We start from the raw sequence: 105,510 nt of genomic DNA, 5'->3' as shown, positions 1-105,510 counted from the left end.
ATATAAAAAATACTTAAAATATTAACTTAAAGATATATTAGAATCTGTCAAAACAGATTCTAAAATTTATTTTAAACTAGCTAAAATTTGCATAGCTTCTACATTATCTCCTTGTTTTACAAGTATTTTATCTATTGTTCCATCACTCGTTGCTTCAATTGGAACTTCCATTTTCATAGCTTCAAGAATAAATAATTCTTGCCCTGCTTTTACTTTATCTCCTGCTTTTACAAGCACTTTAAACACATTTCCTGACATTGAGGCTAAAATGCTTTTATCATTAGCTATTGATTGTGAAATTTCTTGTTTTTCAATAATTTTTGAAGTATTTTCTTTTTCTTTTACTTTTACTTCGTAGCTATTGCCATTTACTAAAATTTTATCTTTTTCAATTTCTACATCATAGGTTTTATCATTGACTTGCACTGAATAAAGATTGTTAGAATTTGATTTAGTATTTTGAGAAATTTTTCTAACATTGACTTTTGCTTCACCTTTTAAAAATGCTAATCCTTTTTCTTTACAAGCTGCAACTATGAATAGATTTTCATCAGTTACTAAAATACCTTCTTTTTTAAGTATTTTTTCAATGTATTTAAGTGATTTTGTCTCATCAAGGTCGGCTAAATCTATTGCTTTTTCTTTTGTTGGTTTTAGATTTAATTGTTCGCTTGCAAGTTTTACTATTTTTGGATCTGGTGCTACAGGAGTTTTTCCAAAATAGCCTAAAACCATTTTGCCATAGCCTTCTGCGATTTTTTTCCATTCGCCAAACATTACATTATTAAATGCTTGTTGGAAATAAAATTGACTAACAGGAGTTACGCTAGTTCCAAAGCCACCTTTTTTTACCACTTCGCTCATAGCTTTTATAGTATCAGGGAATTTATCTAATACATTATTATCTCTCATCATTTGAGTATTCGCTGTTAATGCTCCACCTGGCATAGGTGAAATCGGTATTAATGGACTAACTTGTATAGCTTCAGGTGGCATAAAATAATCTTTCATACAATCTTTAAATACTTCTTCATATTTTAAGATTTTTTCAATTTCAAGCCCACCTAAATCATAATTTTTACCTTTTACAGCGTGTAACATTGTAAGAATATCAGGCTGACTTGTTCCACCACTAACAGGAGCTGCTGCAAGGTCAATTCCATCAACACCAGCTTCAAGTGCTGCTAAATAACAAGCTACACTAACACCTGCACTTTCGTGAGTATGAAGTCTAATATGAGTATTTGCAGGTAAAAGTTTTCTAGCCATTTTTATTGTTTCATATACTTTTTGTGGATTACTTGTTCCTGATGCGTCTTTAAAACAAATGCTATGAAATGGGATATTAGCTTTTAAAATTTCTTTTAGGGTTTTTTCATAAAACTTAGTATCGTGAGCGCCTTTGCAACCTATTGGTAAATCCATCATAGTTATTACAATTTCGTGTTTTAAACCATAATGCACTATTCTTTCGCCACTATATTTTAAATTCTCAACATCATTTAAAGCGTCAAAATTTCTAATCGTAGTAGTTCCGTGTTTTGCGAATAATTTTGCGTGTAAATCTATTATTTCACGACTACCAGTATCAAGTGTAACGGTATTTACTCCACGAGCAAGGGTTTGAAGATTAATACCATCTCCTACAATTTCACGGAATTTATCCATCATAGTAAATGCGTCTTCGTTTGTATAAAAATAAAGGCTTTGAAATCTTGCCCCGCCACCAAATTCAAAATGTCTTATCCCAGCTTCTTTTGCAGCTTGTAATGCTGGGAAAAAATCATTCATTAAAACTCTAGCTCCATAAACTGATTGAAAGCCATCACGAAAACTTGTATCCATAATATCTATATATTTTTTAGCCATTTTTCTCTCCTTTAATTTAATTTATCTTTTAATGCCGCACAAATTGAAGCGATTATTTCATCTTTATCTTTTTTATTTTTATCATCAATATTGCTTAGAATTTTTTCTAAATTTGTTTTTATATAACTCGTATCAAAAATACCTTTTCTAAATTCTTTACTTTTTGCAATAGTTTTTAAAAATGAAATTGTTGTTTTTACGCCTTCTATTGTAAATTCTTCTAAAGCTCTTTCTAATTTATTTACCGCTAAATCATAACTAGACGCTTTTACAACTAATTTTGCGACTAAAGAATCGTAAAATGGCGGGATTTTATAACCTTTATAAAGATGGCTATCAACCCTAACTGAAGGTCCTAAAGCAGGATAATATTCTGTAACCATTCCTGGTGTTGGTATGAAATTCTTATTAGCATCTTCTGCAGTAATTCTAGCTTCAATAGCAAAACCATTTGATTTAATATCACTTTGTTCTAATTCTTGAATTTGTCCTGCTGCATATCTTAATTGCCTTACTATTAAATCAACCCCTGTTATCTCTTCTGTAACGCCGTGTTCAACTTGTATTCTAGTATTCATCTCCATAAAATAAAATCTATTGTAATCATCTAATAAAAACTCAACCGTTCCTGCATTAGTATATCCAGCCGCTTTTGCGGCTGCTACTGCAGTAGCTCCCATACTTTTTCTTAAATGCTCGCTTATTGATGGACAAGGTGCGATTTCTATTATTTTTTGATGGCGTCTTTGAATAGAACAATCTCTTTCGCATAAATGAATTATATTGCCATAATTATCGCCTAATATTTGAAATTCTATGTGGCGTGGATTTTCTATGAGTTTTTCCATAAAGACATCATCATTATTAAAATATGCTTTAGCTTCTCTTTTGCAAGTATTAAATGCAGGTATTAATTCATCTTCATTCCAGACTTCTTTAATCCCACGACCACCGCCACCTCCACTAGCTTTTAATATTACAGGATAGCCAATTTTTTTGGCAAATTCTTTTATTTCTTCTTCTTTGCATTCATTTAATACTTTTGTTCCTGGAACTACTGGAATGCCGTTTTTTTGCATTAATTCTCTTGCTATATTTTTATTTCCCATATTTTTAATAACTTGAGATTTTGGTCCAACGAAAATTAATCCTGCATCTTCTACCATTTTTGCGAATTCATAATTTTCACTTAAAAATCCATATCCAGGATGGATTGCATCAGCACCACATTCTTTTGCAGTTTGGATTATTATTTTTGCGTCTAAATAGCCTTTAATGGCATCTTCACCTATACATTTTGCTTCACTTGCGATTTTTACATGCAGACAATTTTCATCAGGCTTTGTATAGATAGCTACACTTTGAATATGTAAATCCCTACAAGCTCTTATGATACGAACAGCAATTTCTCCCCTATTTGCTATTAAAACCTTACTAATCACCTTTAAACTCCTAATTTTAAATAGTGATTTTATTTTAATATTTTAGATTGAAAAAGATGAGTTTGCTTTTGTTTTAACCATTTATTTGTTACTAAAAGTAACAAAATTAAATATTCAATTTTTTAGTTTATGGAATTTGATTTTAATATTTTTACTTGGTTTATATTGAAAAATCAATATAAACCAAAATAAGCAAATTATAATTTATTTTAAATTCTCTTGGCTTTTTAAATACACACTAGCACAATCTTTGCTAAGTTCTCTTATTTTTAGCATAAAATCTTGTCTTTGAGTAACGCTAATTGCACCCCTAGCATCAAGGGTATTAAATAAATGCGCGCACATTAGACAATAATCATACGCAGGTAGTGAGTAACCACTATCAAGCACACTTCTTGCTTCATTATATGAAATATCAAACATTTCTTTAAGTCTTGAAGCATTTGCTAATTCAAAATTAAACTTAGAGTATTCAAACTCACCTTGCTTATGAACATCAGCATAAGTTAGCCCACCGCCCCAATTAATATCATAAACATTATCAATATCTTGAATATACATTGCTAAGCGTTCAAGTCCGTAAGTAATCTCTGCACTAATTAAATCACAAGAAAATCCACCAACTTGTTGAAAATAAGTAAATTGAGTAACTTCCATTCCATCAAGCCATACTTCCCAGCCAAGCCCCCAAGCTCCTAAAGATGGGCTTTCCCAGTTATCTTCTATAAATCTTACATCGTGTTTATTTAAATCAATTCCTAAAACTTTTAAGCTATTTAAATATAAATCTTGAATATTCGCTGGACTTGGTTTCATTAATACTTGAAATTGATAGTAAGCACCTAAACGATTTGGATTTTCTCCGTATCTTCCATCAGTTGGACGGCGAGATGGAGCAACATAACAAACATTATGTGGTTTTGTTCCAAGTGATTTTAAGAATGTTTGTGGATGAAAAGTCCCTGCACCTGCAGGAAAATCATAAGGCTGAATTAAAGCACAACCTTGCTCGCACCAATACTTTTGTAAGTTTAAAATAATTTCTGAAAATGTCATTTAAAAGCCTTTAAAATAAATTTTATTTATCATACAAAATTAATATAAATTTATGTTATTTTGCATATAATTAGCGATTTTTTAAGGAGATTATATGAAAAAATTAATTTTAATTACAAGTTCTTTATTTATTTTTAGTGCTTGTGTTAGTCAAGAAAATGAAGTTGTAAAAAGCAATTTAATGAATCTTGCATTACAAACTGCTTTAAATCCTAGCTTAAAAGACGAGCAAACTAACTGCATTACTAACAAAAATGCAAGCTCTTGTTTAAATATTGCAAATGTTTTATTACAAGGCACTTCAACTTCTCAAAACATTCAAGCAGCAGGTTATTACTATCAATTAGCTTGTTCTTTTGGCTTAGCAATTGGTTGCGATAAAGCTAACGAATTAAAAAAATAACCTTTTAAGAATTTAAAACGAGTTAGTTTTAAATTCTTTTAAATAAATTCTTTCAATTAAATAAAAAATCAAAATATCAAATTAATAAAATAATTATAATTTTTTAAGAAAATATATTAAAGGATAAAAATTATTATTAATTGTGTAAAATTGTAACAATGATTTTTATTTTTATTATATTTTATTCTTATATTAATCTTAATGATTTTCTTTTCTTATAGTATTTAAGCAAGGAGGATTTATGATTGAACAAATTAACTTAATCATTTTATTTTTTTTATTATTGTCAATAGTTTTAGGCTATTTATTTAAAGCAAATATTGGTATTTTTGCAATTGTTTTATGCTTTATTGCTGCTTATATTTATGGCTTAAAACCTAGTGAAATTGTAAAATTATGGGGGCTTGATTTATTTTTTATCTTAGTTTCTATTACTTATTTTTATGGCTTTGTCATAAATAATGGAACTTTAAATAATCTAGCTTCAAAAGCAGTTTATGGGGTAAGAAACTATCCTTGGAGTATTCCTATAGTTTTATATATTGTTGTTGTAATTTTTGTCGGTATTGGACCAGGGCATTATGCTGGATTTGCCTTTATGAGCCCATTAGTTTTATACATAGCTAATAAGATTAAAATGAATAAAATTTTAGCTGCTATTATAATTTATTCAGGTTCTTGTGCTGGGGGATTTAATCCTTTTACTTTAGGTGGTAGGGTTACTTATAATCTAATTGAGAATTTAGGTTTTACACCTGAACAATCAGCAATTATGCAATTAAATCTTGGAAAAAATATGTTTATAGCACATACTTTAATTTTTATTTTAGGATATGTGTTATTAAAGGGGTATAAGGTTGTATATTCATCAAATATTGATAAACCTGAAAAACTAAATTCTATACAAATTAAAACGATTTTAATAGTTACATTTGTATTTTCTTTGGTTATGGTTCCATCAATTTATTTATCTTTTCAACCTGAAAATTTATTGATGAGTAAAATGACTATATTTTTTAATCCTACTTTTGTTTCATTCTTAGGAATTATTTTAGCTATTGTATTTAAGATAGGAGATGAAACACAAGCTTTTAAAAATATACCTTGGAATTTAATTTTTATGATTGGTGCATTAACTATGCTAATAGCACTTGGAAAATCTACTGGTGCTATGCAAATAATAAGCAATTTTTTAAGTGCTCAAGGTGGCAATGATAGTAGCTGGATATATTATTTATTAGGCGTTTTATCTTCTTCAATGAGTGCATTTGCTTCTAGTATGGGCGTTGTAATGCCGACATTTTTTCCTATTGTTCCAAGTCTTAGCGTATTAGAGCCATCTTTGGCATTTTCTATTATCGCAACATTTGCAACATTTACGGGGTATTCAAGTTTTTCATCAGGTGGAGCATTGGTTTTAGCAGGGACACAAGATGAGCAAGAAAGAAAATATTTATTTATTAGGTTATTAATATTACCTATTTTGCTTGTGTTATTTGGGTTTTTGTTATTGTTTTTAGGTGTTATTAATTAATTTATGAAAGGGAAAATTATGGAATTTAAAAATTATATAGGCAAACAAGAAATTATAAAAGAAGAAATAAGTCTTACTCAAGTTGAAAAAATAGTCGCAACACTTGATTATAAAGATTTAAAATTAGGTGATGAATTACCTTATTTATGGCAATGGTGCTTTTTTAATAAGGCTTTAAGTAAAGATAAATTAGGCAAAGACGGACACCCTAAATTAGGTGGAAGCGATGATAGTTTTTTACCTAGTTTTGGAAATGTTAATCGTATGTGGGCTGGTGGTAGATTTACTTTTAATTCAGCGTTGATTATAGGTAAAATCGCTACTAAAATTACTACTATAAAAGATATTCAAGAAAAAGTTGGAAATACAGGAAAATTAATTTTTGTTACTTTAGAGCATAAATATTATCAAGATGAAGATTTAAAAATTATTGAAGAACAAGATATAGTTTATAAAGAGCCAACTCCACCAAAATTAACTAGCAATAAACCTGTAAGCGAAGCTGATTTTTCTGAAAGTTTTTGCCCTGATTCTACTTTATTATTTAGATATTCAGCACTTACTTTTAATGGGCATAAAATTCATTATGATTATCCTTACGCTACTATGGTTGAAGGATATAGCGGCTTAGTAATTCACGGACCTTTATTAGCTACTAAGATGATTAGTTGTTTTGCAAAAAATCATAAAGATAAAAAAATCACAAAATATAGTTATAGAGGATTACACGCAGTTTGCACTCCTAGTAGTTTTTGCGTTGAGTCAAAAATAATTAGTGAAAACGAAGCAAATGTGTGGATAAATAAAGATGGCTTTATAGCTCATCAAGGCATTATAAATTATAAATAAAGGAGAAAAAATGTTGCCATTAGAAGGAAAATTAGTATTAAGTATAGAACAAGCAATAGCAGCACCATTTTGCACTAGACAATTAGCTGATTTAGGTGCTAGAGTTATTAAGATAGAACGCCCTGATGTAGGGGATTTGGCAAGAGGATATGATACTAGAGTAGATGGACTTGCAAGTCATTTTGTATGGACTAATAGAAGTAAGGAGAGTTTAGCTATTGATTTAAAAACCGAAGAAGGTATGAAAATAATAAAATCAATTTTACCTAAGGTGGATATTTTCGTTCAAAATCTAGCATTTGGGGCTGCAAAAAGATTAGGATTAGATTATGAAAATTTAATTAAATATAATCCAAAAATGATTGTTTGTGATATTTCTGGCTATGGAGAAGGTGGAGAATACGAACACAAAAAAGCTTATGATTTATTAATTCAATCAGAAAGTGGCTTAGTATCTATAACAGGAACTGGCGATGAGTGTGTAAAAGTGCCAATTAGTATAGCTGATATATCTGCTGGAATGTATGCTTATAGTGGGATTTTACAAGCACTTTTATATCTTGAAAAAACAAATAAAGGTTCAAGAATAGAAATATCAATGTTAGAATGTATGGCTGAATGGATGGGGTATCCAATATATTATACTTATAAGGGTGCTAATCCGCCTATTAAAAAAGGTGCTTTTCACGCTAGTATTACTCCTTATGGTCCTTATAAGGCTGGTGATGGTAATGTTGTTATGTTTGGTCTTCAAAATGAAAGAGAATGGAGTAATTTTTGTAAGATTGTATTAGAAGATGAAAGCTTAATTAATGATGAAGAATTTAAAAATAACACATTAAGAACAAAAAATGCACAAAAGATTAAAGAAATAATAGAAAATAAATTTAAAAATCTAACGGCAAAAGATGTTGTGGATAGATTAGAAAAAGCAAAAATTGCAAATGGTAATGTAAATGAATTAAAAGATGTGTGGAATCATTCTCAATTAAAAAGTAGAAATAGATGGAGAGAAGTTGATACTGAAGTAGGTAAAATCCCAGCATTATTGCCACCGGCTACAAATAATAATTATGAGCCTAGAATGGATAAAATCCCAGCGTTAGGAGAACATACTCATAAAATCTTAAAAGAATTTGGATTTAAAGATGAAATTTCTCAACTACAATCAAAAAATATAATAAAGGTAAGAGATGAAAACTAAGAGTTTTTTGTTTGTTCCATCAATTAAAAATGATAGATTTAATAAGGCTTTAAATAGCGGAGCTGATTATATTATTATTGATTTAGAAGATTCAATTAGCCCTAATCAAAAAGATAAAGGCAGGGCTAATATTTTAGAATTTGCAAATAATACAGATGCTAATTTTTTTATAAGAATTAATGATACTAAGAGTGAATATTTTAATGATGATATGAAATTATTAGATGAATTAAATAAAATGAAAAAATTATATGCAATTGTATTGCCTAAGAGTGAGAGTTCAAAAGAATTTGAATTATTTAAAGATTTTAAAGATTTAATAATAATTCCAATTATTGAAAGTGCTTTGGGCGTTGATAATTTAGATGATATTGCAAGTTCAAAATTAATTAAATTATTAAGTTTTGGTGCTTTAGATATTTCTTTAGAATTAGGATTAAAAGAAGGCAGTGGAAGAGAAAATTTATTAAATCACATAAGAAATCAAATAGTGATAAAAAGTGCAAAATATAAATTATTACCACCAATTAATGGAGTATATCCTGATATTAAAGATGAAATTGGTTTAAAATCTGAATTAGAATTTGTATCTTCTATGGGTTTTGGCGGGTCTTTAAGCATTCATCCAAATCAAATTCCAATAATCAATCAAGTATTTAGTCCTACTAAAGAACAAATTCTATGGGCTAAAGAAATAGTAGAATTGGCAAAAAATACTGATGATATTGTATTTAATTATAAAGGCAATATGATAGATTTGCCAGTAATTAAGAAAGCTCAAAATATACTAGCAAATATCTAATATCTCTCTTAGGAGAGATATTAAAATAAGTGTGGGATTATTCCTGCAATATATCCAAAAATCAAGCAAATAATACTAATTGCCCAAATATAAAAGAATGAGCGTTTAATATGTTCTTTTATAGATACATCAGCAAGACCACATCCAAGCAATGTAGCAGGAACAACAGGGCTTATAAATGTAGCACAATTTCTAGCTAAAACCATAATAATAGCAAGATTCATTGGGTCAATTCCAAAAGCATTTGTAACGCTTAAAACCACAGGCATAACGCCATAAAAATAAGAATCCGTGCAAAAGATTAATGCCATAGGAACAGCAAGCAAGCCTACTACTAAAGGAATTAAATTACCATATTCATTAGGCACTAGAGTTAGAATTGAAGCTCCCATTTTATTCATAATTCCACTTTTATCAAATACACCGATTAAAATTCCTGCACCAATTAAAGTAATATACATCATTATTGCTCCACCACTTGCTTTATCTAAAACTTTTTTAGCTATTTTTAAATTAGGATAATTTAGTGGCAACGCAATTGCAAAACCTATCATAAAGCAAACATAAGAAGGTAATACATTAATTACTAAAGCAGCAATAACAGCTATTAGTAAAAATACATTTACTAAGAAAAATTTATCGTTTTGAAATTCGCTTTTTTCAATTTCAAGTTTAATTCCTTCAAGATTACCGCCAGCACCACGCCTTTTTTCTTGATAACCGATAAAAATAGCTAAAGCTAGTGCTAAAACAAGACCTAAAACTTGCATAGGGATTAATTGATGCCATAAATCATTCGCGTCAGCTTTAATAACCGTTGCAGCTCTTAGAGTTGGACCTCCCCAAGGAAGAACATTCATAACACCCATTGCACTAGCACAAATTAATAAAAGTGATGATTTTCTCATTCCAAGTCTTTCATAAATTGGAAGCATAGCTGGAATAACTATTAAAAATGTAGCTGCTCCACTACCATCAAGATGAACAAACATTGCCATAAGTGAAGTAAGAATTGTGATTACAAATACATTTGGTGTAACTTTGCTAAGTAAGAAATTAATAATTTTATTAAAAAATCCACTAGCACTAAGCACACTAAAAAAAAGAATAGAAAATACAAATAAAGCTGCTGTATCGCTAACGGTTTTTACACCATCTTTTATAAAACCTTTCATTGCTTTAAAGTTTAAAACATCTCCTTTAACCCCTAAAGCTTTTCCGACTTCTAACCCACAATAATCCATTATCATAAGCATTGCAGCAACTACAAAGCTAACTAAAATAAATGCTATCGCAGGAGTGGTTTTATCTTTTAAGAGTAGCCATACGATAAATCCAAGCCCAATAAAGCCTGTAAGTGATAAAAATAAATCCATTTTTAACCTCCATAAAAAAATGTTAGATTTTAACAAAGTTACAATTTGAAATAATTGAAAATGGATAATTTTTTTAAAAAGTGTTAAGTTTCGTAACAAATTTTAGAATTTAAGAAAAAATTAAAAAATAATAATTCAAATTCTAAAAAGAATTTGAATTAATAATTAATCTTGTTTATTAGGTAAGATTAGATTTAGAATAATTGCAAGTAAGGCACTAAGTCCAACTCCTGAAAATGAAACGCTTCCAAAACTAGCACTAAGACCGCCAACACCTACAATCAAAGTAGAACTAATAATTACTAGGTTTTTATTATTAGTTAAATCTATTTTAGCATCAACTAAGGTTTTAATCCCAAGACTAGCAATTGTCCCAAATAAAAGTATCATAACTCCACCCATTACAGGCAATGGAATTGATTGTAAAATAGCATTAAATTTACCCACAAATGCAAGTAATATTGCAAATATTGCAGCCCAAGTCATAATTTTAACTTGTGCGTTTTTTGTAATCATTATTGCACCTGTAACTTCTGAATAAGTTGTAACTGGAGGACCACCTATTAAACCTGCAACACAAACTCCAACACCATCTCCACTTAAAGTTCTATGAAGACCTGGGTCTTTTGTATAGTCTTTTTTAGTTACTGCACCTATTGCCATAACCGCACCAATATGCTCAATTACAGGAGCAATTGCAACAGGTATCATAAAAATTGCTGCACTAAAATTAATGCTAGGTGTTTCAAAATGTGGGATTGCAAACCAAGGTGCAGCTTTAATTGCACTAGTATCAACATAGCCTAAAATAAAGGCTAAAATATATCCACAAATAGCACCTATTAAAATAGGAACTAATTTAAACATTTTTGAGCCAAAAATAGCAATTACAATAGTAACTAAGAATGAAAAAGTAGAAAGCATTAAAGCTATATCTTTATCAATTACTTGAGTTGAACCACTCATACCCATAGCCATTCCAGCCGCACTTACAGCAACGCTAAGACCTATTACGATAATTACAGGGCCAATTACAACTGCGGGAAAAAGTTTGCTAATAAAACTCTCGCCTTTTGTTTTGATAATTGCAGCAAAGATAAAATAAACAAATCCTGTGCAAAACAGAGCAAACATAGTTGAATTAATTCCCCATTCTTTCATAGAATAAATTATAGGGGTTATGAATGCAAATGATGAGCCAAGATAGATAGGAACTTTAAATTTCGTAATGATTTGAAAAATAATCGTTCCGCACCCAGCACCTAAAAGAGCCATTGCAGGATTTAGTCCGGTAAGTAAAGGAACTAATACCATTGCACCAAAGGCTACGAATAAAATCTGAAGTCCAGATATCGCGTCTTTAATCATAAAAAAATCCTTTTTTATTTTGAGTTATTATCTCACAGGGGTAAGGTAAAAAAGGATTTTTTTCATTAAATTAAATAAACATAAAGGAGGATTGGTGACCCATACGAGACTCGAACTCGTGTTACCGCCGTGAAAGGGCGATGTCCTAACCGCTAGACGAATGGGCCTTTCAAGAAGTTTTTTCTTGTGATGTAAAAGCCGTTATTATATGTGAAAATTCTTAAAGTTTTCTTAAATTATAAAAATTTTTTCAATTTTTTTAAAATTTTTGTAAAAAATTGTAATTTTGATGAAAATTTTCAATTTAAAAACGACAATTTTAATCTTTTATGTTTAATATTTACATTTTTTTATAAGGAGAATATATGAAAGAATTAAAAGAAGCAAGGCTTAGATTAGTTGCTATGCCAAAAGATACAAATCCTGCAGGCAATATTTTTGGTGGTTGGATAATGAGTCAAATAGATTTAGCTGGTGCAGTTGCAGCTAAAGAAATAGCAAATGGTAGAGTAGTTACTATCGCAGTTGAACAAATGACCTTTAAAAAACCTGTTTATGTTGGAGATATTGTGAGCTTTTATGCTGATATTGTAAAAGTTGGAAGCACATCAATACAAGTTCAAGTAGAAGTTATCGCTGAACGCTGCACTCCTAAATTATATGGAGTTTGTGTGCCTGTTACAAGTGCGCTTTTAACTTATGTAAATGTTGATGAAAACGGAGAAAAAATCAAAATTGATGAGAATTTAAAACGCTACAAGGGATTTTAATAATCCCTTTTATTCAACCTACTTTTTAAACTTACTTGTTAGAATTAAAAAAACTTTTAAGGATAATTATGAAATATGTTTTATTTGATACAGAAACTACAGGAAATACAGAATTAGATAGGATTATTCAAGTAGGTGCTTTGGTAATTGATAGTGAAAAATATGAATTTAATGAAATAGAATATGCTGAAAATATTTTTGACAATATACAAGAAAGAAAAGTTTTAGTATTTGATGAATTATGCAGTAGTGAAGTAAAGATTTCTTTTGAAGCTATGGAAGTTCATAATATAACCCCTGAAATGCTTATTAATAAGCCAAAATTTAGTGAAACGAAATTTTCAAAAATGTTAAATGAGCTTAATTCAAACGAAAATTACTTAATAGCTCATAATATTAAGTTTGATTTAGGAATGTTAGAAAAAGAAGGCTTTCAAAATAATTTTAAATTAATTGATACTTATAAGTGCGCTAAGGCTATTTTTCCTGACTTTAATCATCACAGATTGCAATATTTAAGATATTTTTTAGGGCTTTATAAAATTGAGCAAGAAGAGGCACAAAAATTAGGAATAATTATAAAAGCTCATGATGCGATAGGTGATGTTTTGGTTATGAAATTATTATTAGATGAATTATTAAAACATAAAAATTATGAAGAATTGCACGAAATTACAAAAGCCCCATTAATTAGCACTAAATTTAGCTTTGGCAAATACAAGGGCAAAAGTTTTGATGAGGTTAGAGCTGTTGATAATGGATATTTGTTGTGGGCTATGAATAATTTAGATGATGAAGATTTAAAATATTCTATCAAGAAATTTTTAGGATTAATTTGAGAATTTAAATCTCAAATTATCATTTTTTCTATGTTATATTTTCTATATAATTAATGTTATTATCGTTTATTGCTATTAAATCTATGCAATAATTTAAATTATTGTAATCTTCATAATGTTGATTAAAAATATAAATAGATTTTATAATTCTTTCTAATTTTTTTGGTGTTAAATAATATTCGCTTTCATAATTTTTGCTTGATTTTACTTCAATAAAATGCAAGGTTTTATCCTTTAAAGCGATTATGTCAATTTCTCCAAATTTGGTTTTATAATTCGTTTTAATTATTTTAAAATTATTTTTTTCTAAGTATTTTTTAGCTTTTTGTTCGTTTTCATAGCCAAAAATATATGATTTTAGTCCTTTTATACTCTTATTTAATAAGTTCTCTTGCTTCATTTATTAAATCTTCGTTAGGATAAATTCCACAAAAATATTCAAAAGCAAGGGCTGCTTGAAAAATAAGCATATCAAGCCCATCTTGAGTAATAATATTTGGATTTTTTAACTTACAAAAATCTAAAAATATATCGTGATTATATGCTAAATCATAAGCAATTTTTGTATTTTTTGCTAGTTTTTCTAAAAGATTTTCTTCTAAAGGTAGTAGATTTTTTAAACTTGCGCTTGTTGAGTTTATAATTAAATCAAATTCAAATTCATCTAATGCCGTATGAACTTCGCATAAAAAATCATCTTTTTTACTTCTATTAATTACTTTAGTTTTTATATTATTTTTTGCTAAAGAATAATAAACAGCCCTAGCAGCCCCACCTGCCCCTATTATTAAGGCATTGTTTATTTTATAATTTTTTATAGGTTCATAAAACCCAAATATATCAGTATTATAAGCTTTTAAAATTCCATTATCATTTATTATAGTATTTGCTGCTTTTGTGTTTATAACGCCTTCATCTTTATAATTTGCTAGTATTGCAACTTCTTCTTTATAAGGCAAAGTTACATTAACACCTTTATATTTTAAAATTGTGTTTTTTAAATCATTTGGATTTTCTACTAAAATTTTCTCATAATTAGCATTTATATTTAATCTTTCATACCATAGATTATGAATTATAGGAGATTTTGAGTGAGCGATAGGATTTCCTATCACTCCGTAAATATTATTTTGCATGATAATAAAATGCGTCTTTTTTCACATTATCTCTTACAAATTTTAAGGCATTTGCTTTATCAGAATTTGAATAAGGTCCTACAATTACTCTACTCATACCTTTATTATCAGTAACTACTTTATATTGTAATCCTAGCGTATCTAGTTTTTTAATTTCGTGTGATTTTAGGTCAATATTTTTACCTGCATATACTTGAATATAGCTTCCATTATCACTTGTAGTAGGTACTTTATTTGCTGGTTTTTCTTGTTGAGCAACTGGCTTTTTAACATTTAATGTATCAAATACTGAGTTTTCTTGTTTTGTTGTTTGAGTAGTTTGCTTTTTCTCTTCTACAACCACAGGCTTTTTCTCTTCAACTACAGCAGGTTTTACTTCTTCTTTAGGAGTTTCAAGTGCTGGTGTAGGTTGTTGATTTGCTTTTGCTAATTCTTTTACAACATTTTGAACTTCTTGAGATTTTTTAGGTTCTGGTTCTACTATATTATTTTCTTTTTTTAATCTTTCTTCTAAAGATGTAAAATCATCACTAAAACCATCATTTTCACTTTTTAAATTCTCAAAAACTTCATTATCTTGAGCTTTTTGTTCAAATGTAGCATTAGGTTCTATCGGTGGTAATGGGCTTTTTTGACTATCTCCATTGCTTATTAATTTATATATAATTAAGGCAATTAGAAAAACTATTATGCCTATAATTATCTTAAATAACATTTGTTTTTGTTTATTCTTTTTGTTGTTACTTTCTAAAACTAAATCTTCAAATTTATTGTGTTCTTGCATTTTCAATCCTTTACATATGTTTTGACCAAGATGCCCCACGCTCTTTTTGATAAATTTCATAAGGTAATGCTAAAATATTGTATTCCTTAGGCATATCAAGTGTTGGAAATACTCTCCATTCAACGGGCATTTTTTGAGCCAACATTGCACTTAGTTTATTAGCTAATCCACAACCTTCGGCAAATGCAGTATGACCTTTGTGAATATATAAATGAAGATGACCTGGCGTTTTGCTTTTATAAGCTGTGAAATTAATAAAACCTTCTTCTCTTAATAATAATTGAGCTCTATGCCAAAATTTTTCAGTATTAAAACCATTGTAGTCAAATACTATATTTTCTACTTTATCTTGTGCGTTTATTAAATTGTGAGCTATTGTTATTTTACCTTCTGAATGTTCTCTTATTAAGCTTGGAGATAAAAACTCATTAACTCTTTCATACTTATTAAAAAAAGTTCTACCTTTATGCTCAATTTTGCTTACTATAGTATCTCTTTTTATAAAATAATGTGAATTAATCATTTTAATTAAGGCTAATTCATTGCTTGTTAACATTTTAAGTCCTTATATAATGGGAAATTTTCGCTTAATTTTAGCGTAGTTTCTTTTGCTTTTTTTATAATTTCATCGTTATTTAAATTCTTTAGCACTAGGCTTATTGTCTGTGCTATTACTTTCATTTCTTCTTCTTTCATACCACGAGCACTAAGTGCAGCAGTGCCAAGTCTTAATCCACTTGTAATAAAAGGAGAACGCTTTTCGTTAGGAACGCTATTTTTATTAGCTGTAATACCTGCTTTTTCTAATGCTATTTGAGCATCTTTTCCACTAAATTCACAATCACTAAAATCCATTAACAACAAGTGATTGTCAGTTCCACCACTTACTAATTTAAATCCTTCTTTTAGCAATTCATCGGCTAATACCTTGCAATTTTTTATAACTTGATTAGCGTATGTTTTCCAACTTTCATCAAGATTATATTTAAATCCAACTGCTTTTGCTGCAATAATATGCATTAATGGACCACCTTGAAGGTTAGGAAAGATTGCTGAATTTATTTTTTTTGCAAGTTCTTCATCATTAGTCATTATTATCCCACCTCTTGGCCCTCTTAGAGTTTTATGAGTTGTTGAAGTTACTATGTGAGCGTGTGGAAATGGACTTGGGTGAAGATTAGCTACTACAAGACCGGCAATATGTGCAATATCAGCTAATAAAAATGCTCCTACTTTATCAGCAATTTTACGAAATCTTTCAAAATCAATTATTCTAGCATAAGCACTAGCACCACAAACTATTAATTTTGGTTTTACTTCTAGGGCAATTTTTTCAATTTCATCATAATTTAAATAACCATTTTCATCTACTCCGTAGCTATAGCTAGTATATACTTTGCCACTTGCATTTACCTTTGAGCCGTGAGTTAAATGCCCACCTGCACTTAAATCCATTCCTAAAATAATATCTCCTGGATTTAATAATGCTGCGTATGCACCTTGATTTGCTTGTGAGCCTGAATGGGGTTGAACGTTTGCGTAATTACAATTAAATAATTTTTTACAACGCTCAATTGCTAAAACTTCTGCTTTATCAACGATTTCACAACCACCATAATATCTTTTTGATGGATAGCCTTCTGCGTATTTATTTGTAAGAATACTACCTGTAGCCATCATAACTTCAGGAAAAGTGAAATTCTCACTAGCAATCATTTCTAAATTCTCATTTTGTCTTTTAAATTCTTCTTTTATAATTTCATTAATTTCTGTATCAAATATCATTTTAACCCCTTTTTTTATATATAAATTCTCGCTAGTAATCATTCACAAATTGAAATTATCAATCCTTTTTAGGACGCATAGCAGGGAATAATATTACATCTTTGATTGATTTTTTGTTAGTTAACATCATAACAAGTCTATCAATTCCTATGCCCTCACCTGCAGTTGGTGCCATACCAAACCCTAACGCATTTACGAAATCTTCATCCATTTCGCATGCTTCGTCATTTCCAGCTTTTTTAGCTTCTACTTGAGCCAAAAATCTTTCGTATTGATCAAGTGGGTCATTTAATTCGTTAAATCCATTTGCTAGTTCTTTTCCAGCTATAAATAATTCAAATCTCTCAGCTATTTCAGGATTTTCATCACTTCTTCTACTTAATGGACTAATTGATACTGGAAAATCCGTAATAAATGTAGGATTTATAAGTTTATCTTCTACATAATTATCAAATAATTCTGCTTGTAAATGTCCTAAATCTAATTTTTCATTTGCTTCAAATCCATCAGCCTTTAATTTCTTTAAAATTGCAGCTTTATCATTTACTATAGCAGCATCAATACCACCTATTTGAACTAAGGCATCTTTATATGGAATTTTTGCAAATGGAGTGCTAAAATCTATTTGCTTGTCATCGTATGTAATAGTAGTGCTAAGTCCTAAGTGAGCTATTAATTTGCTTAATAAATCTTCAGTCAAATTCATTAAATCCTTATAATTATGATAAGCCCAATAAAACTCAATCGTGCTAAATTCAGGATTGTGAGTAAGGTCCATTCCTTCGTTTCTAAAGCAACGATTTAATTCAAATACAGCTTCAAAACCACCAACTATTAAGCGTTTTAAGTAAAGTTCAGGTGCAATTCTTAAAAATCTATCAACACCTAAAGTATTATGATGGGTAATGAATGGTCTTGCGTTAGCTCCGCCTGCAATTTCGTGCATCATAGGAGTTTCAACTTCTAAAAATCCTAGATTTTCAAAATATCTTCTAACAAATGAAACAATCTTACTTCTATTAACAAAATCTTGTCTAATTTCAGCATTCATAATCATATCAAGATATCTTTGTCTATAGCGGCTTTCCATATCCACTAAGCCGTGAAATTTTTCAGGTAATACGCAAATACTTTTAGTAACTAAATCTAATTTATCTACATGAATACTAAATTCGCCTTTTTTTGTTACGAAAGCATAACCACGAACTTTGATAATATCGCCTACTTCTATGAGTTTTTTAATATTATCAAACCAAGTTTCATCAATTGTGCTTTTATTAAAATAAATCTGAATTGAGCCACTAAAGTCTTCAATGTTCGCAAAAACGGCTTTCCCACCATCACGCATAAATTTAATTCTACCGATTAATTCACAGATTTCTTCTGCTTTTTTTTCTTCAAGTTCATTTATAAAATCATATTTATCTTTAAATTCTTTTATACTCATCGGTTTTGTTACAAAATGAGAATAAGGATTAATACCTAAAGACCTTAGTTCGTTAGCTTTACTAATTTTTTGCTGTTCTAGTGGGTTTTCAAACATATTTTTACCTTTCTTTATATTAAATTATTTTTTTTGACATTCTTTGCAAGTTCCATATAATTGCATTAAATGGCTTGATAGTTTAAAACCATGTTCTTTTGCAATTTTTAATTGTCTTTGCTCTACTATATCATCTTGAAATTCTATAATTTTATTACAAGATTTACAAATCATATGGTCGTGGTGTGGCTTGTTTGCAAGCTCAAATTTTTTACCTGCAGTTCCAAAAGAAATTGAAGTTACCATTCCTGATTCTTCTAAAAGATTTAAAGTTCTATAAATTGTTGCGATACCTATGTTTTGATTAGGATCCATTTCTTTTAATGCTTCATAAAGTTCATCTGGAGTGCAGTGTTCGTCATTGTTATAAAGTAATTTTAATAAACTTTCTCTTTGTTTTGTGTATTTTAATCCACTTGTTTTTAGAATTTTTTTAAATTCTTCTAATAATACATCGTATTCCATATTTTCCATGTTTTCTCCTTTTATTTTGAATTTTCTTCTTTTAATTCATTATTTAATAAATTTTCTTTTTTTGTATTTATAGTATTTTGAATCGCTTGTATATTAGCGATTGCTCCACCTGTTTGAATTAAAACAGGATACATCATACTATTTGCAAAAAATTGGTTTACTTTACTATTTATTATAGGTAAGGCATTTATACAAGATGCAATTATAGAAAAAATTATAAATATTTTTCCAGCGCAAAATATAAATCCCATAATTTTATCAATTATTCCAAGTCCGCTTAAGGCTACTAGTTTTGATATTATTCTTCCTAAAATAAGAAAAATTCCCCAAACTATAACTAGAGTTATAACAAAACCACATAGGTTTAATAAAAGCTCATTATCGCTTTTATAAACATATTGATTAATTAATGCCCCTACTTTTTCTGAATTGCTAGTGCTTACATATACGCCTACTAAAATACCAGCTAATCCAAAACCTTCTTTAATAAGTCCTGAAATAATTCCACCAATACCTAAAATTAGCGTTACGCCAATTATTACACAATCTAGTATTAAGCCGCTATTCATATCAAATTCACTAGCTCATTATATTGAGTGCTATATCTTAAAGCAAGCTCACGAGTGATTAAACCAGAGCGAACCGCTTCAACTAAGCTTTGTGTTTGGGTTTTCATACCTGTACCTTGTTGATTTAACTGCATTTGTGAATATATTTGATGGTTTTTGTTTTCACGAATAAGGTTTGCGATAGCCATATTATTAATCATAATTTCGTGAATTGCTAAACGACCACCACCTTTTTTAGGTATTAAGCTTTGTGCTATAACTGCTTGTAATGAAAACGATAACATATTTCTAATTTGGTCTTGCTCTCCACCACTAAAGCTATCTACGATACGGTTGATTGTTTGCATAGCTGAGTTTGTATGTAGGGTTCCAAATACTAAGTGACCTGTTTCAGCTGCTGTAATTGCTGCTGCTATTGTTTCTCTATCTCTCATCTCACCGATTAAGATAATATCAGGGTCTTGTCTTAAAGCATATTTTAAAGCTGTTTGAAAGCTTTTAGTATCTATATCAACGTTTCTGTAAGAAAATACTGATTTTTTGTTTTTATGCATAAATTCAACTGGGTGTTCTATGGTTAAAATATGCTTACTTTCTGTTGCGTTGATTTCATTTAACATTGCTGCTAGAGTTGTTGATTTACCAGAACCTGTTGGACCTGTTACAAGAATTAGTCCTTTTTCTTTTTTGATTAATTCTTTAAAAATTGGTGGTGCTTTTAAATCATCTAAACTAGGGATATTTTCAGGAATTAGACGAAATGCAGCTGCAAGTTTTCCTTCTTCAACATAGTAATAGTTTGCCCTAAAACGCCCTACTCCTTCAACTGCATAAGCGAAGTCTAGTTCTCTTTCTTCTTCTAAGGTTGCTTTTTGTGCGTCTGATAAAATGCTATAACAAGAAGCTTTAATAATTTCAGAATTTAAAACAGCAAATTCCAAATCATTCAAAGTTCCGTGAATTCTTAAAAGTGGTTTTCTACCAGGAATAAAGTGCAAATCACTCGCATCATTTTCTTTCATAAATGTTAAAATTCCATTCATTTGAATGGTATTAACGCTATCTTGAGTTTGAATATTTTCTTCCATTTATTTTCCTTATTCTATGATTTTAGGTACAGAGAAAAAATGTCCATTTGTAGATGGTGCATTTTTTAAAATATCTTCAATAACTTCTGATTTTTGTGGTATATCTTCTCTTAGTGGAGTATAATTTAAATTATTGATTTTTAAATTATTAGTATCAATTTCATTTAAATTATCTACGAATTTTAAAATATCATCAAAATCAGCAATTAGTTCTTTTCTTACATTATCATTTAACCTAATTGATGATAATTTTTCTAATCTTTCTAATAGCTTTTCATTGACTACCATAAGTTCACCTTGCTTTAATAAAATTTCATCTGATTATATAATAAAAATTTAATATAGCACTAAATTTATCAAGATTTACGAAAAATTGTTACAATTTCAGCTTTAATTTTATTAATTTTTAAGGAATTTAATTTGAAAGAAAATTCATATAGCGTAGAAGAATTTGGCATTAAAGTTGAAAGATTTATTAGAAAATACAAATTTCTTTTTATATTTTTGATAATCGTAATTGTTGCTTATTTTGTTACAACATCTATTAATGATTCTATAAAACAAAAAACAAAAGAAGAAGCAAATGCTTTATATAATGAGCTATTAATTACTAAAAATAATGATAAATTAAATCAATTAAAATCTTTAAATCCTAACTTATATTTAGCAGTGCTTTTAGATGAAAAATATTTAGATGAATTATTACAATTTAATCCTAGTAATGAGGATAAATTATTGTTAGAAATTTATAAAGCTAGAGAATTTAAATCAGATTTTTTCTTAACAGATTTAAAAACAATACAAGAAGCTTATGCGTTGTTAAAAGATAATAAAATTAAAGAAGCTGAAGTAAAACTTAATTCAATAAGTGCAAATTCTGTATTTTTAAGAATTGCTAATAATTTAAAACATTATCAAGGTAACCAATGAAAAAATATTCTTTAATAGCTTTATCTTTAGTATTTTTAGCGGCTTGTTCAGGTTCAAAACAATACTATAAGCCAGAAAATACTCAAAAGCTTACAACAATTAAAACGAAAAATGATAATATCTTGAAGAATTTTAAAGGCTATGAAATCATTAACAAACAAGATAATATCTTATATTTATCTAATGATTTAGGATTTTTAAAAATCTTAAAAGATAAAGAAGTAATTTTTGATAAGAAATTTGATGCAAAAATTGTAAGTATCGCAACAGAAGGCAATAAAGCTGTAATGGTTGATGCTTTGAATAATATAATAATATTTGATTTGTTAGAACAAAAATATTTATTTAGTGAAAACTACGGACAAGCAAATGGAGTGGTGAAAAAATTAGCAAATCCTAGTTTCAATAACAATGTGATAATAATTCCTAGCTTAGATGGCAAATTAATCGTTATCAATAACAATACCAATACTTTTATAAGAAGTATAAATGTAGGAACTCAAGAATTTTTTAATAATGTTGTATTTTTAAAAGCTGATAGTGAAAAATTAATCGCAGCAAGTTCTAGTAAGGTATTTACAATAATTGATAATAAAACATATACTAAACTAATCAATATTAAAAAGGCTTTAGAAAAAGATAATTATATTTATATTTTATCAAATGAAGGCGTAATTTATAAATTTGATTATTTATTAAATGAAATTACAAAAATTAAATTTAAATATGCAAACTATAGTGATGTTTATGTTTATAATAACTTTATTTATGCTTTAGAGCATAATGGATACTTGATAAAATTAGATGATAAATTAAATGAATTAGCTGTTTATAATTTAGATTCTAAAATAAATTCAGGTGCTTATTTTAAGGATAATATTTTATTTTATAATAACAAAAGCTATGAATTGAAATGACTTTAATTGATATTGGAAACACAACAGCTTGTGTTTATAAAGAAGAACATGCAAAAAGGATAGAGTTAAAAGACTTTATCCCAAACTCTTTTAAAGAAAAAGTATTTTATATAAGTGTAAATTCTAATTTTTCTACACTACCTAATAACTATATTAATCTTGAACCTTATTTTAGTCTTAATACTTCTTATGTTGGCTTGGGTGTTGATAGAATTGCTTCTTGTTATTGCATTGATTCTGGCATTATTGTAGATGCTGGTAGTGCAATTACAATTGATAAAATGAGTGGCGGCAAACATTTAGGCGGATTTATTTTGCCAGGTATTCAATCATATCTTAATGCTTATAAGAATATTTCTTGTAGATTAGATTATGAATTAAATACATCTATTGATTTAAATTCGTTACCAAATTCCACAAAAGACGCTATTAGCTACGGGATAATTTCAAGTGTTGTAAATAGTATTAATGATTTTGCTAATGATGAGATAATTTATCTAACTGGTGGAGACGCAAGCTTTTTAAGTCAGTTTTTTAAAAACGCAATAAATGAAAAAAATTTAGTATTTCAAGGAATGCAAAAATTAATTAAAGACTTGAATTTATAAATAAATAAAATTATCATTAAAAAAATTACAAAAAGGATGGAGTATGGCACAACATTTTGATGTTATAGTAGTTGGTGGTGGAATTAGTGGAGCGGCTTTGTTTTATGAGCTTAGCAAATATACAAATGTAAAAAAAGTGGCATTAATAGAAAAATATCACGCATTAAGCACTCTCAATTCTAAAGGCACTAGTAATTCTCAAACAATTCATAGTGGGGATATAGAGACAAATTATACTTATGAAAAAGCTTCAAAAGTAAAACCTAACGCTGATATGATTGTAAATTACGCAAAATTAGTAAAGGCAGAAGAGAAGTTTATGTTTTCTCATCAAAAAATGGCTTTAGCTGTTGGTGAAGAAGAATGTGCTTTTATGCAAAAAAGATATGAAGAATTTAAAGATATTTATCCTTATATTAGAAAGTTTGACAAAGCAGAAATAAAAAGAATAGAGCCAAAAGTAGTAGAAGCTTTAGGTGGTGGTGATAGACCTGAAGAAATATTTGCAATGGGTGCATTAGCAGGGGATTGTTATACAACGGTTGATTTTGGCAAAATGAGTGAGAGTTTAGCTGAAGAAGCAATGAAAGCTAATCAAGAAAATCAAATGTTTTTTAATGAAGAAATTGTAAATATTTATAAAAAAGGCGATGTTTTTTATCTAATTAGTGCTAACAAGACTGAATTTAGTGCGAATTTCGTAGTGGTAAATGCAGGTGCTCATTCATTGTTTTTAGCACATAAGATGGGTTATGGTCTTGATTATGCCTGTTTGCCTGTTGCAGGTAGCTTTTATCTAACTAAAAAGCATTTATTAAATGGTAAAGTTTATATGGTTCAAAATCCAAAATTACCTTTTGCAGCATTACACGGCGACCCTGATATTTTATGTGATATGAATACTCGTTTTGGTCCGACTGCTTTAGTATTACCTAAGCTTGAGCGTTATCACGGGCTTAAGAGTTTGCCTGAATTTTTTACAACTTTACGCCTTGATGGAACTACTATTAAAATCTTACTTGATTTAATGAAAGATAGCACTATTAGAAATTATATTTTAAGAAATTTCTTATTTGAAGTGCCATACCTTAATAAAAATCTTTTCGTAAAAGACGCTAGAAAAATCGTCCCAAGTCTTACAACTGATGATATAACTTACGCAAAAGGTTTTGGTGGAGTTCGCCCACAAGTGCTAAACAAAACTGAAAAGAAATTAATGCTAGGCGAAGCTAGTATAGTGCCACAAAATCAAGGAATAATCTTTAATATGACCCCAAGTCCAGGTGCGACTAGTTGTATGGGAAATGCTTTAAGAGATTTAAGAATGGTAGTTGATTATTTAAAACTTGAATTTAACGAAGAACTATTCAATAAAGAACTAAGGGGATAAAATGAAAAAAACAAAAATAATAGCAACTTTAGGGCCTGCAAGCGATAGCGAAGAATGTATAAGAGAAATGATAAAAGCAGGTGTTAATGTATTTCGTTTAAATTTTTCTCACGGCTCTCACGAATATCATAAAGCGAATTTAGATAAGGTAAGAAAAATAGCTGAAGAATTAGGCGAAAATATCGGAGTATTACAAGATATTTCAGGGCCAAAGATTAGGGTATTAGAACTTCCTGAGCCATTTTTATTAAAAAAAGGCGATAGATTAGATATTTATAGACATACAATAAAGGCTAATCAAAAAGCGCAAAATCACTATGAAGTAAGCACAAATTATAATGAAATTCTAGGTGCAGTAAGAGTTAGCGAAGCTATATATTTATGCGATGGTTCTATTAAAGTAATAGTTGAAGATGTAAATCAAGATTATTTAAAATGCCAAGTTCAAAACGATGGAAAATTAGCGTCAAATAAAGGTATAAATTTTCCTAATACAAAAATCAATATAGAAGTAATTACTAAAAAAGATAAAGATGATTTATTGTGGGGTGTTAAAAATGATGTTGATTATATGGCAATATCTTTTGTTCAAAACGCTTATGATATCAAAAATGCTAAGCAAATATTAGCTGAAAACGGAAATAAAACCGCTGTTTTTGCAAAGATTGAAAAATTTGACGCTGTTGAGAATATAGATGAAATTCTTAATGTAAGCGATGGGATAATGGTTGCTCGTGGGGATTTAGGAATAGAAGTTCCTTTTTATAAGGTTCCAAGCATACAAAAATCAATAATCAAAAAAGCTAACGAAATAGGTAAGCCAGTAATCACTGCAACTCAAATGCTATTTTCTTTAGCAAATAACAAAAGTGCAACTAGAGCAGAGATAAGCGATGTTGCAAATGCTGTGTTAGATGGAACTGATGCTGTTATGCTTAGCGAAGAAAGTGCAGTTGGAATTGACCCTGTAAATGCCGTTAGCATTATGGCTGCAACGATTAGCGAAGTAGAGAAAATCTATCCATATTGCAATTTTAATCACGATAAAAGAGATATGACTGATACCATCGCAGCATCAGCTGTGCAACTTGCAAAAGATATTAATGCAGACGCATTGATTTGTCTTACAAGTAGTGGTGCGAGTGTTAAAAAAATGGCAAGATATAGACCTGATACAAAGATAATAACAATGAGCCATTGTGATAAAACACTAAAAAGCCTTAGTATTTGTTGGGGTCTTAGTGAAGCTTATGTGGTTGATAAGGCAGGTAGTTTGCACGAACTTTTACAAAATTGTGTAAGAGTAGGGGTAAAAAAAGGCATTATGGATAAGAGTAAAAATTATGTTATTACAGCAGGTTATCCTGTAGGAGAAACAGGTAGCACGAATTTAATCAGAGTTCTTGGAAAAGAACAAATAGAGTATTATTTAAACTTGTAGAAAAAAAGGAATTTAAAATAGGCTTTTGCTTATTTTAAATTCTAAAAAATGAATGATATTTAAACTTATATTAAATAATAATTATTATAATACTTATCAATAATTATGAAAGGAAGTTTAAATGAAGAGAATATTCTTAAGCTCAACTTTAGCTTGTGTTTTAGCAAGTTCTTTAAATGCTAGTTATGTAATAAAACCAAATGAAATGATTGATATTTATGATGATAGTATTAATAAAACTAGCATTCAAGCAAATCTTATTAAGTCTTTAAATCCAGATGATAGTTTTAAGTGGCATTATGCAAGATACTTTGAAGGCAAATCAAAAACTGATTTATATTTTAGAGATATTAGTGTAAGAGATGATAAATTACTAGCAGCAGGGAGCTATCATTCATCAATAGTGTTATTTGACTTAAAAAATGACAATATTGTTTATAATGATTTTTATGCGATAAAGGATGCTGATCATTCTGAATTAGGTAAGAAATATCCAGAAGCTACCGACGATGCAAAAAAACAAGAAAAAGTTAAAGAAGATAGCAAAACAGATAATAATAACGATGATGATGAGTGGAGTGGGGCAAGTGAGCTTTTCGTAGAGCAAGTAGAATTTATAGATGATAAAACTGCTTTTGTAAATACTATGCCAAAATATTTAGGAAGAGATAATAAAAATGCTAGACCATATTTGCACCATTCAGGACTACATAAAATAAAATTAGATAATAGCGGTGATTTAAAGGAATTAGCCTTTTTAAAGGGTGAATATTTTTTGTTTAGAAAATACAAAGATGGTGTAATTGCTTTAGATGATAAAGAAACTTTTAGTATTTTTGATAAGAATTTAAAATTGATAAAAAGCTTTAAGATTAAAGATGTAGTAAAGGCTGATGTTAGTCTTGATAGATTATTTGTGCTTTTAAAAGGCGAAAATAAAGGCATTTATGAATACGATATTAAAAAATCTAAACTAAATAAAATCGCAGATTTTAACGCACAATATTTTGGTCGTCCTATAAAAGCTACTACAAGCCCTTTTTTAGTAAGTCCTGATGCAAAAAATATTTATTATGCAACACCGCATAATTATAATTCTAAGCTATGTAAAGTAAGTGTATTAAATCATACAACAGAATGTTCAAATACAGGTTTTGCTTTATATTCTGGCTCTTATGCTATTAGTCCAGATGGTAAAACTTTGGCTTATACTTTTGGAGATAGATTAGGGCAAACTAGCATTTTTAATATTGAAAATAAGCCGTATTTAGCAGGAAGTATTAAGGGTGGGAATGTAAGTTATGCCGCTACATTTAAAGACAATAATACATTAATTGTTTCTAATAATCGTAGAAATATTGATATTTATGATTTATCAAAAGGCAAAAGTATTAGCATAGATGATAAATTTGAGAATTTAAAAGCAAATATTTTTAGTTTTATTGCACCAAATATGGAAAACATTAAAATTAAGATGAAAAATAGTGGTGGAAAAGAAAAAATAAAATCAGATATTATTTTTCCACAACATATTGATGGGATAAATATTGTTTATCTTTTACCTGATGAGTTTGCAGATTTTGTTGATGAAAAAGGTAAAATTTTTGCTTTACCAAAAAATGATTTAAGTGGGGAATTTAGCGTTATATTAAAGCTATGTGAAAACGGCAAAATAATTCGTGAAGAAGCCTTAACAACTCCATTTAATATAAAAGTTAGTAAGTGAAAGAATTTGTTTTTTCTTGCTTTAGTACAAAATGTGTTGTTAAATTAGAAGCTAGCGAATATGAAGCTTCTAATTTGGCTATTAAATGTTTTGAGCTTTGTAAAAATCTACATTTAAAATATAATTATTTTGATAATTCTTCGTTGGTATCTAAAATTAATAATAAAAGCAAAAATCGGATAAAATTAGACCAACAAACTATGATGATTTTGCAAAAACTCTTAAGTCTTAGTGAAATTACTAATTATGCTTTTGATATTACATTAATCAATAAAAAATTAAAAAACAATGCAAAATATGGTAAAAATTCATATTTTTTATCTAAAAAATTTATAGAATTTGAAGATATAAATACAAAAATTGACTTAGGTGGTGTGATTAAAGAATTTGCAGTTGATGAATGTGCTAAAATTTGTGAAAAATACAAATATGCGATTAATTTTGGAGGGGATTTAAAGACTAATAAAGAAATATTTGTAAATATTAAAAATCCTAAAAATCCACAAGAAGCTATTAAAAAATGGCAAATCTTAAATCAATCACTAACAACTTCAGCACAATATGAAAGAGCAAATCACATAATAAATACAAAAGATTTTAAATACTCTCAAGTTAGTGTAATAGGAGACAATACGCTTAGTTGTGGGGTATTTTCCACTGCTTTGTGCTTTGAAGAATTTATTTTGCCTAAAGAGTATTTAGCAATTTGCATTGATTTTAATAACGAAATAAAATACCAATCTAATCGTGACAGGTAATTTAATATATTTTAAGTGAAGTTAAAATAAAGAGAGTTTTATTATATTACTTTAGAACAATCTTGATTAAAAATATTGTTATAAATGCTTGCTTTTTAGATATTTAAAGAAAAATAGCAATAATTTTTGTATTACTTTCGCAAAATAGATAGAACTACAAATACCGCTTCTTATTTTGCTCATTGCAGCATAGTTTGTTATCAAAATCATTATTAAGAGTATTTTTAAAAACTTAAATATATCTTTATGAATAGTGCTTAAAACTATTGCTTTTTATATTTTATTTGTAATATTTTACTAATTCTTAATATGTTTGTTTTGTTAAAATAATTAGAAGTTTCACTAAGTTTTATACTTATATTTAATATAGTTTTTGTCTATGATTTTTATATTGTGCTACCAATTTTAAATTCTATTTTTTTGCAAATAATTATATTGTGAATTTAATATTTAAAATATTTGTTTTATTTTAGATACGAGCTAAAAATAAAATTAAGGGAAATAAAAAAGTGGCTCCGGATGTAGGATTCGAACCTACGACCAAGCGGTTAACAGCCGCCTACTCTACCGCTGAGCTAATCCGGAATAAGTAGTAATCGTTAAGTAAAAGCGTAATAATAGCCAAGAAAATTTTGTTTGTCAAGAGTTTTTTGAAAAAAATATAAAAAAATGTGAAATTTAATAAAAAATGCTTTTAGTCAAAATGATTTATTGACTTAAAAGCACTTATAAATTATAAGTTTTTAAATAGTTTATAAGCAGGATTTATAAGCAATGCAGCACAAAATGCTTTTGCAATATCAGTTACTATGAAAGGATATAACCCTATACTAAGTATTTTATCCTTAGGAACATAAAAGCTTAAAATAAATAAGCCACAAATATAAAGCACCGCAGTAGCTACTAGAGCATATAAACTTAACGCAAAGACATTGTTTATATCATGGTCTTTAGCTTTTCCCATAATATAACCCATAGCAATCAAACCAAAAATATACCCACCACTAGGGCTTAAAATTGCGTGCAAACCACCACCGCTAGCAAATACAGGAAAGCCACACAAACCTTCTAAAAACCATAAAATCAAACTAAATAAAGCTAGTCTTGAGCCTAAAGCATAAGATATAGTTAAAACCACCATAGTTTGCATAGTAAAGGGTATGATGTCTATGCTTATTTTTAAATTAGCAGCAAATGCTATTAAAATACTTGCTAGTAATACTTTAGCTGTATTGCTTGCGGTATTTTTCTTTAAGCAAAAACTTTTTAAAGCTGCTAACATAATCCCTCCTTTGTAAAATTAAAAAATGATTATATACTAAAAATAATATTTATAAAGGAAGAATTATGAAAAAACATTTAATAGCCACTAGAGTAGGGGCGTTTTATTTAGAAGATGATAAAATAACGCCTTTTATTTACGATGAAGCCCCGACTGATTTGATTAATCATTACACAAGCAGAATAAATCATAGCTCAAGAATTAAAAATCCTTGCGTTAGGCGTGGATTTTTAGATGGTTCTAAGGATAGATTAGATGATGAGTTTATAGAGATTTCTTGGGATAAAGCCTTTGAATTAATTGCAAATAATCTTAAAAAATATTATGAAAAGTATGGCTCTAGCAGTATTTACGCTGAAAGTTACGAATGGGGTGGGGTAGGTAAAATCGGCTGGGGTAGAATGCTAATTCATAGACTTATCAATGCTCTTGGTGGCGGGGTCTTTGAGTTAGGAGATTATTCAACCGGCTCTGCAATAGCTAGTATGCCTTATGTTTTTGGCTCATCTTGTGTTTATGAAAGAGCAACTGATTATAAAGAAATAATCAAACACGCTAAAGTAGTGGTGTTTTGGGGAGCTAATCCTATTATTACAAGTAAAATTGCTCACGATATTCCTATGCACGAACACGAAAAATATCTAAAACAAATGGCTGAAAATAAAGATATTGAAGTAATTTTTATAGATATTAGAGCTAATGAGAGTGCAAAAATGATGAATGCAACAACTCTAACTCCTAATTCAAATTCTGATATGGCAATGGCTATTGGAATGTGCAATTATCTTTATACTAACAAGCTTTATGATAAAGAATTTATAGAGAGTAAAACTACAGGATTTGATACATTTAAAGACTATTTTCTAGGTATAAACGACGGGGTAAATAAGGACTTAGAATGGGCTAGTAAGATTTGTGGTATTAGCAAAACTGATTTAGAAAATCTAGCCTTAAAGCTTAAAAATAATCCTAGTAATATTTTATTAGGTAGGTCAATTCAAAGACAATTAAACGGAGAATTTAACTACTTAGCAATAATTTGCTTAGCTGCTATGTGCGGACATATAGGCAAAGATGGTTTAGGGATTGAGTTTAATTTAAGCAGTGGTTGCAAGGGTGAGAGTGCAAAAAATACAGAAAAATTAAGTGATATAAATACACTTTTAGGCGAAATAAAAGGCAAAAATCATTATATCCCAAGCTCAAGGCTTAGCGAGTGCTTATTAAGGCCTAATACAAAAAGCACTTATAAAGATGAAGAAATCATCTATCCTGATATAAAATTAATGATAAATGCTTGTGGCTCATATCTTACCCATCAGCCAAATAGCAATGAGAGTTTAAAGGCTTTAAATAATCTTGAGTGCATTATCACACTTGAGCCTTTTTGGACGGCTCAAGCTAAGATGAGCGATATTGTTTTGCCTATTGCTATTGAAGGGGAGCGTTATGATATAGAGCAAAGCACGAATAAAGAAATAATTTTTGCACTAAAACCTATAAAAGAGCCTTTTTATAACGCAAAAAGTGATTTTGAAATATGCAAAGAAATAGCAAAAAGATTTAATAAATCTTATGAATTTTGCCGTGATTTAGATGAATTAGACTTAGTAAAATTAGCTTATTTAGATATTAAAGAAAGATATTTTAAAAAAGGAATAATTTTAAGTGAGTTTGATGAGTTTTTAGAAAAATCTTATGAAAAAGTGCAGGGCTTAAGTGAGTTAGAGCCTTTTACAAGATTTAAAAACATAAAAAATATTAATTTAAGTATAAAAAACAATATCGCAAAATACGAGCAAAAAGATGAGCTTTTAAGCAAATATCCTTTATTTTTAACTTCTGCACATAGTCCTTATAGACTTCATTCACAACTACATAATAGCGATATAAGAGATAGTGAAAATGATTTAGAGCCTGTTTATTTGCATAAAGATTTAGCTATTAAAAAGGGCATTAAGCAAGGAGATATTTTAAGGGTTTTTAATGATAGGGGTGAGATTTTAGTGGGGGCTAGAATAATTTGTGATATTAATCCTAATAATATTTTGATTTTTCAAGGTGCTTGGTGGCAAATTGATGGTAAAAGGTGCCTAAATGGAAATGTAAATGTACTAACAAGCTCAAGCCCAAGTTCAGCGGTATCAAATAGCAACACGGCTCACACTTGTAAAGTAGATATAGAAAAATTTAATGGCACTAAAAACTGGGAGAAAGACTGCTTTAAAGCTCCGAAAATTATCAAGAATTTAAATTATAAATTCTTATTTTAATTATCCTAAAAACTAGGATAATTAAAATTCTTTTTTGTTTAAATCATCTAAAATATTGCTAGCTAGACTATCTACGCTATTTGCAGCTTTATTTGTATCATTTGCAATATTATCATTTTCTTTACTTAGCTCATCAATTTCGCTTATGGTTGTATTGATTAGATTAATTGCTTGAGTTTGCTCATCTATACTCATACCAATATCGTGAATTTGTTGGACTAATAATTTTACATTAGCTTCTACTTGATTTAATGATGAGCTAGTGTTATTAGCTAATTTGCCAACTTCACTTGCAACCACGCTAAATCCACGCCCATGCTCACCTGCACGCGCTGCTTCAATAGCAGCATTTAAAGCTAATAAATTTGTATCTTCTGCAATGCCTCTAATAACATCAATAACGCTTTTTATGCTATCGCTTTGTTGGATTATTTCTTGGCTTTTTTGAGCTACTGCAGTCATTGAGCTTGACATTTGATTGATTGCTACTGCACTTTCTTCAAGGTTGTTTTTAGCCTTTTTGCTACCATTTAATAAAAGCTTCATATTTTCTTTTAAATTATTAGAATTTGATTTTAAAGTATTGCTTATATTTTCTTGAGAATAAAGCATATTTTTAATTTCTTGTTGCAAGGTATTTAGGCTATTTTCTATTTCTCCTATTGGGTTTTTTATATTATTTTTAAATTTCATATTTGAGTATTCTTTTAATAGCTCATCAATTTGGTTAATATCTTTTCCTATTTTTAGTTTTAGAGTTTGCAACATTTCTTTTAGAATTTCTTTTAATTCTTTTATTTTTGGATTGTAAGGTTCGCTGGTGATTTCATTATTTAAATTACCTTGTTTGATAGAATTTGTAATATTTGTAATTTCATTTATACAGGTTTGGTCTTTTTCATAATTTTGTTTTAGTTCTAATACGGTTGCATTTATTTGCATAGCCATTTTGCCAAATTCATCTTTATTATTTGTGATTATTTTATCTACATCATTGCTTTTATATCTTAAAAAATCAAAAAAACTATTAAGACCAGTATTGATTAAAGTAAGGTTTTTAATGATATTTTTAGATATTACATAAGCTAAAAACATATTTAAAATCTGTGCTAATAAGGCTATTATTATTTGAATAATTATTTCTTGTTGAGCTTCAGACTTATTTATATTTGCTTTATTTAGAATTTGATTTGTTATTTCGTTTTCTAATTTTTTATAATCTTCTATCACATTAGTAGCTACTTGGAAAAATTCATTTGCATTTATATTAAAATTACCATTTATATTATTATTCATAGTAGTTGATATAAATTCTTGAAGTTTTTTATAACTTTCAAGATTTGAAAGATTTTTTAAATATTCATCTATAAAATTAATTTTTAATTCTTTTAATTCTTTTAATTTTCCAGAAATACTTGTATTTAGGTAACTAATGTTTGAAAAAGTGTTAATATCCATAGTATTTGCATTAAATACTCCGTTTAAAGTCCCCCTTAATAAGCCATATCTTTCTTTTGTAGTAGCTACTAAATTAAGAGCATCGCTTAAACTAGCATAGCTTTCATCAAGACTTTGAGAAATATCTTTAACTTTTTTGATTTGTTGATTTATTAAATTAGTATAATTTTGTAATACTATAGCTCTATTGGATTTATTATCAACCATATTTCTTAGATTATCAACTTCGTTTTTTAAGTCGTTATTTAAAATAAATTTAGCTCTATGTTCTATTAAAGTTTGTTTATTTGCACCAGCTAAAAATCCTACGCTAAGCCCACGCTCAACTTGTAATAAGTGAATTATTTCGTTGGTTTGAGATATTATCTTTACGCTATCTTGTGCAGTTATTGAAGAATTATATGTCTTATAACTATTTTTAATTAGCAAAATATTATAAATTAATAATATAATTAAAAATGTGCTTGTAAGCAATAAAAGTTTTTTAGAAATAGATATTTTAGAAATCATAAGTCCCCTTAATTAATAGATTTAGATTTTTATTTTAAAGTTTTTTAAAGAATTATATAGATTTTAGGAGAATGGATGAAATTTTTTTTAATTTTTTGTATGTTTTTTTCAACATTACTAGGTAGCTCATTTAAAGGAAGTGATTTTGATGAGTTAAAAAGTATTGATGTAAGAGATTATTATATTAGCGAATATATTGATGGTATGGGTGCAAACTGGGATGGTAAAAAGTTATATAATAATCATAATCAAACTTATGAAATTAGCAAAGATTTTACAAAGGATTTTCCACCTTTTGAGATAAAAGGTCTTTTATTTTGTGGGACAGATTATTATGATACCTTTAATGATGTTATGTTAAACAAGCTTAAATGTGCTAAATTTTATGTGGTTGATGTCCCTAATCAAAAAGGAGATTTAAAGGATAGATTAAATTATTTAAGAGATTATTTAAAAGAACACCCTAATAAAAATATTACATTCGTAGTTCAGAATGAATTTAATAGTGAAGATGAATTTGTAGATTTTTTTAATGAAGTTATATTAAAAGAATCAGAAGGTGTGTATTTACACAAAAAGAACACTAATTATGATGTTCCAAGACAAGATAAAATAGTTCAAATTAGAAAATTTTATAAAGACAATTGCGTTATATCAAAAACTAATTTAAACAATGAAGGTAAGCTAATTAATTATGAATGCCAATGGAAAAAGATTAACGCTTTAAGAGCTCTTACTAAATTTACCGATGAAAAATTAAATAATAACGAGCTTACAACTATTACTATAGGCAGTGGTTTTAATATAAACGAAATTAATAAACCATTAAACATAGGAACCAAGATTGCATTTAAGTATTATAAACTTGATAAAGATGGAAAACCTATGCATAGCGTATTTATTAGAAGTTTTTAAGGAGTGGGTATGAAAAAATTATTGTTTGTTGCTAGTTTTATTGCTGTATTTTTTAGTGCTTGCAACGATGAAGCTAAAACTACAAGTATTAAAACTGGAGATATATTAACTTTAAAAAGTTGGGATAATCAAGAAATAAAAATCAAAAGAGAAGAAAATGGCTTTAGTTTGGTTGATAGCAATAAAATTTTAATTATTGATATATTTGGGACTTTTTGTCAGCCTTGTAGAGCCGAAGCTCCAATGCTTTTTGATATACAATCAAAGCATTTAGATGATTTAGTGTTTGTTGGATTATCTTATGCAGAAGAAGCAGATAATGAAAAATTAAAAGAATTTGCAAAGAACTATAATGCGTATTATTTTTTAACAAATGATAAAAGAGCAGATTTGATAGTAGAAGCAATAACAGATGATATAAAATATAATACTCAGGTTCAATTACCTTTTAAAGTAATGTTAAAAGATGGTAAATATCAAAAATTAGGAAATGAGTATTTTATTTTAGGTAAAGCCGATGAAGGATTATTAAGAGAAAGTATAAATAAAGCAAAGGAAAATAAATGAAAAAATCTTTAATCTTATTAAGTGTATTAGTGTTGTTTGGTTGTGTAAATACTAACAATGTTGAGGTAGCAAAAGAAGTGAAAAAATTAGAAAATAAAGAATATAAAATATCAAAAATTATAGTCAAAGACACAAATAAAGAATATAGCAATTCTAGTAATTGGTCTTTAATAATTGAAGATAATAAATTAGGAATGTTTGTAGGTTGCAATAGAATTTTTAGTGCTATAAAACAAGAAAATAATAATATTTATTATGAAAATCCAGCAAGCACAAAAATGATGTGCCCTAATCAAGTAATGGAAGTAGAAAACGCAGTTGCTAGTAGTCTTACAAGTATGCAAATAATAGAAAATGGCTTAGAAAACGATAAAGTAAAAATTATTTTTGAATAATGATTTTTCTAGCAAACAAACCAATTAATATTAGCTCTAATTCTTACGCTTTAAAATTAGGTAAAAAATTAGGGCTAAAATTAGGATATTCAGGCACACTTGACCCATTTGCTAGCGGGGCATTACTCTGTGCTGATAAAAAACACGCAAAATTATTTCGCTTTTTAAATCTTGAGCCAAAAGTCTATGAAGCAACAATTTGGCTTGGTGCAATTAGCCCTAGCTTGGATAATGAAAACATAAGCTTTTGTAGTGTTAAAGAGCCTAGTTTAGAGCAAATTATGCAAGCTTTTGCTAAGTATCAAGGAGATATAACTTACACTCCGCCTATATTTTGTGCTAAAAAAATCAATGGCAAAAGAGCATATGAGTTAGCTAGAAATGGCGAAAAGGTTGAGCTAAATGAGTGTGTAATGAGTGTAAAAGCGGAGTTTTTGCATTATAATTTCCCTTTTATTAGTTTTAGATTAAGTGCTAGTAAAGGCACTTATGTTCGTTCATACGCCAAGCTAATTTGCGATGAATTAGGCGTAAAAGGGACTTTGAGTGCTTTAAGAAGACTTAGTGAAGGTGGCTTTAAGGAATTTAAAAATTATGATGCTTTTGGAAGTGTTGGTTTAGAAGAAAATTTTTATTTAGGCGATATAAACGACTTGCTATTAGGCAAAAAATTAAGCTTAAATGATTTTAAAAAACAAGATTACAAAATTTATAAAATAGATTTAGGAGATTGTTTTAGCATTATTAGATTAGATGAAAAAATAGAATATATTTTAAATAAGGTGGAAAAATGTTAGTAGTATCAAGAAATGCAGGTGAAGGAATAGTTATTGATGGTGGGATTAAAATTAAGATTTTTGAAATAAAGGGCGATTCGGTAAAAATCGGTATAGAAGCTCCTAAACAAACTTTAATTTTAAGAGATGAATTAGTAGATTCTATAAAAGATGAAAATATCCAATCAGCTGCATCTTCAAGTGAATTGTTAGATAGTTTAGTAAGCTCACTTTCAATGTATAAAAAAGATAAATAATGAAAGCTTTTGCAAAGATTAATATATTTTTAAAAATCACAGGCAAAAAGGATAATTATCATCAATTAATTTCAAGATTTTATAGGATTGATAATTTATATGATGAGCTTTATTTTATACCTAAAAGCGAAGCTAGGAATTTAGATAAAACTTTAATTCCTAATTCAAATTCTTTATTAAAAATCAATGGAATTACTTACGAAAATGAGTTTAAACAAGATGAATTGATGGATAAGTTTTATTTGATAAATGATAATTTAGTAAGTAATTTTTATTCTAAAAGCGATATTTTTTCAAAAGTTTTAAGTTTGATTGATGAGAATTTAAAACAAGAATTTCAAAATAATTTCGCTTTAGTTTTACACAAAAATATCCCTACTTTTGCAGGACTTGGCGGTGCTAGTTCTAATGCTGCTTGTTTTATAAAACTATTAAATGATATAAAGCCTTTTGATACTAAAGCAATTGCTAGGCTTAGTGGGGCTGATGTGAGCTTTTTTGAAAGTGGGCTAAAGAGTGCTAATGTTAGTGGATATGGTGAGATAATTGATGATTTTAGCGATGATTTATGCGATTTTTCATTAGAATTTAGCACACCTTGTAGCACAAAAGATGTTTTTAGTGAATTTGCAAAAGAGCCAAAATATTATGCAAATGATGAATTAAGTAAATTAAAGACAAAAGAGCTTTTAAATAATTTTACAAATTATGATTTAAACGATTTGCTAAAATCTTGCAATGCTTTATATTCTATCACTTTAGACTATGCTAATAAGGGCTTATTTTTAAGTGGTAGTGGGGGTAGTTTTTTTAAACTTAAATCATAATTTATCTAATTTGTTTTAGCTTAGAATTGTTTATTTTAAACATTTTTGATGAACTTTTTTGAGCTAAATCCAAATCCACAATTACATTAGCTATATTTTTTGCATAATTTATATCAAATTCATACCCGTGCAAATTTGCACTACTTGAGTATAAATATTTAAAATCTTTTAAAAATATACTATGTTTATTATCATTTACTAGCCTAAATGATATTTGGTTTTTATATATAAAGGTTGTTTTTTTAGCCTTTCTTACTTGATTTTTAAATTTATTTGGAACTCTTACAAGGTTTTTAAGGCTAGTTAGATATGTGCTTGTGATTATGCAAGGTTTATTGATTTCTCTTTTTTTAGCTAAATTAATTTCTTTATAATCTTTACTTAAAAATCCAGCTGTAGTATCGGTTTGTGCTAGATAAATCATTTAACAAAACTTGGAATTTTATTTAATATCATAGTTGTAAAATCTATCATTTGATTCATCATCCAAGGCATTAAAAATATAATAATTACTACGACTAAAATGATTTTTGGCACAAAACTTAAAGTCATTTCGTTAATTTGGGTTGTCGCTTGAAATATACTTATTAAAAGTCCTGCAATAAGTCCAGCTAAGAGCATCGGAAGTGATAATAAAAGTGCTATTTTAAAAGTTGATACCCCAAGTGCAACTAAAGTGCTTTCCATATTAATCCTTATCATCAAAGTGTTAAACAATTTTAGGCAAAATTACTTAACTATAATTAAAACAAGGAAAAACAATTAAAAACGACTTTATTAAATTATTAAAAGAAATAGACATAAACCTTTGGCTACTTGTTTCTATATTTATTACACATTGTGTTTATTGTTTTTTGTTTTTAATTAATGGTATTTTTCCTATGGCTATTTTTAATATTTACTCAATAACGAGTTATTTTGTAGCAATTTGCTTTTATTTAAAAGACAAAATAACAGCAGCGTTTTTTGTAGCATTTGCCGAAATATTTTTACACCAAATTATGGGTTCTTATTATTTAGGGTTTGAAAGTGGATTTAGCACTATTATGATGTGCTTATTTTTCTTGCAATTTACATTTTTTAGCAAGTGGCTTTATAGAATATCAGTAAGTTTATTTTTGCTTTTTAGCATATATGGTTTATATTATTTTAGACATTATTTAGTAGGTGAATATAGTAATAGTCAAGATTTGTTTTTCTATATCAATACATTTTCAAGCTCTGTTTTTATGTTAATTTATGGTGGTCTTGCAACGGTTACTTCAAATAAAAAATTATCCGACTTAACTTATTTGGTTTATAGAGATTTTCTAACAGGTCTTTTTAATAGAAAATACTTTGAAGAAAAGATAATTCCTAACTTCAATAAAGATGAATCACTTTTAATAGCAATTTGTGATATAGATAATTTCAAAAGAATTAATGATACTTATGGTCATGATATAGGCGATATAGTTTTAAAAAGTGTAGCATCAGCAATTCAGTATGAAATGTTAGGGCTTAAAGGCGTTGTTTCTAGATGGGGTGGCGAAGAATTTGTAGTGAAATTAAATGTGAAAAACAATCAAGAAGCAGAATACTATATGAATGTAGTAAAAAATTCAGTTTCAAAACAAGAATTGAAAAAATATAACATAAAACCAACTATAACAATTGGTGGTATTTTTATTAAAAATCCTTGTAAAGATAGTTTTGAGCATTATTTTAAAATTGCCGATCAAGAATTATATTTTGGTAAAAAAAGCGGCAAAAATTGTGTAAATATACAAGTTTCATAATTTTTTTATAATTAAGTTTAATTTAAGAAAAAAAATATATAATTCTGTCTTTATTTCATAAGTGCGGGAATAGCTCAGTGGTAGAGCACAACCTTGCCAAGGTTGGGGTCGCGAGTTCGAACCTCGTTTCCCGCTCCATTATTTTACATATTTTGCCCAGATGGCGGAAATGGTAGACGCAAGGGACTTAAAATCCCTCGGTAGTTTTTACCGTGCCGGTTCAAGTCCGGCTCTGGGCACCATAAGGTGATATAGCCAAGCGGTAAGGCATGGGCCTGCAAAGCCTTGATCCTCGGTTCAAATCCGAGTATCACCTCCAATAAGGCTTTTGCAAAAAATCTTTTATCGCTTGTTTGATAATTTTTCGGGAGATGGCTGAGTGGTCGAAAGCGGCGGTCTTGAAAACCGTTGAGGTGCAAGCCTCCAGGGGTTCGAATCCCTTTCTCCCGGCCACTTCATTTTTAACAATCTTTTTCATTTTATATTTTTTTAAAAAAGTATTTTGTTCTAGCTTTTTTAGCTCCTTTGTTAGAAGAAAATATTTTAATTGAGTGTTGAAAAACACTCAATATATTTTAATTAGAATTTAATTCCAAATTGATTTATTAATAAACCATCAAGCATTCCATTAAATTGGTCTAAAAATCCCATTTCTTTTACTATTGTAAGTGCAAAATAAGATGAAGTGATAGGTCCAGCACTTGTGATTATGTTTTTACGAACTACTACAGGCTCATTTAATCTTGTTCCTTTAATTCCTTCTTCGCAACCTGGATAGCAAGTAAATTCATCACTTAAAACTCCAGCATTTGCTAAAACTATTGGAGAAGCACAAATTGCTGCTATTAATTTGTTTTGAGAATTTAAATCTTGTAAAATTGATTTGATTTTTTCACTATTTTTAAGGTTTGTCATACCACCAAAACCACCTGCTAATGCAATTGCATCAATGTTTTTAGTATCAACTTCGCTTAGTTTTACCTTAGCTTTTAAAACCATACCAGTATCTAGTGTAACTTCTAAATTATCATCTAAACTAGCACAAATTACATTTATATTAGCTCCATAATTTTTCGCTCTTAGAAGAATATCAATAATGCTAATTAATTCAATATCTTCAGCTCCATTTGCCATAGGCACTAAAATATTTTTCATTTTTACTCCTTTTAATTAGATTAGAGAATAATATTAATTAAAATTAAGTAATTAATTGTTAATATTCATTTTCAAATTTTTTAAAAAGGATATTGATGGATACAACAATTCAAGATGTAAAAGCCACAACCACAGAAACTCTGAATAAACTAATTGATTTGCAAAGTGCAGGTTTTGATTTTGAAGGATTTTTCTTAAAATATGGTTTTAAGATTTTAGGTTCAATTCTTATTATTGTTTTAGCATTGTTTTTAATGAAAGTTGTAGGAAAAATTTTAAGAGTTACTTTAATTAAAATTAGCACAGATGAGACTTTAACCAATTTCTTAGTTAAGCTTGTAAAAATTATAATTTTAGTTGTTGGAATTCTAGCAGCACTTAATAATGTTGGTGTTGATACGACTTCATTCGTTGCTTTATTTACAGCTACATCTTTTGCTATATCTTTTGCATTTAAAGAAACTTTATCAAATATAGCTGCGGGTGTTTTGGTTGTAGTGTTTAGACCTTTTAAAATAGGTGATTATGTAAAATTTGGTGCAGGAGAAGGATTTGTATCTGATATATGTTTGTTTTCAGTTACGCTTAGAACATACGATAATACAAATATAATAGTTCCAAACTCAAAAGTTATAAGCGATAATATTTATAATTATTCTCGTGAAAAAACAAGAAGAATTGATTATTCTAAAGTAATTGACCCATCAACCTTATGTGATGTTAGAAAAGAAGTTGAAACAGCATTGGGTCAAAATGAATTAATTTTAAAAAATCCAGCAATTTATGTAGGGGTTAAAAATGTAAATGATGCTAATATAGAAATAGCAATTCAACTATGGGTAAAAAATGAAAATTACGAAAAAGCTTCAATGCAGGTAAATGAAGCACTTGCAAAGATATTTATAAAATAATTTTAGAATTTGAAATGAGATTTTTATCTTATTTCAAATTCTTTTTTTCACAATAAAACTTAAAACATAAGCAATCATAAAGCAAAAACAAGCAAGTAAAATTATACAAGCTCCGCTACTTAATTCATAAGCAATACTTAAAATTAATCCACCTAAGCAAAAAAATAGCGATAATAATACAGAAATAATCATCATAGATGAGAGCTTGGTGCAAAACATAGAAGAAATATAGCTAGGAATACAGAGCAAAGCTAGTATTAAAACCATTCCAACTACTCTTAAACTAATCACTATACAAATAGCGGCTGCAATTATTAGCATATAATAAATTAGATTTGCATTAACACCATTTGCCTTGCAAAACTCACTATCAACGCTAACTCCTATTAATTGTCTATAAAATACAAAAGCCATTATGATAAAAGCTATATCAGCACTTAACATAATATAAATATCACTTAATTCAACTGCCAAAATAGCTCCAAATAAATAGCTAAAAACTATGGAATTTGAATTAGGACTTAAATCGCTAAGCAATATCCCAACACTCATTCCAAAAGCCCATACTACACCAATTACAGCATCTTGGTTTTTGTAATTTCTTGATAAATATGCAATCAAAACAGCACAAGCAATAACAAAGGTTAAAGTGCTAAGCATAGTGCTAACTCCAAAATAAAGCGAAATCCCAAGCCCACCATAAGCTGCGTGAGAGATACCACCTACCATTGCTACAAGGCGATTTGTAAGAACAAGCGCTCCTATAATCCCACAAGCAATGCTTACTAAAACTGCTGCTAAAATTGCATTTTGAATAAAATTATAATTTAGATATTCCATAATTTTCCCATATATCAACTTCGCATAAATTATTTTTATGCGTTGCTAAGTGTAATAATTTGTTGCTATCAAGACCTTTTGTGATTTTGTGTAAATGTGCAGTCTTGCTAATATGAATTAATTTATTTGCATACGAAGAAATTAAAGCTATATCGTGGCAAACACAAATTATGCTAATTCCTTGATTATTAAGGCTTTTTAATAATTCAAACACTTCTATTTGTCCTTTTGCATCAATACTAGCAGTAGGCTCATCAAGTAATAATAATTCACAGCCACTAAGTATTGCTCTAGCTATTAAAACTCTTTGCTTTTGCCCGCCACTTAAACTTGCAAATCTTTTATTTGCATAATCTTTTAAGCCCAATTTTTCAAGTGCTAAAAGTGCATTTAATTTATCTTGTTTTGAATTAAAAAAGAATGAATTTCTTTTTAAAGTTCCCATCAAAACTACATCTAAAACATTGATAGGAAAACTAGGATTTATATTAGCAACTTGCGGGACATAACTTAATTTATTTGTGTTTATAATAATTTCGCCTTTACTTGGTTTTAACAAACCCAATAAAAGCTTTAAAGTTGTGCTTTTTCCACCGCCGTTTGCTCCTATAATTCCTACGAATTCATTTTTTTCTACATTAAAACTAATATTGCTTAAAATCTCTTCCGTATCGTAAGAAAAGCTTACATTTTTTACTTCAATCATCCAAAAAATCCTATAAATAATCCAACGCATATTACAAATACAAGGCTTAAAATCTCTATTTTTGAGTTAAATTTAAATCTTGTTATTATAAATGCACTTAAAAATATAGCCAAACTCATACCTAATGCGATTAATAAAGCCGCTATAAAAGCTCTAGCACCTAAGCTACTTATAAAACCAATTACTAAAATAAGTCCAGGACAAGGTAATAAACCTATGCTAAATGCTAAAAAATTATCAAGAACTTTTTCTTTATTTACTACATTTAAAATTCTATTCTCATTAGCCACACTAAAGCTTTTTATATTATTTGGTGTTTTTGCAATTTGTGAAATTTGTGGTTTTTTTAGTTTTAAATAAAGCAAAATAAGTGCTAAGAAACTTATTAAAAATCCTGAAATTTTATTAAGATTTAAAAGATTAAATAAAGAGAAAAAACTAGCAATTATAAAGGCATTTACTAAGTGAATAAAACCTACTTTTAGACTAAAAAATAATATTTTTTTCTTAGAGTTCATAAAATAAGCTGCGGTTATGCTTTTTCCGTGACTTGGTAATAAAGCGTGAAAAAAGCCATAAATTAGTGCGATAGGATATAAATATATGCTATTGTCTTTTAATAATTCAAGCATTTTGCTCTGTAATTTTGCTAATTTTTCTAATAAAATATCATAAAAAGATTTTGAAGTGTTGGTTTCAAATTCTTTTGATTTTTCTACTTTTTCATCTACTTTTTGAGCTATTTTTTCTATTACATTTGCTTTTTGAAATTCATAATAAACTGCATTTAGATTAATGTTTTCATTAATGCTAAAACCATCTACTTTATAGGTATTTTCTTTTATTTTAAAATTAAAAAATCCATCTAAATCCTCTACCGAAAACATTAAAACTCTATCAATTTTAGGGATAAAATCATAATCTATAAAGTATTCTAAAAAAAGCTCCTTATCAAAACTTACTTTAATATCTTTAACAATAAATTTGATTTTTTTGCTTTCTCCGAATGGCAAATCATAATATTTTAAAGTAGTCAAAAAATCTCTAGGTAGTAAATAATCAAGCAAAGCAGCACGAACGGCTACTAATTCTTTTTCATCTAAATTCTTGTCATTATTTAAATCATAGCCGTCTAATAGTGTTTGTGAAAAATTAGAAGAAAATTCCCATGAAATGGAATTTCCTTTAAAGCTAACATGAGCAGTTGGCGTATATAAAGCACATAAAGCACAAGCGTATATATTAATGCTTAGAACAATTATCGTTAATAATTTTCGCAAAGTTTAAAAGCTCCTTAGATAATTCATTAGAAAGTTGATTAATTTCTACTAATTTTAATCCACTTTCCTTGTGAATGGTTTTTGCCAATTTATCATTAAATTGCGGTGCTTTTAAAACAAGGCAAGCTTTTTTATCTTTTGCAATTTCTATGATTTTTGCTAATTCACTAGGTTTTATTTCTTTACCTTCAAATTCTAAAGTATATTCAACAAGATTATATCTTTTAGCAAAATATCCCCACGATGGATGAGCACTTATAAAACCTTTTACATTCACATTTTTCGTTAAATCATATATTTTTAAGTTTAATTCATCTAATTCTTTTTCATAATTTTTTAGATTTTCATCAATTGTTTTGCTTTCATTAGGAAAAGCTTCTTTTAAAGCATTAGCTGAATTTTGTGCAATTTGTTTTAATAAAATAGGGTCAGTCCAAATATGCACATCTAAGCCTGAATGCTCGTGATGATGCTCGTGATGATGGTGCTCTTCTTTATGATTTGAGCCTATGTGATGAATTAAGTCTTTTTTAATATCTTTTACGCTCATATTTTTAGGATAATAAGTTGGCCAATTATCCATTTCTTTTAGCAATTCTTCTTGACTAGAGTTGCCAAAAAATATATGAAAATGTTCTAAATCTTCTGTAGGAGCGATATTGTGGTCGCTAAATTGCACATATTTAAAAGCTGCATCTTTATTGGTAGCTTCAAATAAATATCTAACACCTTTTTTACCTGATTCATAGGTTAGTATTTTGTATCCAATATATTTATAATTTGATTTTTTACTTATACCATTTTGTATAAATTCCATACTATCTTTTGTAATGATTATGCTTTCTACATCGGTTTTATAGCCATTTAGATAATATTCTTTATATTCTTGCTCAGTTTTATCTTTTTTTGCATTTGATTTTAATTTGTAATATTCATCTAAATCCCCATTTTTAGCGTAAGGATAAATTGATTTCCAATTACCAATCCAATCACTTAAATCTCTATTTTTTACATCATTATCATCAAAAATCCCATTATATACATCATCATTATGTTCGTGATGGTGCTCGTTTAATTCTTTATGAGAATAATTATTTTTTTGAATATTTTTATCAGTGTGAATTATTTTTATATTGGTATTTTCGGCAAGTCTTTTAAGCCATATATCTTCAATTTCAACCCCGATACCTAAAAATACTTTAGCCTTACTAAGCTCCATCATTTGCTTTGGTTTTGGCTCGTAAGTATGTGGGTCAGCTCCTGCTGGCATAAGAGTTGTAATATTTGCATTTGGTAATAGTTTTTTAACAATTTCAACTTGTGGTAATATGCTAACTCCTACATTATTAGCTAATAAATACACGCTAGCTAATGAACTTAATAATATCTTTTTCATTGCAATTCCTTTTCATAAATGTTTTAAAGTTGCAAGTGTAGTAAATTGTTGCTTAAATGCAACTTAGTTGCAAAAAATAAATTAGGTTTAAATTTTAATTTTTTTTGCTATTATTTACGAGATGAATTCAGTAAAATTATTAAAAAAGCACGATATCGGTATTACAGAACTTAGAATTTTATTATTAGATGAGCTTTTAGCTGCTAAAGAGCCTATGAGTTTTGATGAATTTAAAACTAAGGCAAATAAAACTACATTTTATAGGACGATGGAGCAGTTTCAAAAGTCTAAATTGGTAAATAAAATTGATTTAGATGGCAAGGGTTATTATCAAATAAATAAAGGTAATAATGCACTTTTTGTGTGTGATATTTGTCATCATACTAAAGATTTGGAGTTTCCAACAATTAATAATTTAAAAGTTAATTCTGTCTTGGTAAAAGGAGTTTGTGAGGAATGCAAGGACAATGATGAATAAGATTATATTTTTAATTGTATTTATTGTTTTTGCTTTTGCAGATGAGAATATATATAAACCTTTAACTAGCATACCTTATGATAAAAAATTAGCTGCCGTTGGTAAAAGATTATATTTTGATGTAAATTTAAGTCCTAATAAAGTATCTTGCAATACCTGTCATAATTTAAATCTTACTGGTAGTGGGACAAATAATTCTGGTATAAATTCTGATAATTTAACAAATCCACCAACAATTTTAAATATTGTATATTCTAATTTATTTTTTAAAGACGCAAATATTACTGATTTAAGAGAGCAAATTAAACAAACATTAAAAGACGATATGAATATTACGCCTGATGAATTTAATAGTTGGGTTAAGTTAAATGTAACATATCAAAGATGGTTTAATGAAATAGGATTAGCCGCTAATTATGATAATTTAGTAAGTGTTTTGGTAGAATTTGAAAAAGCCTTAATAACTCTTGATGCTCCTTTTGATTTGTATTTAAAAGGAGATAAAAATGCTATAAGTGATAATGCTAAAAGAGGACTTAAATTATTTAATTTTTATGGCTGCTCGTCGTGTCATAATGGTAGTAATTTTGGAAGTAATATAATTGCTGATATAAATACTAGCTTTTCAGAAGGCTGTAAATTAGAAGATAAAAAAGTAAAAGTGCCTACTTTAAGAAATATTACAATTACCCAACCATATACATATCAAGGAGCATTTAATAATTTAGAAGATATTGTTAGAGTTATGTCTGCTTGTCAATTAGGCATAGTTATGCCAGATAAAGATGTTGATGATATAATAGAATTTTTAAAAACACTTGAAGGAAAAAGACCTAAGATTTTGGAAGAGAAATGAATAGAGAATATAAAAATATAGAAATAAAAACATTTGTTCAAAAGATTTTACAGATTTTCATTGCTGCAATGATGGTTGGCATTTTTGTATGCACTGGAATATTTTTTACCAAACTTCATCAAATAGATATTAATTACGATATAAACAACCATATACACGAAATTATGTTAGACAATCAAGAATTAATGCTAAATATAGAAAGACCAAGTATTTATGCAAATTTTGAAAATAGTGGCAAGAAGTTAAGTGAGATTGATGTTAAAACTAATGAGTTAATTCAAATTCTTAAAAACAATAAACAATTAAATGCTAATGAAGAAGAAAAAATTAAAAGTAGTATAGAAAAATTAAAACAATATATAAAAGATTTTAATAGTTTATTAGGGACTAGCGGAAGTGATTTTAAAAGCTTTAATGTGCTTTATTCTCAATCAAAATTGGTTGATGTAAAACAAAATGTTTTAGAGTATATATTTGCTACTAAAATTAGCGTGAGTTCAATAAAAGGATATATTGAGTTTTTAGACTCATTAATAGAAAATAATACAAAACAAATTATTGATTATAAAACACAATTAATTGAATTAAAACAAAATTATGCAAAAACCAAATTAGATAAAGATAAAGAATATATAGAGCTTTTAGAAGATAAAATATCAACTATTGATGATGAAAAAACATATTTAATATTAAGTAGAAAATTATTAGATGGAGTGAAAAAACTTCACGAAGAAAAAAATGAAATTAAAAATTTCACAGATTTTGAAAATATTTTAACTCAATTAAAATTGCAAGTTTTAAGTAAAATTGAGCATTTAGAAAAGACAAATGACCAATTAGTTTTAGTTGGTGCAATTTTTGCAGTTTTATTAATATTTACTACTTTTATTATTTTTAAATATAGCCTAGATTTAACAAGTGCATTAAATATTTTATATAAAGCATTTTTAAATTCTCCAATTCAACAAGTTTTAATAAATACAAAAAATAAAAAGAATTTATATGCTGAATATGTAAATGATACTTTTACATTCAATGTTCATGCACCAACCGAACAAAGTGAAAGTATAAGAAAAGCACAAGCGGTGAATTTTTATGATTCATTAGATGGAATTATTGATTTGACTGATAGTGCTAAAGGGTTTGATTATGGAACGCTAATTCAAGAAAGTCATAGCAAAATCCAAGCTTATAATGAAAATGATATTACAAGTAGAAAAGAAACTAGATTTTTCTCTGTATTTAGAAAAAATTTAGGTGATAATATTGAGCTGATTAATAAAGTTGATGTAACTAAAAAAATCTTACAAATTAAAGATTATAAAACCAAGCTTGATAATATGCAAAAGAAATTAGATACAGATAGCTTAACAGGTTTATTATCTTTACAGGCTTTACAAGATAGGGAATTAAAAGACGATAAAGCTAATAAAAATAATATTTTCTTATATTTAAAAATTGATAATTTCAATGATTTAAGGCTGAATTATTCAACTATTATGATTGATGAGATTATAAAAGTTTTTGCAAATTCTTTAAAAAATGCTTTAAATGTGAAAAATAACGATGAGGTATTAAAAAGCACTAGTATTTATCATTTGCAACTAGATGAGTTTTGTATAGTTTATAAAAACCACGAAGAAGCTATGGCAGCAGCTGATTTGATACAAAATCATTTTAAAACCCAAACAATGAACTCTACAAGGGGTAAAAAAAATAAATTTGAGTTAAAAATAAATTCTGGTATGGAACTTAAAGACTTAGAATTAAATATCGGAATTTCAAGTGAGCGTGATATTAGAAAGTCAAATCAAGAGATTATTAATAGACTTGCACAAGCAATCTTAGCAAGTTATGAGACTATTAAAACAAAAGAGCCTTATTGTGTTTATAAAGAAGGTTTAAGTATAGAAAAACAACACGCAGAGCAACAAAGAGTAGTAGGTCAGATAAGATATGCTTTAGAAAATGATAAAATATTTGTGGTTTGTCAAGGTGTGCATAATTCTATTACAAAAGAAGTTTCTTATTATGAAGTGTTAGTAAGGTTAAGAGATGAGCATAATAATATAGTCTCACCGGGACTTTTCTTAGATGTAGCAAGAAAAGTGGGTCTTTATAAAGATATTCAAGAAGTAGTAATTAATAAGGTTTTTGATTTGATAGAGCAATATCCTAATGCGAATTTTAGTATAAACCTAGCTAACTCTGATATTATCAATAAAGAAACTAGAGATGTATTTGAAAATAGATTAGAAAAATGCTCTCGCCCAGAAGCTTTATGTGTTGAGATATTAGAAAGCGAAAGTATTGATAAATATGATGATTTATCAAATTTCTTAAAATCAATTTCATTTAGGGGTTGCAAGATAGCAATAGATGATTTTGGTAGTGGATATTCAAACTTTTATAGATTATTAAAAATTAAGTTTGATTACTTAAAAATTGATGGCTCAATTATTGAAAGTTTAGTAATTGATAATAATGCTAGAACCGTTCTTGAAACTCTAGTAGGATTTGCTCATAAGCAAGGTTATGAAGTTGTAGCTGAGTTTGTAAAAAATCAAGAAATTTTAAAAATAGTTCAAGATTACGGAATAGAAAAATCTCAAGGGTATGAGCTAAGCAAACCTGAAGAACCACATAATATTTTTATTTAGAATTTAAAATAGGAATTTGAAAATCTATTAAAAGGAGCAATAATGAGAAGTGATACTATTAAAAAAGGTTATACAAAGGCACCAAGTAGGTCATTATTAAGAGCCGTTGGGCTAAAAGATGAAGATTTTGCAAAGCCATTTATTGGGGTTTGTAATAGTTTTATAGAGATTATTCCAGGGCATTTTTATCTAAACAAATATGCTGAAATTATCAAAGATGAAATACGCAAAAACGGCTGTGTGCCATTTGAGTTTAACTGCATTGGTGTTGATGATGGTATTGCTATGGGACATAGTGGAATGCTTTATTCGTTGCCAAGTCGCGAATTAATAGCAAGTAGTGTTGAGACGGTTATGAACGCACATAGCCTAGATGCAATGATAGCTATTCCAAACTGTGATAAAATTACTCCAGGTATGATTATGGGGGCTTTAAGAGTGAATGTGCCTACTATTTTTGTAAGTGGTGGAGCGATGGCTGCAGGTAAGCTTAAAGATGGTTCTCAAATTGACTTAAATACAGCGTTTGAAGCGGTTGGCGAATACGAAGTTGGTAAAATTGATGAAGCGAAATTAAAAGAAATTGAATGTGCTGCATGTCCTGGAGCTGGAAGTTGCAGTGGAATGTTTACTGCAAATTCAATGAATTCTTTAATGGAAAGCCTTGGTATTGCACTTAAGGGAAATGGAACTATTTTAGCTTTAACTTCTGAAAGAGAAGAATTATTAAGAAGTGCTGCAAGAAGAATTTGCGAGATTGCAAAGAGCGAAGAGCTAAGCGAAAAATACAAAATTAGAAATATTTTAAATAATAAGAGTTTAAAAAATGCTCTTGTTTGTGATATGGCAATGGGCGGTAGCACGAATACAATTTTACATACTTTAGCAATTGCAAAAGAAGCTTATGCTGATGAGATTGATTTAAAATTAATGCACGAAATTGCTCAAGATACACCACATATAGCTAAGGTTAGCCCAAGTCTACCAGGAACTCATATGCAAGATGTAGGAAGTAGCGGTGGAATATATGCAATAATGAATGAAGTTAGTAAAAAAAGTAAATTCTTTAGCAAAGATGCACTTACTATTAGTGGAGATAGCATAGGAGAACTGATTAAGGATAGTAATCCTGATGGAAAAGCTATAAAAACTTTAAATAATCCATATTCTGAGCGTGGCGGATTATGTGTATTATTTGGCAATATCGCAAGAGAAGGTGCGGTAATAAAGGTAGCCGGTATCGTTGGTGATAAGGTTTTCCGTGGTAAATGTGTTTGCTTTAATTCTCAAAATGAAGCAATAGCAGGGATTAGCAGTGGAAAAGTGGTTGCTGGAGATTGTGTAGTAATTCGCTATGAAGGTCCAAAAGGTGGTCCTGGAATGCAAGAAATGTTAAGCCCAACAAGTCTTATTATGGGTAGGGGCTTAGGTGCGTCGGTTGCATTGCTTACTGATGGTAGATTTAGCGGGGCGACTCGTGGTTTTAGTGTGGGACATTGCTCGCCTGAAGCTGCTGAAGGTGGCGAAATAGGGCTTATTAAAGATGGAGATTTAATAGAAATTGACACTATTAAATGCACTATAAATCTATTAATTGATGACGAAGAAATGGCTAGAAGAAGAGCGGAATTTAAGCCTATTAAAAAAGAGCTTAATTCAAGATGGCTTAGAATGTATCAAAAGCTAGTTAGCAATGCTAGTAGCGGCGGTGTTTTAGACCTTGATGGTTTGAATGAAATGAAATAATTTTTAGGGATTTCTTAAGGAAATTCCTAGTTTTGTATTTGAAATTTTTGTAGAATTTGAAATTGCTTTTTTACTTTAAATAAATTAATAAAAATCTCTTATTTTATTAAGCTAGGCACGGAAAACCTAGCAAATGAAGTGCAAAAAGGTGCAATTGATTTAGATATAGCTAAGCAAACTAAAGATGAAAAAATCGCACAAGAGCAAATAAAAACTGCAAACAATATGGAAACTCTAAAGCAAAGTCAAATAACTTCTTATTTTATGCCTAAAAAATATCAAGCAGATATTAATCATAGTAACGCAAGTGCTAGTAATTTATGGGCGAATGCAAGACAGACTAATTTTGCTACAAATGTAGCAAAAAGTAGATTTAATGAAGAAGAAACAATAAAAAGCTTATATTCAAATGTGAATGAATACTCACAAAAGAGTGGCAAACAAGGAGAAGATGCTTTTGATGGATATTATAATGGTCTTTATTTAAAATATTTAGACGCTAAACAACAATGATTTGACACTAGTGCATACGAAAGAGAAATAAGCTTATTAAATAAACACAAACCTAGCATTATGCGAATGTATAAAGTGCAATTTGATGGAGCTAATCCGTATGTTAAAAATAGTGGCAATGGTGCAAATGGTGGGAGTGATTATTCAAATGTATTAACGCAAATCGGACAAGCTAATGCTATGAAAGAACAATTAGAAAAAGATTTAAAAAATATTAATCAAGAAATTGGAATTATGAAAAGAAATCAAGCAGATACCACAGAAAAAGAGCAACAAAAAACTCAACTAGAGCAAAAACTATCACAATTACGAGGCGTTCCTAATACTGCTAATGCTAAAAGCTTGATGAATTATTTTACTGATAGTTTAGGTAAAACTGCAGGAGAGAAAACCTATAATCAAATGATAAATTATTCTCAAATCAAGCAAGATATAAGATTAGTAGCAGACGCAATTGATACGGTAGCTTTATATGGTTGGAGTGGAGAAGGACTTAATAAATTAGCACATATGTTTGGAGTTGCTACAAATAAAGATGATATTAATAATAAAATAATAGCACTTTTAAATAATATTCAAGGAGATACAGGAACAAGACTTAAACAACAATATGAAAATATAGTAAGACTAACACCTAATACGAGTGCGTTTGGTATGAATGTAAAAAGAATGCAACAAGATTTAACAAACCTAAACGAGCATATTAATATCAACATAAACTCTATTTTATATCCACATAAAGAAAATGCTGAAGTAATCAAAAAAAGCTTTAATATATCTACTAAGCCACTTGAGTTTAAATATGATTATGAAGATTATCGTAAAACTAATGCAACGCCTAATAATACTTTAGAAATGTATAGAAAAATGCCTTATGCTTAATTTAAAACTCCTTTTGCTAATATATAGCAAAAGGAGTTTTAATGAAATATATAGTTTTTTTAATAATGGTATTAAATAGTTTATTGGCTAGTAACTTTAATGAACTTTATAATCAATTACCTACAAATTGGAGCGAGAATAAGAAAAATAATATCATTCAACATTATAAAGATTATGGAAAAAATTATAAAAACATAAGTGAATACGCAAATGCAGTGCAAAACGATATATCAAAAATGATTGATATATCGGATACTTATAGTGAAGATGATAATTTTTATAAACACTATAGAATTAATTCAAAAGCTTATCTCAACTATTTAGATGATTTAGAAAGCAAAGCCTATAAAAGAGAAAAACTAGAAGACTTTAACGATTTTGTTTATCATAGGGGTAGTAGGCTTTATGATAATTTAAAATCGGAATTACAAAGCTATTATGCAGTATTAAATGCTAGTAATATAAAAAACTCTTGGCTAAATGAATATGCAAGGGATTATAATAAGGCTTTAAAGATGAACTCAAGCTATGATGAAATAGTATTTAATATCTTTATAAAATCTCATTTTAACGAATATGAATTAAATAAAAATGCAAAAAATGAAATAATAGCAACGGACAAAGCCTTAGGACTTAGTGTAAATGTAGGCGATATAGAAAGCTTTAATTATTACACCTTAAAGGCATTTGTTTTAAACTATCTAGTAAGTTTTTTAGGGCTAATTGTAGGCGTAGTTCTATGCGTAAAATATAAGCATAAGGCATTAGTATATATAAGCCCATTTGTATTATTAGCTTTAGGTTTAGTGATTGATTATTTTGTAATCGGAATAAAATTACTTAAATATGTGTAAACCCTAGCAAAACACGGCTAATTTGCTAGGGTTAGGTGAATTGCTTTAAGCTTAGGCTAAGCCGTGCTTTACTATAATTTTTGTTAAGTTGTTAAGTTAGTTGCTTTACTAGAACTTTTTTAAAGTTCTTAGTAAAGCTATGATTAAAACGATTAAAATAATTGTTTCTCCCATATTACCACCTTTCCACCCTAACAAGCCTAAGGCAAAAAGCAAATCATATTATAAATTAATTTTTATTAAAAACATTTTAAATAATATTTTTATGGTATTTTCCGTTTTGGAAATAACCACTTTACGGCACTAAAACGACTTTTAGCTTTTAGTTATATTAAGTATAAGAAAGGACAAATAAATGAAAAAACATAAAAAAACAATTTTAATTATAGATTATTCTTATTATTATACTATTTATAAACCCTAGCAAAACACGGCTAATTTGCTAGGGTTAGGTGAATTGCTTTAAGCTTAGGCTAAGCCGTGCTTCACTATAATTTATTTAAGGTTTTTTGAAAGTGTTTTACTTAGAACTTTTTTAAAGTTCTTAGTAAAGCTATGATTAAAACGATTAAAATAATTGTTTCTCCCATATTACCACCTTTCCACCCTAACAAGCCTAAGGCAAAAAGCAAATCATATTATAAATTAATTTTTATTAAAAATATTTTAAACAAAACATTTTATGGTGTTTTTTATTTTAGAAATTACCACTTTTACGGCACTAAAACGACTTTTAGCTTTTAGTTATATTAAGTATAAGAAAGGACAAATAAATGAAAAAACATAAAAAAACAATTTTAATTATAGATTATTCTTATTATTATACTATTTATAAACCCTAGCAAAACACGGCTAATTTGCTAGGGTTAGGTGAATTGCTTTAAGCTTAGGCTAAGCCGTGCTTTACTATAATTTGTTTAAGATGTTTAAGAATGGTTACTTAGAACTTTTTTAAGGTTCTAAGTAATGCTATGATTAAAACGATTAAAATAATTGTTTCTCCCATATTACCACCTTTCCACCCTAACAAGCCTAAGGCAAAAAGCAAATCATATTATAAATTAATTTTTATTAAAAATATTTTAAATAGTTATTTAAAATAAATAATTTTTAAAACTAATACTAATTTATAATTTTTATAAAATTACTTAAAATCTTGATTTAAATTATTTTAGGATAATTTTTGTATGATTAACATTTCTATTAACTTTTAACATTTATAATTTTTTAACAAATAAAAATTATTAATAAGGAGACAAATTATGTTAGTTACAAAAAAAGCACCAGATTTTACAGCTACAGCTGTATTAGGAAACAATACAATAGATAACAATTTTAATCTATACAAAAATATGGGTAAAAAAGGAACAGTAGTATTCTTTTATCCAAAAGATTTTACGTTTGTATGTCCAAGTGAAATTATCGCATTTGATAAAAGATTTAAAGATTTCCAAGATAGAGGAATTAATGTAATCGGAATTAGTGGTGATAACGAATTCTGCCATTTTGCTTGGAAAAACACTCCAGTAAATCAAGGCGGTATTGGCAATGTTCAATTTCCATTAGTAGCAGACCTTACAAAAGAAATCGCTCGTGGTTTTGATGTATTATTTGATGAAGCAGTAGCTTTAAGAGGTTCATTCTTATTAGACGCTGATGGAACAGTTCGCCACGCAGTAATTAATGACCTACCATTAGGAAGAAATATTGATGAAATGATTAGAATGGTAGATACAATGCTATTTACAAATGAGCATGGTGAAGTATGTCCAGCTGGCTGGCATAAAGGCGAAAAAGGTATGAAAGCTGATCCAAAAGGTGTTGCTGATTACCTAGCTAACAATAGCGAAAAACTATAATTTAAAGGCTAGGATTTTCCTAGCCCACTTAAAATTAAATAATTTTTTAAATATTGATTTTTTCACTTCTGTTTTCTTACTTATAAAATTTACTTTTATATTATTTGTATTATTTGGTATAAAGTCTTTGTTGATTTTGTGATTATTTATATAAAAATATTTTTTGCTAATATTATTTGCGAATGGAATTTCATTAAAAGATACATTGCCATTTCCAAGTGCTTTAAAAATCTCATCTTTTCTACTTTTTCTAAAATCATAAAACCTAAAGCCTTGCTTAATGCAGTTTAAATAAAATTCCACTTCTTTATCTATATCAAAATCTATCTCATTTGGGCTAAAAATACTATGATTTTTGGGTTTGAAATTATACAAAAACTCACAATTTTGATTAAATATTTTTATAAAATCTTGAGTGTATATAAATCTTAAAAATCTAGTTTTTTTGCCCTTAAAATGTCTTAAATCAGATTTTAAAAATCCGTTTGCAATAATTTTTGCATTTTTTGGAAAATTTATATTTTTTAAAAATGATAAATTTTCAATGAAAATATAATCAAAATATTTCAATTTTTTAACTTGTAAAATCGCTAAATCATTAAAAATATCTATGTGATAAATATTTTTATTTAAGCCTTTTGTATCAGTATTACAAATATATAAAACTAGATTATTTTTGCTTAGATTATTTGCTAATTCTTTTAAAAGAATTTCAATTTCGCTATTTTTAGAATATATATAAAATCCATCAAAATTCTGTGAAAACACATTGTTAAGTGATGGATTTTTAAACATTTTAAAGCTTTAAAACGCCTTCTTCAATCAAAGAAATTGAGTGTGGCTCAACCACTCTTGTATGCATTTCTTCTCCATTTTTTAAAAAAAGTATCGTAGGAATATGGCGAATACTCAAATCAGCTCTTATATTTTCATCTTTATCAACATTTACATGGTAAAAATTTATATTAGTATATTTTTGACTAAGCTCTACCAAAAACGGCTCAGCAATCTTACAATCCCTACACCAAGGTGCTCCAAAAGCTATAACACAAGTTGCATTATCTTTAATATCTAAATATTCTTGATAATTAATCTCTTTCATTGTTTAAATCCTTATATTCATTTTTATTTAATGTTTTTAACTCGCTATCAGTCGCAATCGCTGCAATCATAGCACCATTTACATTGCTCATAGTTCTTACCATATCTATAATAGGGTCAATTGCAAAAATCACACCTAGCAAATAAAACTTATCTCCAAGTCCAAGCCCTGTAATCATAATAGAAGCTGCTACAATTGAAATTCCAGGAATTCCTGCGATGCTTAAAGACCCAACAAGAGTAATTATAATAATTAAAACTGCACTAGATAAATCAATGCTAAGCCCTGCACTATGCATAATAAACGCAGCCACAAGCCCTACATAATACCCAGCACAGCCACTCATTCCTATAGTAGCACCCAGCCCTGCTACGAAGTTTGCATTGTTTTCACTAACGCCTAATTTAGTATGAAGTGTGCGAATGGTAATCGGTAAAACACCCGCTGAACTTCTTGAAGTAAAAGCTAATAATAGCACTTCAAACGCTTTTTTATAATACACCATAGGAGATAAGCCGTGAAATGCTAAAATGATAGAAAATACAACAATCATTAAAATTCCACTTGCATAAGTTAATATTATAAATAACCCAGCTTCTTTCATAGCTGCAACTCCATTTGCTATTAGCACATTTGCAATCATCGCAACAACAGCATAAGGCATTAGTTGGATTATATTTGTAATTACATTCATAATAATTTTGTTTATAAAAATTACTAGGTTTTTATAGGTGCTAAATATTTCTTTATTTTCTTCTTTTGTGCCTATTTTTCTTGCACCAAGAGTGAATAAAAATGCTACTAAAATTACTCCTAAAATATTATTGTTTGCAAAAGAATCTATGATATTATTTGGCATTAAACCTAATAAAATTGAGCTTAGGGTTCTAGCTTCTTTTATAGTTTTTGAAGTTTGCACTACAACATCACTTCCTAGATTAAATATTACACCTAAACTAAGACCTATAGCACTTGCAATTGCAGTAGTTATTAAAAGCCAAAAAATACTTCTACTAAGAATAGATGAAATTTTTATTCCACCTTCAAGCTTTAATAAAGATGATGAAATTCCAAAAAATACAATAGGAACTATCATAAGTTTTAACAAGCTAATAAAAATACTTACAACGAAAGAATACCAAATTCTAGTTTGCTCAAGCCATAAAATTTCTTTAGAATTTGCAGGATAATTTGCCAAATATTGAGCTAATACACCCAAAATAACGCCTAAAAATAGTGCCAATGTCATTCTTTTTGCAAAACTTATAGTATATGCTAAACGATTTAGCCAAAAGCATAATATTAAATAAACTAATACAAAAGTAATTGATAAAGGCTCTGAAAGTGTAAAAAAGTTAATGAAAAAATCTTTCATAATTCTCCTTTAATATTTTTTTAAGAGATAGATTTTATCCTAAATAAATTAAGAAATAAAAATATTAAAAGAGAGAACTATTGTTTAAATTTTTAAAAGAAAGGGAAATGGCGCGGCGGACGGGGCTCGAACCCGCGACCTCCGGCGTGACAGGCCGATATTCTAACCAGCTGAACTACCGCCGCAACCTAGTTTAAGAAATGGTGGTCGCTATAAGACTCGAACTTATGACATCCACCTTGTAAGGGTGGCGCTCTACCAACTGAGCTAAGCGACCAAGATTGATGGTGTCCTGTGCTGGATTCGAACCAGCGGCCCCCTCATTAAAAGTGAGATGCTCTACCTGCTGAGCTAACAAGACATTAAAATATTTGTGAAAGGTTGAATAATACAAAAAAAATTTTTAATTGTCAAGAAAAATCTAAAAAATTATATTTTAATTCAAGAATTTGGCATAAAAAATAAAAAGAATTTAAATTCCGATAATTTAAAATAAAATATATTATAATTTTATAATTTAATTAAAATTTTTAAGTATAATTTAATAAAATACTTTGAAAGTATTTGTATTTTAAGGAGTATTAATGCAAAGAAGGGAATTTTTAAAAGGCTCTGCATTTTTAGGTTCATTAGCCTGTATTAATCCAGTTTTGAGTGCTAATGCCTTTACAAACGGGGATAAAAAAAGTGTTTTTTCGGTTTGCGAGATGTGTTCTACTCGCTGTCCTATTGAAATAAGCGTTAAAGATAATAAAGGTGTATTTATTAATGGTAATCCAAAATTTAGCACAAATAAAACTAGCGTATGTGCAAGGGGTGGAGCAGGAATTAATCAATTATATGATAAAAACCGCCTTATTAAGCCTTTAATTCGTGTAGGTAAGCGTGGGGAAAACAAATGGCGTGAAGCTAGTTGGGACGAAGCTTTAAACCTAGTTGCAACAAAGTTAAATGAAATAAAAGAAAAGCACGGAGCTAGTAGCGTAATATTTACAAGCAAAGCCGGAGAATCTCACACTCATATGAGTAATTTTGCCTGTGCTTACGGCAGTCCTAATATATTTTCACATTATTCAAGCTGTCCGATTACTTATAATATGGTTTTAGAGCATACTTATGGTGGCGGCTTATCAAGAGATTTTGCTAATGCAAAATATATTGTAAATTTCGGACATAATTTATTTGAAGGTATAGTAATAAGTGATGCTAAAAAACTAGCTAAATTTGCAGCTGCAAGTGATACAAAACTACTTGTCCTTGAGCCTAGATTTAGCGTAGTTGCTGCTAAGGCTGATGAGTGGCTACCTATTAAGCCAGGAACTGATGTGGCGTTTTTAATGGCATTAATTCATATTTGGCTAAGAGATGAAAAATATGATAAAGAATTTGTAAATGAATATTGCATAGGACTTGATGAACTTAAAGCTAGTGTAAAAGATACAAGCCCTAAATGGCAAGAAAGTATCACTGGAATTAGTGCTGATACTATTGAGCGAATTGCCGATGAAATCTATAAAGCTGCTCCTAAAGTAGTAATTGATTGGGGACATAAAACCACTACTACTTATGCAGAATATCAACGCACAAGAGCTATTGCAATAGCAAACGCTTTAATGGGAAATTACGAGAAAAAAGGTGGCATTCACACTAGCAAAAATACAAATACTTTAAACAAAATCATAGGCGAAGATATTTTCCCTACTCTTGATAATCCTAGCAATGTTTTTAAGGTTCCTAACACTCCTAGAATTGATGGTGCAGGTGAAGATGGAAATAAAAACTATTTTGTATCTAGAAAACACGGAGTTTTAATGGATATTGCCCCTTCAATACTTAGCAAAAAGCCATATCCTATTAAAGCTTGGGTAAATACTAGGTTTAATCACTTAGTAAATGTAGCAAATGTAAATGAGAGTTTAAAGGCTATAAATGAGCTAGATTTTATAGTAAGTATTGATATATATTTAAATGATTTTAGCAATTTAGCTGATGTGGTATTACCAGAAAGCTCATATTTAGAGCGAGATGAGAGCATTGCAACTATAGGAAATGGCTATTATATGAGAAATAAAGCCGTAGAAGTTATAGGCGATACAAAAAGTGGTTTTGATATTTTTAGAAAACTAGCAAGTATGATGAAAATTGATGAGCTTTATACTTATACGACAATAGATGAGTATAGAATGCAGCAAGCTAAAGGCAATGTAGATTTACTAGCAAATCTTAAAAAAGATGGCATAGTAACTTATAAAGTCCCTAGTCTTTATTTAAGAGAGCCAAAAACCATAAAAGAATTTGCTAAAACTTATCCACAAATTAAAGATAAAATTGATAGTAACGGCGAACTTAGTTCGCTAATTAGTTTTAAGACACCTAGTAAAAAAATAGAGCTTTTCATAGAAAAAGTTGAAAACTTATTCCCAACTCACGGCTGTTTAAATACAACTGATTATGATGTATTTAAAAATCATGAATTTTGTCTAACGAGTGGCAAAACTCCAATTCATACAAACGCTCATACTCAAAATATCCCAATTTTAAATGAATTAATGAGTGAAAGTCCTGTGTGGATAAATGAAACTAAGGCTAAAGAATTAGGCTTTAAAGATGGCGATTTAGTATATTTAGAAAATGAATTTGGCAAAATCCAAGTAAAACTTATGCTAACTCAAGGCATTCGTCCTGATACATTGTTTATTTATCACGGATTTGGTCGTAACACTCCAGCACTTAAAAACATTCACGAAATAGGTGCAAATGATAGCATAGTGCTAGGTTCAAGAAGTGGTTATGTTTGTAGCACAATGGTTACAAATATAGGCGTAGATATTAAAAGGGCTTAAAGATGAAAAAGTTTGTAATGATTCACGATGAAAATTTATGTATAGGTTGTCAGGCTTGTAGCGTAGCTTGTAAAAACGAAAATCAAATTCCAAGTGGGGTTTTTAGAGTGCAAGTTCATGCGAAAATGAATGGAGTTTTTCCAAATCTTCAAACAGATTTTACAAGGGCAAGTTGTGTAATGTGCGAAGATAGCCCGTGTGTAAGCGTATGTCCTACGGGAGCTAGTTTTAAAATAGCAAATGGAATAACATTAATTAATGAAAATTTATGCGTATCTTGCAAATACTGCATATTAGCCTGTCCTTATAATGCAAGATTTCTTAATCCTATCACAAAAGCAATTGATAAATGCACTTTTTGTTATCCAAATAGAGTAAGCGATGGTTTAACCCCTGCTTGTGTTAGCGTATGTCCTACTGATGCGCTAATTTTTGGGGATATAAATGATAGCAATTCAGAAGTCAATAAAGTCTTAGCAAGTAAAAGCGTTGAATATCCTAAAGCTCATTTAGGCACTAAACCAAAACTAGGTTTTATAAAAAATACAAAAGGAGGACGCTATGAATAATATGGCAGGAAGCTTAATGCAATATAATGAGATTTATTGGCCTTGGCCTATTGCACTATATTTGTTTTTAGCAGGGCTTAGTGCTGGGTGTTTGATGGTTTCATTAATAGTAAAATTTAATAGATTTACACATAATACTAATAGTATTTGGGACGCTACGATTAAAGCAGGAGCGTTAATTTCTCCACTTGCTATTAGCTTGGGGCTTTTGCTTTTGATAATTGATTTAGGCAAACCACTTACATTTTATTTATTGCTAATAAAATACAATTTTACTTCGGTTATGACTTTAGGTGTTTTATTTTTATTAGTTTATACACCTTTAGCATTTTTATACGCATTAATCATTTTTGAGCGTGAAATAGGGCTTTATTTTAGGTTCTTAATTCCTATTACAAATTCCATAAGAAAAATGGCTAATTTTGCAAAGATGATTGAATATGTATTGCTTTTCTTGGCTTTATGTGTTGGTGCTTATACGGGATTTTTATTAAGTGCGATTTCTAAAATCCCTTTATGGAATACTCCTATTTTACCATTGCTTTTTGTGGTTTCTGCGTTTTCTTGTGGAATAGCTGCAAATATACTTGTGGGAATTTTATTTTTTAAAGCTCACTTAAATAAAGAAAACATAAAATATTTATTGGTTTTAGATTTAAGAGCAATAATGCTTGAAATTCCTATCTTGCTTTTACTTTTTGTAGGGATGTATTATAGTGGGGGCGAGAGTTTAATATCGCTTAAGGCTATTTTTTCTCATGAGTTTTATTCAAAATTATTTTGGTTTGGCGTGTTAGGAACGGGGCTTATTTTACCTATTTTAATAGCCCTAACCGCACTTAAAAACCACGCCTATAAACCTGCATTCATAATAATAAACTCTCTTGCTGTGCTAATTGGAGTAATAATGTTAAGATTTTTTATCGTTTATGCAGGGCAAGTTTGCATTAGCTAAAGGTTTTTCCTTTAGCTAAGCTATTATTTAACGCTATAAGTTACAAAGCCTTTATTTGTATATACGCTAAATTCCACAACATCAGAACAATCAAATATGCCAAATTGTTTAGTTTCACCAAATTTCATTGGCACTTTATAATCATAATAATATTTTCCATTGTATTTTTCTTTAGCAACTTGTTTTGCTTTTTCACAACTTTCAATATATTTTGAATCTTGCGTTTTTTCTACTCTTTCATTTATGTGTTTCAAACCTTCGCTTGTATCATCTAAATCGTATTTGTACTCATAACTACAATCTTCTTTACTTAGTTCTGCCCATTTAATTAATTTTTCGCAATAATCAATCCAATTTTTATTTAATATTCCAGCATTACATAATTTTGGTGGAGTTTCATCAGATATTAAGTTATCGCTTAAATTGTATCCATCATGTTCTTTATTCCAATCTCTTACTTCACAAGTACCACGATTTGCTGTAATTTTTTTAATTTCAATATCATCTTTAGTTGTTAGGCTTAAAATGTGTCTTATCGTAATATATTTACCGAATCCTTTTGTTTCAGTTTCAATATTAAATTTAAACACATCTTGACTTAATTCTTTTTTTTCATCAGAACAAGCACTCATAAATAATGCCACGCTACAAAACAAACTAGCTGTTAATAATTTTTTCATTTACTCTCCTTAAATATTTTAAAAATCAGTATAATACCCCCCCCCATTCTTAAGTTTTACTTAATTTGTATTAGCTACATATAATTTATTTAGCTAAGCTAATTGTTTAATGAGTGTTTTTATACTATTTGCTGAATATTTTTTAAGGAGAATTTATGAATAAGTTAATTTTAAGTGTTGCTTTAGCTTCATCGCTTTTTGCTGCTACATCGTGTGATAAGGTTTTAAATAAACTTGATGAGCAAATCACAAAAGTTCAAAATCAAAAAAAGGCAAATCCAGAAAGGTTAGAATATTTAAAAACACAAAAACAAGAAATCAGCAAAAATTGTGTAGATGGTAAAATAGATAATGAAAAATTAAAAACCATCAAAGCTGAAACTAAATATGATTACGAGAGTAAAAAATTAGAAAAAAGCCAAGCAAAACTAAATGCTAAAAAAGAAAAAGTTGAAGATAAATACAAAGATGATTTAGAAAAAATCAAAGCTAAAAAAGATAAAGAAGCTAAAAAATTAGCTGATAAAGAAGAAAAAGAATTAAAAAATAAAGCTAAAAAAGAAGCTAAAGAATTAGAAAATAAAGTTGATGATAAAGTAGAAAAAGTTGAAAAAGAGCATAAAAAATCAGAAAAAAAGCTTAAAAAACTTGAAGAAAAACTAAAAGAACAAACAAATAATTAAAACTTTCCCTAAATACTATTAAGTATTTAGGTTTAACTAATTATTGTAAAAACACTAATTGCCAAGCCAAACAATTAAAATAGCTAATTAGAATATTTTGCAGTTGATTAGGTAAGGCAGATTATTAAAATAATTTATTTTTTATAAGATTTTGCTATGTATTGATTAAATATCTTATCGTTTTCTTACTTTTAAGTCTTTTTAATACTATTAAATCTATCTATGTAGTTTTTATAATTTAAACTCACTAATTAGCTCAATATTTCTTAGAATATTACAAATTTATTAGCAAAATAATTTAGCCTAATTTCCTTAATTTTGCTATGAAAAAGCCTGAATGTGTGTTGCTTGGCTTTATGCGATAAGTTTTAGCAAGTCTAATATCGCTATATTTTTCATCGTAATTACTTAGTCCTTGTAAATACTCGCAAGGCAAATCAATTTCTAAAAGTTCTATATTAAATTTAGAATTAAGCGCATTAAAAATCACTGCTTCGTTCTCATAAAAATTATGCGTGCAAGTGCTATAAACTAGCTCCCCACCAACCTGTAAAGCTGTTAGGGCAGAGTTTAAAAGCTTTTTTTGAGTAGTGGCGATTTGCTTTATTTCTTTTTGACTTTTTGTGATAGAAAAATCGTGCATAAATGTGCTACAAGGAGCATCAAGCAATATTTTGCTAAATCGCTCGGGCGTTTTACGACCTATCAAAATGCCATCGTGATTATAGGTTTTTGCCTTTACGCCGTAGTTTGCTAGGATTGTTTTAAGCTTATGAAATCTTTTGCTATTTAGCTCATTTGAGCTTAGATTTTCACAATTGTCGCTAAAATTAGCTAGATTTATACTTTTACCCCCTGGAGCAGCACACATATCCAAAATAATATCGCTTGAGCTAACATTTAAAGCCTTAGCGCATAAATAACTTGAATAATCTTGTATATAAATACCGCCATTTATTGCTAAATCGTGAGTTGAAATTCTTATTTTAAATTCTTGATTAAAAATATAAAAATTATCATCTAACTTTGTAGGCGAATACTTACTAAATACACTTAAAAACTCTTCTTCATCGCATTTAATAGAGTTTATAAATACTCCGAAATACTCCAAATCAATTGGCTTTTTAAAGCCATAAATCTCGTTAAAATGCTCGGTATGATTAAATATCATTAATATCCTTGTTCGTTTAATACTTTATAATTATTACAACCATCTTGATGTCCTAATTCACAAGCTTTTTTAAAATAATCTTTAGCTTGTTTTTCATCTTGTTTTACGCTTTGTCCGTTGTAATACAAAATCCCCAAATTAAAACAACCTCTATCATCATTACCATTACAACCTTTGGTATAAAATTCTTTTGCTTTAGAATAATCTTGCTTTACTCCTAATCCTTCATAATATAAAAACCCTAAATTAGTGCAACTTGGAATATTTCCACCATCACAAGCTTTGATAAAAAGCTCTCTTGCTTTAGAATAATCTTGTTTTACACCTTGTCCGTTTTCATACAAAATCCCCAAATTAAAACAACCCATAGTTTTCCCACCATCACAAGCTTTGATAAAAAGCTCTCTTGCTTTAGAATAATCTTGTTTTACACCTTTTCCGTTTTTATATAAAATTCCTAAGTTAGTACAACCATTAACATCCCCACCATCACACATTTTATGCCATAATTCTTGTGCTTTTACATAATCTTGTTTGCCATAATATTCTAATCCTAATTTAAAACAAGCTTGAAAATCTCCATTATTACACTTACTCTCAAGCTCATTTGCACCTAAAATACCAGCACCTAAAAGCACTAAAAATAATAATTTTTTCATTTTATTTCCTTAAAATTTCTTATTATTAATATCCTTGCTCGTTTAATTTTCTATACCAATAACAACTATTCTGACCGCCTAAATCACAAGCTTTGCCAAAATATTCCTTAGCCTTTGTTTTATCTTGTTTTACACCTTTGCCTTTATAATACAAACTGCCTAAATTAAAACAACCATTAGGTAACCCATCTTCACAGGCTTTAGTAAAAAGCTCTTTTGCCTTAATAGGATCTTGTTTTACTCCATACCCACTGCTATATAAAACACCTAAATTATAACAACCAACACTTTCTCCACCATCACAAGATTTAGTATAAAATTCGCTTGCCTTTAAATAATCTTCGCTTGTTCTAATCACCCCTTTGCTATATAATAATCCTAAACCATAACAGCCTTCAGTAAATTCATCATTACAAGCTTTAGTATAAAGCTCTTTTGCTTTATCATTATCTTGCTTTACACCATTTCCGTTAGCATATAAATTTCCTAAATTAACACAGCCAACAACACTTCCTGCATCACAAGCTTTGGTAAATAACTCTTTTGCTTTTATATAATCTTGTCTTATTCCAAACCCTTCACTATATAACAACCCTAGATCAGAGCAAGTCGTAGCATCTTCATCACAAGCCTTAGTAAAATATTCTTTTGCTTTAGCATAATCTTGATTTATAAAAAAGTAAAATTCACCCAAGCTAAGGCAACTAAGAATTTGTCCGCCATCACAAGCCTTGGTAAAATATTCTTTTGATTTAGTATAATCTTGATTTTTAGCATATTCTACTCCTAAATTAAAACAAGCTTCAAAATCCCCTTGATTACACTTACTCTCAAGCTCATTCGCACTTAAAATACCAGCACTTAAAAGTGCTAAACATAATAATTTTTTCACTTTACTTCCTTTAAATTTATCATTGTTATTTATCAAAACCCTTGCTCATCTAATATTTCATAATGACTACAGCTGTTGTGTTCGCCTAAATCACAAGCTTTTTTTAAGTATTCTTTAGCTTTTCTTTTATCTTCTCTAACGCCTTGTCCGTTATTATATAAAGCCCCCAAATTATAACAACCCATAGCATCGTTACCATCACAACCTTTAGCATAAAGTTCTATTGCTTTTGCATAATCTTGTTTTGCTCCAAATCCATTTGCATACACAACCCCTAAGTTAGAGCAACCACTAGCGTTTTCACCATCGCAAGCTTTAGTAAAATATTCTTTTGCTTTTATGTAATCTTTTTTTACTCCAAATCCATTTGCATATAAAATTCCTAAATTAAAGCAACCCGCAGCATTTCCGTTATTGCAAGCTTTGGCATAAAACTCTCTTGCTTTAAAATAATCTTGCTTTATTCCAAGTCCTTTTTCGTATAAAAACCCTAAATTAGAGCAACCCATAGTATCCCCATTATCACAAGCTTTAGTATAAAACTCTCTTGCTTTTGTATAGTCTTGTTTTACTCCAAATTCATTCGCATAAACAACCCCTAAATTATTGCAACCCGTAGCATTTCCGTTATCACAAGCCTTAGTAAAATATTCTTTTGCTTTAGCATAATCTTGATTTTTAGCATATTCTACTCCTAAATCTGAACAAGCTTCCAAATCGCCCTTATTACACTGACTTTCAAGCTCATTTGCACTTAAAATACCAGCACCTAAAAGTGCTAAACATAATAATTTTTTCACTTTACTTCCTTTAATGTCATTGCTTGTTTATTTTCTTATACAGCAAACAACTAGTATGTTCTCCATAATCACAAGCTTTTTTAATTAATTCAATAGACGTTTTAATATCATTTTCATATAAACTTGATAAAGCTAAACAGCTTTCCCCGTCTTTATTATCGCAAGCTTTAGTCCATAATTCTTTTGTTTTTTCAATATCTTTTGCAACGCCAATTCCAGAATAATACATAAAGCCTAAAAATCCACAAGCACCAAAATCTTGTAGTTCGCAACTTTTAGTATAAAATTCTCTCGCCTTATTTAAATCTTGTTTTATGCCATCTCCTTCAAAATACATAGAACCTAAATTTGTGCAAGCAAAAGTATGTCCACCATCACAAGCTTTAATATAAAACTCACTTGCTTTTTTTAAATCTTGTTTTACTCCGTTTCCTTGTTCGTAAGATAATCCTATATTAAAACAAGAAGAAGCATCTTTACCTTTACAAGCCTTAATCCATAATTTATTTGCTTTTTTAAAATCCTGCTCTACATCTTCGCCACTTGCATATAAATATCCAAGAGCATCACAAGCTTTATAATCGTTTTTATTGCAAGCTTTTTCTAATTCCTTAATATCAACTGCACCTAAAACACTTGCACCTAAAAGTGCTAAACATAATAATTTTTTCACCTTACTTCCTTTAAATTTCTAATTTAATCTTTCAAATTCTCAATACTTTTACAAGCTCTTTCATCACCTAAATCACAAGCTTTTTTTAAATATTTTTTAACTTTTTTATCCTTATATAAAAATGATAAAAAATAACACCCAACAGCATAATTATGATTACAAGATTTGGTATAGAATTTAATAGCTTTTTTCTTGTTTTGTTGCGTTCCAATCCCATAAGCATTCATAAAACCTACTGCATAACAAGCTTCATATAAGTTATTTTCACAAGCTTTAGTATAAAGATTTATGGCTTTCGTATAATTTTGTTTAGTTCCTATTCCACTCTCATATAAAAACCCTAAATCATAACAAGCTCGTATGTTTTTATTCTTACAAGCCTTAGACCATAAATTATAAACTTGTTTTAAATCATTTTCGTATTTAATTGGCTCTTTTGTAAAATCAATATTTTTAAAAATTTCAAATCCTAAGTCATAATCATTTGCTAATAAAACTTTAAATATAAGCAAACAAACGAGCTTTTTCAATTTAAATTCCTAAATAATCCTTAAGCAATAAAAATGCTGCAATGCTATCTTGTTTGCCATCTTTTTTTTTGCTACTAATAATTTTTGCTGCTTGCTTGCTTGTAAAACTTTCATCGTGATAGACTATATTGCTAAATTCAATTAGTTTTGAAAAATGCTCCACTCTTCTTCTCATCTCATCTTCAGCACTACCGCCCATTGGAATTCCTATTACAATTTTAGTGATTTTGTGCTTTTTGATTAATTCTTTTACTTCTGTGGCTGCTTGATTGCGATTTATTCTAATTATTGCAGGTTGGGGCATAGGAATTTTCATTATGCTAATTGCAACGCCAATTCGTTTAAGTCCTAAATCAAGTGCAAGTATATTTTCCATTAAACACTCCTAACTAAAACTCCATCAATTATTATTTTTCCATCAAGTTCATAATCATATACTAATTCGCCGTATCGCTCTAAGGCTTCATCAAGATTTGCTCCGTTTTTGCAAAATTCTAAAAACTCATCGTAGTTTTGAGTGTAGCATTTTTGAACGCTGAAGTATTCTTGCATTTGTGCTACGAAAATATCAATATCATAAATTATTTTTGCCTTATAGTTTGCGATTAGCTCGTTTGTGCCATCACTTTCTCCTATTCTTTGGGCTAACACATAAATATCTTTTCCATATTCTAGGGCGTGTTTTGCTGAGTTTAATGAACCGCTTTTAAGGTCTGCTTGGGTGATGATTAAAATATCTCCAAGAGCTACTACAAGGCGATTTCTAGCTAAAAAATCGTGTTTTAATGGGATATGATTTGGCTCGTTTTCGCTTAGCGCTAGGGCGTTTTCATATATTTGTTTGATGATTAATTCATTGCTTTTTGGATAGATTTTATTAAGCCCATTTGCAAAAATTCCTATATGATAAGGCAGGCTTGCTTTTGCACTTTCAATATCTACTCCAATTGCTCCACCACTTACTACGCAAATACCTATTTGGCTTAGTTTTTGTGCTAGTTTAAAGGTTAGATTTTTTGTATAAACGCTCATTTTTCTAGAGCCTACTATACTTATTTTAGGCATTTTTAAAAGTTCTAAATTGCCTTTATAATAAATCTTATCAGGCGGGTTTTTAAGAGTATTAAACTCATTTATAATCGTTGTATATATCATCTATATAAACTAGCTCAACTTTAGAAAAGTCATATTCGCTAATTGCTTTTAGGCTATTTTTGTGTGGGTGTGCTATGGCTATTGCTCTTTTGTGTTTTAGGGCAAATTCCACTGCTTCATCTAGCTTTTTGCGAATATCATTTAAATCTTGTGAATTATCTAAAAATACATTTCTGTGGATATAAAATTGATTAAATTCTTTTGCAATTGTAGGTGCTTTTGTGTTAGCACTAGTCCTTGAATCAACGAAAATCAAATCATATTTTTTCAATGCTTTAAATAAATTTCTCATAGCGTTTTCATCTTCGCTAAATAATGAGCCTGTATGATTGTTTAGATATTTTAGATTTGGAAAAGCGATTTTGATATTTTTAATCCTATTTTCAATCACTTGATAACTATCACTTGGAGTAAGGGTTAGTGGCTCTTCTTTATTAAACTTTAAAGCCCTTAAAGGAAGGTGTATCATAAAAGATTTAAATTCTTTTGAATATTTATTAGTATCTGGGTGATTGTTTGTGTTAGGAAAAAAGCTCGGAGTGATTTTTTTACCATTTTTAATAATTTTTTTGATTTCTTCGCTTTGTTCTTTTGTCGCAACATCATCAATAATAATTGCTAATTTTGCCTTAATATTAGTAGCACTTGCTAAAGAACCAAAGGCTGAAGTTTCTTTAGTATCAAAACAAGTTACGCTAGTTACCTTACAATTATCATCATTTTTTTCTAAATCCATATTAGCAAATATATCACTAAAATTTTGATTTAAATTCTTTTCTTTATCAATGCTTTTTTCATTTTTATAATTATTTATAGCATTTACTATTGTTTGCGGTTTTGGTTTTTGAATTTCTTTTTGAGTTTTTATCTCTTTAGTTTCGCTAATTTGCTCTTTACTTTCGTATATATTTAAATATACCAAAAGCCCTATGCCAAATAATAATAAAAATAAAAAAATTATTTTAAGAGTTTTAGCAAAGCTAGAATTAGCTTTGCTTTTTTGCTTTTTTTTAGCCATTAATTTTTATCTTGTTGAACTAATTTGCTTTTTTCAATCCAAGGCATCATTTTGCGTAATTTAACGCCAGTTTGTTCTAAAAGGCTGTTTTTAGTAATATTGCGTCTTGCATTCATTTTTGGATAATTTGCACGGCTTTCTAAGATGAAATCTTTTGCAAATGTGCCATCTTGAATATCTTTTAATACTTTTTTCATAGCTTTTTTGCTATCTTCGTTTATAACTTTTTCGCCTGTAATATAATCGCCGTATTCAGCTGTATTTGAAATAGAATATCTCATATCAGCAATTCCGCCTTGATACATTAAATCAACGATTAATTTCATTTCGTGTAAGCACTCAAAATATGCCATTTCAGGCTCATATCCAGCTTCTACAAGTGTATTAAATCCTGCTTCAATAAGTGCAGTTAAACCTCCACAAAGCACTGCTTGTTCGCCGAAAAGGTCTGTTTCTGTTTCGTCTTTAAATGTAGTTTCAATTATAGCTGTGCGTCCGCCACCAATTGCACTTGCATAGCTTAGTGCTAGAGCTTTTGCATTACCGCTTTCATCTTGAGCAACTGCTATTAAATCAGGAACACCGCCACCAATTACGAATTCATTTCTTACCGTATGACCTGGTGCTTTAGGTGCTATCATTATAATATCTACTCCTTTTGGAGCTACAATTTGTCCGTAATGAACATTAAATCCGTGAGCAAATGCTATAGCTTTTCCTTCGCTTAAGTTTGGTTTAATTTCGCTATTAAAAATTTGAGCTTGAAACTCATCAGGAGTTAAAATCATAATAACATCAGCTTTTTTAGTTGCATCAGCTACGCTTAAAACTTCAAAACCTTTAGCGCGAGCTTTATTAGCCGAGCTTCCTTCTCTTAGACCAATTACAACTTTTACACCACTATCTCTTAAGTTTTCAGCGTGAGCGTGTCCTTGTGAGCCAAAACCAATAATCGCAACTATTTTGCTTTTAATTAAACCTAAATCGCAATCACGATCATAATAAACATTTACTGCCATATTTTTCCTTTTTCTTTTGATTTAATTAAGCAAATTATAACTATTTTAGTTACAATCTAATAAAAAAATATCAAATTTTATTTACTTAAAAGGTTTATTATGCAAGATTTTATTAGTAAAAGAATAAAAAGCCTACCTCCGCTTAATGAAAGCACTTTAGAAATTCAAAGAATTTGTAATGACGAAAACTCATCTTTAAAAGATTTAGCGAAAATAGTTGAAAAAGACCCAATGCTAACTGCAAATATTTTAAAATCAGCAAATTCGCCTTTATACGGATTTTCAAGAGAAATTAGTAGTGTTGATAGGGCTGTTAATTTGTTTGGAATGACAACTATTAAAGGATTTGCTTTAAATGCAGCTGTTAAAAACTCTTTTAAAATTAATTTAAGTGCTTACAATATGAATGAAGCAATGTTTGCAAAAATCTCAACTATGCAAAATTCATTAGCAATTAATTGGCTTAATAGAAGTGCAGACAATACTAAAAAAGTCGTAATTCCAGCATCGTTTTTACTAGAAATTGGCAAGATAATTATATCTTCTGAATTAGTTGAAACAAATAAAGCAGAAGAATTTAAAAATGGATTAAGTGATTTAAGAAATATTAAAGAATTAAGTGATTATGAAAAGCAATTTTTAGGAATGAGTAGCGAAGAAGTAACTTCTATGATATTTGATAAATGGAATCTTGAAGTTGATATGATTGATGCGATTTTTTATAGTGTAAATCCAGAAAATGCAAGTAATGATATAAAAAAGAATGCGATTGCATTAAATATAGTTTCAAATCTTATTAATATTTTTGGATTTTTTAATGAAGAAATGATGGTTCAATGTGTATTAGACGCTAAAAATAATGGCTTATTAGGAGATAAATTAATAGACGCTATTAAAGTAGTAGAACAAGATGCTTGAGTTTTTAGAAAACATTAGGCAAGGTTTTAATAAGCTTAATGCTAATTCAAAACAAAAAGAAATAATTAAAGTCTTATTAACAGAAAAAATAGTAAGCGAATACAATAATAAAATCTATTTTAATAATGGATTTTATTATGGCAAAATGGATATAAATTCTAAAGGCGATGGATTTTTACAAGCGTCGTTTTTAGAGCGAGATTTACTCATAAAATCAAAAGATTTACATTCAGCAAGATATGGCGATATTGTAATTGCAAAAAAGATTAAAAAGCAAAAAGGTCGCCCAAGTGCTGCTGTAATACTTGTCTTAAAAAGAGAAGAAGAATTTTCTTTAGTTATTACTCAAATGCTAAAAAATGTAGTATTTGGAAAATGCTTTAAAACAGGACTTTTAAGACAACTTAGTGTATCTCAAAAATCATTAAAAGCCTTACCTGTTGGCACTATTTTAAAGATTGATAATGCAAGTTCAAATGTAGTAGAAGTGCTAGGGCATATTAGTGATGAAAAAGTAGATGAAAAAATTTCTATGGCTTTATTTAATAAAACCGAAGAATTTGATAAAGCGTGTTTAGATGAAGCAAATGCTTATAGTGGCAGTGTTGATGCTAGTTTTTATCCTGATAGACTTGATTTAAGGCATTTGCCATTTTGCACGATAGACCCAATTCACGCAAAAGATTTTGATGATGCTATTTATTTTGATGAAAAAAATCAGATTTTATATGTAGCAATTGCTGATGTAAGCGAATATGTAAGGGCTTTTAGTGCTTTAGATAACGAAGCTTTAAAGCGTGGATTTAGTATATATTTTCCACATAAAAGCATTCCTATGTTACCAAGAGTTTTAAGTGAAGGAATTTGTTCTTTAAACCCAAATGAAGACAGGCTTTGCTTTGGTTTTAAAATATATTTTGAAGGTGCAAAAGTAATAAAAGAAGAAATTTATGAAGGCATAATTAATTCAAAAAGAAGATTTAATTACGATGAAGTAGATGAGTATTTAGACAAAAAAACTGATTTAAAAGAATGCAATTATTTATATTCTTTAAATGAGCTTACAAAAAAGATAAGAAACGCTAGATTAAATAAAGGTTTTAATTTTTTAACAGAAGAGCTAAGAATGGAGATTGATAGCGACTGGCAAATTGCTAAGACCTATTACGAGCAATCAACAAGGTCTCATCAATTGATTGAGGATTGTATGCTACTTGCTAATAAAGCAGCGGCTAAAATGTGCCCTGATTTAGCTATTTTTAGAAATCATCAAAGCCCAAATTACAATAAAATCGCTGCTATGTATGAAGAATTGCAATTATTAGGACTTGATTTTAGTGGTGGAGAAAATATCTATGAAAATATCAAAAATATTCAGAGCTTAGCAGATGAATTAAATATCCGTGCTGAAGTAGATAAAATCATCATTCGTTCATTTAAAAAAGCTGAATATGGACACGAAAATAAAGGGCATTTTGCATTAGGATTTGAAAGGTATTCGCATTTTACAAGTCCTATTAGAAGATATTCGGATTTGATTTTGCATAGATTATTAAAAGCTCTTATGAAAAATCAAGATAAGCTATTTACATACCTTAGCACGAACCTTGAGAATAAATGTTTTGAAGTTAGTAATCTTGAAAGAGAAGCTGATAAGGTGGCAATGGATTTTTGTGATAGGGTTTATGCAAGGTATTTTCACAAAAATATTGGCAAAAGATTTTATGTAAAAATCACTAAAAACGAAGATATTACAATAGGTGTTTTAGATGATGAGTTTAAAGGTGCAAGGATATTTATTGCAAATCCTAATGTAACTTTATTTTCTAGGGTTTTAGTTGAGATTTATGAAGTAGATTTAATAAGCGCTAAGGTTTTTGCTAGGATAGTTAAAGATGTATGAAGCAGAATTTAACAAAATAAAAAACAATCTTCCTAATGCTTTTATGCTTTATGGGGCGTGTAGATTAAGTATATTTATAAACTTAGAAATTATAAAAAGTCTGAAAAAATACGATGAAAGGCTGATTTTAAGAGATAGCGATTATAAATTAAATAAAGCTGTTGATTTTTTAAGTGAGAGTTCGTTATTTGCTAGTTCTAAGCAATTGATTTTGGAATTTGAAAAAGGAATTTCAAGTAAGGATTTAAAAGAAATTCTAAAACATATTAATAGTGAAAATCAATTAATATTAGCTATTTATGATGGAAAAGCTTTAAAAGATTTAGAATTAAGTATTAATAATAATTTTGTTAGATTTTTTGAGAAAAAGACTAGCTTTGAGCAAATTGCTTTATTAAAAGAAATTACTAATTTTTATAAAATAAATGCTAGTGAAGAAGCCTTGCAATATCTTCAAAAAAATTATGAATTTGATATATTTAAAGCAGGTTGTGAGCTTTTAAAATATAAAAATCAAACACTAGATTTAAGCACTATTAAAGAGCATTTAGAAAGCGATAATGCTTTAGGGTTTGATGATTTTTTGAGTAATTTTTTAAAGACAAAAGAGCCAAATGAATATATTTATAAAATCTTAGAAAATGAAGATGAAATCGCTTTAATCAATAAACTTTATTCAAGTTTAATAAGACTTTTTACAATAAGTGCAAATCTAAAAACAAATGGTAGAATTGATTATAAAATAGCCTTTGGTTATACTCCACCAAGACAAGTTTGCGTAGAATTAGAAAATCAAGCGAGAAAATTATCTAATTTTTATGAAGAAATTTTCGCAATTTTATTAAACGCTGAATATGAATTAAAACTAAATAACAATAATTCTTCAAAAGAAATAGCATATTCAAATCTTTTAAAAATATATTTTTTAATAAACTCATAAAATATTAAGATTAAACTGCTAAAATCAAGCCTTGCTTTATGCAAAATTCCTTGCTTAGTAAATCTAGGCTTAATATCCAAAAGGAGAATCATGAGACATTATGAGGTTTTATTCATCGCAAAGCCAACGCTAACTGATGAAGAATTAAAAGCAAGAGTTGAGTTTGTTAAAGAAACTCTAGTAAAAAATGGTGCTGAAATTGCAAATACTATTGAAATGGGTACTAGAAAATTAGCTTACCAAATTGATAAATATGAGCGTGGCGTATATTATGTAATATATTTTAAAGCTCCAGGTTCATTAATTAAAGAACTTGAGCGTGTTTTAAAAATCACTGAAGATGTAATTAGATTTTTAATCGTTAAATACGAAAACAGACGCGAAATCGCTGCGTGGGAAATACTTTCTCAAGGCAAAAGATTAGGTAAAAAAGAAAGCAAAAAAGAAACTAAGGCTGAAACTCCAGCAGAATAAAGGATAAGATATGAATAAGGTTATTCTAATAGGTCGTTTGGTAAGAGATGTAGAAATAAAAACTATTAGTACAACAGGTAGTGCGGTAGTAAATAATGCAATGGCTGTTAGTAGATATAGAAGCTCAAACACAGGCGAAAGAATAGAAGAAACTTTATTTATAGATGTAGTGTTTTATGCTAGATTAGCAGAAATTGTAGGGCAATATTTAAGAAAAGGTTCAAAACTAATGGTTGAAGGCTATTTACAACAACAAACTTGGGTAGATACAGCAACCAATCAAAATCGTTCAAAAATTCAACTTGTAGTTGAAAATATGGAAATGTTAGATAATAAACCTGATGAAATGCAAAATAATAATGCTCCTAGAAACAATTATCAAGCAAATAATAACTACAATAGACCTACTCAAAATAATTATCAACAAAATAATTATGCAAGAGAAGAGCAGAATTATCAAAGACAAAATAATTTTGCTGAAGAAAGAAATAATTATAATTATAACTCGGCAGATGATGCAGAGATACCATTTTAAAGGATAAATTATGGCAGAAAAAAGAAAGTATTCAAGAAAATATTGCAAATTTACAGAAGCAAAAGTTGATTTTATTGATTATAAAGATACAGCATTATTAAAACACGCATTATCAGAGCGTTTTAAAATAATGCCAAGAAGATTAACAGGAACAAGCAAAAAACACCAAGAAATGGTTGAGCTAGCTATTAAAAGAGCAAGAGCAGTTGCTTTAATTCCTTATGTATGCGACCGCAAAAACGTAGTTACAAATCCGTTTGAAGGTCTATAATTCTTAGGCTAGATTTTCTAGCCTAATTCTTTTATCATATGCAAAAATAAAAATAAATATAGCCAAAGCAATAAACAACTCACTTAAAGCATTTATAACACCTTCACTGCTTGCAAAATAACTATGTGCAAATTCTATAAAATAATGAAGTATCAAAGGCATTGATAATAAAAATAAATAAATACTTCTAAGCCTTATATAAATTGAAATTATAAGTAAAATCAAAAAAGAAACTAAAATATAAAAAATATCTATGAGCTCATAAAGAAGTAACGAGCAAGTAAGATATAAAATAATGCTAAAAAAATAATATAAATTATCTTTAGCAATTATAAATAATAATATAGATATAAACACAAATGCCGTTAAATAAATAAAGAAAAGCTCATTAGATTGGCTAATAAAACTTAAGGCACAAAATATGCAAAATACAAATATAAACGCATAAAACAAAGCCTTGAAAAAATCTTCTAATTCACAAGCAAGATTGATTTTATCTTTATCAATTAATAAGCTAAATAAAACCACTATAAAAGATGGGATAAATATCACAAAAGAAATAATCTGAAGTCCTGTAAAAGGAATTAATAAAAATATATCATCATACACTGCTTTTTCATCTATAAATACACGAAATATTTTAGTGATATTATTAGGTTTTATAAGCAAGTATAAAGCAAAAAATAAATAATAATAAATATTTAATTTTTTAGTAGAAAAAGAAAAAGCTATGAAAGATCTTTCATTTGATTTAATCTCACTTATTAGCCAGTTTAAAAATATTTTCATATTTTATTCTTTAATTCCTATGAAAATATCGCTCGCTTTTATTAAAACATTTACATTATCACTTATATTTAAATCCATCTTATTTGCACTATCGTTGGTTATGCTAGCTGTAATTAAAATTCCATTACAATTAATTTCTATTATGCTATATACCGAACCATTTTTTATACTTACGATTTTGCCATTTAGTTCATTTGCACTACTTAAACGAGTAGCACATTCGTTTTTGCTAACAATTACAGAATTTGCTTTAAATACTGCTATAGCATTATCATTTATTTTTAGATTTAAATCATCTACACTTTCTGTAGTTATTAAAGATTTGATTGTTTTATTGTTTTCTAATTTTGCGGTAACTAATGAAATAATAGGCGAACTTTCAACTTTAGTTATTTGTATTTTTAATATATTTCTTGCACTTAACATAATCTTCCTTTAAATTCATAAATTTCATCTAATAATAAAATAAAACCTATATTAAAAATTAAATGTATAATAGTTAAAAATCATAAAAAGGATATGAATGGGACTAAAAAGTGATGCTTGGATAAAAGAAATGGCATTAAAACACGAAATGATAACTCCATTTTGTGAAGAGAATGTAGGTAAAAATGTGGTTAGCTATGGACTTTCTAGTTATGGGTATGATATTCGTGTTGGGCGTGAGTTTAAAATATTTACAAATGTAAATAGCACTATGATTGACCCTAAGGATTTTAATGATAAAAATGTAGTTGATTTCGTAGGTGATGAGTGTATTGTTCCTGCGAATTCATTTGCACTTGCAAGAACGGTTGAATATTTTAAAATGCCAAGAGATGTATTAGCAATTTGTCTTGGTAAAAGCACATATGCAAGATGTGGAATTATTGTAAATGTTACACCTTTTGAGCCTGGATTTTGCGGTCATATTACAATAGAAATTAGCAACACCACTCCACTACCTGCAAAAATATATGCAAATGAAGGTATAGCTCAAGTGTTATTTTTACAAGGTGATGAGCCTTGCATTACTTCTTATGCTGATAAAAAAGGTAAATATCAAAATCAAACAGGCATAACTCTTCCAAAAGTTTTAAAGTAATTTATCTTCAAGAATTTGAAAGTAATTTTTCAAATTCTTAAGTTTTATTATTATTCCAAATAATATTTGCATTCCAAAATTATTCTTAGCAAGCACCTTAATCTAAGGCAAATTAAATATTCAATAAAATATTTTATGAATAAAAATTATTTACTATTTAGTGCAATAATTTTATAATTTTTAACAAGTTTTAAAAATTAATTTTTATTTAAGGAGATTTATGAAAAAGATTTTTTTAAGCTGTGCTTTAGCGGCTTCAGTATTTGCTGCAGAGCAATTTAGCGGTAAAATTATTAATCTTTACACTTCAGTAGATGCGAAAAAAGCAGAAGGAAAACTACTTCCAACTAATGCTTTTGAGATAGTAAAAGACGGCGATTTAGCTGAACTTAAAATTAAAGGATATTACAATCCTAATCAAGGTAATATTTTATATTTTAATGACAAAAATAGAATTTTAGTAGCAGCATTTGGTAAAAATGCTAAAGTAGATTTTAAAGTTGAAAAAGAATTAAAAAATGGTTTTAAATTAGCTAGTATTAAAGTATTTGCTAAAAAAGATGAGCTAGTGGATTTAGAAAAATCAGCAAAACCACTTTTTGAAAAAGGTAAAGCTATGTTTGAAGAAAATTGTGGCATTTGTCATCCACTTCATCCTGTTAGTGAATTTAATGCAAATCAATGGCCAGCTACATTTAAGGCAATGGAGACTAGAACAGGAATTGATAAAGCTGATAGACAATTAGTAGTGCAATATCTACAAAAACATGCAAAAGATATGAAATAAAGGAGACATTATGCTAAATAGAAGAAGTTTTTTAAAAGGTTCAGCTGCAGTTGGTGCTATGAGTTTTGCACCTATAAATGTATTAGGAGCTGAAAGTAAAGCAGTTGCTAGTGGCTTAGTAAAAAATGGCGAAGTTGTAACGGGTGCACATTGGGGTATTTTAAAACTTACTATAAAAGATGGTAAGGTAGTAAAAAGTGAGCCATTTGATGCAAATCAAACTAAGAATTTAAAAAATGATTTACAACACTACACACCTGATTTAGTATATGCTAATCGTGTTAAATATCCTTATGTTAGAAAAAGTTTCTTAGAAAATCCACTAGATAATAAACCTGAACTTCGTGGTAAAGATGAGTGGGTTAGGGTAAGCTGGGATAAAGCTTTAAAATTAGTTGCAGAAAGTTTAAAAAGAACTTATGATGAAAAAGGAGCTAATGGGATTTTTGCAGGTAGCTATGGCTGGAAATCAAGCGGAAATGTGCATAATTCAAGAATATTACTTCATAGATTTATGAACTTAACGGGCGGATTTGTAGGCTCATTAGGAGATTACTCAACTGGTGCATCACAAGTTATTATGCCTCATGTTGTTGGCTCTATTGAAGTTTATGAGCAACAAACTAACTTGGATTTAGTATTAGAAAATACAAAAGTTATAGTTATTTGGGGTGCAAATCCTATTGATACTTTAAAAATTGCTTGGACTGTAACTGATGGCGAAGGTCGTGCATATATGGAAAAAATTAAAGAAAGTAAAATAAAAGTAATTTGCATAGACCCAAGAGCTAGTTCAACTGTTAAATTCTTTGAAGGTAAAGGCGAATGGTTAGCTCCACGCCCAAATACTGATGTGGCAATGATGATGGGTATGGCTACATATTTAATTGATAATAAGCTTTATGATGCTGAATTTATGGAGAATTACACAATAGGATTTGATAAATTTAGTGATTATTTAATGGGTAAAACTGATGGCGTTAAAAAAGATAGCAAATGGGCTGAAAATATTTGCGGAATTAAAGCAAGTGCAATTGAGAATTTAGCTAAGGAATTAAGAGAAAATCTAAGCTTAGTAATGAGTGGTTGGGGTATGCAAAGAGCTCATCACGGAGAGCAACCTCATTGGATGCTTGTAACTTTATGTGCAATGCTAGGTCATATTGGTAAAGATGGTGGCGGATTTGGTTTAAGCTATCATTATTCAAATGGTGGTGTTGCTACAACTAATGCTCCAATAGTAGGCGGAATTAACGCTAGTATGAATGGTCTTTGGGATAAAGGCGTGTTTAAAGGCGTTAAACAAGGAACATTTGATAAAAATGGTAAATTTATACCTGGAAATAGTGGTGCAGGTGAAAATCTACCTGAGTGGTTATCAAAGACAAGTGATAATGAAATTCCTGTAGCAAGAATTGCTGATATGCTATTAAACCCAGGTAAAACAATAGACCACAATGGTAAAAAAATTACTTATAGTGATATAGATTTTGTTTATTGGGTAGGTGGTAACCCATTCGTTCATCATCAAGATTTAAAAACTCTAAAAAAAGCTTGGCAAAAGCTAAAAACCGTTGTAGTAAATGAGATTTACTGGACTCCAACTGCTAGAATGGCTGATATATTATTACCTACGACTAGCCAATATGAAAGAAATGATATTTCTATGAGCGGGGATTATTCTAATATGCATATAGTTCCTATGAAAGCTGCTGTTATGCCAGTTGAAGAGAGTAAAGATGATATGCAAATCTTTGTTGAACTTGCTAAAGTTTATGGAACTCTTTGTGCGATTAGCAAGGGTGCAAGTGAAAAAGATGCAGCAATGTTAGCTACAAAATTAGTAAATGCTTATACAGAAAATCAAACTCCAGAGCAAATGATAGAAAAATACTATAACGCTGCTAAGAAAAGCACAAGCGTAGAAATGCCTGAATTTAAAGAGTTTTGGGAAAACAATAAAGCATTGAAATTTGAAGCTTCTCAAGATGCTTATGAGTTCGTTAGATTTAAAGACTTCGTAGAAGACCCTATCTTAAATCCATTAGGAACTCCGAGTGGTTTAATTGAGATTTATAGTGAAACTATTGAAAAAATGAACTATAAAGATTGTAAAGCTCATCCTATGTGGTTTGAACCAATTGAATGGCTTGGTATGAAAGAAAAGAGCGCAGAATTTCATATGATTAGCCCGCATCCAACGAGCCGCTTACATTCACAACTATGCCACACAAGTTTAAGAGAAACTTATGCTGTAAATGGGCACGAGCCTATTTTAATTAATAGCGAAGATGCTAAGGCTAAAGGTATTAAAAATGGAGATTTAGTTGAGGTTTTCAATGCTCGTGGTAAAGTTATTGCAGGAGCAGTTGTAAGCAATGATGTATTAAAAGGCGTAGTAGTGTTACAAGAAGGTGGTTGGTATGACCCTGATGATAATAATGATTGCAAATACGGATGTGCGAATGTGCTAACAATAGATATTCCAACAAGCGAACTTGCAAATGGAAATATCTCTCATACAGCTTTAGTAAATATCAAAAAATTTGAAGGCGAAAAACCTGAAATCGTAGTATTCACTGAACCTGTAAAAGCATAATATTAGGGGCATTTGCCCCTAGAATTTAATTTTAATTATTCATTATTTTTTCAAAATCAAAAAACCATTCTACTTCTTCAATATTATTAAATTTATCGGATAAATTTGATAATTTAACTATTTTAAAACCACATTTATTAACATAAAAATGGATATTTCTTATTTCAAAATAAGGTGTGGTTGTAGTCCAAACTTTAGTTTTAGGAAAAGTTTTTTCCACCATTTGCCAAGTTTTAAAACCATAGCCTTTATTATGAAATTCTTCAAGTATATAAAACAAATCAAGATTATTATGTTGGGTATTTTCATCTATTAAAAGACATATTCCACCTATTTTTACACCATTGTCATATACATAAAAATTTTTAGCATTTTTATTCTCTAAAGATTTGAAAATCTCATCAATGGTGATTACATTTTCATCAGTTTTATCTCTAAGACTTATTTGAAAAGTATTTTGCACATCTTTTGCGAAATTAAAAAACTCATCACTAGAAATTTCTATTAATTCCATAATCTTCCCTTAATTTAGATTAAAATTTTTAATTTTATAAATTTATAAAAATTATATGAAAATTTTTTAATTAGCTTGTTGAAAAGTTTTTATAGTGATTAACCACTTGGTATGTAATTGTTATCTTGATGGCTATATTTAAGCTAACAATCAAAGAGTAAAAAATTCACTCAAGATTTGTCATTCTTTTTAGTGGTGTTGCTAAGCAAGTGGGTTGATTAGTATTTTTTATAAAGAAGTCTGTGCGATAAATATGAGATAAATTTTTTATATTACTAAGTTTTAAATTCCTTAAAATTAATAATTACAATTTAAATTTGAATATTAAAAACTCATATTATTTAATTAGCCTATGAAAGCATAGTTAAGGGGATTTTCCCCTTTTTAATAATTATTTAATTTAACACAACCCTCTTTTGAGCCGAACGAACACGCAAGATTATATAGTTGTTTTATTTTGTCTAAGTTTTCTTTAGAATTTGAGTTTTTAGCTAATTCATCAGCGACTTTAATACAAGAATTTGCATCTTTATCTTTTATACATTTTGCTTGATTGCTTATTAAATCAGGGTTTGATAAAAGCTCCATAGGGTTTAAATTACTTAATTTAAAATCATTACAAGCACTAAAAACTAATGCAACTAAAATAGCAAGGGTTTTTTTCATTATATCTCCTTATTTGTAATTAGATAATAATTATACCCCCCCCCCACATAAATATTTTTAGAAAACTGATTTATTAAAAAATACAAATTCTATTATTGTTTTTCTTTACAACTCTAGCAAAGGCGTAGGCGTTTATATTTGCATTTTGTAAAATATCTAAAGCTTTTTGAGTATCTTTTTCGCTAATGCTAAGGATTAATCCACCACTTGTTTCTGGAGAATATAAAAGTAAATCATCTTCAATAAATGATTTTACAAGTCCTTTCAAACTATTTTTGTTTGTATAACTAGCTGTTCCAAAAAGCCCTAAATTAGCGTAATTTAAAGTATTTTTATAATACTTTATCGCATCAGAATTGATTTCAATTGATATTTTATCATTTAGCATTTCGCTCAAATGCCCAATAAGTCCAAAGCCTGTAATATCAGTGCAAGCATTGATTTTTATGCCATTTAAAAGTTCTAAAGCTTTATTATTTAGACTTTTCATACCATTTATACATTCGCTAAAATCATCGTCTAAATTAGCTTTAATAGCCATAGCGTTAAGACTTGTTCCTAGTGGTTTTGTAGCTATTAAAACATCATTTTCTAAGGACTTGTTATTGCTTAAAAAACTATCTTTTCTAACATAACCAGTAACGCTAAGCCCTAAAAATACTTCACTAGAATTTAAAGTATGCCCGCCAGCACAAAACCCACCCGCTAAATTAATAGTATCATTAAGCCCTACTATCATTTGTTTTAAAATATCTTGAGATAAGCATTCGCTAAATGCAACTATATTCATAGCACTCATAACTTTTGCGCCCATTGCAAAAATATCACTTAATGAATTTGCTGCAGCAATTACAGCGTAATCATAAGCATCATTTACGATTGGGGTAATAAAATCAAGTGTTTGAACTAAGGCAAAATCTTCTAAATTAGTAGAAATTACCTTAGGATAATCAATAACACAAGCATCTTCATTACTAGTAGTTGAGCTTAATACAAATTCGCTAGGTTTAATATTAGCTAAAGCATTGTGTAAGTCAGCCTGACTTAGCTTAGCTCCTCAACCTGCGTGCTTGCTAAATTGAGTAAGTTTCATAGATTTACCATTTTTGTTTCAAATAAAGTATCTATTATCTCAACTGCGTTTGAACTTCTACCAATTTTTGGACTAACTTGAAAATAATTTAAGCAATTCGCACAACATAAAATATCAACTCCATCATCACTTAAAGCTTTTAAAGCATTAAATGCCGGATGAGTATCATCACAAGCTATAAAAACTGCTTCGTTTATTAATACAACTTTTTGAATTTTTCTTTCTTTTACAGCAGTTAAAAATCCAATTAAAAGCATTGCTCCTAATTCGCCTTCGCCAACTTTTAAAGATTTTAAAAATATTCCTTCTTGTTGTTTTGCTTCATCTTTTGAGCTTTTTATTTCGCTTTTTCTTAATTTAAAGCAAAATCCATTAAGCTCAAATTCTTGATTTAAATTCTTAAGCAATCTTTGGATATTTTCTTTTGCTGCTTCGTTATCAACTATTATTTCTAATTCATCATTAATTGCTAAATTAATTAATGTTTTTTTTGTTTCAATTACAGGTATCGGACAAGCCTTGCCGCTAAAATCTAGTTTCATTATTCTTCCTTTTTAAATAGTTCGTTAAATCTTTTTTCTAAAAATTCTTCTAATTCTTTTTCTAATAATTCATAATTTTTCATAAATTCTAAAGCCTTAGGGCTAAGAATAGTTCCACTATCTTTACTAGCTCCTTTTTTGCTAATAAATATATCTCCGCCTAAAAATTTTTCTGTGCTAGTTTTCTTAGTCCAAGCCTTTTTATAACTCATATGAAGTTGTTTTGAGCTCTCATTAATTGAGCCAAATTTTTCTATGGCTTTTAATATCTCATAATTACCTTTTCCAAAAATTTCGCCGTCTTCTTCTAACCAGAATTTGATTTTAGGTGTTTTATTTTTCATAGCTATAACTCGGTGTTATTTTTCCATTTTTTGTAAGTTCTTTATACCAATAAGAATGCAAAATATATACTTCTTCTTCTTCTTTATATCCTGTTATCATTGCGTGAATTGAGCCTTTGATAGCAAATACAGCCATATATAAATGCACGAAAAACATAGCAGCACAAACAATGCCTAAGATATTATGAACTATTGCACTAAGTCTTAAAATATTAATATGACTAATTCCTAACATATTTTGTAAAAATTCGCTCTGAAAATCTAAAAAGAACATAAACGCACCAGTAATTATCATAATAGCTCCACCAAAAACGGCTATGTAATACCACATTTTTTGACCGAAATTGTATTTTCCCGCCGGAACAGGTCTTTTAACCTTGCTTAAATATCCACCTACTATCATAAGCCATTTTATATCATAACTAGCAGGCAACATTCTCTTAATCCAGCAAAAAAACATAGGAATAATTGAGATAAAAAATAAAATAGTAGCAACTCCGTGAAGATTTTTGCAAAGTCTAACAAATACTCCACCACCAAAATAATGACCATTCATAATAATTAAGCCTGTTGGAATTAATATAATCCAAGCAAGTGCAGCAATGAAATGAAAACCACGCTCAAATAATGAAAAGGCATATATTTTTTTGCCTTCGTGACTAAATGTTTTAGGTCCTATTACCATATAATGTAATGAAAACGCACAAAGCACTGCAATTAAGACAATTAAAGCAAGTGAAGCAATATAACTTGATGCTAATATTGTCCAAATTTCTCCTAATTCATAGCTAGTAATATTAGTAACTCTTCCTGTAGTTGTTAAATCACTAGCATTTAAACAGGTAAATAAAAATGCTAATACAAAAAACTTTTTCATAATATCTTCCTAAAATGATTTTATTCTTTAATTTATATCAAAATATTTTTAATTTCTCCTTGAATAGTCATTAAAATTAAATTCTTTTTGACTTTTAATGCTACCATCTTCACCAACATAAATTAAACTTGGTAATTTTACTCCGTTAAAAGTTGTATTTTTTACTATTGTGTAATGAATTTGGTCGCAAAATATTATCTTATCTCCTATATTTAGTTCTTGATTAAACTCATATTCACCCATAATATCTCCTGCAAGGCAAGAATTACCTGTTAAAAGATAGCTATTTTTAGTGCTTTTAGTCTCTGCTAATTCATCACGACTTGCTAGGATTTTTGCATTTTTTACTTCGCTAGTGTAAGGCATAATGATAGTATCAGGCATATGAGCTTCAGCACAAATATCTAAAATTGCTATTTTTTTCTCATTTTCAACAATATCTAAAACACTAGCCATTAAATCCCCAGTTTGCCAACCAATAGCTTCTCCTGGTTCAAGGTATATTTCAAGATTATATTTTGATTTAATAGCTTTTAAGAATTGAATTAATTCTTCTACTTTATAGCCTTTTTTTGTGATATGATGACCGCCACCAAAATTAATCCATTTTAATGGGTGTTTTGCTAGATATGGTTTTAAGAAATTATCTTCAAATACTTTAAAGACTTTTTCTAAACTCTCAAAACTCTCTTCGCATAAAGCGTGAAAATGTAGCCCATCAACTATTATTTCACTATCCAATAAATCCTTTGCTTTAATACCAAGCCTTGAAAATTTTCCGCAAGGATTATAAATTTCTTTTGGAGCTACTGAAAACTCTAAATTACAGCGAATTCCTAAAGATTGATTTTTATAATTTTTATGATTTATAACTTTTTTATATTCATTCAATGAATTAATCACTATATGATGACTAAGATTTAATATTTCTTCTAAATCATCATTGCTAAATGCTGGTGCGTAAGTGTGGATTTCTTTATCTACAAATTCTTTAGCAAATTTTGCTTCCCACAACCCACTGCAAGTGCAACCTTTTAAGTAATTTTTAATTAAAGGCATAGCAGCACTAAATGCAAATCCTTTTAAAGCTAATAAGACTTTAACTCCACTTTCTTCTTGAATTTTTTTAAAGATTTCAAGGTTATTTTTTAGTTTGCTTTCGTAGCAAATGTAAGCTGGTGTTTTAATATTATTTTCAATATATTTCATTACAATTTCCTTTCGGTATTAATAATTTTGCTATAATATCATATTAAATTTATCATATATTAGGTATTTTATGAAAGAAAGAAAGTCAATTTTAGAAGAATCAATAAAGAGCTTAACTCTTTATTCAATAATATTTTTTGCGTTAATTTTTAGCGTTGGAATATTTGTTATTAAATCAAGTTATACGGAAGAAGTAAATAGCCTAGAACAAGAATATAACGAACAAATCAATTTATCATCAAATAAATATATCAAAGAAGAACTTAAAAATATTAAAAAATATTTAGATGCAGAATTTTCATATTTAGACGATAGTGCCAAAGAATTTGTAGATAGTGCTTACAATTTCGCATTAAATTATTTAAACACTCACGAAGATAAACAAAAAGCTTTAGAATTTTTAAAAGCAAATATGGGTTATCCTATTGATATTGATGTTTTTGATGGAATTGACCCGACTTATTATTACTACGCTAGGTATGTGGAATTAGATAATAAAAAAATATTAAGAGTTACTTTAAATCCTAAAAAATATGAAGAAACTCAAAGGGTAGTAGCATTAAATAATATTAAAAATCTTCACAATGCTCAACTTTCTTATTTTAATGCAAAAAGATTAGATGATAATTTTAATTTTTTAGGTAATGAAAGATGGTATTGTGTATATGAAAATGAAGCTTACACTTGCTATGATAAAAATTGGTGGTTGGCTTTAGAATTTACCGTTAAAAGCGATGTATTAAAAGAAGCTTTAGAAGAAGTAAAAAGTAAAAGATTTGAATCGGCATTAATACAAGGTGCGTTTTTAGGTTGCTCTATATTAATTGGATTTTTAGGCATTTTGGTATATATAATAAGAAAGAAGAAAGAAGTAAGAGCGCAAATAGAATTAGCTACTAAGCATTTTGATGTAGCATTAAATAAACATATATCTAATTTTAATAAGAATAAACAATTAAATAGTGATTTTGCATTTAAGGAATTTAGAACTTTAAGTTATGCTTTACTTAGATTTATAAGACAAATTCAAGCCAAAGACGGGAATATCAAAAAACAAGCGTATATTGATAATATTACCGGTCTAATGAATATGATAAGTGTTACTGAAAGCCTTGATAATTATGTAAAAAAAGATAATAAGGTATTATTATTTTTATTTTTTAACATAGATAATTTCAGAATTTATAACTCAATGTATGGAAGAAGTTTTGGTGATGAAGTTTTAAAAATCGTAGCTTATAGACTTTATACAACCTTAAAAGGTATGGCAACAGGCGATAATGAACATTTTGAGAGCTTAGACTTTATAAAATATGATAAATATAAATTTATACAAAATAAAACTACTTTTGAATGCCTTGCTAGGGTTAGTGCTGATGAGTTTTTATTAGTAATTGAAGTAGATAAAAATGAAGATTATTTTACATTAGCTAAAAAATACCATCAAAAACTAACCGCAAGAAGCATTAAAATTAATTCAAATGATGATTTAATAGAATATGAGCCATTTAAAATTAATGCTAGAGTTGGATTTAGTATATATCCAAAAGATAGCAAGAATTTACACGAATGTATAGGAAATGCTGATTTAGCAATAGAAAATGATAAAGCTAGTGGAGATAATTGGATATTTGGTTATACGGCAGAAATTGGCAAACAAAATGAAGCTAATTTAAAGCTACAACAAGATATAAGAAATGGTATTGTAAATAAAGAATTCTTATTATATTATCAGCCAAAAGTAGATGTAAAATCTGGCAAAATTATAGGAGCAGAAGCTCTTGTTAGATGGCAAAAAGGAGATAAATTAATATTTCCAGACCAATTTATAGGAATTTGCGAAAGAAGTAATTTAATTATTACTTTAGGTAATGAAATTATTAAAATGGCTTGTGAAGCTCAAAGAAGATGGTTAGAAAAAGGTCTTGAATTAAAACTTAGTATAAATCTAAGCACCAAGCAGCTTTTAAGCGAAGGAATAGTTCATACAATAGAAAAAAACATTCAAGGCATACCGCCAAGATTAATTGAATTTGAAATCACAGAAAGCTTTTCAATAGAAAATGCAACAAGTAAGGCTATTATTGATAAAATCAAAAAACTTAATGTAGGTTTATCAATGGACGATTTTGGTAAAGGATATAGTTCTTTATCTTATTTAAATGACCAAGATTTAGATTTTGATGTTGTTAAGATTGATAAGTGCTTTATACAAAATATAGATACTAATGAAAAAAATAGAAGATTGGTTGAGTTTATTGTAAATGTTATTAAATCTTTAAATAAACGCTCTGTAGCTGAAGGTGTAGAAAATATTGAGATTTTAAATTTCTTAAAACACTTAGGTTGCGATGAATATCAAGGATATTATTTTAGTAGGCCTGTTCCTGAAAATATTTTATTAGAAAAGGTATATGAAAATGGTAAAAGTTAATTTTTTAGGGCCAATTAATAAAAATTCTATTGAATTAGATGTAAAAAATATTCTTGAATTAAAAAATGAATTATTGAAATTTGAAGACTTAAAAGAGTGGTTAGAGATTAGCGCTATTGCTATAAATGATAATTTTATAGATAGTTTAGATATTTCATTACAAGATAACGATGTAGTAAGCATACTGCCTCCTGTTTGTGGTGGTTGAGCGTGAAAGAATTTCAATTATTTAATAATGCTCTTGATGAAAAAGCTTTATATAATGAGTTTTGCGGGATTTGTAAAGAATTAAACTACGGAGCATTTTTAAGTTTTAGTGGAATTATTAGAGCAGAAGGCAATATTAGCGGTCTTAGTTTTGATATATATGAGCCAATTTTAAAAAAATGGTTTGATGATTGGTGTGAGAAAACTAGGAATTTAAATATTAGATTATTTTTTGCACATGCAAAAGGAGATGTATTAGTAGGTGAATGCTCTTATTTTGCAGGGATTGCAAGCTCACATAGAAAAAACGGCTTAGATATATTTGCTAAGTTTATTGAAGATTTTAAACAAAATGCACCTATTTGGAAATACGATTTAATTAATAATCAAAGAATTTATGCAAAGGATAGAAGCTTTAAGTTGCCTAACGCAGGTCTTTTAAGCAGCAAGGAAGATTAAGTAATGAATAAAAAAGCATTAGTAATAGAAATTATTATTGTATGTATTGTGGTACTTGCGTTACTTATTTTACTAGGTCTTAAGGTATATAATTCAAAAAATGAAGCAGAAATGTCAAAATCAATCAGAAACTTAGCTACATTGATTAATGATGTAGATACATATTATTCTAATAATGAAAATTTTATAGATATTCCATTGATGACTAAAGTAGGGCTTGATAAGGATATGTGGTTTTTTGTTAAATCTGAAAAATGCTTACACTTTAGCACTTTTAGAGATTTTTTGATAGTTAAAAAAATTGAAAAACCAGGGGAATTATGTTCTACATTATTAAGTTATGATTCTGTGAAATCGCTATTAATAGGCAAAGACACTCCGGGCGATGAAGCTGTAAGTGTTAATATAAGCAATTCTAATACTATATTTATTAGAATGGGTATTAAATACGATAATTCTATATTATAAAACTATTTTATAACCTGTTGAAGTAATATTTTTTATAATATTTACACCCAATTTATCTCTAAAACGCTTTATAAATGTTCTTACAGAACCATCTTTTACATCGCTTTTGCCCCAGCAAATCTCTTTTATTTCATCAAGACTTACAACTTTTCCTATAGGTTCACTAAGGGCTTTTAATAAAGTTAATTCTTTTTTTGTAAGTTCAACTTCAAATTCTAATGTTTTAAAAGTTGATTTCATATAATCAATCGTATAATCACCTATTTTAGTAACTTTACTCATATTTGAAACCAGGCTTTTTACACTTGCGATTAATTCTTCTGGAATTACAGGTTTGATTAAATACTTATTCACATTAACATCAATAGCTTTTAGTAATTTTTCTTTATCACTATGAGCTGAAATTACTATAATAGGCGTATTTGGGCTTAGGTCTTTAATGCTTTTTGCAAGGCTTAAACCATCTTTTAGCGGCATTAATACATCACAAATTACAATATCAGGACGAAGTTTTTTAAATTTATTTAATCCACTTAAGCCATCTTGAGCATAATGCACTTCATAAAACAAAGGTGCTAAAATATCTCCCATTAGATGAGCTATATTTTTCTCATCTTCAACAATTAATAAACTTAACATTCTTCTCCTTTAAAAATAAGTTCAAAATATGCACAATTGCCCTTGTTAAAACATCTTATATCTGCATTTATTTTATTTAAAATTTGCTTACAAATGTAAAGCCCAAGTCCTACGCCTTGTTTTTTATGTTTAGTTGTAAAATATGGGTCAAATATATGCTCTATTATGTTAGAAGGAATTGCCCCTGCATTATCGCTAATTTGCAAAATCAAATTCTTTTTTTCTTTAAATACTTTAAAATGTAGTATTTTATCATCTAGTTCTTGTTCTAAAAAAGCATCTTTAGCATTGTTTATAATATTTACAAGAACTTGCACTAATTCATTAAAATTACATAACAAACAGCATTTTTTAGCACGAATATCAAATGTAGTTTTTATATTATTTTTTTTCAATGCTTGGTATGTTATATATAAACTATGCTTAATTATTTTGATTAAATTATGTTTTTCTAAAGGCGTATTAGGATTAATAAAGTCCCTAAAATCATTAATAGTTTGGCTCATATTTTGGATTAATTTTTGACATAATTTATAATGTTTATCTTTTTTTTCGTTATGCAATAAATAAATAGCTAAAGATAATTCATTTAAAGGTTGTCTCCATTGATGAGCTATATTTTCTAGCATTTGTCCTAATATAACTTGGCGATTTTGCTGAAATATTATTTTTTGTTGAGCGTTATTGATTGCTATTGCGTCTTCTATTTTCTTTTCTAAATTCTCATTGAGTATTTTTAAAGAATTTGTCTTTTGAGCTACGACTTGTTCTAAATTCTCATTTAATTGCATTAGCTTTTGTTTAGTTGCAACAAGCTCTTCATTTAAGGTAAAAAGCTTAGTAACATCGTGTCTAATAGCTATAAATTCAAATATTGTTCCATCTTCATCAAAAATTGGAATTATTGTTGTTTGTGCGTAGAAAAAATCCCCATTTTTCTTTTTATTCTTAACCACTCCTTTATGAACACGCCCAGCTAAAATAGTGTCCCATAATTTTTTAAAAGCACTCTTAGGTGTATCAGGGTGGCGGATAATATTGTGATTTTGTCCTAGTAGTTCATCTTCGCTAAAGCCACAAAGATTGCAAAATTCTTCATTTACAAAGGTAATAATCCCATTTATATCTGTTTTTGAAACTATATTTGTGTTTTCAATTGCATTTTTATATTCATTTAATCTATACATTTTTACCTACTTAATTTAAGTGCTAAAAAGCACAAATAAAATCCATAAACAATAATTAAAGCAAAAAATAAATATTGAATATTTTTAATTTTTCTAATTTTATTTATAAATATAGAGCCTAAAAGCATAGCAGGAAGAGTGCTAATCCCAAAAATTAACATATTAAGCCAAGCTTCATTAACGCTTTTTGCAATCATTGATTTTGCTACGAAAAAATATACTAAACCACAGGGAAAAAATCCATTTAAAAAGCCAAATATAAAGCCTTTATATTTTGAAGTTTTTTTATTGTTTAAAAATACCATTATTTTTTTATATATGAATTGATTTTCTATAAAAGCTAGTAGTTGTCCTTTAACAATCAAAGCAAATCCTAAAACAACGCAAAAAGCACCTAAGATAAAATATAAAAATACTTGTAAGTTTAAAGAATTTAAAAAATAACCTAAAAAATAAGCTATAAGACCTATTAAAATATAAGCACAAATTCTACTAAAATGATATATAAAAATATCAAAAAAATTACTCTTTTTGTGGTTGAATAAAAGAATTATCCCACCACACATAAAAAAACAATGAGTAAGACTAAGACCTAGTCCTAGCACAAAAGTGCTAAGAAGATTGTTTATAACATCTTCCTTTTTTTAAGCTCTTCTTCATAAAGCTTTTCGTAAATTAAATCGTATTCTTCGCTACCAGGAACGATTTTTCTTTTGTAATTATTAATTTTATCAAATACTAGGTCTTCAATATCTTCGTAAGTTTTTAAGTATTCAATCATACTTGAATAAATCACATTTTTTACTCTATTTTCTGATACATTAAAATTGATTAAATCTTCATCAACCAAAGCGTCCAAAATAGCGTGAGATAAGGCATTATATCTATCTTCATAATTCATTTGGATTTTATATTCATCTGCTAGTTTTTTCTTAAGTAACCAAAACATATTTTTTCTATCAACTTGCATTAAATCCATTTGGCTTTCTTGCTCTGCTAAAATCTCATTTACCTTTTCATCAAGTGATTTTTCTTTTAATACTAAGGCTGTAATAATTTTTGAAACTACTTCTTTAACTGGCTCTAAACCATTTACTAATTTTACAAATTTTGAGTTTAATAAATCTATTGAAATTTTATTTGAAACATAAGGAATATGTGGTTGTCTAATACGCATTTTTAATCCTTTTTTATTTTTCTTCATTATAAAATATATTAGTAAAAATGAATATAACAATAATAATTAATTTTTAACTTTTGATAATTTTTAAAATGCCTTAATATTAAGCTTTTTAAGAGTTTTGAAGCATTGATTTGAATTCGGAATTTCCGAATTCAAATTCTTTTAATCGCCTATATAAATTTGTCTTGGGCGAACTATTTTTAATGGGCTTTCTTTTTGTTCAATTAGTTGTGAAATCCAGCCAGGAATTCTACCTACTACGAATAATACCGCAAACATTTCATTAGGAATTCCTAGAGCTTTTAAGATTAAGCCGCTATGAAAATCAACATTCGGATATAATCCACGGCTTACAAAATACTCATCATTTAATGCGATTTCTTCAATTCTAGTTGCAACTTTTACAAAGTTTGCATCAATTCCAATTTCGCTAATTAATTGGTCTCTTAGTTTTTTAAGAACTTTTGCTCTAGGGTCAAAGTTTTTATAAACTCTATGCCCAAAGCCCATTAGTCTAAATGGATCATTCTTATCTTTTGCTCTTTTAATAAACTCATCAACTCTATCAGGTGTGCCAATTGTCTCAAGCATTCTAATCACACCTTCATTAGCACCCCCGTGTGCGTGTCCCCACAATGCACCAATTGCTGAACTTATACAGCTATATGGGTGAGCGTGAGTGCTACCGACTGAACGCACTACACTTGTGCTTGCATTTTGTTCGTGATCAGCATGAAGCATTAAAACCGTATCTAGTGCTTTTACCTCAATAGGTCTTAGATTTACATGCTCGTATGGATAAGTTCTTAGCATATATAAAAAGTTTTCGGTAAATCCACGATCAAGATTAGGATATGCCATAGGAAAGCCATTTTTATAGCGATACGCACTAGCGGCTATTGTTGGTATTTTTGCTACGATTCTGGCTGCCATTTCCATATAATCTTCGTGCTTATCCATATTTAAATGGTCAGGATAAAATGTTGAAAGTGCTGCAACTGCTGCTTGCATAACTGCCATAGGATGAGCATTGTCAGGGAAAGCGTCAAATAATTTATGCATACCTTCGTGAATAAAGCTTCTTTTTTTAAGCTCATATCTAAACGCTTCTAATCTTTCAGGACTTGGTAATTCTTTATGTAATAATAAATGCACTACATCTAAAAAAGTTTTATTTTCTGCTAGCCATTCAATAGAATAACCACGATGCCTTAATTCTCCTGCTTCTCCATCTATATAAGTAATACTTGATTTACAAGTTGCAGTGCTAGTTAATCCTTCATCATAAGAAAATGCACCTGTTTTTGAATATAAAGACGAAAAATCAATTGATTTTGCACCTCTAGTTCCACTTAATACATCAAATTCAAATTCTTTACCATCGTAAATTAATTTTGCTTTTTCCATTTTTAACTCCTTTTTTAATAGTTATGTATATTTTAAAAGGAATTTGTGAAATATTGTAAAAAACTTACTTAGATTTTTGCTTATGTGTTTCAATAAGTAACGAAATTTTAGGAATAGCCCACATAAATATGACAGCTTCAATTAAAGATGATAAAACCAAAGCTAAATAAAAAGAATTATCAATTAAGTTTAATTTCATTCCTAAAGTTGCAATTGCGATTAATAAAGTAAGCGGCATACAAGATGTAAAAGCTAATAAAATGCAAGATATTTTAAAGTCTTTATAAAATACAAAAGAACTAATTATTCTACAAACTAACATAGTAAGAATAATAGCAAATGACATTAATATAAGCTCTTTATTAACCAAACTAAAATCAAGGCTTAGCCCAACATATACGAAAAATATAGGTATTAAAAATGGGTGTCCTAATGAGCTTAATTTATGCTCTAAATCCTTTTTATGCCCAAAAAAGCTAGATATAAACATACCAGCTAAAAACGCTCCTAAAGCTATTTCAAAATCAAAATAAAGCATTAAAGCAACTGCTAGCATCCACAATGCAAGACTAAGCCTTACATTACGCTCTGCCTTATCATAATCAGGCATTAAAATTTCTTTAAGCCAAGGTAACCACCAAAAAATCGCATTAAAAATATAATAAATTACAACAAAAATCCCTAAAAAGAATAGTATTGACAATACAGAAGTAACAACTTGCATTGTGCTACTTGAGTTTGAAAAGCTATTTAAAAGAGTTATTAAAACAATGCTTATTACTTCGCCAAGTGCTGCTAAAACCATAGTAAAACTAAGCCATTTTGGAGTAATTTCGTATTCTTTATATAAAATACTAATAAGCCCTATACTCATAACAGGAATTATTATTGCAACTACTAAGCTAAGTTTTAGTATCAATGAAATACTAATAGCTAAAGCATAAAGAATTAAATAAAATAAAGATATTTTTTTTAGCTCATTTGCATTTAATTTTATAAATTCTTTAAGGCTTACTTCAAGCCCTGCTATAAACATTAAATAGCAAAATCCAATATGAGAAGCTAGGGTAAAAGCAGGTGTTTTTGTGATTATTCCAATAGCACCAGCAATACTTCCTAAAATAATTTCAACCGCTAAAATAGGTAAGCTAGTAAGCTTTGCTATATAAGGCGATGAAAAAACAACAAAAGATATAAATAATAAAATATTTAAATCATTTGAGCTAAGTTCCATTAATTTCCTTGTATAAATCTAGTATCCTCAAAAATTATGCTTTTTGCAATTATTTCAATTTTTTCGGGGATATTTTCAATAATTATAATAGGACTTAGGTTATAGTGATTAAATAATTTTGCTCTAAAGCTTATTTGCTTTTTAATACTTGGTGGATTTTTTAAAAATTCTTCATAATTTTCGTATTTAAAAAACTCATTCGCTTTTTTAAACGATATTACACATAATTCATCTTTATTACACATTATTAGCTCTTTACTTATGTCAAGACTTAGATTAATTTTGCGTGATTTAAAATGCGAATAAAATAAAACAAAAGCTTTTGCAGTATTTTTATTAGCTTTAATTCTTGCATAAAGCAAACGATAATTTAAAAACTTTTCTCTAATAATGCTAAATTGTTGATTTTTGCTTTCTAATCTTACGACTTTTTTAAAAAATTGCAATTTTTCTTCTATTGAGCCAGGTAGAATTTGATTTTTATATATACTTGAGCTTAATTCTTTTATCAAATGCTCTTCGCTTTTTTGTTGAGCTAAGCCGTAAATACAGCCACAATAATTTTGATGATACAATAAATCATCTTTTGCTAATTTTAATTGCCTTTGAGTTCCACCATCTTTTCTAAAATCAACGCAAAAAAACTCTAAATCAGTCCCTTTTAAAGCTTCTTGCATAGATACTCTTAATTGCTCTAAATCTTTTTTAGGAGAGCATAAAAGTGTGGTTGTGAATGTTTTTTGCCCTAATTTTAAAGCCATTTCAACAGAGCTTTGCATTCTAAAATCAAAACATTTAGAACATCTCTTCCCACGCTCAGGCTCATTTTCATAGCCTTTTACATAATTAAACCATTCAGCATAATCATATTCACCTTTAATTAGCTTAATACCAAGCTTTTTACAAGACCTTGCTACATCAAAATATCTTAATTCATATTCGCTAAAAGGATGAATATTTGGGTCATAAAAATACCCGATGAGTTCTTCATCAGGCATTAATTTTCTTAATTCTTGCAAAAAAAAGTGCGAATCAACGCTACAACAAATATGAACTAGCATTAATTTATTTTATACTTTTTACTAATTTTATTTATTGTGCCATCATCTAGCATTTCTTGTAGGCTTTTATTTATTATTTCAAGTAATTTTGTATTACCTTTATTTACGGCAAATCCTTGTGAGTCTTCATCTTTATACTCGCAAACTACTTGCAAATCAGGATTTTTATTTAAAAAATTAACTGCAGCAACCTTATCTAATACTATAGCATCTATTTTTTTGCTTTGTAATGAAAGTATGCTAATGCTAGAATTTGCAAAGCCTTTTACTTCTTTTTGGCTAGATTTTTTTGCTATATCATATTGCACCGAGCCAAGTTCAGCCCCAAAAAGCGTATTAGTAAAATCTAAATCTTTACAATTTTTAATTTCTTGATTTTCATTATTTTCTATTCTTTTTATGAAATAATTAGAACTATCTTTAAAATTAATTGTAAATTCTACTGCCTTAGCTCTTGCTGGAGTTTTTTTCATAATTGCTCCGATTAAATCCACTTTATTGCTCTTAAGACTTGGGATTAATCCGTCAAAATCCATATATTTAAACTCCACTTCTAAATTATTTCTTTTAGCAATTTCTTTAATAATATCAACATCAAAGCCTTTTAATTCGTTGTTCTCTAAATATTCATAAGGCGGATAATTAGGTGCTGTTGCTACTCTTAAAATATCAGCACTCATACTTGTTAATAATGCTAAAGAAAATAATATTTTTTTCATTTTGCTCCCTTACTTTACGCTATCTTTATAAACTGCGTTTTCATTTACTACTTCTTTAATAATTAAAGACCTTTTTGTCTCTCCTGTGCTATCTATGCTAATAATCCCACTAACGCCTTCGTAATCTTTAGTTTTTTTAATCTCTTGATTTATACATTCGCTAGTGATTTGCTCGCAACGATTTGCAGCTTCTACTAATACAAAATAAGCATCAGCACCCATTGCAGCAAAATTTGATGGAAGACTTCCATTATAAGCTTTTGCATATTCTGCTAAATATTTTTTGCTAAGTTCTGTTGGTGGAACATTTGCATCAAAGCTATCTGTATATAAATGATTGTTTGAATACTCTGCTGCAAGTTTGATAAATTGCTCATCAGCAACCCCATCAGCACTAGCGATTATACTTTTAACACCTGCTATTTTTGCTTGTCTTACAAAAAGTGCTGCTTCTTGATAATAAAGTGGCAAATACACTACATCAGGATTTAAACTAGCAATTTGAGCTGAAATAGCGTTAAAATCTTTATCTCCACTTGTAATGATTAATTCTTTTAATATTTCTCCACCACCTTGAATAAATTCTTTTTTATAAGCTTTTGATAAACCTAGTGAATAATCAGTCGCTTGGTCTTTTACAATTACTGCTGTTTTTTTACCTTGAGCTAATAAATATTTTGCCATAGCTTCGCCTTGAAAACTATCATTAAAGCACACTCTAGCAGCGTAATTTTTGCCTTTTAATAATTTATCATTTGTAGCAGCTGGTGCAATTACAGGCACTTTTTTCGCTTCAGCTGTATTCATAACCACTATAGTATTTGCAGTAATCATTTCTCCAATTATTGCACTAACTTTTGGTAAAACTCTTTCAGTTGCTGTGATGGCTTCTATTTTATCGCCTTTTGTATCAACTATATTTAAATTGATTTGCTCTCCATTTTTTAAAGTTGGTTGCATTGCATTTGCTACTTTTATTCCATTAAGTGCCGCATTTCCATACGCTGCAACGCTACCACTAAGTGGTAAAACTACACCAATATCTAAAGCAAAAGCCGCACTAGAAGCTAATAAAATTAAACTTTTTTTCATAATAAATCCTTTAAATAATTTAAATAAATTCCTTGAATTACAAGGCATAAAAGACCTGCAAAAAATCCTGCAAGTAAATCATCAAGCATAACGCCTAAGCCACCTTTTAGCTTTTTATCAACTTTACCAATAATACTTGGCTTAGTTATATCAAAAAGCCTAAATAAGATAAAAGCTAAAGCAAAATGCCACCAAGAGTTGTTAAAACTCATACCAATCGCCAAAAAAACCCCACAAACCTCATCAATTACTATTTCTTTAGCATCGTGTTCGTGAGTTTTTTCATAATCGTCAATGATTTTAATACTTGCAATAAAAATTGCAATACTTAATAGCATTAAAGTGCTTTTATCTGTGTAAATTAGTAACAAATAAGCAAATGGTAATGCCGCAATAGTCCCCATTGTGCCACTTGCAAACGGACTAAGACCTGAATAAAAAAATGTTAAATATAGTTTTGCTAATTTTTCTTTCATTAAAATCCTTTGTAATTTGGAAAAATATCTTAAGTTAGTTAAGGAATAATTTGTTTTTAGAATTTGATTTAAAGAATTTAAATATTGTTTTTAAATTCTATGATTTTTAATTTAAGAAAAACATTATAAAATAACGATTATTTTTTATAAAAAAAGGCAAAAAATGTTGAAAAAATCAATAATTTTAATGAGTATTTTATATTCTAGTTTAAATGCTGGAGCTGTAGATGGTAGGTATTTTTATCAAGATTATTTAGATTTTGGTGCTAATAAAGGCAAATTTAAAGCAGGGACAACAGAGCTTAGCGTAAGCTCTAAAGATGGGACTTTAAAAGTAGATAGTTTTTATTCTATGCCTATGATTGATTTTAGTGCTAGTAATAAAACGGGGGATTTGTTTAGGGGAGAATTTACCAATATAGGAACAAACAGAGTTTTAACGGCAGCTCATATGATTAGTAGAAAAGATAAATTAATTCAAGCTGGTTCAGTAATAGAATTTGGTGGAGTTAGAACGACTGCTGTTAGTGCTTCTAATAATTTTGATGATTATTTTAAAAACTGTGCTGATACAACTTGTCCTCCAAGAACTGATATAGAAGATTTTGTTGAGCTTAGAATGAATAAGATTAATTTAAATACTAAAGCAGATATTGCTCCAATAAAATACTATGATGAGAATGGAAAAGACACAAATTATGAAGCTTGTAAAAATGGTGGTTTGAGCTGTTCGGATACTAGCGGTAAGGCTGCTTTATATGATAATTCTAGATATACACTTTTTGTAAGAAATGGAACAGGTATTCAAAAAATTACCGAGCAAAGAAATGACGCTGAAACAATAAGCACTAATAATAAATACTTTACAGGTGGAATTGCAAATTTAAGCGATTTTAATAGCTTTAAAAATGAATATGGTTTATATATGTTAAATATATTAGGTAGCAATAGAATTCAATTCTCAAGCACTGGTTCTAAAGGAGATAGTGGAAGTGCATTATATGTTTGGGATAATCAAGATAAGAAATGGTATATGGTAGGTGTTACTAGTGGTACTGATTGTAAAGGAGATAGTGTAACTTGTACTTATACTAATTATCATTTAGTAAATAATCACACTATGGATAATTTTAATAAAATTCACAATATAAGCACTACGGCTAATTTAACACTTGATGCTGATTCTTTAAAAGATGGTTTGGTAGAACTTGAAAAAACAATGGGAGCTGATTTATCGTTTAAACACTATTATAGTTTGTTGGGCGCTCAAACAAAATTAAATTACAATAAAAGAGTATTAGCAATGGCTAACGATAAGGATATTTATATAAATGGCGGTTCTTTAACTCTTAGTGCTAATGCTGATTTAGGTTCTAGTGCATTGATTATAAAAGATAATTTAACTTATGATATTAAAGGTAATTTTGACTTTTTACACGGCGGTCTTGATATAGGTGCTAATTCGGTTGTAAATTATGACCCTAAAACAGCAAAAAATGATTATTTACATAAAATTGGTGCGGGTAAATTGATAGTTAATTCAAGTAGCCCTAATGCAGGTCTTAGAATAGGTGGGGGTGAAGTTGAGTTTAAAAATTCTTCAGGCACAACTTTTGGTAGTATTTATATGACTAATAATTCAAGTTTAAAGATAAATAACGCAAATCAAATAAATACAAATTATTTATATTTTGGCGAGAATGCAGGTAAGCTTGATTTAAATGGAAACAATATTAATCTTAATAATTTTTACGCGAGTGATAATAATGCAGTGATAACAAATACTAGCACTAACTTAAGCACTCTTGAAATCAATAAATTTGCTACAACAGAACCTACAAATACTATTTATCACGGAAATATTAAAGGAAATATTAATATAGTTCAAAATCACAATAATAGTGGTAAATACGCTGTTTATGATGGTGGTTTAGATATTCAAAATATGGAATTTAAAAACGGAAATTTAGTTTTACAAGGTCATCCAATAGTGCATAATTATGTATCACAAGATGTAAAAGATAAGCTAAAAGAAGATATATTTACTACCCCTACAAGGCTAGACCAAGAAGATTGGGAAGAGAGAAATTATAAAATGGCTAGCCTAACTTTAGATAAAGCTAGTCTTGATATTTTAAAACATTCAAATGTGGATATTAAAAACATTAATTCTATTTCTTCAACTATTAAAATTGGCGATAATTTAGCTTATATAGATAGATTTGATGGAGAAAATATAAAGGCAAATTCTATTGCAACAGAATTTCAAGGAAGTTTAGAAAATGAAAGTTATGACAAAAATCTAAAATATCAAGAAGAAGTAACAAAAGGCGAAAGCATTGCTAAAAATATCAAAATTAATTCAAATTTTGATTTGAAAACCAATTCAAAACTAAGCCTTTTAAATGGCACAGATTTTAAAGGCACAATAACAGCTGATAATACTTCTAGTCTTGAGTTTAATGGTGCAATGATTAATGCAAATATAAACGCAAGTAGCCTAAACTCAACCAATACAACATATATTTACGAAAGCAAAACTAATGCTTTAAATATAAGCAAAAGCACAAGTGGAGCTAATAATAAGCTTTTAATTAAAGAAAGCTTTTTAAATGGAGATGATAAAATACTAATAGCAAGTTTGGCTAATGATACTTTAGTGGCTGAAAATTATTTTGGTATTAAAGGTGAAGATTCAGTATTTGCTGACCTTAAAGCTAATGTAAAATATTATGCTGAAAACGGCACAGCTAAATGGTATCTTGAAAAAATACCATCTACTCCATCACCAGAGCCAAGCCCAACACCAAATGAGCCAAGTACTCCAAATAAACCAAGTGAGCCTGATACTAAACCAACTCCGCCAACTAACACAGACACAACTCCAAGTGAGCCTATTAATCCAAATGAGCCTAATGTTAATAATCCAAGCGAACCTAGTATTCCTAGCACTCCAACAACTCCAAGTGAGCCTACAATACCAGATGAGCCAAGTACTCCAAATAACCCAGAAGAGCCTGTTATAGTTGAGCTTGACCCAAATCCTAGCAACAATCCAAGCAATGTAGAAACAAAAGGTCATTATCAAGAATACTTCTTCGTAAGAGAGAAAGAAAGTTCAATAAATACAGCTAAAAACACGCTAAATCAAGCATTTTTTAACTATGTTTTAGAGTGGAACAATATGCAAAAGCGTATGGGAGAGCTAAGAGATGAGGTTGCAAATGGCGGAATTTGGATTAGGAATTTCGGTGGAGCAAGTTCGTATCTAAAAGATAATAAGACCAAATATTATGAATTACAAATCGGTGCTGATAAGATTAGCGAAATGGATGATTTCAATGCTTATGCGGGAATTATCTTTACTAATTCAATTTATAAACTAGATACAAAAAATATGCTAGAAGGTAAAGTAAAAGGCATAGGCGGGGGACTTTATTCAAGCTTTATTTTTAATAATGGTTTTTATATTGATATGATTGCAAAATATGTTGATTATAAAAATGACTATACTCTAACGCTAAATAATGGCAATAATAAAGCTATTTATATTAACGCGAATAATCATTCTAAAAGCGTAGTAGCAAGCGTAGAATTAGGCAATAGATTTTATATGAATAATTATTATTTAGAGCCTAGCGTTGAGTTAATTAGTGGTTATGTTAGTGCGATTAGCCTTGAAAATAAAGCCGAGCATATAAAATTAGAAAGCAAATCATTCGTTCCATTTAATACAAAAACAATGCTAAGTTTTGGTAAGCAAAGTAGCGAAGATTCAAGATTTGGATTTAGATTTGGGGTTGGAATTGCTGCTGATTTAGCTAAAAACGGCGATAAAACCATAAGAGATTTAAATGTAATTAGACAAATTGAAGGTAAAAAAGATACAAGAATGCTAACCAATGCTTCATTTAATTATAATTTCACGAATAATTTAAGGCTAATGACCGAGTTTGAAAGGACATTTTTTGGTGATTTGAATGTGGATTATTCGCTTAATATGACTTTAAGAAAGAGTTTTTAATTTATTTTGCACCTATTTTAAAGGTGCAAAATCTTTATATGTTTTTATCTTGCTGATAAATATTATTTATTGGGTTTTTTAATGAGTTTAAGAATAAAGAGTTTAAAAATACATTTATCTTATCGCCTAAATATACTCAAATTATGACGCAAAGCTTAATTTTTGATATAAAGAAGCAAAAATAACCATTAAATAATTTAATAAATAATAATCTTTATTCATTCACTCGCATTACTAAATACAAAAAATAAAGAATTAAAATAATAATTCAAATAAAAATATTTTAATTTTCTTTAAAAGTAAGAAAACTTAAGTTGCTAAGTTATTGTTTGTATTAAACTACTTCTTAAATCTTGCCAAATTACTAAGCGGTAAAGATAGCTAAGATTTATAATTTTTACCCACAAATTTCTTAAAAGTTTAGTTATTTTTAATGTTACTTTTACGCATTTAATTGTATTTTTTACTCATAAAATCACTTGAAATCTCACTGATATTGATTTTTTTAAGTATTAAAAAATAAAGAATTTAAAACAATAATTTACACATAAAAACTAAAAAATATAAAGCAATATTTTTATTATTACCAAAGCTTTATATTTTGATTTAGAGATAGCCTAAATAGTATAAAATCAATAATATGATAAATTCAAATTTATGTTTAAGCTATTATTTTTTTTAAAAAGATTATTTTTTGAATGAATTGCTGTGGTTTGTAATGCTAATGCAAGTTAGTATTAGAATGTTTTTATCTTTTTCATAGATTAATACTAAATCGTTTTTCACATGGCAATCTCTATAGCCTTTAAATTTACCTTGCAAAGCGTGGTCTTTATAAATCGGCTCTAAGACTTCATCATTTGCCAATCTTAAAATAATTTTATTTGTTAATTCTTTATCAGCTTTGCTTAGTTTTTTAAAGGCTGTTTTGTAAGCTTTAGTCTCCCTTACTTGATATTTCACCATTTCATGCTTTCTTCTACGAATTTTTCAGCGTCCATATATTCAACTTCCCCACGCAAATACGCAGCCTTTAATTCTTTTGCTTCTTTTATAGAATCTAAAAATTCTTTACTATTATAAAAATCATCTAATTTGCTTTTTTCTTTCTTTATCTTTATCGGCTCGTTAAATGCCTTTGCTAATTCTTTTAAAGCCTTTAAAAAGTGCGGATTATCATTCATCTTTACTATTACATTCATATTTACTCCTTTTATATTCGTTATCTTATACTAAATATGTTTAATTTATCAAGTTTTAAAGAATTTAAATTAGGAAATTGATTTTTAAATTTAAAAAAGGGAGCGAGTGCTCCCCTTAGGATTATTGCAATAACCTTAGTAGTTTTTTAAGATAGCTAAACGCTATCTTAAAACTTCTATTATTACTATTGTAATAATCCTAGTCGTTTTTTAA

At 28.6% G+C, this 105,510-nt stretch carries 106 protein-coding genes, 9 tRNA genes and 3 pseudogenes; 53 read left to right on the top strand and 65 right to left on the bottom strand.

The genetic code is table 11. The features are described from left to right. Positions 1-66: 66 nt before the first annotated feature. From AVBRAN12640_RS03115 to glyQ, 3 genes are all read right to left on the bottom strand, one after another. Entirely contained in the window at positions 67-1,869 is a 1,803-nt protein-coding gene (locus AVBRAN12640_RS03115) for a biotin/lipoyl-containing protein (RefSeq protein ID WP_336608621.1), read from the bottom strand. A gap of 11 nt (positions 1,870-1,880) precedes the next feature. Beyond that, on the bottom strand, positions 1,881-3,311 hold the full coding sequence (locus AVBRAN12640_RS03110) for an acetyl-CoA carboxylase subunit A (RefSeq protein ID WP_214119965.1): 1,431 nt from the start codon (positions 3,309-3,311) through the stop codon (positions 1,881-1,883). A 204-nt stretch (positions 3,312-3,515) separates the two neighbouring features. Then, entirely contained in the window at positions 3,516-4,367 is an 852-nt protein-coding gene (gene glyQ, locus AVBRAN12640_RS03105; protein ID WP_214116180.1) for a glycine--tRNA ligase subunit alpha, read from the bottom strand. Between the two features lie 94 nt (positions 4,368-4,461). Here glyQ and AVBRAN12640_RS03100 point away from each other — a divergent pair, with 94 nt between their 5' ends. The 5 genes from AVBRAN12640_RS03100 to AVBRAN12640_RS03080 all read left to right on the top strand — a co-directional run bounded on the left by AVBRAN12640_RS03100 (position 4,462) and on the right by AVBRAN12640_RS03080 (position 9,159). Then, positions 4,462-4,770: an SEL1-like repeat protein gene (locus AVBRAN12640_RS03100; RefSeq protein ID WP_336608622.1), complete on the top strand. Its 309-nt coding sequence runs from the start codon at positions 4,462-4,464 to the stop codon at positions 4,768-4,770. A 244-nt stretch (positions 4,771-5,014) separates the two neighbouring features. Next, entirely contained in the window at positions 5,015-6,304 is a 1,290-nt protein-coding gene (locus AVBRAN12640_RS03095; protein ID WP_214116450.1) for an SLC13 family permease, read from the top strand. Between the two features lie 18 nt (positions 6,305-6,322). Then, positions 6,323-7,153, top strand: a complete 831-nt coding sequence (locus AVBRAN12640_RS03090) for a hypothetical protein (RefSeq protein WP_214149942.1) — start codon at positions 6,323-6,325, stop codon at positions 7,151-7,153. A 10-nt stretch (positions 7,154-7,163) separates the two neighbouring features. After that, positions 7,164-8,357 carry a CaiB/BaiF CoA transferase family protein gene (locus AVBRAN12640_RS03085; RefSeq protein ID WP_214116188.1) on the top strand — a complete coding sequence of 398 codons (1,194 nt, stop codon included), beginning with the start codon at positions 7,164-7,166 and terminating at the stop codon, positions 8,355-8,357. Then, positions 8,347-9,159: an HpcH/HpaI aldolase/citrate lyase family protein gene (locus AVBRAN12640_RS03080; RefSeq protein WP_214116190.1), complete on the top strand. Its 813-nt coding sequence runs from the start codon at positions 8,347-8,349 to the stop codon at positions 9,157-9,159. The genes AVBRAN12640_RS03085 and AVBRAN12640_RS03080 overlap by 11 nt, the downstream gene beginning before the upstream one ends. A gap of 20 nt (positions 9,160-9,179) precedes the next feature. Here AVBRAN12640_RS03080 and AVBRAN12640_RS03075 read toward each other — a convergent pair whose 3' ends face one another. The 3 genes from AVBRAN12640_RS03075 to AVBRAN12640_RS03065 all read right to left on the bottom strand — a co-directional run bounded on the left by AVBRAN12640_RS03075 (position 9,180) and on the right by AVBRAN12640_RS03065 (position 12,070). Then, complete coding sequence (locus tag AVBRAN12640_RS03075; protein WP_336608623.1) at positions 9,180-10,535, bottom strand: CitMHS family transporter; 1,356 nt, start codon at positions 10,533-10,535, stop codon at positions 9,180-9,182. 165 nt (positions 10,536-10,700) lie between these two features. After that, a complete protein-coding gene (locus AVBRAN12640_RS03070) occupies positions 10,701-11,903 on the bottom strand; it encodes a uracil-xanthine permease family protein (protein WP_214116193.1) in 1,203 nt (400 codons plus the stop codon). A 92-nt stretch (positions 11,904-11,995) separates the two neighbouring features. Then, positions 11,996-12,070: transfer RNA gene (locus tag AVBRAN12640_RS03065), tRNA-Glu, on the bottom strand. Positions 12,071-12,268: 198 nt separating this feature from the next. Between AVBRAN12640_RS03065 and AVBRAN12640_RS03060 the strand changes: the two genes are divergently transcribed. Together AVBRAN12640_RS03060 and AVBRAN12640_RS03055 are read left to right on the top strand one after the other, a co-directional pair. Further along, a complete protein-coding gene (locus tag AVBRAN12640_RS03060) occupies positions 12,269-12,673 on the top strand; it encodes an acyl-CoA thioesterase (RefSeq protein ID WP_214116195.1) in 405 nt (134 codons plus the stop codon). A 65-nt stretch (positions 12,674-12,738) separates the two neighbouring features. After that, the gene (locus AVBRAN12640_RS03055) at positions 12,739-13,512 is read left to right on the top strand and encodes an exonuclease domain-containing protein (protein ID WP_214119975.1); all 774 of its coding nucleotides are present in this window, start codon (positions 12,739-12,741) and stop codon (positions 13,510-13,512) included. 28 nt (positions 13,513-13,540) lie between these two features. Here AVBRAN12640_RS03055 and AVBRAN12640_RS03050 read toward each other — a convergent pair whose 3' ends face one another. From AVBRAN12640_RS03050 to gatC, 10 genes are read right to left on the bottom strand one after another with little or no spacing between them, the layout of a single operon-like run. Then, entirely contained in the window at positions 13,541-13,912 is a 372-nt protein-coding gene (locus AVBRAN12640_RS03050) for a YraN family protein (RefSeq protein WP_214119971.1), read from the bottom strand. Continuing rightward, positions 13,887-14,648 carry a shikimate dehydrogenase gene (locus AVBRAN12640_RS03045; protein ID WP_214149948.1) on the bottom strand — a complete coding sequence of 254 codons (762 nt, stop codon included), beginning with the start codon at positions 14,646-14,648 and terminating at the stop codon, positions 13,887-13,889. Before AVBRAN12640_RS03045 ends, AVBRAN12640_RS03050 begins: the two co-directional genes overlap by 26 nt. Continuing rightward, a complete protein-coding gene (locus tag AVBRAN12640_RS03040; RefSeq protein WP_336608624.1) occupies positions 14,638-15,432 on the bottom strand; it encodes an SPOR domain-containing protein in 795 nt (264 codons plus the stop codon). The genes AVBRAN12640_RS03045 and AVBRAN12640_RS03040 overlap by 11 nt, the downstream gene beginning before the upstream one ends. A 10-nt stretch (positions 15,433-15,442) precedes the next feature. Then, the gene (locus AVBRAN12640_RS03035) at positions 15,443-15,988 is read right to left on the bottom strand and encodes a DUF1882 domain-containing protein (protein WP_214116202.1); all 546 of its coding nucleotides are present in this window, start codon (positions 15,986-15,988) and stop codon (positions 15,443-15,445) included. Next, on the bottom strand, positions 15,982-17,217 hold the full coding sequence (glyA, locus tag AVBRAN12640_RS03030) for a serine hydroxymethyltransferase (RefSeq protein WP_336607011.1): 1,236 nt from the start codon (positions 17,215-17,217) through the stop codon (positions 15,982-15,984). The genes AVBRAN12640_RS03035 and glyA overlap by 7 nt, the downstream gene beginning before the upstream one ends. A gap of 58 nt (positions 17,218-17,275) precedes the next feature. Continuing rightward, on the bottom strand, positions 17,276-18,760 hold the full coding sequence (gene lysS / locus AVBRAN12640_RS03025) for a lysine--tRNA ligase (RefSeq protein WP_214116207.1): 1,485 nt from the start codon (positions 18,758-18,760) through the stop codon (positions 17,276-17,278). Positions 18,761-18,784: 24 nt separating this feature from the next. After that, a complete protein-coding gene (locus AVBRAN12640_RS03020; RefSeq protein ID WP_214116209.1) occupies positions 18,785-19,234 on the bottom strand; it encodes a Fur family transcriptional regulator in 450 nt (149 codons plus the stop codon). Positions 19,235-19,245: 11 nt separating this feature from the next. Further along, positions 19,246-19,803, bottom strand: a complete 558-nt coding sequence (locus AVBRAN12640_RS03015) for a CvpA family protein (protein ID WP_214116211.1) — start codon at positions 19,801-19,803, stop codon at positions 19,246-19,248. Continuing rightward, entirely contained in the window at positions 19,800-20,846 is a 1,047-nt protein-coding gene (locus AVBRAN12640_RS03010; protein ID WP_275592004.1) for a type IV pilus twitching motility protein PilT, read from the bottom strand. The genes AVBRAN12640_RS03015 and AVBRAN12640_RS03010 overlap by 4 nt, the downstream gene beginning before the upstream one ends. Positions 20,847-20,900: 54 nt before the next feature. Next, complete coding sequence (gene gatC / locus AVBRAN12640_RS03005) at positions 20,901-21,179, bottom strand: Asp-tRNA(Asn)/Glu-tRNA(Gln) amidotransferase subunit GatC (protein WP_214116213.1); 279 nt, start codon at positions 21,177-21,179, stop codon at positions 20,901-20,903. Positions 21,180-21,311: 132 nt separating this feature from the next. Here gatC and AVBRAN12640_RS03000 point away from each other — a divergent pair, with 132 nt between their 5' ends. The 7 genes from AVBRAN12640_RS03000 to AVBRAN12640_RS02970 all read left to right on the top strand — a co-directional run bounded on the left by AVBRAN12640_RS03000 (position 21,312) and on the right by AVBRAN12640_RS02970 (position 28,661). Continuing rightward, positions 21,312-21,821, top strand: coding sequence for a hypothetical protein (locus AVBRAN12640_RS03000; protein ID WP_336608625.1), 510 nt, complete (start codon positions 21,312-21,314; stop codon positions 21,819-21,821). After that, positions 21,818-22,738, top strand: a complete 921-nt coding sequence (locus AVBRAN12640_RS02995; protein ID WP_336608626.1) for a hypothetical protein — start codon at positions 21,818-21,820, stop codon at positions 22,736-22,738. The genes AVBRAN12640_RS03000 and AVBRAN12640_RS02995 overlap by 4 nt, the downstream gene beginning before the upstream one ends. Further along, on the top strand, positions 22,735-23,346 hold the full coding sequence (locus AVBRAN12640_RS02990) for a type III pantothenate kinase (protein ID WP_214116219.1): 612 nt from the start codon (positions 22,735-22,737) through the stop codon (positions 23,344-23,346). The genes AVBRAN12640_RS02995 and AVBRAN12640_RS02990 overlap by 4 nt, the downstream gene beginning before the upstream one ends. Before the next feature lie 43 nt (positions 23,347-23,389). After that, positions 23,390-24,736, top strand: a complete 1,347-nt coding sequence (locus tag AVBRAN12640_RS02985) for an FAD-dependent oxidoreductase (protein ID WP_214150335.1) — start codon at positions 23,390-23,392, stop codon at positions 24,734-24,736. A 1-nt stretch (position 24,737) separates the two neighbouring features. Beyond that, positions 24,738-26,177, top strand: coding sequence for a pyruvate kinase (gene pyk, locus AVBRAN12640_RS02980; protein WP_239803220.1), 1,440 nt, complete (start codon positions 24,738-24,740; stop codon positions 26,175-26,177). Positions 26,178-26,298: 121 nt separating this feature from the next. Next, entirely contained in the window at positions 26,299-27,903 is a 1,605-nt protein-coding gene (locus tag AVBRAN12640_RS02975) for a hypothetical protein (protein ID WP_336608627.1), read from the top strand. Then, positions 27,900-28,661 (top strand): FAD:protein FMN transferase, encoded by a 762-nt coding sequence (locus tag AVBRAN12640_RS02970; RefSeq protein WP_336608628.1) that lies wholly within the window; start codon positions 27,900-27,902, stop codon positions 28,659-28,661. Before AVBRAN12640_RS02975 ends, AVBRAN12640_RS02970 begins: the two co-directional genes overlap by 4 nt. A gap of 510 nt (positions 28,662-29,171) precedes the next feature. On the opposite strand, the gene AVBRAN12640_RS02965 is transcribed toward AVBRAN12640_RS02970, so the two are convergent. Together AVBRAN12640_RS02965 and AVBRAN12640_RS02960 are read right to left on the bottom strand one after the other, a co-directional pair. Then, positions 29,172-29,246: transfer RNA gene (locus AVBRAN12640_RS02965), tRNA-Asn, on the bottom strand. A 148-nt stretch (positions 29,247-29,394) separates the two neighbouring features. Beyond that, positions 29,395-29,943 carry a biotin transporter BioY gene (locus tag AVBRAN12640_RS02960; protein WP_214116243.1) on the bottom strand — a complete coding sequence of 183 codons (549 nt, stop codon included), beginning with the start codon at positions 29,941-29,943 and terminating at the stop codon, positions 29,395-29,397. Between the two features lie 65 nt (positions 29,944-30,008). Here AVBRAN12640_RS02960 and AVBRAN12640_RS02955 point away from each other — a divergent pair, with 65 nt between their 5' ends. Then, positions 30,009-32,216 (top strand): molybdopterin-dependent oxidoreductase, encoded by a 2,208-nt coding sequence (locus AVBRAN12640_RS02955; protein ID WP_336608629.1) that lies wholly within the window; start codon positions 30,009-30,011, stop codon positions 32,214-32,216. 21 nt (positions 32,217-32,237) lie between these two features. On the opposite strand, the gene AVBRAN12640_RS10010 is transcribed toward AVBRAN12640_RS02955, so the two are convergent. Together AVBRAN12640_RS10010 and AVBRAN12640_RS10005 are read right to left on the bottom strand one after the other, a co-directional pair. Continuing rightward, on the bottom strand, positions 32,238-32,762 hold the full coding sequence (locus AVBRAN12640_RS10010) for a methyl-accepting chemotaxis protein (protein ID WP_442862376.1): 525 nt from the start codon (positions 32,760-32,762) through the stop codon (positions 32,238-32,240). A gap of 648 nt (positions 32,763-33,410) precedes the next feature. Further along, a pseudogene (locus tag AVBRAN12640_RS10005) lies at positions 33,411-34,184 on the bottom strand (nitrate- and nitrite sensing domain-containing protein); the annotation flags it as partial. A gap of 75 nt (positions 34,185-34,259) precedes the next feature. Here AVBRAN12640_RS10005 and AVBRAN12640_RS02945 point away from each other — a divergent pair. The 6 genes from AVBRAN12640_RS02945 to AVBRAN12640_RS02920 are packed head-to-tail and all read left to right on the top strand — an operon-like array spanning position 34,260 to position 37,921. After that, entirely contained in the window at positions 34,260-35,099 is an 840-nt protein-coding gene (locus AVBRAN12640_RS02945) for a hypothetical protein (RefSeq protein ID WP_214116255.1), read from the top strand. 9 nt (positions 35,100-35,108) lie between these two features. After that, the gene (locus AVBRAN12640_RS02940) at positions 35,109-35,666 is read left to right on the top strand and encodes a TlpA family protein disulfide reductase (protein ID WP_239803169.1); all 558 of its coding nucleotides are present in this window, start codon (positions 35,109-35,111) and stop codon (positions 35,664-35,666) included. After that, a complete protein-coding gene (locus tag AVBRAN12640_RS02935) occupies positions 35,663-36,061 on the top strand; it encodes an META domain-containing protein (protein WP_214116259.1) in 399 nt (132 codons plus the stop codon). The genes AVBRAN12640_RS02940 and AVBRAN12640_RS02935 overlap by 4 nt, the downstream gene beginning before the upstream one ends. Next, the gene (gene truB, locus AVBRAN12640_RS02930; protein WP_214116262.1) at positions 36,061-36,858 is read left to right on the top strand and encodes a tRNA pseudouridine(55) synthase TruB; all 798 of its coding nucleotides are present in this window, start codon (positions 36,061-36,063) and stop codon (positions 36,856-36,858) included. The genes AVBRAN12640_RS02935 and truB overlap by 1 nt, the downstream gene beginning before the upstream one ends. Beyond that, entirely contained in the window at positions 36,852-37,094 is a 243-nt protein-coding gene (csrA, locus tag AVBRAN12640_RS02925; RefSeq protein WP_214116264.1) for a carbon storage regulator CsrA, read from the top strand. The genes truB and csrA overlap by 7 nt, the downstream gene beginning before the upstream one ends. Then, on the top strand, positions 37,094-37,921 hold the full coding sequence (locus AVBRAN12640_RS02920; RefSeq protein WP_336608631.1) for a GHMP family kinase ATP-binding protein: 828 nt from the start codon (positions 37,094-37,096) through the stop codon (positions 37,919-37,921). The genes csrA and AVBRAN12640_RS02920 overlap by 1 nt, the downstream gene beginning before the upstream one ends. Position 37,922: 1 nt before the next feature. Here AVBRAN12640_RS02920 and AVBRAN12640_RS02915 read toward each other — a convergent pair whose 3' ends face one another. Further along, on the bottom strand, positions 37,923-38,345 hold the full coding sequence (locus AVBRAN12640_RS02915) for a Sua5 YciO YrdC YwlC family protein (protein WP_336608632.1): 423 nt from the start codon (positions 38,343-38,345) through the stop codon (positions 37,923-37,925). After that, positions 38,342-38,608: a flagellar biosynthesis protein FliQ gene (fliQ, locus tag AVBRAN12640_RS02910; protein ID WP_214116269.1), complete on the bottom strand. Its 267-nt coding sequence runs from the start codon at positions 38,606-38,608 to the stop codon at positions 38,342-38,344. The genes AVBRAN12640_RS02915 and fliQ overlap by 4 nt, the downstream gene beginning before the upstream one ends. 194 nt (positions 38,609-38,802) lie before the next feature. On the opposite strand from fliQ, the gene AVBRAN12640_RS02905 reads away from it, so the two are divergent. From AVBRAN12640_RS02905 to AVBRAN12640_RS02885, 5 genes are all read left to right on the top strand, one after another. Continuing rightward, positions 38,803-39,699 carry a GGDEF domain-containing protein gene (locus tag AVBRAN12640_RS02905; protein ID WP_214116278.1) on the top strand — a complete coding sequence of 299 codons (897 nt, stop codon included), beginning with the start codon at positions 38,803-38,805 and terminating at the stop codon, positions 39,697-39,699. A 63-nt stretch (positions 39,700-39,762) separates the two neighbouring features. Continuing rightward, positions 39,763-39,837, top strand: a tRNA-Gly gene (locus AVBRAN12640_RS02900). A 16-nt stretch (positions 39,838-39,853) separates the two neighbouring features. Further along, a tRNA-Leu gene (locus AVBRAN12640_RS02895) sits at positions 39,854-39,941 on the top strand. A 3-nt stretch (positions 39,942-39,944) separates the two neighbouring features. Beyond that, positions 39,945-40,018: transfer RNA gene (locus AVBRAN12640_RS02890), tRNA-Cys, on the top strand. Positions 40,019-40,064: 46 nt separating this feature from the next. Further along, positions 40,065-40,152 (top strand) — tRNA-Ser (locus tag AVBRAN12640_RS02885). Between the two features lie 126 nt (positions 40,153-40,278). Here the strand turns inward: AVBRAN12640_RS02885 and AVBRAN12640_RS02880 are convergent. Continuing rightward, entirely contained in the window at positions 40,279-40,854 is a 576-nt protein-coding gene (locus AVBRAN12640_RS02880; protein ID WP_214119649.1) for a DJ-1 family glyoxalase III, read from the bottom strand. Positions 40,855-40,949: 95 nt separating this feature from the next. Here AVBRAN12640_RS02880 and AVBRAN12640_RS02875 point away from each other — a divergent pair, with 95 nt between their 5' ends. Next, a complete protein-coding gene (locus AVBRAN12640_RS02875) occupies positions 40,950-41,765 on the top strand; it encodes a mechanosensitive ion channel family protein (RefSeq protein WP_336608006.1) in 816 nt (271 codons plus the stop codon). Positions 41,766-41,798: 33 nt separating this feature from the next. On the opposite strand, the gene AVBRAN12640_RS02870 is transcribed toward AVBRAN12640_RS02875, so the two are convergent. Genes AVBRAN12640_RS02870 through AVBRAN12640_RS02855 form a run of 4 tightly spaced genes read right to left on the bottom strand, consistent with a single transcriptional unit; the run spans position 41,799 to position 45,987 of the window. Next, a complete protein-coding gene (locus AVBRAN12640_RS02870) occupies positions 41,799-42,605 on the bottom strand; it encodes a metal ABC transporter permease (RefSeq protein WP_250325829.1) in 807 nt (268 codons plus the stop codon). Continuing rightward, positions 42,586-43,311 carry a metal ABC transporter ATP-binding protein gene (locus tag AVBRAN12640_RS02865; protein ID WP_214116301.1) on the bottom strand — a complete coding sequence of 242 codons (726 nt, stop codon included), beginning with the start codon at positions 43,309-43,311 and terminating at the stop codon, positions 42,586-42,588. The genes AVBRAN12640_RS02870 and AVBRAN12640_RS02865 overlap by 20 nt, the downstream gene beginning before the upstream one ends. After that, positions 43,308-44,591, bottom strand: a complete 1,284-nt coding sequence (locus AVBRAN12640_RS02860) for a hypothetical protein (protein WP_336608633.1) — start codon at positions 44,589-44,591, stop codon at positions 43,308-43,310. Before AVBRAN12640_RS02860 ends, AVBRAN12640_RS02865 begins: the two co-directional genes overlap by 4 nt. Next, positions 44,554-45,987: a metal ABC transporter solute-binding protein, Zn/Mn family gene (locus tag AVBRAN12640_RS02855; RefSeq protein ID WP_336608634.1), complete on the bottom strand. Its 1,434-nt coding sequence runs from the start codon at positions 45,985-45,987 to the stop codon at positions 44,554-44,556. The genes AVBRAN12640_RS02860 and AVBRAN12640_RS02855 overlap by 38 nt, the downstream gene beginning before the upstream one ends. A gap of 121 nt (positions 45,988-46,108) precedes the next feature. On the opposite strand from AVBRAN12640_RS02855, the gene AVBRAN12640_RS02850 reads away from it, so the two are divergent. The 8 genes from AVBRAN12640_RS02850 to AVBRAN12640_RS02815 all read left to right on the top strand — a co-directional run bounded on the left by AVBRAN12640_RS02850 (position 46,109) and on the right by AVBRAN12640_RS02815 (position 55,835). Further along, a complete protein-coding gene (locus AVBRAN12640_RS02850; RefSeq protein WP_214116307.1) occupies positions 46,109-46,465 on the top strand; it encodes a transcriptional repressor in 357 nt (118 codons plus the stop codon). Further along, on the top strand, positions 46,458-47,321 hold the full coding sequence (locus AVBRAN12640_RS02845; RefSeq protein WP_214116310.1) for a cytochrome-c peroxidase: 864 nt from the start codon (positions 46,458-46,460) through the stop codon (positions 47,319-47,321). Before AVBRAN12640_RS02850 ends, AVBRAN12640_RS02845 begins: the two co-directional genes overlap by 8 nt. Further along, a complete protein-coding gene (locus tag AVBRAN12640_RS02840; RefSeq protein ID WP_214150050.1) occupies positions 47,318-49,981 on the top strand; it encodes an EAL domain-containing protein in 2,664 nt (887 codons plus the stop codon). Before AVBRAN12640_RS02845 ends, AVBRAN12640_RS02840 begins: the two co-directional genes overlap by 4 nt. A gap of 42 nt (positions 49,982-50,023) precedes the next feature. Beyond that, the gene (ilvD, locus tag AVBRAN12640_RS02835) at positions 50,024-51,727 is read left to right on the top strand and encodes a dihydroxy-acid dehydratase (RefSeq protein WP_214150049.1); all 1,704 of its coding nucleotides are present in this window, start codon (positions 50,024-50,026) and stop codon (positions 51,725-51,727) included. Positions 51,728-51,865: 138 nt separating this feature from the next. After that, a complete protein-coding gene (locus AVBRAN12640_RS02830; RefSeq protein ID WP_336608635.1) occupies positions 51,866-52,240 on the top strand; it encodes a hypothetical protein in 375 nt (124 codons plus the stop codon). 66 nt (positions 52,241-52,306) lie between these two features. Next, positions 52,307-53,122 (top strand): hypothetical protein, encoded by an 816-nt coding sequence (locus tag AVBRAN12640_RS02825; protein WP_336608636.1) that lies wholly within the window; start codon positions 52,307-52,309, stop codon positions 53,120-53,122. Positions 53,123-53,163: 41 nt separating this feature from the next. Continuing rightward, complete coding sequence (locus AVBRAN12640_RS02820) at positions 53,164-53,976, top strand: hypothetical protein (protein ID WP_336608637.1); 813 nt, start codon at positions 53,164-53,166, stop codon at positions 53,974-53,976. 1,262 nt (positions 53,977-55,238) lie between these two features. Further along, a complete protein-coding gene (locus tag AVBRAN12640_RS02815; RefSeq protein WP_336608713.1) occupies positions 55,239-55,835 on the top strand; it encodes a peroxiredoxin in 597 nt (198 codons plus the stop codon). On the opposite strand, the gene AVBRAN12640_RS02810 is transcribed toward AVBRAN12640_RS02815, so the two are convergent. The 6 genes from AVBRAN12640_RS02810 to AVBRAN12640_RS02785 form a co-directional block, all read right to left on the bottom strand. Further along, positions 55,830-56,630 carry a hypothetical protein gene (locus AVBRAN12640_RS02810; protein ID WP_336608712.1) on the bottom strand — a complete coding sequence of 267 codons (801 nt, stop codon included), beginning with the start codon at positions 56,628-56,630 and terminating at the stop codon, positions 55,830-55,832. The genes AVBRAN12640_RS02815 and AVBRAN12640_RS02810 overlap by 6 nt on opposite strands. 1 nt (position 56,631) lies before the next feature. Next, positions 56,632-56,937 (bottom strand): thioredoxin family protein, encoded by a 306-nt coding sequence (locus tag AVBRAN12640_RS02805; RefSeq protein ID WP_336608711.1) that lies wholly within the window; start codon positions 56,935-56,937, stop codon positions 56,632-56,634. After that, positions 56,924-58,312, bottom strand: coding sequence for a cation:dicarboxylate symporter family transporter (locus AVBRAN12640_RS02800; protein ID WP_214150085.1), 1,389 nt, complete (start codon positions 58,310-58,312; stop codon positions 56,924-56,926). Before AVBRAN12640_RS02800 ends, AVBRAN12640_RS02805 begins: the two co-directional genes overlap by 14 nt. Positions 58,313-58,420: 108 nt before the next feature. Next, a tRNA-Asp gene (locus AVBRAN12640_RS02795) sits at positions 58,421-58,497 on the bottom strand. A gap of 16 nt (positions 58,498-58,513) precedes the next feature. Next, positions 58,514-58,589: transfer RNA gene (locus AVBRAN12640_RS02790), tRNA-Val, on the bottom strand. Between the two features lie 8 nt (positions 58,590-58,597). After that, a tRNA-Lys gene (locus AVBRAN12640_RS02785) sits at positions 58,598-58,673 on the bottom strand. Between the two features lie 223 nt (positions 58,674-58,896). Here AVBRAN12640_RS02785 and phsA point away from each other — a divergent pair. From phsA to nrfD, 3 genes are read left to right on the top strand one after another with little or no spacing between them, the layout of a single operon-like run. Further along, the gene (gene phsA / locus AVBRAN12640_RS02780) at positions 58,897-61,155 is read left to right on the top strand and encodes a thiosulfate reductase PhsA (protein WP_336608710.1); all 2,259 of its coding nucleotides are present in this window, start codon (positions 58,897-58,899) and stop codon (positions 61,153-61,155) included. Positions 61,156-61,157: 2 nt separating this feature from the next. Continuing rightward, entirely contained in the window at positions 61,158-61,724 is a 567-nt protein-coding gene (locus tag AVBRAN12640_RS02775) for a 4Fe-4S dicluster domain-containing protein (protein ID WP_336608709.1), read from the top strand. Beyond that, positions 61,717-62,679, top strand: a complete 963-nt coding sequence (gene nrfD / locus AVBRAN12640_RS02770; RefSeq protein WP_336608708.1) for an NrfD/PsrC family molybdoenzyme membrane anchor subunit — start codon at positions 61,717-61,719, stop codon at positions 62,677-62,679. The genes AVBRAN12640_RS02775 and nrfD overlap by 8 nt, the downstream gene beginning before the upstream one ends. Positions 62,680-62,702: 23 nt before the next feature. On the opposite strand, the gene AVBRAN12640_RS02765 is transcribed toward nrfD, so the two are convergent. Beyond that, the gene (locus AVBRAN12640_RS02765) at positions 62,703-63,359 is read right to left on the bottom strand and encodes a hypothetical protein (RefSeq protein ID WP_214119630.1); all 657 of its coding nucleotides are present in this window, start codon (positions 63,357-63,359) and stop codon (positions 62,703-62,705) included. Positions 63,360-63,514: 155 nt separating this feature from the next. Here AVBRAN12640_RS02765 and AVBRAN12640_RS02760 point away from each other — a divergent pair, with 155 nt between their 5' ends. Next, complete coding sequence (locus tag AVBRAN12640_RS02760; RefSeq protein ID WP_214119628.1) at positions 63,515-64,042, top strand: hypothetical protein; 528 nt, start codon at positions 63,515-63,517, stop codon at positions 64,040-64,042. 298 nt (positions 64,043-64,340) lie between these two features. Here the strand turns inward: AVBRAN12640_RS02760 and AVBRAN12640_RS02755 are convergent, their stop codons facing one another. The 10 genes from AVBRAN12640_RS02755 to ilvC are packed head-to-tail and all read right to left on the bottom strand — an operon-like array spanning position 64,341 to position 71,959. Further along, positions 64,341-65,213, bottom strand: a complete 873-nt coding sequence (locus AVBRAN12640_RS02755) for an RsmB/NOP family class I SAM-dependent RNA methyltransferase (RefSeq protein WP_336608707.1) — start codon at positions 65,211-65,213, stop codon at positions 64,341-64,343. Further along, on the bottom strand, positions 65,213-65,872 hold the full coding sequence (locus tag AVBRAN12640_RS02750) for a tetratricopeptide repeat protein (RefSeq protein ID WP_336608706.1): 660 nt from the start codon (positions 65,870-65,872) through the stop codon (positions 65,213-65,215). Before AVBRAN12640_RS02750 ends, AVBRAN12640_RS02755 begins: the two co-directional genes overlap by 1 nt. A gap of 25 nt (positions 65,873-65,897) precedes the next feature. Continuing rightward, entirely contained in the window at positions 65,898-66,764 is an 867-nt protein-coding gene (locus AVBRAN12640_RS02745) for a tetratricopeptide repeat protein (RefSeq protein WP_336608705.1), read from the bottom strand. A 32-nt stretch (positions 66,765-66,796) separates the two neighbouring features. After that, positions 66,797-67,564, bottom strand: a complete 768-nt coding sequence (locus tag AVBRAN12640_RS02740; protein WP_336608704.1) for a tetratricopeptide repeat protein — start codon at positions 67,562-67,564, stop codon at positions 66,797-66,799. Positions 67,565-67,580: 16 nt separating this feature from the next. Beyond that, on the bottom strand, positions 67,581-68,237 hold the full coding sequence (locus AVBRAN12640_RS02735) for a tetratricopeptide repeat protein (RefSeq protein WP_336608703.1): 657 nt from the start codon (positions 68,235-68,237) through the stop codon (positions 67,581-67,583). 23 nt (positions 68,238-68,260) lie between these two features. Continuing rightward, the gene (locus AVBRAN12640_RS02730; protein WP_336608702.1) at positions 68,261-68,767 is read right to left on the bottom strand and encodes a tetratricopeptide repeat protein; all 507 of its coding nucleotides are present in this window, start codon (positions 68,765-68,767) and stop codon (positions 68,261-68,263) included. Between the two features lies 1 nt (position 68,768). Then, a complete protein-coding gene (gene ruvX, locus AVBRAN12640_RS02725; protein WP_214119608.1) occupies positions 68,769-69,143 on the bottom strand; it encodes a Holliday junction resolvase RuvX in 375 nt (124 codons plus the stop codon). After that, positions 69,143-69,922 carry a DNA-processing protein DprA gene (locus AVBRAN12640_RS02720; RefSeq protein ID WP_336608701.1) on the bottom strand — a complete coding sequence of 260 codons (780 nt, stop codon included), beginning with the start codon at positions 69,920-69,922 and terminating at the stop codon, positions 69,143-69,145. Before AVBRAN12640_RS02720 ends, ruvX begins: the two co-directional genes overlap by 1 nt. Continuing rightward, on the bottom strand, positions 69,897-70,940 hold the full coding sequence (locus AVBRAN12640_RS02715) for a divergent polysaccharide deacetylase family protein (RefSeq protein WP_239803138.1): 1,044 nt from the start codon (positions 70,938-70,940) through the stop codon (positions 69,897-69,899). The genes AVBRAN12640_RS02720 and AVBRAN12640_RS02715 overlap by 26 nt, the downstream gene beginning before the upstream one ends. Further along, positions 70,940-71,959, bottom strand: a complete 1,020-nt coding sequence (gene ilvC / locus AVBRAN12640_RS02710; protein WP_214150100.1) for a ketol-acid reductoisomerase — start codon at positions 71,957-71,959, stop codon at positions 70,940-70,942. Before ilvC ends, AVBRAN12640_RS02715 begins: the two co-directional genes overlap by 1 nt. Before the next feature lie 99 nt (positions 71,960-72,058). Between ilvC and AVBRAN12640_RS02705 the strand changes: the two genes are divergently transcribed. From AVBRAN12640_RS02705 to rpsR, 6 genes are all read left to right on the top strand, one after another. Beyond that, entirely contained in the window at positions 72,059-72,877 is an 819-nt protein-coding gene (locus AVBRAN12640_RS02705) for an HDOD domain-containing protein (RefSeq protein WP_214119603.1), read from the top strand. Then, positions 72,870-74,780, top strand: a complete 1,911-nt coding sequence (locus AVBRAN12640_RS02700) for a ribonuclease R family protein (protein WP_336608700.1) — start codon at positions 72,870-72,872, stop codon at positions 74,778-74,780. The genes AVBRAN12640_RS02705 and AVBRAN12640_RS02700 overlap by 8 nt, the downstream gene beginning before the upstream one ends. Beyond that, entirely contained in the window at positions 74,773-75,720 is a 948-nt protein-coding gene (locus AVBRAN12640_RS02695; protein ID WP_214119599.1) for a hypothetical protein, read from the top strand. The genes AVBRAN12640_RS02700 and AVBRAN12640_RS02695 overlap by 8 nt, the downstream gene beginning before the upstream one ends. A gap of 90 nt (positions 75,721-75,810) precedes the next feature. Next, positions 75,811-76,194, top strand: a complete 384-nt coding sequence (gene rpsF / locus AVBRAN12640_RS02690; RefSeq protein ID WP_214116362.1) for a 30S ribosomal protein S6 — start codon at positions 75,811-75,813, stop codon at positions 76,192-76,194. Between the two features lie 10 nt (positions 76,195-76,204). Beyond that, positions 76,205-76,729 carry a single-stranded DNA-binding protein gene (gene ssb / locus AVBRAN12640_RS02685; RefSeq protein WP_214116364.1) on the top strand — a complete coding sequence of 175 codons (525 nt, stop codon included), beginning with the start codon at positions 76,205-76,207 and terminating at the stop codon, positions 76,727-76,729. A 10-nt stretch (positions 76,730-76,739) separates the two neighbouring features. After that, positions 76,740-77,000: a 30S ribosomal protein S18 gene (rpsR, locus tag AVBRAN12640_RS02680; protein ID WP_214116366.1), complete on the top strand. Its 261-nt coding sequence runs from the start codon at positions 76,740-76,742 to the stop codon at positions 76,998-77,000. 3 nt (positions 77,001-77,003) lie between these two features. Here rpsR and AVBRAN12640_RS02675 read toward each other — a convergent pair whose 3' ends face one another. Together AVBRAN12640_RS02675 and AVBRAN12640_RS02670 are read right to left on the bottom strand one after the other, a co-directional pair. Then, on the bottom strand, positions 77,004-77,789 hold the full coding sequence (locus tag AVBRAN12640_RS02675) for a hypothetical protein (RefSeq protein ID WP_336608699.1): 786 nt from the start codon (positions 77,787-77,789) through the stop codon (positions 77,004-77,006). Between the two features lie 3 nt (positions 77,790-77,792). Further along, positions 77,793-78,215, bottom strand: a complete 423-nt coding sequence (locus tag AVBRAN12640_RS02670) for a TOBE domain-containing protein (protein ID WP_336608698.1) — start codon at positions 78,213-78,215, stop codon at positions 77,793-77,795. Positions 78,216-78,312: 97 nt separating this feature from the next. Between AVBRAN12640_RS02670 and dcd the strand changes: the two genes are divergently transcribed. From dcd to AVBRAN12640_RS02655, 3 genes are all read left to right on the top strand, one after another. After that, on the top strand, positions 78,313-78,873 hold the full coding sequence (gene dcd / locus AVBRAN12640_RS02665; protein ID WP_214116378.1) for a dCTP deaminase: 561 nt from the start codon (positions 78,313-78,315) through the stop codon (positions 78,871-78,873). Between the two features lie 220 nt (positions 78,874-79,093). Then, the gene (locus AVBRAN12640_RS02660) at positions 79,094-79,660 is read left to right on the top strand and encodes a cytochrome C (protein ID WP_214116380.1); all 567 of its coding nucleotides are present in this window, start codon (positions 79,094-79,096) and stop codon (positions 79,658-79,660) included. Between the two features lie 10 nt (positions 79,661-79,670). After that, positions 79,671-82,259 (top strand): molybdopterin-dependent oxidoreductase, encoded by a 2,589-nt coding sequence (locus AVBRAN12640_RS02655; protein ID WP_336608697.1) that lies wholly within the window; start codon positions 79,671-79,673, stop codon positions 82,257-82,259. Between the two features lie 31 nt (positions 82,260-82,290). Here the strand turns inward: AVBRAN12640_RS02655 and AVBRAN12640_RS02650 are convergent, their stop codons facing one another. The 7 genes and pseudogenes from AVBRAN12640_RS02650 to nspC all read right to left on the bottom strand — a co-directional run bounded on the left by AVBRAN12640_RS02650 (position 82,291) and on the right by nspC (position 87,504). Next, positions 82,291-82,773 carry a GNAT family N-acetyltransferase gene (locus tag AVBRAN12640_RS02650; protein ID WP_336608696.1) on the bottom strand — a complete coding sequence of 161 codons (483 nt, stop codon included), beginning with the start codon at positions 82,771-82,773 and terminating at the stop codon, positions 82,291-82,293. A gap of 384 nt (positions 82,774-83,157) precedes the next feature. Continuing rightward, on the bottom strand, positions 83,158-83,439 hold the full coding sequence (locus tag AVBRAN12640_RS02645; RefSeq protein ID WP_214119593.1) for a hypothetical protein: 282 nt from the start codon (positions 83,437-83,439) through the stop codon (positions 83,158-83,160). 73 nt (positions 83,440-83,512) lie between these two features. Further along, positions 83,513-84,484, bottom strand: a pseudogene (selD, locus tag AVBRAN12640_RS02640) (selenide, water dikinase SelD); the annotation flags it as partial. Between the two features lie 44 nt (positions 84,485-84,528). Further along, positions 84,529-85,074, bottom strand: a complete 546-nt coding sequence (gene yedF / locus AVBRAN12640_RS02635) for a sulfurtransferase-like selenium metabolism protein YedF (protein WP_214149899.1) — start codon at positions 85,072-85,074, stop codon at positions 84,529-84,531. After that, on the bottom strand, positions 85,074-85,418 hold the full coding sequence (locus AVBRAN12640_RS02630) for a winged helix-turn-helix domain-containing protein (protein ID WP_214116391.1): 345 nt from the start codon (positions 85,416-85,418) through the stop codon (positions 85,074-85,076). The genes yedF and AVBRAN12640_RS02630 overlap by 1 nt, the downstream gene beginning before the upstream one ends. Beyond that, positions 85,408-86,226 (bottom strand): annotated as a pseudogene (locus tag AVBRAN12640_RS02625) (formate dehydrogenase subunit gamma); the annotation flags it as partial. The gene AVBRAN12640_RS02630 and the pseudogene AVBRAN12640_RS02625, both read right to left, overlap by 11 nt. A 117-nt stretch (positions 86,227-86,343) precedes the next feature. Then, positions 86,344-87,504: a carboxynorspermidine decarboxylase gene (gene nspC / locus AVBRAN12640_RS02620; protein ID WP_336608695.1), complete on the bottom strand. Its 1,161-nt coding sequence runs from the start codon at positions 87,502-87,504 to the stop codon at positions 86,344-86,346. A gap of 70 nt (positions 87,505-87,574) precedes the next feature. Between nspC and AVBRAN12640_RS02615 the strand changes: the two genes are divergently transcribed. The 4 genes from AVBRAN12640_RS02615 to AVBRAN12640_RS02600 are packed head-to-tail and all read left to right on the top strand — an operon-like array spanning position 87,575 to position 91,072. Beyond that, the gene (locus AVBRAN12640_RS02615) at positions 87,575-89,938 is read left to right on the top strand and encodes a putative bifunctional diguanylate cyclase/phosphodiesterase (RefSeq protein ID WP_336608694.1); all 2,364 of its coding nucleotides are present in this window, start codon (positions 87,575-87,577) and stop codon (positions 89,936-89,938) included. Then, positions 89,925-90,146: a MoaD/ThiS family protein gene (locus AVBRAN12640_RS02610; RefSeq protein WP_336606944.1), complete on the top strand. Its 222-nt coding sequence runs from the start codon at positions 89,925-89,927 to the stop codon at positions 90,144-90,146. Before AVBRAN12640_RS02615 ends, AVBRAN12640_RS02610 begins: the two co-directional genes overlap by 14 nt. Before the next feature lie 2 nt (positions 90,147-90,148). After that, positions 90,149-90,604, top strand: a complete 456-nt coding sequence (locus AVBRAN12640_RS02605; protein ID WP_336608693.1) for a molybdopterin synthase catalytic subunit — start codon at positions 90,149-90,151, stop codon at positions 90,602-90,604. A gap of 3 nt (positions 90,605-90,607) precedes the next feature. Beyond that, entirely contained in the window at positions 90,608-91,072 is a 465-nt protein-coding gene (locus tag AVBRAN12640_RS02600; RefSeq protein WP_214116403.1) for a hypothetical protein, read from the top strand. On the opposite strand, the gene AVBRAN12640_RS02595 is transcribed toward AVBRAN12640_RS02600, so the two are convergent. The 10 genes from AVBRAN12640_RS02595 to AVBRAN12640_RS02550 form a co-directional block, all read right to left on the bottom strand. Then, positions 91,067-91,711 (bottom strand): response regulator transcription factor, encoded by a 645-nt coding sequence (locus AVBRAN12640_RS02595; protein ID WP_214116405.1) that lies wholly within the window; start codon positions 91,709-91,711, stop codon positions 91,067-91,069. The two genes, AVBRAN12640_RS02600 and AVBRAN12640_RS02595, sit on opposite strands and share 6 nt — an antisense overlap. Beyond that, on the bottom strand, positions 91,705-92,898 hold the full coding sequence (locus AVBRAN12640_RS02590) for a PAS domain-containing sensor histidine kinase (RefSeq protein WP_336608692.1): 1,194 nt from the start codon (positions 92,896-92,898) through the stop codon (positions 91,705-91,707). The genes AVBRAN12640_RS02595 and AVBRAN12640_RS02590 overlap by 7 nt, the downstream gene beginning before the upstream one ends. Positions 92,899-92,900: 2 nt before the next feature. After that, the gene (locus AVBRAN12640_RS02585; protein ID WP_336608691.1) at positions 92,901-93,503 is read right to left on the bottom strand and encodes a sulfite exporter TauE/SafE family protein; all 603 of its coding nucleotides are present in this window, start codon (positions 93,501-93,503) and stop codon (positions 92,901-92,903) included. Positions 93,504-93,523: 20 nt separating this feature from the next. Next, positions 93,524-94,075: a DUF507 family protein gene (locus AVBRAN12640_RS02580; protein ID WP_214116410.1), complete on the bottom strand. Its 552-nt coding sequence runs from the start codon at positions 94,073-94,075 to the stop codon at positions 93,524-93,526. A gap of 168 nt (positions 94,076-94,243) precedes the next feature. Beyond that, a complete protein-coding gene (locus AVBRAN12640_RS02575; RefSeq protein ID WP_214116418.1) occupies positions 94,244-95,488 on the bottom strand; it encodes a citrate synthase in 1,245 nt (414 codons plus the stop codon). Positions 95,489-95,552: 64 nt separating this feature from the next. Next, complete coding sequence (locus tag AVBRAN12640_RS02570; protein WP_214116421.1) at positions 95,553-96,722, bottom strand: cation:proton antiporter; 1,170 nt, start codon at positions 96,720-96,722, stop codon at positions 95,553-95,555. Continuing rightward, entirely contained in the window at positions 96,722-97,783 is a 1,062-nt protein-coding gene (locus AVBRAN12640_RS02565) for an epoxyqueuosine reductase QueH (protein WP_214116431.1), read from the bottom strand. The genes AVBRAN12640_RS02570 and AVBRAN12640_RS02565 overlap by 1 nt, the downstream gene beginning before the upstream one ends. After that, complete coding sequence (locus AVBRAN12640_RS02560; RefSeq protein WP_336608690.1) at positions 97,783-98,502, bottom strand: substrate-binding periplasmic protein; 720 nt, start codon at positions 98,500-98,502, stop codon at positions 97,783-97,785. The genes AVBRAN12640_RS02565 and AVBRAN12640_RS02560 overlap by 1 nt, the downstream gene beginning before the upstream one ends. Before the next feature lie 9 nt (positions 98,503-98,511). After that, entirely contained in the window at positions 98,512-99,594 is a 1,083-nt protein-coding gene (locus AVBRAN12640_RS02555) for an ABC transporter substrate-binding protein (protein WP_214149907.1), read from the bottom strand. After that, the gene (locus AVBRAN12640_RS02550) at positions 99,591-100,070 is read right to left on the bottom strand and encodes a phosphatidylglycerophosphatase A family protein (RefSeq protein ID WP_214119583.1); all 480 of its coding nucleotides are present in this window, start codon (positions 100,068-100,070) and stop codon (positions 99,591-99,593) included. The genes AVBRAN12640_RS02555 and AVBRAN12640_RS02550 overlap by 4 nt, the downstream gene beginning before the upstream one ends. A gap of 163 nt (positions 100,071-100,233) precedes the next feature. On the opposite strand from AVBRAN12640_RS02550, the gene AVBRAN12640_RS02545 reads away from it, so the two are divergent. Continuing rightward, on the top strand, positions 100,234-104,094 hold the full coding sequence (locus tag AVBRAN12640_RS02545; protein ID WP_336608689.1) for an autotransporter outer membrane beta-barrel domain-containing protein: 3,861 nt from the start codon (positions 100,234-100,236) through the stop codon (positions 104,092-104,094). 687 nt (positions 104,095-104,781) lie between these two features. Here the strand turns inward: AVBRAN12640_RS02545 and AVBRAN12640_RS02540 are convergent. Both AVBRAN12640_RS02540 and AVBRAN12640_RS02535 read right to left on the bottom strand, forming a co-directional pair. Then, on the bottom strand, positions 104,782-105,057 hold the full coding sequence (locus AVBRAN12640_RS02540; RefSeq protein WP_336608688.1) for a type II toxin-antitoxin system YafQ family toxin: 276 nt from the start codon (positions 105,055-105,057) through the stop codon (positions 104,782-104,784). Beyond that, entirely contained in the window at positions 105,054-105,296 is a 243-nt protein-coding gene (locus tag AVBRAN12640_RS02535; protein WP_214120675.1) for a hypothetical protein, read from the bottom strand. The genes AVBRAN12640_RS02540 and AVBRAN12640_RS02535 overlap by 4 nt, the downstream gene beginning before the upstream one ends. Between the last annotated feature and the right edge of the window lie 214 nt (positions 105,297-105,510).

Origin of the sequence: Campylobacter sp. RM12640 (assembly GCF_020137595.1) — a bacterium.
Classification (GTDB): Bacteria; Campylobacterota; Campylobacteria; order Campylobacterales; family Campylobacteraceae; genus Campylobacter_E.
Note: the sequence above shows the minus strand (reverse complement) of the source record. Positions and strands in the feature narration are given on the sequence as shown.

Bases quoted from the DNA above. Each gene is read 5' to 3' on its own strand.
- AVBRAN12640_RS03115 (WP_336608621.1), bottom strand. From the start codon at position 1,869: ATGGCTAAAAAATATATAGATATTATGGATACAAGTTTTCGTGATGGC.
- glyQ (WP_214116180.1), bottom strand. From the start codon at position 4,367: ATGACATTTTCAGAAATTATTTTAAACTTACAAAAGTATTGGTGCGAG.
- AVBRAN12640_RS03100 (WP_336608622.1), top strand. From the start codon at position 4,462: ATGAAAAAATTAATTTTAATTACAAGTTCTTTATTTATTTTTAGTGCT.
- AVBRAN12640_RS03090 (WP_214149942.1), top strand. From the start codon at position 6,323: ATGGAATTTAAAAATTATATAGGCAAACAAGAAATTATAAAAGAAGAA.
- AVBRAN12640_RS03085 (WP_214116188.1), top strand. From the start codon at position 7,164: ATGTTGCCATTAGAAGGAAAATTAGTATTAAGTATAGAACAAGCAATA.
- AVBRAN12640_RS03080 (WP_214116190.1), top strand. From the start codon at position 8,347: ATGAAAACTAAGAGTTTTTTGTTTGTTCCATCAATTAAAAATGATAGA.
- AVBRAN12640_RS03075 (WP_336608623.1), bottom strand. From the start codon at position 10,535: ATGGATTTATTTTTATCACTTACAGGCTTTATTGGGCTTGGATTTATC.
- AVBRAN12640_RS03070 (WP_214116193.1), bottom strand. From the start codon at position 11,903: ATGATTAAAGACGCGATATCTGGACTTCAGATTTTATTCGTAGCCTTT.
- AVBRAN12640_RS03060 (WP_214116195.1), top strand. From the start codon at position 12,269: ATGAAAGAATTAAAAGAAGCAAGGCTTAGATTAGTTGCTATGCCAAAA.
- AVBRAN12640_RS03050 (WP_214119971.1), bottom strand. From the start codon at position 13,912: ATGAAGCAAGAGAACTTATTAAATAAGAGTATAAAAGGACTAAAATCA.
- AVBRAN12640_RS03045 (WP_214149948.1), bottom strand. From the start codon at position 14,648: ATGCAAAATAATATTTACGGAGTGATAGGAAATCCTATCGCTCACTCA.
- AVBRAN12640_RS03040 (WP_336608624.1), bottom strand. From the start codon at position 15,432: ATGCAAGAACACAATAAATTTGAAGATTTAGTTTTAGAAAGTAACAAC.
- AVBRAN12640_RS03035 (WP_214116202.1), bottom strand. From the start codon at position 15,988: ATGTTAACAAGCAATGAATTAGCCTTAATTAAAATGATTAATTCACAT.
- glyA (WP_336607011.1), bottom strand. From the start codon at position 17,217: ATGATATTTGATACAGAAATTAATGAAATTATAAAAGAAGAATTTAAA.
- lysS (WP_214116207.1), bottom strand. From the start codon at position 18,760: ATGTTTGAAAACCCACTAGAACAGCAAAAAATTAGTAAAGCTAACGAA.
- AVBRAN12640_RS03020 (WP_214116209.1), bottom strand. From the start codon at position 19,234: ATGGAAAATATGGAATACGATGTATTATTAGAAGAATTTAAAAAAATT.
- AVBRAN12640_RS03015 (WP_214116211.1), bottom strand. From the start codon at position 19,803: ATGAATAGCGGCTTAATACTAGATTGTGTAATAATTGGCGTAACGCTA.
- AVBRAN12640_RS03010 (WP_275592004.1), bottom strand. From the start codon at position 20,846: ATGAATGGAATTTTAACATTTATGAAAGAAAATGATGCGAGTGATTTG.
- gatC (WP_214116213.1), bottom strand. From the start codon at position 21,179: ATGGTAGTCAATGAAAAGCTATTAGAAAGATTAGAAAAATTATCATCA.
- AVBRAN12640_RS02995 (WP_336608626.1), top strand. From the start codon at position 21,818: ATGAAAAAATATTCTTTAATAGCTTTATCTTTAGTATTTTTAGCGGCT.
- AVBRAN12640_RS02990 (WP_214116219.1), top strand. From the start codon at position 22,735: ATGACTTTAATTGATATTGGAAACACAACAGCTTGTGTTTATAAAGAA.
- AVBRAN12640_RS02985 (WP_214150335.1), top strand. From the start codon at position 23,390: ATGGCACAACATTTTGATGTTATAGTAGTTGGTGGTGGAATTAGTGGA.
- pyk (WP_239803220.1), top strand. From the start codon at position 24,738: ATGAAAAAAACAAAAATAATAGCAACTTTAGGGCCTGCAAGCGATAGC.
- AVBRAN12640_RS02975 (WP_336608627.1), top strand. From the start codon at position 26,299: ATGAAGAGAATATTCTTAAGCTCAACTTTAGCTTGTGTTTTAGCAAGT.
- AVBRAN12640_RS02960 (WP_214116243.1), bottom strand. From the start codon at position 29,943: ATGTTAGCAGCTTTAAAAAGTTTTTGCTTAAAGAAAAATACCGCAAGC.
- AVBRAN12640_RS02955 (WP_336608629.1), top strand. From the start codon at position 30,009: ATGAAAAAACATTTAATAGCCACTAGAGTAGGGGCGTTTTATTTAGAA.
- AVBRAN12640_RS10010 (WP_442862376.1), bottom strand. From the start codon at position 32,762: ATGAAGCTTTTATTAAATGGTAGCAAAAAGGCTAAAAACAACCTTGAA.
- AVBRAN12640_RS02945 (WP_214116255.1), top strand. From the start codon at position 34,260: ATGAAATTTTTTTTAATTTTTTGTATGTTTTTTTCAACATTACTAGGT.
- AVBRAN12640_RS02940 (WP_239803169.1), top strand. From the start codon at position 35,109: ATGAAAAAATTATTGTTTGTTGCTAGTTTTATTGCTGTATTTTTTAGT.
- AVBRAN12640_RS02935 (WP_214116259.1), top strand. From the start codon at position 35,663: ATGAAAAAATCTTTAATCTTATTAAGTGTATTAGTGTTGTTTGGTTGT.
- truB (WP_214116262.1), top strand. From the start codon at position 36,061: ATGATTTTTCTAGCAAACAAACCAATTAATATTAGCTCTAATTCTTAC.
- csrA (WP_214116264.1), top strand. From the start codon at position 36,852: ATGTTAGTAGTATCAAGAAATGCAGGTGAAGGAATAGTTATTGATGGT.
- AVBRAN12640_RS02920 (WP_336608631.1), top strand. From the start codon at position 37,094: ATGAAAGCTTTTGCAAAGATTAATATATTTTTAAAAATCACAGGCAAA.
- AVBRAN12640_RS02915 (WP_336608632.1), bottom strand. From the start codon at position 38,345: ATGATTTATCTAGCACAAACCGATACTACAGCTGGATTTTTAAGTAAA.
- fliQ (WP_214116269.1), bottom strand. From the start codon at position 38,608: ATGGAAAGCACTTTAGTTGCACTTGGGGTATCAACTTTTAAAATAGCA.
- AVBRAN12640_RS02905 (WP_214116278.1), top strand. From the start codon at position 38,803: ATGGCTATTTTTAATATTTACTCAATAACGAGTTATTTTGTAGCAATT.
- AVBRAN12640_RS02880 (WP_214119649.1), bottom strand. From the start codon at position 40,854: ATGAAAAATATTTTAGTGCCTATGGCAAATGGAGCTGAAGATATTGAA.
- AVBRAN12640_RS02875 (WP_336608006.1), top strand. From the start codon at position 40,950: ATGGATACAACAATTCAAGATGTAAAAGCCACAACCACAGAAACTCTG.
- AVBRAN12640_RS02870 (WP_250325829.1), bottom strand. From the start codon at position 42,605: ATGGAATATCTAAATTATAATTTTATTCAAAATGCAATTTTAGCAGCA.
- AVBRAN12640_RS02865 (WP_214116301.1), bottom strand. From the start codon at position 43,311: ATGATTGAAGTAAAAAATGTAAGCTTTTCTTACGATACGGAAGAGATT.
- AVBRAN12640_RS02855 (WP_336608634.1), bottom strand. From the start codon at position 45,987: ATGAAAAAGATATTATTAAGTTCATTAGCTAGCGTGTATTTATTAGCT.
- AVBRAN12640_RS02850 (WP_214116307.1), top strand. From the start codon at position 46,109: ATGAATTCAGTAAAATTATTAAAAAAGCACGATATCGGTATTACAGAA.
- AVBRAN12640_RS02845 (WP_214116310.1), top strand. From the start codon at position 46,458: ATGAATAAGATTATATTTTTAATTGTATTTATTGTTTTTGCTTTTGCA.
- AVBRAN12640_RS02840 (WP_214150050.1), top strand. From the start codon at position 47,318: ATGAATAGAGAATATAAAAATATAGAAATAAAAACATTTGTTCAAAAG.
- ilvD (WP_214150049.1), top strand. From the start codon at position 50,024: ATGAGAAGTGATACTATTAAAAAAGGTTATACAAAGGCACCAAGTAGG.
- AVBRAN12640_RS02825 (WP_336608636.1), top strand. From the start codon at position 52,307: ATGTATAAAGTGCAATTTGATGGAGCTAATCCGTATGTTAAAAATAGT.
- AVBRAN12640_RS02820 (WP_336608637.1), top strand. From the start codon at position 53,164: ATGAAATATATAGTTTTTTTAATAATGGTATTAAATAGTTTATTGGCT.
- AVBRAN12640_RS02815 (WP_336608713.1), top strand. From the start codon at position 55,239: ATGTTAGTTACAAAAAAAGCACCAGATTTTACAGCTACAGCTGTATTA.
- AVBRAN12640_RS02810 (WP_336608712.1), bottom strand. From the start codon at position 56,630: ATGTTTAAAAATCCATCACTTAACAATGTGTTTTCACAGAATTTTGAT.
- AVBRAN12640_RS02805 (WP_336608711.1), bottom strand. From the start codon at position 56,937: ATGAAAGAGATTAATTATCAAGAATATTTAGATATTAAAGATAATGCA.
- AVBRAN12640_RS02800 (WP_214150085.1), bottom strand. From the start codon at position 58,312: ATGAAAGATTTTTTCATTAACTTTTTTACACTTTCAGAGCCTTTATCA.
- phsA (WP_336608710.1), top strand. From the start codon at position 58,897: ATGCAAAGAAGGGAATTTTTAAAAGGCTCTGCATTTTTAGGTTCATTA.
- AVBRAN12640_RS02775 (WP_336608709.1), top strand. From the start codon at position 61,158: ATGAAAAAGTTTGTAATGATTCACGATGAAAATTTATGTATAGGTTGT.
- nrfD (WP_336608708.1), top strand. From the start codon at position 61,717: ATGAATAATATGGCAGGAAGCTTAATGCAATATAATGAGATTTATTGG.
- AVBRAN12640_RS02765 (WP_214119630.1), bottom strand. From the start codon at position 63,359: ATGAAAAAATTATTAACAGCTAGTTTGTTTTGTAGCGTGGCATTATTT.
- AVBRAN12640_RS02760 (WP_214119628.1), top strand. From the start codon at position 63,515: ATGAATAAGTTAATTTTAAGTGTTGCTTTAGCTTCATCGCTTTTTGCT.
- AVBRAN12640_RS02755 (WP_336608707.1), bottom strand. From the start codon at position 65,213: ATGATATTTAATCATACCGAGCATTTTAACGAGATTTATGGCTTTAAA.
- AVBRAN12640_RS02750 (WP_336608706.1), bottom strand. From the start codon at position 65,872: ATGAAAAAATTATTATTTTTAGTGCTTTTAGGTGCTGGTATTTTAGGT.
- ruvX (WP_214119608.1), bottom strand. From the start codon at position 69,143: ATGGAAAATATACTTGCACTTGATTTAGGACTTAAACGAATTGGCGTT.
- AVBRAN12640_RS02720 (WP_336608701.1), bottom strand. From the start codon at position 69,922: ATGATATATACAACGATTATAAATGAGTTTAATACTCTTAAAAACCCG.
- AVBRAN12640_RS02715 (WP_239803138.1), bottom strand. From the start codon at position 70,940: ATGGCTAAAAAAAAGCAAAAAAGCAAAGCTAATTCTAGCTTTGCTAAA.
- ilvC (WP_214150100.1), bottom strand. From the start codon at position 71,959: ATGGCAGTAAATGTTTATTATGATCGTGATTGCGATTTAGGTTTAATT.
- AVBRAN12640_RS02705 (WP_214119603.1), top strand. From the start codon at position 72,059: ATGCAAGATTTTATTAGTAAAAGAATAAAAAGCCTACCTCCGCTTAAT.
- AVBRAN12640_RS02700 (WP_336608700.1), top strand. From the start codon at position 72,870: ATGCTTGAGTTTTTAGAAAACATTAGGCAAGGTTTTAATAAGCTTAAT.
- AVBRAN12640_RS02695 (WP_214119599.1), top strand. From the start codon at position 74,773: ATGTATGAAGCAGAATTTAACAAAATAAAAAACAATCTTCCTAATGCT.
- rpsF (WP_214116362.1), top strand. From the start codon at position 75,811: ATGAGACATTATGAGGTTTTATTCATCGCAAAGCCAACGCTAACTGAT.
- ssb (WP_214116364.1), top strand. From the start codon at position 76,205: ATGAATAAGGTTATTCTAATAGGTCGTTTGGTAAGAGATGTAGAAATA.
- rpsR (WP_214116366.1), top strand. From the start codon at position 76,740: ATGGCAGAAAAAAGAAAGTATTCAAGAAAATATTGCAAATTTACAGAA.
- AVBRAN12640_RS02675 (WP_336608699.1), bottom strand. From the start codon at position 77,789: ATGAAAATATTTTTAAACTGGCTAATAAGTGAGATTAAATCAAATGAA.
- AVBRAN12640_RS02670 (WP_336608698.1), bottom strand. From the start codon at position 78,215: ATGTTAAGTGCAAGAAATATATTAAAAATACAAATAACTAAAGTTGAA.
- dcd (WP_214116378.1), top strand. From the start codon at position 78,313: ATGGGACTAAAAAGTGATGCTTGGATAAAAGAAATGGCATTAAAACAC.
- AVBRAN12640_RS02660 (WP_214116380.1), top strand. From the start codon at position 79,094: ATGAAAAAGATTTTTTTAAGCTGTGCTTTAGCGGCTTCAGTATTTGCT.
- AVBRAN12640_RS02655 (WP_336608697.1), top strand. From the start codon at position 79,671: ATGCTAAATAGAAGAAGTTTTTTAAAAGGTTCAGCTGCAGTTGGTGCT.
- AVBRAN12640_RS02650 (WP_336608696.1), bottom strand. From the start codon at position 82,773: ATGGAATTAATAGAAATTTCTAGTGATGAGTTTTTTAATTTCGCAAAA.
- AVBRAN12640_RS02645 (WP_214119593.1), bottom strand. From the start codon at position 83,439: ATGAAAAAAACCCTTGCTATTTTAGTTGCATTAGTTTTTAGTGCTTGT.
- yedF (WP_214149899.1), bottom strand. From the start codon at position 85,074: ATGAAACTAGATTTTAGCGGCAAGGCTTGTCCGATACCTGTAATTGAA.
- AVBRAN12640_RS02630 (WP_214116391.1), bottom strand. From the start codon at position 85,418: ATGAAAAATAAAACACCTAAAATCAAATTCTGGTTAGAAGAAGACGGC.
- nspC (WP_336608695.1), bottom strand. From the start codon at position 87,504: ATGAAATATATTGAAAATAATATTAAAACACCAGCTTACATTTGCTAC.
- AVBRAN12640_RS02615 (WP_336608694.1), top strand. From the start codon at position 87,575: ATGAAAGAAAGAAAGTCAATTTTAGAAGAATCAATAAAGAGCTTAACT.
- AVBRAN12640_RS02610 (WP_336606944.1), top strand. From the start codon at position 89,925: ATGGTAAAAGTTAATTTTTTAGGGCCAATTAATAAAAATTCTATTGAA.
- AVBRAN12640_RS02600 (WP_214116403.1), top strand. From the start codon at position 90,608: ATGAATAAAAAAGCATTAGTAATAGAAATTATTATTGTATGTATTGTG.
- AVBRAN12640_RS02595 (WP_214116405.1), bottom strand. From the start codon at position 91,711: ATGTTAAGTTTATTAATTGTTGAAGATGAGAAAAATATAGCTCATCTA.
- AVBRAN12640_RS02590 (WP_336608692.1), bottom strand. From the start codon at position 92,898: ATGTATAGATTAAATGAATATAAAAATGCAATTGAAAACACAAATATA.
- AVBRAN12640_RS02580 (WP_214116410.1), bottom strand. From the start codon at position 94,075: ATGCGTATTAGACAACCACATATTCCTTATGTTTCAAATAAAATTTCA.
- AVBRAN12640_RS02575 (WP_214116418.1), bottom strand. From the start codon at position 95,488: ATGGAAAAAGCAAAATTAATTTACGATGGTAAAGAATTTGAATTTGAT.
- AVBRAN12640_RS02570 (WP_214116421.1), bottom strand. From the start codon at position 96,722: ATGGAACTTAGCTCAAATGATTTAAATATTTTATTATTTATATCTTTT.
- AVBRAN12640_RS02565 (WP_214116431.1), bottom strand. From the start codon at position 97,783: ATGCTAGTTCATATTTGTTGTAGCGTTGATTCGCACTTTTTTTTGCAA.
- AVBRAN12640_RS02560 (WP_336608690.1), bottom strand. From the start codon at position 98,502: ATGAAAAAAATATTATTTTCTTTAGCATTATTAACAAGTATGAGTGCT.
- AVBRAN12640_RS02555 (WP_214149907.1), bottom strand. From the start codon at position 99,594: ATGAAAAAAAGTTTAATTTTATTAGCTTCTAGTGCGGCTTTTGCTTTA.
- AVBRAN12640_RS02550 (WP_214119583.1), bottom strand. From the start codon at position 100,070: ATGAAAGAAAAATTAGCAAAACTATATTTAACATTTTTTTATTCAGGT.
- AVBRAN12640_RS02545 (WP_336608689.1), top strand. From the start codon at position 100,234: ATGTTGAAAAAATCAATAATTTTAATGAGTATTTTATATTCTAGTTTA.
- AVBRAN12640_RS02535 (WP_214120675.1), bottom strand. From the start codon at position 105,296: ATGAATGTAATAGTAAAGATGAATGATAATCCGCACTTTTTAAAGGCT.